A 111,468-nucleotide genomic window follows, 5' to 3' on the forward strand; every position below is an offset into this window, starting at 1 on the left:
AGGACATCGAGACTTTCCCTTTCCGGAACGGTGCATGTCCAGCTGGGTCACTCCAACGGGTGAATCTTCGTTTTTTATCGGCGTTCGATTGCGGCCCGTCGCCGGATGACTCCGGTGTGTGACATCCGGTGTTGTTGCTGGCCAGAGCGGCAGGGTGGCTTGTCACATTTCGAACATTGCAATCGAACGCTGAGGTTGTTATTCGAACGCCAGCCGGGAATGTGCCGTTTTGGCCCCCGGGTCCGCCCGACGGGCCGATTCCGCCCCTTCTGGCCGGTAACGGACCAGGACCGCCGCCCGGTCCTCGTGCCGCACCCGCTCCGGGGGCCGGCGATCCCGGGTGATAGGGAGGTGGGATGGCTGAGGTGGCTGAGGTGGCGTTCGACGCGGTGCTGTGCGATGTGGACGGCGTGATCCGGTTCTTCGACGGGAGCCGGGTGGCCGCGCTGGAGCGGGCGGCGGGACTGGCGGAGGGGAGCACGGCGGAGGTCGGGTTCGCGCCGGAGAACGACCTCCCGCTGCTGCTCGGGCGGATCGGGAAGGCGCAGTGGGTGGACTCGATCGCGCGGGGGCTGGCCGGCCGGGTGACGGACGCACAGGCGCGCGCCCTGGCGCAGGCATTCGCGGACTCGCCGTTCCGGGCGGACGCGGCGGTGGTGGGGCTGCTGCGGCGGGCCCGGGAGCACTGCCGGGTGGTGCTGGTGACCAACGCGACGGCGTGGCTGGACGAGGACCTGGCGCTGCTGGGGCTGACGGACCTGGCGGACGAGGTGGTGAACAGCTCCCGGGTGGGCAGTGCCAAGCCGGACCGGCGGATCTACGAGATCGCCGCCGAGCAGGCCGGGGCGGCACCGGAGCGGTGCCTGTTCGTCGACGACCGCCAGGAGAACGTGGACGCGGCGGTGGCGCTGGGCATGACCGGGGTGCGCTACCGGGGGCCGGAGGACCTGCGGCGGGCGCTCGCGGCGGTGCTGGACGGGCGGGGGGTGTTGGGCTGACGGGGTGCTGGGCTGAGGGGGCTCGGGTCGGCGGGCGGTGCTGGGCTGAGGGGGTTCGGGTCGGCGGGCGGTGCACGGGCTGAGGGAGCTCGGGCCGGCGGGCCGTGCTCGGTGGCGGGTGGCGGGGCCGGGGGCGCCGGGCGAGGATCGGGGGGACCGGTCGGACCCCTGGGAGCGGTGGGCAGATGGCTGAGCAGGTCGGGGAGCAGGTCGGAGCGCAGGCCGGGGGGTCGCGGGCGGAGCTGTCCTCGCGCCTGAACTGGCTGCGCGCGGCCGTGCTGGGGGCCAACGACGGCGTGGTGTCGACGGCGGGCATCCTGACCGGCGTGGCGGGTGCGGCGGGCTCCCGGACGGCGCTGCTCGCGGCCGGGGTGGCCGGGCTGCTGGCCGGGGCGATGTCGATGGCGGCCGGCGAGTACGTCTCGGTCAGCACTCAACGGGACACCGAGCGGGCCGCGTTGGCGCGGGAGCGGCGGGAGCTCGCGGAGGACCCGGAGGGGGAGCTCGACGAGCTGACCGACTACTACCGGGGCAGCGGGCTGGCGGACGGCCTGGCCCGGGAGGTGGCGACGGCGCTGACCGAGCGGGACGCGCTGGCCGCCCACGCGCAGACCGAACTCGGCATCGACCCCGACGTGTTGACCAACCCCTGGGAGGCGGCACTGGCCAGCGCGGCGGCGTTCACGCTGGGCGCGCTGGTGCCGCTGCTGGCGGTGCTGCTGCCGCCGGAGTCGTGGCGGCTGGTGGTGACGGTGGTGGCGGTGGTGGCCGCGCTGACCCTGTCGGGCTGGGCGAGCGCCCGGCTGGGGGGTGCCGGTCCGGCCCGGGCGGTCCTGCGCAACGTCGTGGGCGGGTTGCTGGCGATGGCGGTGACGTACAGCGGTGGCGTGCTGCTGGACCAGGTCACCGGGTGACCGCGCCCCCGGCCGTAAGGGCGGACGGGCGGACCGTGGCGGCGGGGCCCGGGCACGCCGGGTGACGGCCCCGGTCGGCTCGACGGGCGGGCCGGTCCGGCCTGTGTTTGTGTGGCTGCAAACCGCTTGGGAGAGGTGACTTGCCGTGACCATGCCCCCGTTCGGATCGAACGATCCGTTCTCCGACCTGCTCAGCCGGTTCTTCGGGATGAGCCCGCTGGCCTCCCCGCCCGCCGTACAGCGGGTGCCGATCGGGCGGCTGCTCAGCGAGTCCTCGCAGGAGCTGCTCGCGCTGGCCGCGCAGCGGGCGGCCGAGGACGGCTCCAGCGACCTCGACACCGCGCACCTGGCCTGGGCGGCCACCCGGGTGGACCCCTCGCGCCGGATGCTGGAACGGGCCGGGATCGACCCGGACCGGCTCTCCGGCGACCTGGAGCACGCCCTGCCGTCCGGCAACCCCGACACGGTGGACGGCCGGCCGGCGCTCACCCCCTCGGCCAAGCGCGCGCTGCTCGTCGCGCACGCCCGCTCGCAGGAGGCCGGGGCCTCGTACATCGGCCCGGAGCACATCCTCGGCGCGCTGCTCGACCAGGAGCGCTCGGGCGCCGGGGTGGCGCTGCGCAACGCGGCGCCCTCGCAGGAGGCGCTGAAGTCGGTGCTGGAGGGCCGCGGCACCGGCGGCGAGCGCAGCAGTACGGGCGCCCACCCGAGCGAGACGCCGACGCTGGACGAGTACGGGCGCGACCTCACCGAGGAGGCGCGCTCGGGCCGGCTGGACCCGGTGGTGGGCCGGGCCGAGGAGATCGAGCAGACCGTCGAGATCCTCTCCCGGCGGACCAAGAACAACCCGGTGCTGATCGGTGAGCCGGGCGTCGGCAAGACCGCGATCGTCGAGGGCCTGGCCCAGCGGATCGTCTCCGGGGACGTGCCGCAGAGCCTCAGGGAGAAGCGGGTGGTCACCCTCGACCTGACCGCGCTGGTGGCCGGTTCCAAGTACCGGGGCGAGTTCGAGGAGCGGCTGAAGAACGTGATCGACGAGGTCACCGCGGCCGAGAAGAGCGTGATCCTGTTCCTGGACGAGCTGCACACCGTGGTCGGCGCGGGCGGTGGCGGCGAGGGGTCGATGGACGCCGGCAACATCCTCAAACCGGCGCTCGCGCGCGGTGAGTTGAGCGTGGTCGGCGCGACCACCCTGGACGAGTACCGCAAGCACGTGGAGAAGGACGCCGCGCTGGAGCGCCGCTTCCAGCCGGTGCTGGTGCCCGAGCCGAGCGTCGAGGAGACGATCGAGATCCTCCAGGGGCTGCGCGACGCGTACGAGGCGCACCACCAGGTGCGGTTCACCGACGAGGCGCTGGACGCCGCGGCGACGCTCTCCGACCGGTACGTCAGCGACCGCTTCCTGCCCGACAAGGCGATCGACCTGCTGGACCAGGCGGGTGCGCGGGTCCGGCTGCGCAGCCTGAGCGGCTCCACCGAGGCGACCGGGGTGCGGGACCGGATCACCAAGCTGAAGCGGGAGCTGGACGAGGCCGTCGCGGACGAGGAGTTCGTCCGGGCCGCCAACCTGAAGACCGAGCTGCGGCAGACCGAGGACGAGCTGGCGGCGGTCGCCGAGTCCCGCGAGGAGGTCGTCGACGTGACGGCCGACGACATCGCGCAGGTGCTCTCCTCCCGGACCGGCATCCCGGTCGCGGAGCTGAACGCGACGGAGAAGGAGCGGCTGCTTAAGCTGGAGGACCACCTGCACCAGAAGGTGATCGGCCAGGACGAGGCGGTCACCGCCGTCTCCCAGGCGGTGCGCCGCGGCCGGGCCGGGATGGGCGACCCGGAGCGCCCGACCGGCTCCTTCCTCTTCCTCGGGCCGACCGGCGTCGGCAAGACCGAGCTGGCGAAGGCGCTGGCGGCACTGCTGTTCGGCGACCCGGACCGGATGATCCGCTTCGACATGAGCGAGTTCCAGGAGAAGCACACCGTCTCCCGGCTGGTCGGCTCCCCGCCCGGGTACGTCGGCTACGAGGAGGCCGGGCAGCTGACCGAGGCGGTGCGCCGCAAGCCGTACAGCGTGCTGCTCTTCGACGAGGTGGAGAAGGCCCACCCGGACGTCTTCAACCTGCTGCTCCAGGTGCTGGACGACGGGCGGCTGACCGACTCCCAGGGGCGTACGGTCGACTTCCGCAACACCGTGGTGATCATGACCAGCAACATCGGCTCGCAGCGGATCCTCGACCACGCGGGCAACGTGGACGAGATCCGTGAGGACCTGATGCGGGACCTGCGGCAGCACTTCCGGCCGGAGTTCCTCAACCGGATCGACGAGGTGATCGTCTTCCACGCGCTCACCCGGAAGGACCTGCTGTCGGTGGTGGACCTGCTGCTGGAGCGCAGCCGGCGGCGGCTGCGGGCCCAGGACGTCCGGCTGGAGGTCACCGAGGCGGCCAAGGAGTACCTGGTCAACCGGGGCTACCAGCCGGAGTTCGGGGCCCGGCCGCTGCGCCGGACGATCCAGTCGGAGCTGGACAACCGGATCTCCAACCTGCTGCTGGACGGTTCGGTGCGGGAGGGGGACACCCTGATCGCGGAGGTCAGCGACGGGGAGCTGGTGGTCACGCTGGCGCGGCCGGAGGCCTCGGCCACCTTCGAGGAGGCGGAGGCGAAGGCCGCTGCCGCCGCTGCCGCCGAGGGCTGATCCGGTCGAGGCGGGCATGGTTCGGGCGTACTCCAGGGGGAGTACGCCCGAACGCCACTGCTGGAGGACGCGTACGGGCGCGGCGCGGGTCTAGCTTGTGGGCATGATGCCGCCCACCTCCCCGCCGACCGAGCCGCCCGTGGCGGAGCAGCCGCCGGGGGAGCCGCCCGAGCCGCCGCGCCCGCCGTGGGCGCGCGCGGCCGCGGTGGGCCACGCGCTGGGGCCGGCGGTGGCGGTCGCGGCGATCCAGGTGGTCGGCTCGACCGTCGCCGCGCACGGCCAGCACGGGCGGGTCCCGCTGGACGCCCTCGGCTACCTCCTGCTGCTGCTCGGGCCTGCCCTGCTGGTGCTGCGCGGCCGCCGGCCGGTCGCGGTGGCGGCCGGCACCTCGGTGGTCACCGCCGGGTACCTGGCCGCCGGGTACCCGTACGGGCCGGTCTTCGTGAGCTGGCTGATCGCCTGCTGTGCGGCGATCTGCTCCGGGCACCGCCGGGCGGCCTGGACGGGCGCGGCCGGGGTCTACCTGGTGCACCTGCTGGGCGCCTTCGTGCTGCCGGCGAGCTGGCAGCGCGCCGCCCCGCCGTCCGGCAGCGTCTGGCCGCAGGAGCTCGGGCTGCTGGCCTGGCTGCTGCTGGTGATGGCGGGCGGCGAGCTGGTCCGGTTCCGGCGCGAGCGGATCGCCGCCCACCGGGCCTACCGGCAGCAGCTGGAGGAGCGCCGGGCCAACGAGGAACGGCTCAAGATGGCCCGGGAGTTGCACGACATCCTGGCGCACAGCCTGTCGCTGATCAACATCCAGGCCGGGGTCGCGCTCGCGCTGCTCGACCGGCGGCCGGAGGAGGCGCGCGGCGCGCTGGTCACCATCAAGTCGACCAGCAAGGAGGCGCTCGGCGAGGTCCGCCAGGTGCTCGCGACGCTGCGCGGGCCCGGCGCGCCGCCGCGCGGGCCGGCCCCGGGGCTGGACCGGCTGGACGAACTCACCGAGCAGGCGGACCGGGTGGGCCTGGAGGCGGAGGTGCAGGAGCGCGGCGAGCGGCGCGCGCTGTCCGCCGCCGTCGACCTCACCGCCTTCCGGATCGTCCAGGAGGCGCTCACCAACGTGGTCCGGCACTCGGCGGCCCGGCAGGCGGTCGTGGTGCTGGACTGGACGGACCGGGCCGTGCTGGTGGTCCGGGTGGAGGACCCGGGGCCCGCGGTGCCCGGTGACGCGGGCGGGTCGGGCAGCGGGCTGGTCGGGATGCGGGAACGCGCGGCGGCGTTCGGTGGCACCATCACGGCGGGGCCGCTGCCCGACGGCGGCTTCCGGGTCCGGGCGGAGCTGCCGACACCGAAGGCGGAGAGCGATTGATTCGGGTACTGCTGGCGGATGACCAACTGCTGGTCAGGGCGGGCTTCCGGGCCCTGCTGGACCTCCAGGACGACCTCACGGTGGTCGGCGAGGCGGACGACGGCGAGGCCGCGGTCGGGCTCGCCCGCGAACTCGTGCCGGACGTCGTGCTGATGGACATCCGGATGCCGCGGATGGACGGGCTGGAGGCGACCAGGAGGATCGCCGAGGACCCGGCGCTGTCCTCCGTGCGGGTGGTCGTGCTGACCACCTTCGAGCTGGACGAGTACGTCTTCGAGGCGCTGCGCTCCGGGGCGGCGGGCTTCCTGGTCAAGGACACCGAGCCGGCCGACCTGCTGCGGGCGGTCCGGGTCGCCGTCGCGGGGGACGCGCTGCTCTCGCCGGGGGTCACCCGGCGGCTGATCGGCGAGTTCGCCGCCCGGTCGAAGCGGCCCGAGACCGTGCCGCAGGGGCTCCCGGACATCTCGATGCTGACCGAGCGGGAGCGCGAGGTGCTGGCACTGGTCGGGATGGGGCTGTCCAACGAGGAGATCGCCCGGCGGCTGGTGGTCAGCCCGCTGACGGCGAAGACGCACGTCAGCCGGGCGATGGTGAAGATCGGGGTGCGGGACCGGGCGCAACTGGTGGTGCTGGCCTACGAGTCGGGGCTGGTGCGGCCGGGCTGGCTGGGCTGAGGCCTGCTCCCGGGCCGGAGCGTCGCGGGTGGTTCGTACTCTCCCGGGAGTATCCCAACTGCCGCTGCTGGTAGGACGCGCGATGAGGCTCTTCGGCGGGACGCTTCAGGTGTCTCGGGGACCGCCCGAGGCGCTGGAAGCCCACCGCCGAGGAGTTGAACCACCATGTACACCCAGCTGGCCGACTGGCACGGCCCGGGCCCGTGGATCCTGCTGATCCCCCTGGTCTGGATCGCCGTGGTGGTCCTGGTGATCGCGGTCCTGCGCCGCACGGTCTGGCGGCGGCACGGCTGCGGGTACGGCGCCAGGGCCGGGTTCGGGCCCGGATCGGGAGCCGGGGCCGTCGCGGAGCATCCGCTGGCCGTCCTGGGCCGCCGCTACGCCGAGGGCGACATCGACGCCGAGGAGTACCGCGCCAAGCGGGCCGTGCTCAGCGAACCGCCGCGGGGCGACCCCGGAGGAGGTGGCGCCAAGTGACCGCCCCGGGCGTCGTACGGGGCGCCGCCGCCCGGGTGGCCGACGACCGGGTCGCCGACGCCGTGGAGGTCCACGGTGTCGGCGGCACCGGGGGCCGGCAATCCGGCCGCGTGACGGTGGGCCGGAGGCTCAGCCCGCCTGCTGCGGGAAGACCTCCCGCAGCAGCGGGTCCGGCAGTCCGCGCTTGCGCCACTCGCGCGGGTAGCCGAGCGAGACCTCCGTGAAGGGGACGCCGTCGTAGGTGGTCCGGCGCGGGATGTGGAGGTGGCCGTAGATCATCGCCGCGGTGTTGAACCGGGTGTGCCAGTCGGCGGTCAGCTCGGTCCCGCACCACTGGGCGAACTCGGGGTACCAGAGGATCTCGGTGGGCTGACGGACCAGCGGGTAGTGGTTGACCAGGACGAGCGGGATGTCCGGGTCGCAGGCCGCCAGTCGCTTCTCGGTCAGCCGGACGCGCTCGCGGCACCAGGAGTCGCGGTCCGGGAACGGGTCCGGGTAGAGCATCCGCTCGTCCGCGCAGACGATGCCGCTCTCGTAGGCGGCCGCCAGGGAGGCCTCCTTGGTGGTCGTGCCCGGCGCGCGGAAGGTGTAGTCGTAGAGGAGGAAGAGCGGGGCGATGCGGACGGGTCCGCCGGGGCCCTCCCAGACCGGGTACGGGTCCTCGGGGGTCACCACGCCGAGCCGGCGGCAGCGTTCCACCAGGTGCTCGTAGCGGGCCACTCCGCGCAGCTGGACCGGGTCCTCGGGGTGGGTCCACAGCTCGTGGTTGCCGGGCACCCACACCACGCGGGCGAAGCGTTCGGCGAGCAGGCCGAGGGCCCACTCGATGCTGGTGGTGATCTCGGCGACGTCACCGGCGACGAGCAGCCAGTCCCCGGGGTGGGAGGGCTGGAGCTTCTCCACCAGGTCGCGGTTCTCCTGGTAGGAGATGTGCAGATCGCTCACGGCGAGCAGCCGTCCACCCGTCGGGGTGGTCCGTTCCGGCTGTGCCTCGCTGCGGTTCTCCGTAGTCACTCCTGCCCCCTGAGGTCGCCCGGCCAATGGGGCCCACCCTACGTGGCGGGCGGGGGGAGTGGGGCGGGTTGACGGGATCAGTCGTTCGAACCGTCGGTTCAGGAGCCGAGGTCAGCCCGGCGATTCACCGGTGGTTCACCGGCGGGTCAGGGCCGGGACGGTGGATCGGGAGCCGAGCGGAAGGCGGGCTGAGGACAGGAGGCGGAATCAGGAAGTGGGAGTGGAAGGGGAGTTGGGGTCGGGCCGGTTCAGGAGCTGATGTCGATGAGCACCCCGTGGGAGGTGGCGGTGGTGACGGCGAGGATCGCCAGCGAGGCGATGCCGAGGGTCAGGCCGAGGACGGCGCGGCCGCGCCGGTTGGTGCCGCGGACCAGGGCCAGGGTGGCCAGGGTGATGGCGATCGGCCCGAGGACGATGTTGAACAGCAGCAGGCCGGGCAGGCCGAGGAGGAAGGAGGCGACAGCGAGGCCGTCGGCCTCGGCGGTGCCCTGACGGCCGGTCGCCTGACGAGCAGTCTGCTGGGCCTGGCGCTCCGGGCGGTCAATGTTCTGGCGGCCGATGGCGAGGCGGCCGGTGGTGACACGGTCGGTGACGGTGCTCATGGTGGTGCGGGTCCTCTCTGAAGAGTGGCCGCGGGTGCGGTCCGCGGAGCGGCCGGGTCAGCGGTGCCGGAGGCGGGCGATGCCCTCGCGGGCGCCGAAGGCGAGCAGCCAGGCGGTGATGCCGGCGGAAGCGGCGAGGAAGACCGGGAGCGAGGTGTGGGCGGCGGTGCCGATCAGGATGCCCATGGCGACCAGGGCGGAGAGCAGGATCACGGCTGACTCCTTCGGCTGCGGCTGGGACTGCGCCGATTTCGGTTGACAAGTGTTCACTGACTTCGGCCCCACTCTACGCTCGGCTGGCCAAGTTCGGCAAACGAATGTTTACTGAATGGCGTGAGTCACACCGTTGGGGCCAGGCAGGCCCAGAAGCAGCAGAGTCGGCGGGCCCTGCTGGATGCCGGGCTGCACCTGTTGGCCGATCAGAACCTGGCGAGCCTGGGCGTCCGCGAGGTCACCCGCGAGGCGGGGCTCTCCCCGGCCGCCTTCTACCGGCACTTCCCGGACCTCGCCGCCCTCGGGGTGGCGCTGGTCGAGGAGTCGCTGGCCAGCCTGCACGTCATGATCCGTTCGGTGCTCGCCGAGGCCGGCGACGCCGAGGAGCTGATCGACCGCGCGGTGGACGTGATCGAGAGGCACGTCCGCGAACACCGGGCGCACGTCCGCTTCCTGGCGCGCGAGCGGCACGGCGGGGTGCGGCGGGTGCGCGAGGCGATCGACGTCGAACTCGGCCGCTTCGCCGCCGAGGTGGGAGCCGCCCTGGCGCTGCAGCCGCAGTCGCGGGGGTGGAGCGAGCAGGACCTGCGGATGCTCGCCGAGCTGTACGTCGACCACATGGTCTCCACGGCCGCCGCCTTCCTGGAGGCGCTGGAGACGGACCCGGCCCGGGAGCGGCGGATCGCCGCCACCGCGCGCCTCCAACTGCGCCTGATCAGTCTCGGTCGGGAGCACTGGCAGGCGGGTTGACCGTCCGGGCGTTGGCCGGGTGGCGACGATAACCGGTCATTGCGGCTTGGGCGGTTCTTGGTGTTGCTTTGACTCTTGACAGTGGGTCATGTCCGCGACAGCTTTGGTGCACCCCCACCAGTGGATCCCCCCACACCGAGAGGTCTCTCATGAAGAAGCCGCTCAAGCCGCTCATAGGCACGGTCGCCGCGTTCCTGGTCGCCGGGGCCACCGCCCTCGGCGGAGCCGCTCCGGCCCAGGCCGCAGCCTCCGCCGACAAGTCCGCCGACAAGTCCGCCGCCAAGCCCGTCACCGCCGTCAACTTCGCCGGGACGGTCGCCCTCAGCAACTGCTCCGGTTCGCTGGTGCGGATGCCCGGCTCGACCGCGAACGACCCGGCCCTCATACTCTCCAACGGCCACTGCCTGGAGACCGGCATGCCCGGTCCGGGCGAGGTGGTCCTCAACCGGTCCTCCAGCCGGACCTTCACCCTGCTCAACGGGAGCGGCAGCGGTGTCGCCACGCTGCGCGCGAACAAGATCGTCTACGGCGCGATGACCGACACCGACGTGTCGATCTACCAGCTGAACACCACCTACGCCTCGATCCAGTCCCGGTACGGCATAGCCCCGTTGACGATCGCCGCCACCCACCCGGTCCAGGGCACCTCGATCAAGGTCGTCTCCGGCTACTGGAAGAAGATCTACTCCTGCTCGGTGGACGGCTTCGCCTACCGGCTGAAGGAAGCCGACTGGACCTTCAAGGACTCGGTCCGCTACACCTCCACCTGCAACGTGATCGGCGGCACCTCCGGCTCGCCGGTGGTCGACGCCTCGACCGGCCAGGTGGTCGCCGTCAACAACACGATCAACGAGAGCGGCGAGACCTGCACCCTGGACAACCCCTGTGAGGTGGACCAGAACGGCGCGGTGACGGTCCGTCCGGGCATCGGCTACGCCCAGGAGACCTACGGGATCCCGGCCTGCTTCGCCGCCGGCAACCGCTTCGACCTCACCCTCGCCGGCTGCACCCTGCCCCGCCCGTAAGCCACCAGGGCAACCGCGCTGACCAGCACTTTTCCCCCGATGGGCCATCCGCGAACGGCGGGTGGCCCATTCGGCCGTCCGTCGGTCGGCCACCGCTCCACCCCGCTCCACCCGGCCGTCCACCAGTCGGCCACCGCTCCACCCCGCCCCACCAGTTCCACCGCGCTCCACCCGCACCATCCGCTCCACCCGCGCCGCGCGGCCGTACCGGCGGGCGGCGATCATGTCAGCTGAACAGATGGAGAGTTGATGACCACCACCGTGAGAAGGCTGCTGGCTTCCGCCCTGCTGATACCGCTGCTCGCGCTCGGCGGCCTGGCGAGCCCGGCGTCCGCCGCCGACGGCCAGGGCGCGCAGGGTGCCCAGGGGGCGCAGGGTGACCAGGGCAAGGGGTCCCGCCACGGCCGGAGCCCCGCCGACGACCCGACCGCCGACATCAAGGACCGCCTGGCGGCGATCCCCGGCGTGACGATCACCGAGGAGAAGCCGACCACCACCGGTCACCGCTACTTCGTCGCCACGTACACCCAGCCGATCGACCACTTCCGGCCCTGGCTGGGCACCTTCCAGCAGCGCTTCAGCCTGCTGCACCGCGGCTACGACCGCCCGACCGTCTTCTACACCAACGGCTACACGCTGGGCACCAACCCGTCCCGCACCGAGCCGACCCGGCTGGTGGACGGCAACCAGGTGTCCATCGAGTACCGGTTCTTCACCCCCTCCCGCCCGGAGCCGGCGGACTGGTCGAAGGCCGGCATCCGCCAGGGCGCCGCGGACTCGCACCGGCTGGTGACCGCGCTCAAGCGGATCTATCAGGAGGAGTGGCTGTCCACCGGCGCCAGCAAGGGCGGCATGTCCTCCACCTACTTCCGCCGCTTCTACCCTGACGACGTGGCCGGCACGATCGCCTACGTCGCGCCGAACAACACGAACGTCAACGACTACCAGGCGTACAGCGACTTCTTCCGGACCGTCGGCACCCCCGAGTGCCGGGCGAGGCTGAACGCCGCCCAGCGCGAGCTGCTGGTGCGCCGTGACCGCCTGGTGCCCCGCTACGTCGCCGACAACAAGGCGTCCGGCTCCACCTTCAACACCCTCGGCTCCCCGGACCGCGCGTACGAGGCCGGCGTGCTGGACGTGGTCTGGGGCTTCTGGCAGTACAGCCTGGAGGCCGACTGCGCCAAGGTCCCGGTCGCCGCGACCGCGACCGACGACGAGCTGTACGCCTGGTTCGACTCGCAGTCCGGCATCACCGGCAACAGCGACCAGTCGCTGGCGAAGTACACCGCGTACTACTACCAGGCCGCGACCGAGCTGGGTGCGCCGTTCTTCGACGTCTCGCACCTGAAGGACGTGCTGCACTACGACTACAAGGAGCTCTACTCGGTCCGCAGCTACGTGCCGAAGGAGATCCCGACCGTCTTCAACCCGAACGCGATGCCCGACATCGACCGCTGGGTGAAGCGCGAGGGTGAGCGGATCATGTACGTCTACGGCGGCAACGACCCGTGGGGTGCCAAGCCGTTCCACCTCGGCCGGGGCAGCGAGGACAGCTACGTCTACACCGTGCCCGGCGGCAACCACGGCTCGAAGATCGAGCAGCTGCCCGCCGCGCAGTCGGCGGAGGCCACCGCCAAGGTGCTGGAGTGGGCCGGTCTGGGCGACGCGAACGCCGCCCGCTCGCTCGCCAAGACGCCGCAGCCGGGCTCGGATTTCGGCCCGCTGGACGTCGAGGGCCAGCGGCTGGAGCAGGAGCGCCGCCCGCTGTAGCGCTCGCGCGCGGCAAGCCGCACCACCACGCACGAGGAGGAGGCCGTCCCGGCACCCGGGGCGGCCTCCTCGCGTCGTCCCGCGCCCCCCGCGCCCGCGCGTCCCCCGCACCCCGCCGGCGGGAAGGTCGGGCCGCCCCAGCCCCTCCCCGAAGCAGTGAATCAGTGCTTCAATGCTTGCATGGCCTACCGACGCACGCCCGCCGTACAAGCCCGCCTGGACGCCCAGCGCGAAGCGGTGCTCCAGTCGGCGGTCGGCCTGCTCGCCGAGCGCGGCTACGGCGGCTGCACGATGGCCGCCGTGGCGGACCGCGCCGGGATCGCCACCGGCAGCCTCTACCAGCACTTCAGCGGCAAGGCCGAGCTGTCGGTGCAGCTGTTCCGCCGGGTGGTCACGCACGAGATCGACGCGGTCAACGCCGCCGTCGCCCGCCAGGACACCCCGAGGCGGCGGATCGCCGCCGTGGTCGAGACCTTCGCCGCCCGCGCCCTGCGCGCGCCCCGGCTGGCGTACGCGCTGCTGGTCGAGCCGGCCGACGCGGTCGTGGACGAGGAGCGCCTGGTGTTCCGGCGGGCGTTCCGGGACGTGATCGCCACCGAGATCGCCGCCGCCGTGGCGAGCGGCGAACTGCCCGAGCAGGACCCGGTGCTGACCGCCGCCGCCCTGGTCGGCGCGGTCGGCGAGGCCCTGGCCGGCCCGCTCGCCGCCGCACCCGGAACAGCCGCGTCCGGAGCAGCCGCCACACCCGGAGCGGCCGGGACCGGAGACGCCGAGCCCGAACAGAGCGACAAGACCACGGTGGTCCCCGCCCTGGTCTCCTTCACCCTGCGTGCCCTGGGAGGACGCGATGACAGCGACGCATGAGGTCACCAACCAGGTGCCCCTGCCGTACGGACACGACACCGCCGCCGACCCCACCCTGCTCGCCGCCCTCCAGCGGGCCGACGCCGGCTGGGCCGAGCCCGAGCTGCGCGAGCTGGGCCGGCTGGCCGGCTCCGAGCAGGCCGCCGAGTGGGCCCGGCTGGCCAACGAGAACCCGCCGGTGCTGCGCACCCACGACCGCTTCGGCCACCGGATCGACGAGGTCGAGTTCCACCCGGCCTGGCACGAGCTGATGCGCACCGCCGTCGGGTACGGCCTGCACGCCGCCCCCTGGCGCGACGAGCGCCCCGGCGCCCACTCCGCCCGCGCCGCCCGGTTCTTCGTCTGGGGCCAGGTCGAGGCCGGCCACACCTGCCCGATCTCGATGACCTACGCCGCCGTCCCGGCCCTGCGCGCCAACCCGGCCCTGGCCGCCGAGTTGGAGCCGCTGCTGGCCGCCCGGGAGTACGACTACGGGCTGCGCGAGCCGCGTACCAAGCGCGGGCTGATCGCCGGCATGTCGATGACCGAGAAGCAGGGCGGCTCGGACGTCCGCACCAACACCACCACCGCCATCCCGCAGGCCGACGGCACCTACCGGCTCACCGGCCACAAGTGGTTCACCTCGGCGCCGATGTCCGACCTCTTCCTGACCCTCGCCCAGGCCCCGGGCGGCCTCAGCTGCTTCGTGCTGCCGCGCGTCCTGCCGGACGGCGGCCGCAACCGCCTGCAGCTGATGCGGCTCAAGGACAAGCTCGGCAACAAGTCCAACGCCTCCGCCGAGTTGGAGTACGACGGCGCGGTCGGCTGGCTGGTCGGCGAGGAGGGCCGGGGCGTCCCGACCATCATCGAGATGGTCAACATGACCCGGCTGGACTGCACCGTCGGCGCGGCCTCCGGCATGCGCTACGGCGCCACCCGGGCGGTGCACCACGCCCTGCACCGGCGGGCGTTCGGCAAGGCGCTGGTCGACCAGCCGCTGATGCGCAACGTGCTCGCCGACCTGGTGGTGGAGTCCGAGGCGGCCACGATCGTCGCGATGCGGCTCGCCCGGGCCACGGACCGCGCCCTGGCCGGCGACGAAACCGACGCGCTGGTCCGGCGGTTGGGCCTCGCGGTGGCCAAGTACTGGGTGTGCAAGCGCGGTCCGGCGCACGCCGCCGAGGCGCTGGAGTGCCTGGGCGGCAACGGCTACGTGGAGGAGTCCGGGATGCCCCGGCTCTACCGGGAGGCGCCGCTGGTGTCGATCTGGGAGGGCTCCGGCAACGTCGCCGCCCTGGACGCGCTGCGCGCCATGGCCAAGCGCCCGGAGACCGTCGAGGCCTTCCTCGGCGAACTCGACGCCGCCGCCGGCGCGGACCGCCGGCTGGACGCGGCCGTCGCCGCGCTGCGCAAGGAGCTGACCGACCCGGGGGAGCTGGAGTACCGCACCCGTCGGCTGGTCGAGTCGATGGCGCTGGCCCTCCAGGGCTCGCTGCTGGTCCGGTACGGCAGCCCGGCGGTCGCCGACGCGTTCTGCGCGAGCCGGCTCGGCGGCGACCACGGCGCGGCCTTCGGCACCCTGCCGTCCGGCGTCGACACCGGGGCGATCATCGACCGCGCCCGCCCGGTGATCGCGTGAGCGACCGGGAGGCGGACGGCGTCGGGGAGGCGGACGGCGTCGGGGAGGCGGAGGGCGTCCGGGCGTTCTGGCAGGGCCTCGGCCTGCCGGGGCTGATCGACGTGCACACCCACTTCATGCCGAAGAACGTCCTCGACAAGGTGTGGGCGTACTTCGACGCGGCTGGCCCGCTGGTGAACCGCCCGTGGCCGATCACCTACCGCGAGGCCGAGGAGCAACGGGTCCGGCGGCTGCGGGACTTCGGCGTCCGGGCGTTCACGTCCATGCTCTACCCGCACAAGCCCGGCATGGCCGGCTGGCTGAACGGCTGGGCCGCCGACTTCGCCGCCCGCACCCCGGAGTGCCTGCACACCGCGACCTTCTTCCCCGAGCCCGGGGCGCCCGGCTACGTGGCCCGGGCGATCGAGGACGGCGCCCGGGTGTTCAAGGCGCACCTCCAGGTCGGCGGCTACGACCCGGCGGACCCGCTGCTGGACGGGGTCTGGGGGCTGCTCGCCGAGACCGGCACCCCGGTGGTCACCCACTGCGGGTCCGGGCCGGTGCCGGGCGAGTTCACCGGCCCCGGCCCGATCGGCGCGGTGCTGGAGCGGCACCCCGGCCTGGTCCTGGTGGTCGCCCACCTCGGGATGCCCGAGTACCGCGACTTCCTCGACCTGGCCGAGCGCCACCCGGCCGTCCGGCTGGACACCACCATCGCGTTCACCGACTTCGCCGAGGCCGACGTCCCGTTCCCGCGCGCGGAACTGCCGCGCCTGCGCGGGCTGCGGGAGCGCGTCCTGCTCGGCAGCGACTTCCCCAACATCCCCTACCGGTACGTCCACCAGCTGGAGGCGCTGGCCGGGCTGGGGCTGGGGGAGGAGTGGCTGCGGGCGGTCTGCCACGACAACGCGGCCGCCCTCTTCGGACTCGGACCGGGACTCGGACCGGGACTCGGACCGGGACCCGAACCGCGACCGGAACCGCGACCGGAACCGCGACCCGAAGCGGGGCCCGAAGCGGGGCCCGAGCCGAGGGGCTGATCACCGCACCGTCCGCAGCACCTCCAGCGCCCGGGCGTGCAGCCCGGGCGCGGCGGCGAGGAAGCCGTCGGAGCCGGCCGTCCAGGCCGCCCCGGCGGCGTCCGTCACCGTGGCGCCCGCCTCGCGCGCGATCAGGGCGCCGGGCAGCAGGTTGCCCGCGTCCAGGCCGTACTCCCAGAACAGCGCCAGGTGCCCGGAGCCGACCTGGGCCACCTGGAGCGCGGTCGGGCCGAGGTTGCGCACCGCCAGGACCGCGCCCGCCATCGCGGACAGCGACTCGCCGGCCCGGCGCAGCGCCACCGGGTCGGCGGCCACCCGGGGCGGCTGGCTGGTGGCGGCGACGGTGACGGCCAACTCCCGTTCCAGGGGCGCGATCGGCCGCCCGTCCAGCTCGGCCCCGCCGCCGAGCACCGCCCGGTAGGTGCGGCCGTCCTGCTCCGGGGCGTGCACCACGGCCAGCACCGCCGAGCCGTCCCGCACCAGCGTGGCGGTCACCGCCCAGTGCGGCTGCCCGAGCAGGTACTGCACCGCGCCGTCGGTTGCGTCGCACAGCCACCACTCGCCCTCGGCGGGCACCGGGCCGTCCAGTTCCTCGGACACCCAGCCGGCCCGGGGGCGCAGCGCCGTCAGCCGCTCCCGCAGGGCGGCGGCCGCCGGGCCGTCCAGCTCGGCGAAGCGGGCCGCCGCCTCCTCGACGGTCCGCGCCGTGACCGGCTCGGCGGACCGGCGTGCCACCAGCCCCGCACCGACCTCGCGCACCGCGGCCTCCACGCCCTCCGCCAGCGTCCACAGCCCGTCCGTCACGGTGACTCCTCCTCGCTCCGGGCCGGTGTCCGCTCCGGCCGCCCGGGACAAGGAGTACCGTCAGGGCTGCCGAACAGGACGCAGCAGCCGCCGGAAGTGGCGGGGATCGGACACCATGGACCTCTCCACCGCCGATCCGGACAGCGTGCTGGACACCCTCGACCGCCGCCTGGTGTGCGCCCTCCAGGTGGACGGACGGGCCGAGCCCGGCCGGATCGCCGAGGTGCTGGGCGTCTCCGCCCGGACGGTCACCCGCCGGCTGGGCCGGATGCGGCAGGCCGGGGTGCTGCGGGTGGTCCGGCTGCCGGACGTCGAGGACGCCGCCGTGGGCGCGCTGCTGCTGCGGGTCCGGGTGCTGAGCGGCCGGGTGGACGCCATCGCGCGGGCCCTCGCCGACCGCCCCGACGTGCCGTTCGTCGACGTGATGCTCGGCGGCCACGAGGTCGGGGCCGTGGTGCTCACCGACGCCGGCTCCCGCGACCGGCTGCTGTACGGGCAGCTGCCCGCGACCGGCGCCGTCACCGAGACCACCACCCACGCGGTGCTGCACGCCTTCGCGGACGCCGGGCAGTGGCGGGCCGGGTACCTGACCGGGGAGGAGGCCGCCGCGCTCGCCCGGCCCGCCGTCCCGCGCCCCGCCGAGCCCCCGCCGCTGGACGATCTCGACCGCGCGCTGCTGGAGCGGCTCGGCGAGGACGCCCGGCAGTCCCACGCCGTACTGGCCGCGGCGGTGGGCGCGCCCGAGTCCACGGTGCGCCGCCGGCTGCACCGGCTGGACGGGGCCGGGCTGCTGCGCACCCATGCCACCGTGGACCCGCGGCTGCTCGGCCTGGCCGTGGACGCCAACCTCTGGCTGGACGTACCGCCCGGCCGGATCGCCGAGGTCGGCACGGTGCTGGCCCGCCACCCGCGGGTGCACGGGGTGTTCGCCACCAGCGGCCCGGCCAACCTGCTGGCCACGGTGTTCTGCCCGGACCACGGTGAGCTCTACCGCTTCCTCACCGACACCCTCGGCCCGCTCGGCGTCACCCGGGCGGAGACCACCATCACCGCCCGCGCGGTGAAGCGGGCGGGCGTCCTGCTCCGGCAGCCGCCCGGGCGGCCGTAGCCCGGGTGCCCGTGGCCCGGCGGCCGTAGCCCGACGACCGTGCCCGTGCGGGCGCCCGCCCTTACCTGCGGGGTAATCGACGCCCGCCGCCGGGCCGGGCAGGGTGGGGGCACCCGGTGCGGCCGCCACGGTCCCGGGGCCCACCCCCGACAGGAGGCGATCCGCCATGTCCGCCCACGCGAACACCCTCAGCCCCGCCCGGCCAGGTTCCGCTCTCTCCCCGTGGACGGTGCGCGGCGCCCTGACCCTGGACGCCCTGGTGACCGGCGGCAACGGCCTGGCCTACCTGGCCTTCTCCGGTCCGCTCGGCGAGCTGCTCGGCGCGGGCCGCACCACCCTGGTCGAGGTCGGGCTGCTGCTCCTCGGGTACGCCCTCGCGGTCGGCGCGCTGGCCGCCCGGCGGCAGCCGCCGGGGCCGGGGGTGCGGGCGGTGATCGGCGTCAACCTGGCCTGGGTGGTGCTCAGCCTGGTCGCGATGGAGGTGTGGCTGGAGCCGACCACCGCCGGGTTCGTCTGGATCCCGGTGCAGGCTGCGGCGGTGGCCCTGTTCGCCGTCCTCCAGTTCACCGCCCTGCGGCGCCGGGCCCGGCAGCAGGGCTAAGGCGTGTCGGGCACGACCTGACGTTCGGGGCCGACCACGGACTGCAGGAACCGCACCGTCTCCGCGTCGGCCGGGAGGAAGGTCTCCATGGCCAGCTCGGAGACGGTGACGTCCAGCGGCGTGTTGAAGGTCGCGATGGTGGAGAGGAAGGAGAGCACCCGCTCCTCGTACCGGATCCGCAGCGGCAGCGCGAACGGGGACCCGTACGCGGCCGGCCCGTCCACCCGGTCGTCGGCCGGCTCGTCCGCCGGGTCGCCGGCCGGTTCGGGGTAGCCGCGGACCTCCTCGTACAGCCGGCGCAGCGGCTCGGCGCGGACCAGCTCCAGCTGCCGCTCCATCCGCTCCAGCAGGTGCCGCCGCCACTGCCGCAGGTTGACGATGCGCGGCGCGAGCCCGTCCGGGTGCAGGGTGATCCGGATCGCGTTGAACGGCGGCTCCAGCAGGTGCGGGGCGACGCCGGCCAGGAGCAGTCCGAGCGAGCGGTTGGCCGCCAGCACCCGGAAGGACCCGTCGACCACGACCGCCGGGTACGGGTCGTGGGCGGCCAGCAGCCGCTCCAGCCCGCCGCGCAGCGCGGCCATCGACGGGTCGTCCAGCGGTGTCTCGGGGTAGTGCGGGGCGTAGCCGGCCGCCAGCAGCAGGGCGTTGCGCTCGCGCACCGGGACGTCCAGCTCCTCGGCCAGCCGCAGCACCAGCTCCCGGCTGGGGCGGGAGCGGCCGTTCTCGACGAAGCTGAGGTGGCGGGCCGAGGAGTCCGCCCGCAGTGCCAGTTGCAGCTGGCTGAGCTGCCGTCGTACCCGCCAGCCGCGCAGCAGCGGACCGACGCCGGTTCCCGTCGGGCTGCCCATGCCCGCCATGATCGTCATGGCCCAGGACGGTACTCGAACCACCCCGGTCGGCGGGAGGGGGCGCGGGGGACCAGGCGACAAGGAGCCCGGGGCCCGGGGGATCAGGGCCCGGTGCTCAGGGGCTCAGACGCCGGTGCTCGACCCCGGGCGGATGACCATGAGCACCACGACCACGGCCCACAGCAGGTTGAACACCCCGGAGGTCATCGGCAGCAGCTTCAGGCCGCCGACGGCCTTGGCGTGCCGCTCGTCCGACGGGTCGAGTTCGAGCGCGTCCACGGCGGCCTGCTGGCCGGGCAGCACGAAGAGCAGGAGGGAGAGCGCGGCGATCGCGGTCAGCACCATCGAGACGATCACCCAGGACTGCCCGAGCACGTCCATCACCTGGGCCAGGCCGATGCCCAGCACCGGCACCGCGACCCCGAGCAGCGCGTAGACCTGGGTGATCCGGTGCAGCACCCGCAGCACGCCGGCGTCGGAGGCCCGGTCCGGTCCGCCCGCCAGCGCGGCCTTCGCCCGGCGCGGGAACATGCTGACGGCCACCGCGACCGGGCCTATGAACAGGACCGACACGAGGACGTGCAGGCTCAGCAGGAACTTGGCCATGGCGGGGCACCCTCTTGAATCCGGTGGGCAGCTGGGCAGCTGGGCAGCTGGGCAGCTGGGCAGCTGGGGGGCGGGGCGCACGCGATCGGCGGGCCCACGACCAGGCACGCTAACACCGCTTATTCACCGGCCCACCGCGCGGGTGGGCGCCGGAGCCCGCCCCGGCGTCCAGCCCCCCTTCGCTCAGCCGGCCGCCGTGAGCTCCACGATCCGGGGCGGGGCGGTGCTGACGGCCGCGACGGCGGCGGCGTGCTCCGGGTCGGTCCAGTCGAGCAGGTGCAGGTCCTCGTACCGGCTGCGCAGCGGGGCGCCCGGCGGGACGGCCAGCGGCAGGGCGGAGAGGTCGACCCGACCGAGGGTGTCCAGGGTGGCCCGCCCGATCTTGATCAGCGACTCCTTGCGCACCCAGAGCCGCAGGAACGCCCGCTCCGGCTCCGGGTCGGCCTCGACCAGGGCGAGCTCGGCCGGGGCGAGCACCCGGCGGGCGACCGAGCGCAGCGAGCCGCCCCGGGTGGACAGCTCGACGTCGACCCCGACCGGCTGGAACCCGGCGCCGGCCGCGACCACGCCCCGGGTGTGCGACAGGCTCACGTGCACCCCGGGGTGGTCCGGCAGGTAGGGCTTGCCGTGGTCGGCGAGCCCGCAGTCCGGGCACTGCTGGGCGAGGACGAGGCCGGCCACCGGCACGTCGAGCAGCCGGGCGGCGCAGAGCCGGACCAGGACGTGGCCGGCGGTGAAGTCGGTCCGCCCGGACTCGTGCCGGAAGCGCGCGGCGCGCTCCCGCTCCATGGCGGTCAGCAGGTGCTCGCCCGCCTCGGGGTGCCGCAGTACGGCGTCGGCGGACGCGACGGCGACGAGCGGCGCGCTCTGTTCCTGGGCCTCGGTGGTCATGCCTCCAACCTAGGGCCTTGCCGTCCGTCGGCACCCGCCCGAGGAAGCGCTGCTCCGTACGGATGAATTTCGGATCCGATCTGAGGGTCTGTAAAGTGCGGATGGTCCGTTTTGGGGTTGGATGTCCCGGATCTGTTAGATCGCCAGCAGATGGCACGGAACATGGCAGGTCGTCCCGGCCTGTCCTTTTCTCATGCACGGAGGAATTGTCGATGGGTCAGGCCACCGGTTCGCCGGATCACAGAACGACCGCCGTGAGAACACCGGCCACACGACGGCGCCGGGCCGTCCGGGTGGCGGTGGCGACCGCCCTCACCGCGCTGCCGCTGGCCGCGGTGCTGACGGTCGGTTCCGCCGCCCCGCTGGCCCCGCCGCTGGGCGCCTGCTCGGGGCCCGACTGCCCCGCCACCTGGCCGCCGCCCAACAACGGCGACTTCCCCGGCCGCGACGCCACCATCAACGTCTTCACCGGCGGCGACTACACGGTGACCGGCCGCGCCGCGGAGGCCGAGGGCAAGATCGTCACGCTGGGGAACCTGACCGTCGACAAGAACGGCGGCGGCATCTACAACATGGGCGTCGTCGGCGTCGGCTCGCGCGTGGTGCCGCCGAACGGCAGCGACTTCGTGACCGCCGGCGGCAACGTCGACGTGCTGACCGGCAACGCGATCCTGATCGGCGGCAGCGACTCGCACGGCCCGGCCTTCGGCAACCTGCGCCACGCGGGCTCCGTCACCGGCACCGTGAACATCGACCCCACCGGCGAGTCGATCCAGGACCCGAACGCGGCCGCGCCCTACCAGTCGGTGCTGACCCAGATCGAGGAGGTCTCCGACTGTGTCGGCCGGGCCACCGCGACCGGCACCGTCGACATCTCCCCGAGCCAGGCGACCTTCACCGGTGACGGGACCAGCATGAAGCAGGTCTTCAACGTCACCCAGAACCTCGCCTCGCCGTCCGGCGGGCAGATCGGCCTGGTCTTCAACAACATCCCGGCCGGCGCCACCGTCGTGGTGAACATGCTCGGGGACAGCCCGATCATCAACACCTACACCGGCACCGGCCTGGCCGGGGACCAGACCACCGACATGCGCTCGAAGCTGATGTACAACTTCCCGACCGCGACCTCGGCGCAGATCCTCGGCAGCGCCCAGTTCCAGGGCTCGGTCATGGCCGGCAACCCGGGCGGCACCACGACCATCGCCCAGCCGGGCATGAACGGCCGGGTGTACCTGGCGGGCAACCTGGTCCACACCGGTACCGGCGGCTACGAGATCCACAGCTACCCGTTCGACGGCGACCTGCCGGACTGCGCCGTGACGCCCAGCCCGTCGCCGACCTCGCCGACGCCGTCCCCCTCGCCGACCTCGCCGAGTCCGACGTCGCCGTCTCCCACGTCGCCGTCGCCGACTTCCCCGTCCCCGACGTCGCCGAGCCCGACGTCGCCGAGCCCGACGTCCCCCGCGCCGACCTCTCCGGCGCCGACCTCGCCGTCGGCCAGCGCGACGACGTCGAGCGCCGGTCCGGGCCCGACCAGTCACCACCCGACCAAGGCGCCGACCAGCCAGCACCCCGGTGGCGGTGAGCTGCCCTCCACCGGTGCGGGCAACGCCCCGGTGGTCTTCGGCCTGGCGGGCGTCGGCCTGCTCGGCCTCGGCGGTCTGGCCGTACTGGCCGCCCGCCGCCGCGGCCGCCACAGCTGACGGACCGTACCGCTGACGAACTGACGAACTGATCAGCCGGACAGCGGCGCAGGCCGCCCGAGTCGACCCCGACCGGGCGGCCTGCGCCGTTCCCGTCCCCGCCGCCGCGGGCTTCCCCCGGTCCGGCCGCCTACCGCTCGGTCGGGTAGCGGGCGAGGCCCGAGGTGAGCAGGCCGAAGGCGTGCCGCACCCCCGCCTCGACCCGGGTCCGTACCGCCTCGGCCGGCTCCCCGGCGACCATGGCCCGCCGGATCTCGCCGAGCACCGCCCGGTGGGCCCCCGCGACGGCTCCGGCCACGACCCGGGGGAGCGGGTCCTCCGGTGCGGCGCCCGACTCCTCGGCCAGGGCGGCCGCCAGCGCCGCTTCGGCCCGTTCGCCGAGCTCCAGCAGTCGGGCCCGCAGGGCGGCGCTGTCCTCGACGATCCGCCAGAACGCCGCGATCCCCGGGTTCAGTCCGACCGTCGGCTCGCCGCTCGCGAAGGCCGCCAGCAGGTCGGCCCGGACGGCGTCCACGGCCGAGCTGCCCGGGGGGCGGTGCCGGACCACCTCGGCCAGGTGGGCGACCACCTCCTCCTGGCGGTCGAAGAACAGGTCCTCCTTGGTCGGGAAGTAGTTGAAGACCGTGTTCGGCGAGACCCCGGCGGCCCGGGCCACCTCGACCACCGTGACCCGGTCGAAGCCGCGCTCGGCGAACAGGCCCATGGCGGTGTCGGAGAGCAGCTCCCGGGTCTGCTGCTTCTTGAGTTCGCGAAGTCCCATGGCCGGATCCTATCCGCCAATCATGGTGTCACTGAAAACTTGCGGTGACACCAAAAATATCCGCTACGGTGACGGCATGACCTTCACCTTCGGCATCTATCCCGGCGGGCTGGCGGGCGACGACACCGGCGTGATCACCCCCGCCCGCCCCGACGACCCGGCCCTGATCACCGCCGCCCTGCGCGAACTCCAGGGCGGTGCAGGGGAGTTCCTGGTCCGCGCCTACCGCTCGTACCCGGGCGGCGAGCACACCCCCGAGCGGCCCGAGCGGTACGCCGTCGAGGGCCGCCGGCTCGACCTGGTGGTCCAGTACCGGGAGCGGAGCGGGGAGTTGGCGGGCTGGCTGGACTTCGTCCGGCGGACGGTCCGGACCGAGGGGCACCGCCTCGCCCTGCTCCAGATCTGCGAGGAGCCCAACCTGGACCTCCCGCCCGTGGACGGCAGCATCCCGAACGTCCGCCGGGCGCTGGTCGAGGGCGTGGTCGCGGCCAAGGAGGAGGCGCTGGCCCACGGATTCGACCGGCTGGCCGTCGGCTTCAACGCGGTGCCCTCCTTCGACCCCGCGGACACCTTCTGGACCGAGCTCGGGGAGCTCGCCGACGAGCGCTTCCACCGCGCCCTGGACTACGTCGGCCTGGACTTCTTCCCGGACGTCTTCCGTCCCGTCCAGCCGTCCCAACTCGCCGACGCGGTACGGGCGGTGCTCACCGGCTTCCGCCGGGACGCGCTGCCCCGGGCCGGGATCGGGCCGGACGTCCCGCTGCGGATCTGCGAGAACGGCTGGCCCACCGGCCCCGGGCGGAGCGAGGCGCGGCAGGCCGAGGTGGTGGCGGAGGTGGTCCGGACGGTCGCCGGGCTCGCCGCCGAACTCCACGTCACCGGTTACGCGTTCTTCGCGCTGCGCGACGCGGACAGTGCGGGTGCCGGGCTGTTCCCGCGCTTCGGCCTGCTGCGCGACGACTACACGCCCAAGCCGGCCTTCGCGGTCTACCGCGGGCTGGTCCAGGAGCTGACGAACTGACCTTCCGGCGAGGTTAGTTCGCCTCGAAGAAGCGCTCCACCGTGCGACGTCGCGCGGCGACGGCGTGCACCGGTTCGCCGATCACCCGGCCGGCCAGGGCGACGGCCAGCTCGCCGACGTCCTGCCGCAGCACGCGGGCCGCCTCGGCCCGGTCGGCGGCGATCCGGGCGCGGCCGGTGGTGAGCAGTTCGTCCCGGGCGCGGATGCCCTCCGCGCGGGCCGCGACCATCGCCGCCGCGCCGCGCTCGGCGTACTCCTCCCGGATCCGGGCCGCCTCGTGCCGTGCCTCGGCCAGCTCCAGCAGTCGGGCCTCCCGGGTGGCCTCGGCCTCGGCGAGCAGGGCCTCGGCGCGTTCGGCGCGGCCCTCGGTGGCCTCCCAGCGTTCGGACTGCACCCGTTCGATCCGCGGGAGCAGACGGCGGCCGAGCGCCCACATCAGCAGGAAGAGCAGTGCCAGGCCCAGCAGCAGCGGGGCCGGTTCGGGCTTGAGCGGGCCGAGTTCGAGGTTCACGCACGCCTCCCCAGGGTGTGACGTTCCGTCAGCCTTGAGCATCCCCAAGGACGACGGAGGTCGAACTCGGCCCGGGCATGAGCTGCGTCACGGCGGCCGCCGGGCCGTGCCGCCGATCCGGAGGTCGACCCTCCCGGCCGGCTACGTCACCTCGCCCCGGCGGGAGAAGCGCTCCGCCCGCCACTCGCCGCTCTCCAGCACCTCGGCCAACTGCCGGGCCGCGTCCCAGACCTCTGTGTACGACAGGTAGAGCGGCGTGAAGCCGAAGCGCATCAGGTCCGGCGCGCGGAAGTCGCCGATCACCCCGCGCTCGATCAGCGCCTGCACCACCGGGTAGCCGTCGGCGTGCCGCAGCGCGACCTGGCTGCCGCGCCGGGCGTGCTCGCGCGGGGTCGCCACCTCGACGCCGTCCAGGTCCTCGGTCAGCGAGACGAACAGGTCGGTCAGTGCCAGGCTCTTCGCCCGCACCTCCGCCAGGTCGACCCGCTCCCAGATGTCCAGCGAGGCGCCGAGGGCGGCCTGGCCGAGCAGCGAGGGCGAGCTGGTCAGGAACCGGCCGATGCCCGGCTTCGGCTCGTACCCGGGCTCGAAGGCGAACGGCCGGGCGTGGCCGAACCAGCCGCTGAGCGGCTGGAGCGGGCCGGCCGCCAGGTGCCGTTCGGCGACGTACAGGAAGGCCGGCGAGCCGGGGCCGCCGTTCAGGTACTTGTAGGTGCAGCCGATCGCGAAGTCCGCGCCGGCGGCGTCGAGTCCGACCGGCAGCGCGCCCACGGAGTGGCACACGTCCCAGATCATCAGGGCGCCCGCGGCCTGCACCCGGGCGGTGATCCCGGGCATGTCCAGCAGCTCGCCGGTGCGGTAGTCGACGTGCGAGAGGACGACCGCGGCGACGTCCCCGTCCAGGTGCCGGTCCAGCTCCTCGGGGCGGATCAGCGCGCTGCGCGCGCCCTCGACCAGGCCGGTCACGCCCTCGGCGATGTACAGGTCGGTCGGGAAGGCCTCGGCGTCGCCGAGTACCGTGCGCCGGCCCGGGCGCAGCCGCAGCGCGGCCGACAGCACCTTGAACAGGTTGACCGAGGTGGTGTCGCAGACGACCACCTCCGCCGGAGCGGCGCCGACCAGCGGCGCGATCCGCCGCCCCAGCCGGTACGGCTGCTCGAACCAGCCGGCGTCGTTCCAGCTGCGGATCAGCTCCCGGCCCCACTCCTCCTCGACCACCCGGCGCACCCGCTCGGGCGTGCGCGCCGGCAGCGCGCCCAGCGAGTTGCCGTCCAGGTAGACCACCCCGTCCGGCAGGGCGAACTCCTTGCGGAACGCCGCCAGCGGGTCGGCGGCGTCCAGCGCCGCGCAGTCCTCGCGCGTGGTCATTGCCCGTCCCTCCCTCGTCATCCTCTGCCCGTCCCGTTCCGTACCCGTTGTGCCCGTCACAGCCCGTCCCGGATCGTCCACAGCTCCGGAAAGACGTCCTGCTCGGCCGACTTGCGCAGCCAGGTCAGCCCGCTGGAGCCGCCCGAGCCGGGCTTGCCGCCCATGGTCCGCTTGACCGCCGAGAGGTGGCGCTGGCGCCACCGGGTGACCCGCTCGGCCACGTCCAGCAGGGCCTCGCCGAGCGGCCGGAGCGCGGCGAGCTCCGGCTCGGTGTACACCCGCCGCCAGGCCGCCTCGACCTCCGCGGACGGCTGGTAGCGCTGCTCGGAGGGGGCCGGGTGCGGGGCCAGGCCGCGGCGCGCCAGCAGCGCCAGCGCCTCGTCGTACAGGCCGGGGGAGCGCAGCGCCTCGGTCAGCTCGGCCCGGGTGTCGGGCATCCCGTCGTACATCGCCAGCAGCGCGGCGTTCTTGTTGCCGAGCAGGAACTCCAGCCGCAGGAAGGCGGCGGACTGGAAGCCGGAGGCCTCGCCGAACAGCGAGCGGAAGGAGTTGAACTCGTGCGGGGTCATGGTGGCCAGCAGGTCCCAGGACTCCACCAGCACGTCCTGGACGTGGGTGCCCCGGCGCAGCGCGGCCAGGGCGGCGGCCAGGTCGTCCTCGCGCAGCGCCTGCCGGGCGAGCGTCCACTCGTGCCGCAGCAGGTCGAACAGCAGCTCCATCACCTGGGTGGTGACGATGAACGACAGCTCGGCCGGCTCCTTGCTGCGCGGGTGCTGCAGGCCGTGCAGTTCCTCCAGGCGTACGTACTCGGCGTACGGGGTGCCCCGGCCGGGCGCTCCGCCCCGGCCGAACGACAGGTTGGGCGTCTCCACCGTGTCGTGCCCCATCCCGATCCCTCCAGATCCTCCGGGCCGCGTCGCCCGGTCCGGTGGACCAGCCGGACTGCCGGGTTCCACCGGGTGCCCATTGTGCGGCGGCGGTGCCCCCCGCTTGAATGGTCGACGGGCATCACAACCGCCTTTGGAGCTGTCGTTCGCGAGGCGTTCCGCCGATTCGCTTTACGAATGGAAATCCCTTGATCCCGACCACCCGGGAGGCCGCCTTGGACGCCGTCGACCGCCGTCTGCTCGCCGAGCTCCAGGCCGACGCCCGGCTCTCGTACAACGAACTCTCCCGCCGGGTGAGCCTGTCCGCACCCGCGGTGGCCGAACGGGTCCGCCGGCTGGAGTCCGAGGGGGTGATCAGCGGCTACCACGCCCATGTGGACCTCACCCGGGCCGGGCTGCCGATCACCGCGCTGGTCCAGATCCAGTGCTACGGCCCGCGCTGCGTGCTGCGCGACCCGGAGGTGCCGACCTGGCCGGAGGTGGTCCAGCTGCACCGGGTCACCGGCGGGGCGTGCTGCGTGCTGCTGGTCGCGGTGTCGACGATGGCCGAGTTCGAGGCGGTGTGCGACCGGCTCGGCGGCTACGGCCAGCCGTCCAGCTCGATGATCCTCTCCAGCCCGGTGCCCTGGCGGCCGGTGGTGCCGCACTGAGCGCCGCCGGGTCGCGGTCGGGCCGCGGTCGGGTCGCGGCACCGCGGCCGGCCGGCCCTGACGCGGACGTCAAGGGGTAGGTTGCCCGGCATGCCGAACGAGCGCCACATCCTGCTGCTGCCCGGGAGCCTGCGGGCCGGTTCCACCAACGAGACCGTGCTGCGCACCGCGGCCGCGGTGGCGGCCGCCACCCCGGGTCTGCGGGCCACCTACTACGCGGGCCTGGCCGGGCTGCCGCACTTCAACCCGGACCACGACACCGACCCGCTGCCGGAGCCGGTGGCCGGGCTGCGGGCCGCGATCGGGGCGGCCGACGCGCTGCTGGTCTGCACCCCCGAGTACGCCGGGACGCTGCCGGGCGCGTTCAAGAACCTGCTGGACTGGACGGTCGGCGGGGTCGAGATCTCGGACAAGCCCACCGGCTGGATCAACGCCGCCGGCCCGGGCCGCGGCCTGGGGGCCGAGGCCACCCTGCGCACCGTCCTCGGCTACACCGGTGCGGCGGTGCTGGACGAGGCCTGCGTCCGGCTGCCGCTGGAGCGCGGCGCGGTGGGCCCGGACGGGCTGGTCGCCGACCCGCTGGTGCGCGAGCGGATCGGCGGGGTGCTGGCCCGGCTCGCGGCGGGCTGAGCGGGGGCTCAGCCGGGGGAGGGGGCTGAGGGCCTGGCCGGGGTCAGTGCCCCGTCGGCAGGTGCACTCCGAGCCCGGCCAGGCCCTCCAGGAACAGCTCGACGCCGACCGCCGCCAGCAGCAGCCCGAGCAGCCGGGACAGCACCTCCAGCGAGGTGCGGTGGGTGCGCCGCATCAGCGGGGCGAGCACCGCCACGCAGAGGTAGTTGATCACCGCGACGGCCACGTACGCCCCGGAGACGGCGGCCTTCCAGCCCCAGTTGTCCTGGTTGAGCGAGGCGACCAGGACGGCCGTGATGGCGAGCGGGCTGGCGATGTACGGCAGCAGCAGTTCGCGGATTCCGTCCACCAGCGGGTTCGCGAGGTGCTCGTCCTCCTCGCCGTCCGAGCCGAGGTGGACGCCGAAGACCAGCGCGACGGCGTAGACGAAGAAGATCGCCCCGCCCGCGAGCTGCAGCGACTGGTCGCTGATGTGGAACAGGGTGGTCAGCTCGTCGGCCCCGAAGCCGAGCACCAGGCCGATCACCGCCGAGATGGCCGTGCTCAGCGCCGCCAGCCGCCGCAGCTCCAGGTTGCTCCTGGTCCCGGCCAGCCGGGCGAAGGCCAGCAGGGTCTTCGGCGGACCGACCACGGCGAAGAAGGTGATGAAGGCGCTGCCCAGGTTGAAGACGAACATGGGCCCAGCATGACCGCGCGGCCCCGGGCGGCCGGGGCGCCACGCCCCGCGTCCGGGCGTGGCGTGAATCTCCCCGGCGGCCGTCCATTCCTGGTCAGGGGCGAATTCGCCCGGATGGCGGTCCCGGCTCGAAGGGACGGGCGCTCTCGGTTGCTATGGAGGCAGGACTGCCAGCGAGCGGGACCAGCCCGCCGCGGAAGCGAGGATGCGACATGTGCCTGAACCGTAAGGACCTGGGCCTACTGGCCCTGCGCGGCGCGGTCGGCGGGGTGCTGATCGCGCACGGCACCCAGAAGCTGTTCGGCTGGTTCGGGGGCGGCGGCCTGGAGGGCACCACCCAGGCCATGGAGCACATGGGCTTCCACCCGGCCCGGGAGAGCGCGCTCGCGGCCGGCCTCGGCGAGGCGGGCGGCGGGGCGCTGCTGGTGGCCGGGCTGGCCACCCCGGCGGCCGGCGCGGTGGTGGCCGGGACGATGGCGGGCGCGGTGTCGGTGCACGCCCCGGCCGGCTTCTTCGCGATGTCCGGCGGCTACGAGTACCCGGCCTTCCTCGGCGCGACCGGGCTGGCGATCGGCCTGGCCGGTGCCGGCCGGTACTCGCTGGACCACCTGACCGGCCACGTCTTCGACCGGCCGTGGGTCGGGCTGGTGGCCTTCGTGGCGAGTGCCGCCGGGGCGTACGGCGCGGTCGCCCGGCGCCGGCACCAGGTGCGGCTGCGCGAGGAGCGGGCCGCGGTGGAGGCGGACGAGCAGGAGGGCTCGGGGCTCTCGTAGGGCCCCTCGCGGAGGCGGGTCCCGCAGGCCGGTTCACCCGGAGGCAGCAGCCCTGCTGGCGGAGGCCCGCCCGCCCTCGGAGGGTGGGCCGGGAGGTGTGCCGGGCAGCCCGGCGCCGACCGGAAACGAGGGACCGCATGGACCGCCAGCCGCTCACCCGCGCGAGGGCCTGTACCCCGCCGAGGGCCACCGCCCAGGACCTGGACGCACCGTTGCTGCGCCGCCAACGGCGGGCGGTGGCAGGGGTGTTGGCCGCCGTGGTGGTCGGCGCGGCGGCGCTCGCGGGCTGCTCCTCCGGCCAGAGCGCGAGCAGTGTGGCCTCCGGGGCGGCGGCCGCGGTGGAGCGGGGTGCGAGCGCCGCCGCCTCCGCCGCCTCGGCGCTGGCCTCGGTGGCCGGCGGGGCGGGTGCGGCGATCGCCTCGGCGGAGGCGCAGGCCTCGGCGGCGGTGTCGGCGGCCTCCTCGGCCGTCGCCGGGATCAAGGGCGGGCTGGACGCCAAGGGGGACGTCGCGGTCGGGGCGGTGAGCACCGGTTCGGACGGCAAGCCGCAGGTGTCGCTGACCGTCACCAACCACGGGCAGCAGTCGTACCGGTACGTGATCCAGCTGGACTTCACCGACGAGTCCGGCAAGGTGCTGGACGCGACCGCGGTGACCGTCCAGGACGTGGCCGCCGGGCAGAGCGCCCAGGCCACCGGGCACGCCAACCGGGACCTGTCCGGCACGGTCAAGGCCGAGGTGGCCAACGCCGTCCGCTATTGAGTCTGGACCTGGCCGCCCAGCTCAGCGTGGGTGCGGAACCTTAAGCGGGGCTCAAGGCCCAACGGCACCCCTTGACGGGCGAGTTGGTCTAGTCCATTTTTATTGCCCAGGTGCAGGGAGCCCCTGAACCGGCGCCGGCGGCCTCGTGCTGCCGGCGCCGGTTCGGCACATCCCGGTAGTCCGTCATGGTCTGATCCGCTCGATTCCCCACCCATGCCTGTCATGTCCCGGTCGTCCGGCCCCACCCCGGACGCGCGCCCCCGGGACGGCGGGTACCCCCACAACCAGGAGTCACGCACCCATGCTGCGCTCACGCATTGAAAGGGCCGGGACCCCGGCTCCGCAGGGCGGCCGCCGACGCCGTCCCAAGAGCCTGGCCGCCATCGCGGCCGGCACCACCGCCTCCCTGCTGCTCGGCGCCGGTCTCGCGCTGACCGGCGGTGCCGCGGCCAACGCCGCGACCACCAACTCCACCGGCGCGCCCGCCACCAGCGGCGGCATCAAGGTCGCCTACTACGACCAGTGGTCGGTCTACGCGAACGCGTACTACCCCAAGACGATCCAGGACACCGGCGTCGCCGGGAAGCTGGACTACCTGATCTACGACTTCGCCAACATCCACCCGACCGACCTGGGGTGTTTCGAGGCCACCAAGGCCGCGGACACGAACGACAACAACCCCAACGCGGGTGACGGCGCCGCCGACGCGTTCGCCGACTACCAGAAGAGCTTCGGCGCGGACATCTCGGTCGACGGCGTCGGCGACGTCTGGAACCAGCCGATCGCGGGCAACTTCAACCAGCTGAAGAAGCTGAAGGCGAAGAACCCGAACCTCAAGGTCCTGCTCTCGCTGGGCGGTTGGACCTACTCCAAGTACTTCTCGCCGGCCTCCGCCACGGACGCCTCGCGCAAGCACCTGGTGTCGTCCTGCATCGACATGTTCATCAAGGGCAACCTGCCCGCCGACGCCGGCTTCGGCGGCCCGGGCTCGGCGGCCGGCGTCTTCGACGGCATCGACATCGACTGGGAGTACCCGGGCGGCGGCGGCCACACCGGCAACATCTCCAGCCCGGCGGACAAGCAGAACTTCACCGCGCTGCTGAAGGAGTTCCGCACCCAGCTGGACGCGCAGGGCGCGGCCGACAAGAAGACCTACGCCCTGGCGGCGGCGGTCGGCGCCGGCCAGGACAAGATCATGAACGTCGAGACCGACAAGATCGGTCAGTACCTGACCTTCCTCGACGTCATGACCTACGACATGCACGGCGGCTGGGACGCCCAGGGGCCGACCAACCACCAGGCCGCGCTCTACTCGACCCCGGACGACCCGTCGACCCCGGCCAAGCCGGGCAACGGCAAGTACTCCATCGACAACGCCATCAAGGCGTGGACGGTCGGCGACAAGGAGTACGGCATCCCCGGCGGCTTCCCCGCCAACAAGATCAACATGGGTGTGCCGTTCTACTACCGCGGCTGGACCGGCGTGAAGGACAACGGCAAGCACGGCCTGTACCAGCCCGCCACCCAGCCGGCGGCCGGCGCGGCGATGTCCGGCAACGTCCCGGGCATCCAGATGTTCAAGGAGCTCGCGGGCTTCGTCGACAACCCGTCCAAGACCTTCTGGGACGACGCGGCCCAGGCCACGTACTTCTACGACGGCAACACCTTCTGGAGCGGTGAGGACGCCAAGTCGATCCAGGCCAAGCTCGACTACGCGCACTGCAACGGCCTCGGCGGCGCCTTCGCCTTCTCGCTGTACGACCTGGGCACCAAGACCGCCCTGTTCGACAAGATGGTGAGCGCCACCAACGGCTCCGCGTCCGCCTGCCCGGCCCCGCCGACCGGCACGCCGACCCCGACCTCGACCGGCACCCCCACCGGCACCCCCACCGGCACGCCGACCGGGACCCCCACGGGCACGCCGACCGGGACCCCGACCGGCACCCCGACCACGCCGGCCTCCTGCCCGTCCGCCCCGAGCTGGGACGCGAACACCACCTACGCGGCCGGCGGCACCAAGGTCTCGTGGAAGGGCCACTACTACACCAACAAGTGGTGGACCAAGGGCGACGACCCGAGCCAGAGCGGCCAGTGGGGCGTCTGGACCGACAACGGCCCCTGCTGAGACCCGCACCACCGATTGACCGAGGGGCCTGACGGACCCTCGCACCGAACGCGGGCGGCCCCGGACGAGGAATGACCTCGTCCGGGGCCGCCCGCTGTTTCGGGCCGCTCAGATCTTGGCGTAGGTGACCGTGATCGTGGTCGACGAGCTGGTGATCAGCAGGTTGCTCTCGCCCTTCTCGGCGAGGACCGAACCGTCGCCCACCGGGGACACCTCGAAGCCGGCGGCCTTGAGCGCCGCCTGGTACGCGGCGAGGTCGCCGTCGGCGGCCTCGCAGGTGATGAGGTAGCCGCCGGTAGCGCCGTTGACCGTGGTGATCTTCCCGGTGGGGAGCGGGATGTCGGCGGGAAGGTCGGCGGGCCTGGTCTTGCCGTTCTGGACCGCGGTGGCGGGCGCGGTCCCGCCCGGCGCCGGAGCGGACGGAGCGGCGGTCGGGGCACCGGTCGCCGGGGCGGAGGGCGCGGACACCGGGGCGGAGGATGCGGCGGCCGGGGTCGTCGGAGCGGCCGCCGCGGGGGTGCTCGGGGCGGCGGTGGGCGAACCGTCGCTGTTGCAGGCGGTGAGCCCCAGTCCGGCCGCGACGACGGCGGCGAGCAGGGCGGAGGTGCGCTTGATCTGCATGGTGGAGCCCAATCGGTAACGGAGCATCAGGATCGTTCCAGAGCCAGGCAGATTCTCATATCGAAGGGTTGGAAGCTAACGACTATCCGGCGGGCCGGGATCCTCCGCGTTCCCGGCCCCGGGCTCCTTTGTGTTCCCAGCGCCGGGCTACGCCTGGCCGGCGGTGCGGCCGGGGGCGTCCGGCCGGCTCTCCTCGATCCGCCGCAGCATCCGGCCCAGCATCGCGGAGAGTGCGGCGCGGTCCTCGCCCGCGACGTCCTGGAGCAGCTCCTCCTCGAACACCGCCGCCATCCGCATCGACTCCAGCCACTTGTCCCGACCGGTCTCGGTCAGCTCGATGATCACCCGCACCCGGTTGTTCTCGTCCCGCTCCCGGGTGACCAGGCCGTCGGCCACCATCCGGTCGATCCGGTGCGTCATCGCCGCCGGGGTGAGCCCGAGCCGCTTGGCCAGCTCGCCCGGCCCCAGCTGGTACGGGCTGCCGGCGACCACCAGGGCCTTGAGCACCTCCCACTCGGCGGAGGTGATTCCGAGCACAGTCAGCTGGCGGTCGTACGCCACGCCCATCCGCCGGGAGACCCGGTTGAGGGTCTGCACGATGGTCTCCACCTGGGGGTCGACCGTGGGGAACTCCCGCTGGTAGAGGGCCACTTGCTCGGCGATGCCGAACTCCAGGGGGGTGGCCGGGGCGGGCTTGTCAGTGGCCGGCCGCGGCTTGTCCGTAGTCATGCGGACCAGTGTCGCACGAGCGTGCACTCCTTAAGCCTTTGACTCCGCACTCTTCCGGTGCTAAGACTTTATCTCGTCAAACTTTAGCTCTGAAATCTTCTGGACTTAAGAGTATCCAGTTGAAACCAGGAAGGGATGTGCACGGTGACCGGCACGGTGAAGCAGCAGAGGCAGCGGCGTGGAGCGGGCGGCCCGCTGCGCCGCGTCCAGATCGGCAACGCACTCAGTGCGTTCGGCAGCGGGTTCACGATGCCGTACATGTTCGTGTACGTGGACCAGGTGCGCGGGCTGGGGTCGATGGTCGCCTGGATGGTGTTCACCCTCTTCGCGCTGGCGGCCCTCGCCGTCCTCCCGTTCATCGGCCGCGGCATCGACAAGTACGGCCCCCGCCCGGTGCTGCTGGCCGGTACGGCGCTCGCCGCCACCGGCGCGTTCGCCTTCGGCCACGCCACCGGCACCCCGGCCCTGCTGGTCTCCGCCTTCCTGTTCGGCGCGGGTGTCACCACCTGCCAGCCGGCGCTCGCCACCATGATCGTCCGCTGCTCCACGGCCGCCACCCGCTCGCGTGCCTTCGCGCTCCAGTTCACCCTGGTCAACCTGGGCATGGGCATCGGTGCGCTGGTCGGCGGGCAGATCGTGAACGTGTCCGACCCGGCCAGCCTCACCCGGCTGTTCACCATCGAGGCGGCGACGTTCCTCGGCCTCGCCCTGGTCACCGGCACCGCCCGGATATCCAAGGTCCAGCTGACCGCCGTCCACGAGAAGGCCGACGGCCCGACCGGCCTGCGCGCGCTGGTCGCCGACAAGGCGATGCTGCGGCTCTGCCTGCTCGCCGGGCTGATCTTCTTCACCTGCTACGGCCAGTTCGAGTCCGGTGTCGCGGCCTTCGCGACCTCCACCGTCGGCACCGCGCCCTCCACCCTGGGCTTCGCGATCGGCGCCAACGCGCTGACCATCGTGGTGCTGCAGATGTTCATGGTGCGGATCACCGCGCGCCGCCGCCGCACCACCGCGATGGCCGCGGCCGGCGTGGTCTGGCTCGGTGCCTGGGCGATGGCCCTGGTGGCCGGCCTGATCCGGACGGAGACCATGGCCGCCACGGTCGCCATCGTCTCGATCTACGCCCTCTTCGGCGTCGGCGAGTCGCTGCTCGCGCCCACCATGGGCCCGATCGTCGCGGACCTCGCCCCGGCCCGGCTGCTCGGCACCTACAACGCCGGGTACTCCCTGGTGAAGCAGATCGCGATCGCGGTCGGCCCCGCCGTCGGCGTGCTGCTGGTCGGCTCCGGCGCCTGGCCGCTCTACCTGGCGGCCATGGCGGGCTCCACGGTGCTGATCGTCGTCCTGGCGCTGCGGCTGCGCCCGTACCTCACGCCGGAGCAGGACAACGCGGCCCCGGCCGTGGTCCACGCCGTCCCGGTCCGGGAACTGCAGACCGCCGCGTAGCGGAACGGCCCGCAAGGGTGTTCGTCACGGGCGCCGACCAGGTCACCTGGTCGGCGCCCGTCGCGCTTGGCTTCGCGGGCACCGCCACATAGTGTCAGTGGCTGTTGACCGCCCGGCCCCGGCGGGCGCGGCGCGACCCGGGCGGAGCCAGGCCCCGGGCAGAGCAGACAGGCGAAATCGGCGAGGCTATGACGCAAGCGGCGCTCACGCACCCACCGGCGGCCCCGACCTCCGCCGCCCCGGCCCCGGCCCCGCGCGGGGGCCTGGTCCGCTGGGCGGCCGACCGCTCCGGCTGGCTCGGACCGATCGCCGTCGCGCTCTTCGCCGGCCTGCTGCGGTTCTGGAACCTCGGCCACCCCAACGCCTTCGTCTTCGACGAGACGTACTACCCCAAGGACGCCTGGTCGCTGCTCCAGCAGGGCTACGAGGGCACCTGGCCGGACCACGCCAACGCCGACATCCTCTCCGTCCCGCAGTCGATCCCGCTGGGCTCCGCGCCCGAGTTCGTCGCGCACCCGCCGCTCGGCAAGTGGGTGATGGCGACCGGCGAGCAGCTGTTCGGGCTCAACCCCTTCGGCTGGCGGTTCATGACCGCCCTGCTCGGCACCCTCGCCGTGCTGATGCTCGCCCGGATCGGCCGCCGCCTCTTCGGCTCCACCCTGGTCGGCTGCACCGCCGCGCTGCTGATGGCGGTGGACGGCCTCCAGCTGGTGATGAGCCGGGTCGGCCTGCTCGACGGCATCCAGATGTTCTTCGTGCTCGCGTCCTTCGGCAGCCTGCTGGTCGACCGCGACCACGTCCGCGCCAGGCTCGCCGGGGTGGCCGACGCCGACGCCGTCCGGCTCGGCTGGCGCCCCTGGCGGATCGCCGCCGGGGTGTTCGTCGGCGCCGCCTGCGCGGTCAAGTGGAACGGCGCCCCGATCCTCGCCGCCTTCGGCATCCTGACCGTCCTGTGGGACCAGTCCGGCCGCCGCGGGGCCGGCGCCCGCCGCCCCTGGCGCTCCATGCTGCGCCTGGACGCCGTCCCCGCCTTCCTCGCCATGGTCGGCTCCGCCGTGGTGGTGTACGTCGGCGCCTGGAGCGGCTGGCTGGCCACCGGAGGCAGCGGCGCCAACGGCGGGGGAGGCTACGACCGGCACTGGGCCGACGGGCGCGCCGGGCTCTCCCCGGACAGCGTCCTCGGCATCCCGCTGCCGCAGGTCCCGATGGGCTGGGTGCCCGCGCCGCTGCGCAGCCTGTGGCACTACCACGCGCAGATGTACGACTTCAACACCGGCCTGAGCACCCCGCACACCTACCAGTCCAACCCCTTCGCCTGGCTGGTCGACGGCCGCCCGGTCTCGATGTACTGGGAGCAGATCCCGTACGGGCAGCACGGCTGCACCTCCTCGGGCGGCTGCGCGGCGCAGATCCTGGGCCTCGGCACGCCGTTCCTGTGGTGGGCGGCCTGCTTCGCGCTGGTCTACCTGCTGTGGCGCTGGTTCTTCCGGCGGGACTGGCGCTCGGGCGCGGTGCTGTGCGCGGTCGCCGCCGTCTACCTGCCCTGGTTCCGCTACCAGGAGCGGACGATCTTCTCCTTCTACATGGTCGTGCTGGTGCCGTTCCTCTGCCTGGCCGTCGCCCAGATGCTCGGGGCGATCCTCGGCCCGGCCGGGTGCAGCCCCGAGCGCCGCCGGATCGGGGCGATCGGGGCCGGGGCGGTCGTGCTCGCGATCGTCGGCTGCTTCGCCTTCTTCTACCCGCTGTACACGGCGGAGGTGATCCCGATGTCGTCCTGGCAGGACCGGATGTGGTTCACCAGCTGGATCTGATGCCGGTGCCGGTGCCGCTGGCGGCGTCGGGCGGCCAGCTGCTGCCGGTCACCCCGGTGCTCGGGGTGGTCACCGCCGTGCTGCTGCTGGCCGCCGTCGCGGTGGCCGGGCGGGGCCTGCTCGGCCACGGGCACGCCGTCCTGCGGGCCGGGCTGCGCGCGGTGGTGCAGCTGGCGGCCGTCGCCGCGGTGATCAGCTGGGTGGTCGGTTCACTCTGGTGGTCGGCGCTGTTCGTGCTGGTGATGTTCTCGGTCGCGGTGCGCACCGCCGGCCGGCGGATGACCCCGGGCCCGGGCTGGGTCTGGGCGGCCGCCCCGATCGGTGCCGGGGTGCTGCCGGTGCTCGCCCTGCTGCTGGGCGTCGGACTGCTGCCGGCCGAGGGCCTGTCCGTCATCCCGGTCGCGGGCATCCTGATCGGCGGCGCGCTCAGCGCGACCTCGCTGGCCGGGCGGCGGGCCCTGGACGAGCTGCGGCTGCGGCGCGGCGAGGTGGAGGCCGCGCTGGCGCTCGGCTTCGAGGAGCGCGACGCCCGGCTGGAGATCTGCCGGACGGCGGCGGCGACCTCGCTCGTCCCGGCGCTGGACCAGACCCGGACGGTCGGCCTGGTGACCCTGCCCGGGGCGTTCGTCGGGATGCTGCTGGGCGGGTCCTCGCCGGTCCAGGCGGGGGCGGTGCAGCTGTTCGTGCTGATCGGGTTGCTGGCGGTGGAATCGGTGGCGATCGTGGTGGTGCTGGAACTGGTCGGGCGCGGGCTGGTCGCGGTCGAGCCGGACGGGGGCGGCCGGTAGGCGGGGCGGTCCCCGTCGGCCCGTCGTAGGTCACCGTGGGTCGTCGTGGCCCTCGTCGGTCTTCCGAGAGGGGTCGGTTGACGCCGTCGGGTACGCTTGGGGCCGTTGAAGGGGAGTAGCCCTCCACCGGACCGTCGACATACTGGCCCCCAGGGGCCCGGCGCCCGGGGCACCGCTCGATGAACGGTGCCGGCGAGACCTTCGGCCGCAGTGCTGTGACCATGACCAGTGCTGTCGGGCCGAAGCGTCCCCTGACGGAGCCGCGGCGGCCGGGCAGCCTCCGACCGAGGAAAACCCCTGATGAGTCTCACCGTTGCCGCGTTGACCTTCGGCATCATCTTCCTGGCCGAACTGCCGGACAAGACCGCGCTGGCCAGCCTGGTGCTCGGCACCAAGTACCGCGCGAGCTACGTCTTCGCGGGCATCGCCGCCGCCTTCGCCCTCCAGGTGGGCCTCGCGCTCGCCGCCGGGCACCTGCTCTCGCTGCTGCCGCACCGCTGGGTGGAAGGCGTCACCGGCCTGCTGTTCCTGGTCGGCGCGGCGATGCTGCTGTTCCACGGCGGCGAGGACGAGGACGAGCACGCGGCCAAGGAGCCGTCCTCGAACAGCTTCTGGAAGGTGGCCGGGGCCAGCTTCGTGGTGGTCGCGATCGCCGAGTTCGGCGACCTGACCCAGATCATGACCGCCAACCTGGCCGCCAAGTACGCCGACCCGCTGGCCGTCGGCCTCGGCTCCTGGCTGGCGCTGTGCGCGGTCGGCGGGATCGCCATCGTGGGCGGCCAGAAGCTGCTCAAGTACGTGCCGATGAAGCTGATCATCCGGGTGGCGGCGGCGATCATGGTGGTGCTGGCGGGCATCAGCATCTTCGGGGCGATCACCGGCTGATCCGTCCGCCGTCCGCCGCCTGTCGGCCTCAGCAGCTGTTGTGGGCGTCCAGGGCGGCACGGGTGTTGGGGCCGAAGACGCCCCGCTTGTCCCCCTTGACGGCCCACATCCACTGGACGTAGCCGACCGTGTTCACGGTGGTGTCGTCGTACACCCCGGTCACCGGCACGCTCGCCCAGCAGACGACGACGGCGAGCTTCTGCTGGAGGGCGGTCACGTCGGGCCCGCTCATCCCGGACTGCAGCACGCGCGGGGTCGGGGCGGTGGTGGGCGTCGGGGTCGGGGAGGGGGCCGGGGGAACGGTCGGCGTGGGGGCCGGGGCGGGGGGAGCGGCCGGGGCCTCGGTGGTCGGTGCGGCCGTCGGCGGCGGGGTGACCGTCTTCGTCGGGCTCGGCTTGCGGGTGGCGGTGGGCGTCGGGCTGGGCGCCTCGCTGGTCGGCGCCGCCGTGGTCGGAACGGGCGTCGCCAGGGTGGGCGGGTCCACCGGGGCGGGCGCCAGGGTGCTCGTCGGCAGCGGCTGCGCCTGCTTGGCCGGCGGTTCGGCGGAGGGCGTCACCGCGTACGCGACGCCGATGGTGAGCGCGACCAGGGCGGCGCCGATCCCGGCGAGCAGCCCCTTGCGCTGGGCGAGCGGGCGCCGCTCGGCCTGCTCGGCCGCCCGTCTGGCGGCCCGGCCGCCGCCCTCGGGCCCGGGCGCGTCCGGGGCCCGTGCGACGTCCGGGCCCTGCCCGGCGCCGGGTGCCTGCCCGAAGGCGAAGAGGCCGATCTCGTTCCCGCCCGGCCCGGCGGGCGGGACCGGCGGCAGCACGGTGGTGGCGTACACGTCCCCGTGGCCGCCGGGGTGGGCCTCGGGGTAGCCGTCGGCGGCGGGGCCGAACGGGTCATGCCCGGGGCCGGCCGGGGCCTGTCCCGACCCGAAGGGGGCCTGCGCCGACCCGAAGGGGTCCTGTCCCGGGGCGACGGGCGGCAGCACCGTGGTGGCGTACGCGTCCGCGTCCGGTCCGAGCGGGGGAGCGGCCGGCTGCCCGGGGGCGGGCTGTCCCGGGGGGACCGGCGGCAGCACCGTGGTCGCGAACGGGTCCACCACCGGCGCGTTCGGGTGGCTCTCGTCGGCCACCTGGTCGGCGGTCTGCGGAACGTACGGGCGGACCAGCGGCGGGCCCTCGACGTGCGGCAGGACGGCGGTCTCGGTGAGGCTCGGGTCCGGGACGCAGCCGCACCCGGTGGAGCGTGCGGTGCCGCACGTCGGGCAGTGCTGGTCCGGCATCGGCCGGTCCTCCTCGGGTTCGCGTCGACTTCGCGGTCGGTCGGTCGGTCGGTCGTCGTTCGTTCAGTCGGTCGATCGTCCGGTGCGCGTTCGGCGCGTGTTCCCGGCGGATCCGGGCGCACGATCGGGCCTGATTATGCAGGACCGTCCGAAGGGGGGACAGGGGCGTCCGTCCCCCGGCGGGGGTGTTGTGCCGGTTGGTGCGGGTTGGCTCCTCCGAGAACGCCCGGAGCGCGGCGGTTGTCCCCGGCGCTTACGCTCGGCTCAACCCGGTGGAACATACCGGGACGAAACCGACCAGCGCGGTGAGCTGGGAGTGATCATCCGCACGGCCCGGCCGACGGGCCCGGGACCCCATGGAGACGCCATGCCCACGGAGACGCCGTGATGCCCGGGGAGACGCCGTGACGCCCCGCGCGGACGCCGTGACGCCCGCGGGGACCCGATGACGGAGCCGCGCACCGCGTCCGGCCGGAGCCCGGCGGGCGAGCCCGGCCCGCCGGCGGTCACCGTCCCCAACCTCTGGGTGCCGATCGGCGCCCTGCTGCTGGCGATGCTGCTCGCGGCCCTCGACCAGACCATCGTCTCCACCGCGCTGCCGACCATCGTCAGCGACCTCGGCGGCCTCGACCACCTCTCCTGGGTGGTCACCGCCTACCTGCTGGCCTCCACCGCCGCGACCCCGCTGTGGGGCAAGCTCGGCGACATGTACGGCCGGAAGCGCTTCTTCCAGGCCTCCATCGTGATCTTCCTGCTCGGCTCGGTGCTGTGCGGGATCGCCCAGAACATGGGCGAGCTGATCGCCTTCCGCGCCCTCCAGGGCCTGGGCGGCGGCGGGCTGATGGTGCTCTCCCAGGCGATCGTCGGCGACCTCGTCGCGCCCCGGGACCGCGGCCGCTACCAGGGCCTCTTCGGCGCCGTCTTCGGCGTCACCAGCGTGCTCGGTCCGCTGCTCGGCGGGGTGTTCGTCGACCACCTCAGCTGGCGCTGGGTGTTCTACATCAACCTGCCGATCGGCATCGTCGCCCTGGTGGTGATCGCGGCGGTGCTGCACGGGATGGAGGTCCGGCGCGAGCACCGGATCGACTACCTGGGCACCGTCCTGATCGCCGCCGTCGCCACCTGCCTGGTGCTGATGACCTCGCTCGGCGGGACCACCTGGGCCTGGACGTCCTGGCAGGTCGTCGGCCTCGGCGTGCTCGGGCTGGTGCTGCTGCTCGCCTTCGTCCAGGTCGAGCGGACGGCCGCGGAGCCGGTGCTGCCGCTGCGGCTGTTCCGCTCGCGGACGTTCAGCCTGGTCGCGGTGATCTCCTTCGTGGTCGGCTTCGCGATGTTCGGCGCGCTGACCTACCTGCCGACCTTCCTCCAGGTGGTCCAGCAGGTCTCGCCCACCATGTCCGGCATCCACATGCTGCCGATGGTGCTCGGCATGCTGCTCACCTCGATCGGCTCCGGCCAGATCGTCGCCCGTACCGGCCACTACCGGATCTTCCCGATCGCCGGGACGGCCGTGACGACCATCGGGCTGCTGCTGCTCTCCCGGCTGGACGAGCACAGCAGCACCGCCGAGATGAGCTTCTACTTCCTGGTCTTCGGCCTCGGGCTGGGACTGGTCATGCAGGTGCTGGTGCTGATCGTGCAGAACTCGGTCGGCTACGAGGACCTCGGCGTGGCCACCGCGGGCGCCACCTTCTTCCGCTCCATCGGGGCCTCCTTCGGCGTCTCCATCTTCGGGACGGTCTTCGCGAGCGGACTGCGCAGCCGGCTCGCCGACGCCCTGGCGGGGGTGCCGCTGCCGCCCGGCTTCCGACCGGAGGTCATCACCTCCGACCCGCGGGTCATCCCCCGGCTGCCGACCGCCGTCCAGCCGGGCGTCTACCACGCGTACGCCGAGTCGATCACCCGGGTGTTCCTGTACGCGGTGCCGGTCGCGGTGGTCGCCTTCGTGCTGTCGCTGTTCCTGCGCGAACAGAAGCTGCGCTCCACCGTCACCGCTCCGGACCTCAGCGAGTCCATCGGGTTCAACCCGGTCGAGCGCACCTCGCTGGACGAGATCGCCCGCGCCCTCTCGGTGCTGAACAGCCGCGAGGCCCGGCGCGACCTCTTCCGGCGGATCACCGAGACCGCCGGGCTGGACCTGCGGCCCGCCTCCAGCTGGCTGCTCCTCCAGATGCACCAGCACGGCTCGGTCGAGCCGGCCGAACTGGCCGAGCGGCGGATCGTCCCGGTCTCGGTGATCGAGGAGGCCGTCCGGGAGGTGGAGGGCCGGGGGCTCGCGGCGAGGGCCGGCGGGCTGCCGCTGCGGCTCACCGAACCGGGGGAGGAGGCGGCGCTGCGGCTGGTCGCCGCCCGGCGCACCCAGCTCGCCGAACTGCTGGGGGACTGGGACGAGCAGCGGTACGCCGAGCTCGCCGGGGTCCTGAACCGGCTCAGCTCCTCGCTCTGCGCGGACCGGCGCGACCGTCCGGACCCGTCGGGGCCGCAGGGGCCGTACCGTGGGGAGGGACGGTCGTTCTGACCGTCCGTTCGTCCGTCGGCCCGTGGGGCGTGACCGGGGAAGGGGTGGTGCGGCGTGCCGCTCGAGATCGAGCGCAAGTTCCTGCTGGAGGCCTTCGAGCCGCCGGAGACGGCGGTGCGGCAGCACATCGAGCAGGGGTACATCGCGATCAAGGACGACGGGACAGAGGTGCGGCTGCGGCGGATCGGCGGCAGCTGCGTCCTCGGCGTCAAGCGCAAGGCGTCCGGCGCCGGTTCCCCGGTGCGGATCGAGGTGGAACGCGAGCTGGGGGAACAGGAGTTCACCGAACTCTGGCCGGCCACCGAGGGCGCGCGGCTGGTCAAGGAGCGCTACACCTTCGACGCGTCCGGCGTCACGGTCTACGCGGACGTCTACCAGGGGGAGTTGGCCGGACTGCGCACCGTCGAGGTCGAGTTCGGCTCGGAGGCCGAGGCGGCGGCGTTCTCGGCGCCGGAGTGGTTCGGCGCCGAGATCACCGGCGTGAAGGCGTACAAGAACCAGACCCTGGCGACCGGCGGTCTGCCCAACTCCTGAGACCGGTAACGGGGTTACGGTGCCCCGAACCAGCGCGGGGTGTCGAGGCGGAACGGGTCGCCGGGGGCGAGCAGGCGCAGGCCGTCCTCCAGTTGGCGCAGCTGCTCCTCGCCCAGGGCCGCCGCCCACTCCTCGCGCAGCTCGTCGAAGATCCGGGCCGAGCGGAGCAGGCAGTCCACCCCGCGTGCGGTGAGCCGGACCAGCTTGCGCCGGGTGTCGGCCGGGTCGGCGGCCCGCTCGACGTAGCCGAGCTGCTCCAGGCCGTCGATGGTCTTGCCCGCGGCCTGCTTGGTGACGCCGAGGCGTCGGCCGAGCTCGGTGGCGGTGGTGCCGTGCGGGCCGATCGCCTGGAAGACGAAGCCGTGCATCGGGCGCAGGTCGGGGTGGCCTTCGCGGGCGATGCGCTCGTGCAGCTCGTCGATGATCGTCCGGAAGGCGAGCAGCAGGCGCAGCGGCAGCTCAAAGCCGGGCGGGGACGGTTCACTTGACACGATAGACAACCTCATTGACCATATAGACAACTTCATTGTCCATCTTAGGGGGTTCCCTCGCCATGCCCGTCATCCGCCGGACCGACGCCCGCCGCACCGAGACCCCGAACGCCGTCATGACCACCTACGCCTCGCCCACCCAGGGCGCCACCTCCCTCGCCGTCTGGCACGTCGACATGACCGCCGGCGCCCGGGGCCCGCTGCACGCCATGGACACCGAGCAGGTCTGGACACTCCTCACCGGCACCGCCCGGGTCGACCTGGCGGGGGAGACCTTCACCCTCGCCGCCGGAGACACCGCCGCCCTCCCCGCCGACACCCTCCGGCAGATCGCCACCGACACCGGCTTCACCGCCGTCGTCGCCTCCCCGTCCCCCGCCCACGCCTACAACCCCGACGCCGTCACCCCGCCCGACGCCTGCGCCCTCGCCCCGCGCGACGACCAGCGCGTCCTCCCGCCGTGGATCGCCTGAGTCCGATGCCGACGGGGGTGGGGGCGGGGACGGGGACGGGGGCGGCCGAGGACTCGCCCCGGCCGTCCCCGCTCGACAGCCGCCGCTACCGCTGGCCCTCGATGTCGTTCCCCTGGTCGTCCACGTTCTGCTGACCCTGCTGCTGGGCCTACTGCTGGGCCTGCGAGGCCTTTTGCTGGGCCTCGTCCTGTTGCGGTTGCCCGCTTCCGATACGCTGCTTGGCCTCTTCCTCGGCCTGCTGGGCCTTGTCCCGGAACTTGTCGCCGATACCCATGACCGTTCCCCTGTCCCTCGGGTTCTGGGCTCTACCTCCAGGCTTCCACCCGGGCCCGGTCCCTGCATGTCGACGCCCCACCACCCGCCGTGACCGCCGGTGCCTCCGAACGGTCCGGCCGTGAGGTGTAGCAGACTGCTCCCCGTAAGCAGTCACCGGAGCAGAAGGAGTGCGCCATGTCCGTCGTCAAGATCAACGTCCTGACGGTGCCGACCGAGCAGCGCGAGGTGCTGGAGCAGCGCTTCGCCTCCCGGGCCGGCGCGGTGGAGAACTCGGACGGCTTCGAGTGGTTCGAGCTCCTCCGCCCCGTCGAGGGCACCGACCAGTACCTCGTCTACACCCGCTGGCGCAGCGAGGAGGACTTCAAGGCCTGGATGGAGGGCCCCATGAAGGCCGCCCACCAGAACGGCCCCGCCGGCGAGGCCCCCAAGCGCCCCGCCGCCTCCGGCTCCACCCTCTGGTCCTTCGAGGTCGTCCAGTCGGCGGGCCCCAAGGCCTGACCCGGCGCGCACCGTTCTGTTGCAGGCCCTGCCCTTCTCGGGCAGGGCCTGCTCAGCTTTTCGCGATGGTCGGGGCTTTGTGGGCATGCCTTTGCAGTTCCTTGCCGAGGCGCGGGATCGGAAGAGCTCGCCCGTCTCGGTCGGTGCACCTTTGTCGCGCGATATGGTAAGCCCATGCATAGGTCGACGCCTTCTTCTCGATGGAGAAGTGCCTCCCGGTGGCCGATTCCATAACCTGGTGAAACTCGTCCATGAGGTGTTGCCAGTCAATGTTCAGGAAATCTGACTCGCTCCACCCGTAGAGTGACTTGAGCTCGCCCTTTACGGCAGAGAAGAACGACATGGGCTCGCGCTGTCCGATGCCAATTTTGACACCGTTCCGGGCCAGCCACTCCTTCTGGTCATCGGAGGCGTCGAGCCATTTGTCTGGACTGTCGCGCAGTTCGGCGTAGTCCACCCATGCCCAGAAGCTCTCCGCATCGGCCACGTCCGGAGCTTCCGAGTGGTGCCCCTTGCAGAGCAGGGCGAAGTTTCGTACGTCCATCGAGCCGCCGAGGGATGTCGGTACGACATGTGCACGCTCCACCGGGGTGCGCCAGCAGACGAGACATGCCGGATCGTCGATACCCAGGTAGTCGGCGATTGCTCGCACGGATGGTGGAGACTTTCGGTCGATTGGAAATTTCTCGCGCGGCTTCGGGGATAGGCCGGAAACCTCGTACCCGTAATCGCTGCCGTCGTCGGGATATCCAATCATCAGGGCCTCGGGGAGGTCATTTCTCTGCGGAACAGTATTGCTGCCATGCAGCAGAGGCATATTGATCGTGGTGAGATATTTGCCGAGGTATCCAATAATGAATTCCTGCATCAACTCCAGGGCGTCATGGTCGAATCCGCCCTGACTGTTTCGATGCCCTTGGATATCGAGGTACAGGTGGCGAGGGGCCCCGGGGCGGGTCTTCTGTGCCGACTGCACGCACTCAAATATTCTATTTGCTGCTCGCTCGAAGTTCTCGTAGACCTTCATGTCGTGGTAGATCGCAACACCTTTCGGTGCCGTGTCACTCGCTGACTTGGTCTTCATCTTCTTGCGATTTCCCACGGCCTGCCCCTTGTCTTCCTCTGCTGGGAAGAGGTTCGCATGTCGCACTGACAGGAGGGGCAGCACTGTCCTGAGGTGAATGATCCGGAAGGGGGCGGTTCTCGTCCGGTTCGGGGTTTCTCGCGCCGGGACGGCAAGCTGCTGCGAGGTGTTTCGGTGGCCCCGATGGCTCAGGCGGTCAGGTGGGGAAGGGGGTGTGGTGGGTGGGCCAGAGGAGGCGGAGGTGGAGGGGTGGGGGGTTGAGGGGGAGGCGGGTGAGGGTGCCGGCGGTGAGGTGGGTGTGGATGGCGTGGGTGGGGAGGAGGGCGATGCCGAGGCCCTGTTCGGCGCAGGCGCGGGTGGTGGGGACGGTGCCGGTGTGGAGGCGTCGGACGTGGTGGCCGAGGAGGCGTTCGCCGGCGAGGTGGTAGGAGCAGGCGGGGGTGTCGACGAGGAGGCGGTGGCCGCGGAGGAGCTCGGGGGTGAGGGCGGTGGCGCGGGCGAGCGGGTGGGTGGGGGCGGCGACCAGGGTGAGGGGGACGGCCTGGAGGTCGAGGTGGTCGAGCGGGGCGGGCGGCAGGGGGAAGCCGAGGGCGCCGAGCGGGCCGGGGGCGTCGAGGACGAGGGCCGCTTCCAGGGCTCCGGCGGCGACGCCGTCGAGCAGGACGTCCCGGGTGGCGTCGGTGTGGAGGGAGATGTCCAGGTCGGGGCGGTGGTCGGTGAGGCGGGCCAGGACGGCCGGGAGGTGGGTGGCGGAGACGGCGGCCAGCACGCCGAGGCGCAGGCGGGTCCGGGTGACGGCGACTTCGCGGCGGGCCTGGTCGGCCTGGTCGAGGAGTCGGCGGGACCAGGGCAGGAGGCGTTCCCCGGCTGGGGTGAGGGTCAGGTCGGGCCTGGCCCGGTCGAACAGGTCGGTGCCGAGGCTGTGTTCGAGGGTGCGGACCTGTTCGGAGACGGAGGCCGGGGCGAGTCCGAGGGCCATGGCCGCGCCGGTGACGGTGCGGTGGGCGACGAGGGCCTCGAAGACGCGCAACTGACGTAGTTCCACTGGTTTCCCCGGTTCCCCCGAAGGTCCGTACGGTGCCTGTGCGAGTGCTGCGGGACAGGGTACGGGGGGTGCACCGGGGGCGGACGGGGATTCCGGTCGGTTCGGTGGTTTCGGCGGACCGCGTTCGGCCCGGGGTTCAGGCTCCCGCGGCGAGTCTGGGCACCAGGGTGGCTCGGTCGCGGTCCGTCGCGGCGTCGGGGGGGAAGCCGGTCCAGGTGTTCAGCGATCGGCGGATGGCCTGGGCCGCGGTGAAGGCCCGCTGCCGGTTGGCCGCTCCGACGGCGTCCCGCAGGTTCGCGGACTCCCGTGCGAGCCAGGCCCGGGCGTCCTGCGCGTGGCTGAAGGGGAGTGCCCTCGCCGGTGGCGCGGGCCGGGGCTGCGGCGTGCGGGCGGTCGAGGGCGCGACCAGGTGGGCGGCGAGTGCGGAGGTGTGTCCGTACCAGGCGAGCAGGCGCCGGACGGACTGCTCCCGCTCGTGTTCCGGCTCCTCCGCCGCGGCGCGTTCGGCTGCGTAGAGGCGGACCAGGGCGGGGAAGCGGTACCGGTCGGGTTCGGGTGATTCGACCAGGTGCTCGTGGACGAGGGCCGCCAGGTCGGCCCGGAGCCGGTGGAGGGCCTTCGCGGTGTGGCCGGCGTCGGCCATCTCCGCGGCCGCGCGCAGGCTGAGATCCGGTCCGCAGTGGAGGCTCAGCAGGCGGAACAGCCGGGCGGAGCGCTCGGGCAGGCGGAGGTACGACCAGGACAGGGTGGTCCGGATGCCGACCGAGGGGTCGTCGGGGCTGTCGAAGAGGTCGAGCGGGTCGGTCTCGACCGCTTCCGCCAGGTGGGCCAGGACGGTTCCGGGGTGTCCCGCGAGCCGCTCCCCGATGATCCGGACGGCGAGGGGGAGTCCGGCGCACCGCTCGGCGAGTTCGACGAGCTCGACGAGGGCCTCCGGGGCGGCGGAGACGGATGCGGCGCCGATGATCGAGGTGAGCAGCCGGACGGCGTCGTGGTCGGGCAGCCGGCCGAGTCCGACCGGGCGGGCGCCGTCCTTGACCGTGAGTCCGGTCAGGTGGGCCCGGGCGGTCACCACGACCGCGCAGGACGGCGAGTTCGGCAGGAGGGGGCGTACCTGTTCGGCGGACCGGGCGTTGTCGAGGAGGATGAGGAGGCTCTTGCCGGCCACGGTCGACCGGTACAGCGCCGCCAGTTCGGCGCCGGACTCGGGCAGGGCGGACTGCTGGATGCCGAGTGCGCGCAGGAAGCTCCGCAGGACGGTGGCGGGCCGCAGCGGTTCGCTCGCGTCGCGCCCGTGCAGGTCCACGTAGAGCTGGCCGTCCGGGAACCGGTCGGCCACCCGGTGGGCCCAGTGCACCGCGAGCGCGGACTTCCCGGCACCCGCGGCGCCGAACAGCTGGACGACCTTGCCCCGGCCCATCCGCTGCCGTGGCGACAGCAGGAGTTCGTCGTCGCACTGTCGAAGCGCTTCCTGGCGGCCGGTGAAGTGAGCGATGTCCGGGGGGAGTTGAGCGGGTCGCGGCAGGGCGGTCGCGGGGTACGCGGGCTCTGGTCCGGTCGCGGCGGCCAAGTGCGGCAGGGCGGTCGGGTGCGACGGAGCCTGCGGGGCCGGGACCGGGGTCTGGGGCCGGGGGTGGCCGGGCAGGTCCGGCGGCAGGTCGTGCCTCGGTCGCCGGCGGGTCAGGGCGACGACCGTCGTGGCGTCCAGCCCCAGGGCTGCCGCGAGCTGCTCCAGCGACCTGCGGTAGGGCTGCCGACTGCGGCCCGTCTCGATGTCCCTGATGGTTCGTATGCTCAGGTCGGACCGGGTCGCCAGGTCCTCCTGGGTGAGTCCGGCGCGTAGGCGCCAATGCCGGATGAGTGCCCCAGTCTCACTGGACATCAAGAATCCCCCGTGATCGATACATGTCACACCTGGCCGACTTCCTCCAGGTCGGCCCCGCACCCCCGGCGGCCCCCCGTCGAGTGATCGAGCATTCGTTCGGATCTAAAGCTAGCTTACGAACTCACGGTGGCGGCCGTGAACGGGCACGTTCGCCGTCGTGGGGCCGCCGACAGTCCTTCTCAGGTTCGATGTTCCGCCGGTGAAGTTCCGGCAGGCTGCTCCGTGTACAGGAAGTGACGATCCGCAACGGGGCAACGAATGATCACCACAACAAACCTGACGAAGCGTTACGGGAATTCCGTCGCGCTCGACGGACTCTCGGTCGAGGTGAAACCCGGCCGGGTGACCGGGTTCCTGGGCCCGAACGGAGCCGGAAAGTCGACCACGCTGCGGCTGGTCCTCGGCCTCGACACGCCCACCGCCGGATCGGCGGTCATCGACGGCCGCCCCTACCGGGAGCTGCGCCGCCCGCTCCACCGGGTCGGTGCGCTGCTCGACGCCGGTGCCGTCCCCGGGGCCCTGAGCGGCTACCACCACCTGGCGGCGCTCGCCCGCAGCAACGGCATCGGCCGCGCGCGGGTGCACGCGGTCCTCGAAGAGGTCGGGCTGGCCTCGGCCGCCCGCAAACGGACGGCCGGCTACTCCCTGGGCATGAAGCAGCGCCTCGGCATCGCCGCCGCCCTGCTCGGTGACCCGCCCGTGCTCATCTTCGACGAGCCCGTCAACGGCCTGGACCCCGAAGGCATCCGTTGGATCAGGATGCTGTTCCGCCGGCTCGCCGCCGACGGGCGGACCGTTCTCGTCTCCAGTCACGTGATGAGCGAGATGGAGAACACCGCCGACCACCTGATCGTCATCGGCCGGGGCCGCCTGATCGCCGACACCGGGATGGCGGACTTCATCAGGCAGGGCTCCAGCGGGAGTTCCGTCACCGTCCGGACGCCGCAGGGCGCGGACCTCGAAGCGGCCCTCGCCGCGGCCGGCGCCCGCACCCGTGTCCTCGCGGACGGGGCGATCGAGGTGCTCGGACTGCCCGCCCCCCGGATCGGGGACCTCGCCCTCGCCCGGCAGATCGCGATCCACGAACTCACCCCGCGCTCGGCCAGCCTGGAGGAGGCCTTCATGGACCTCGCCTCGGCCGAGGCCGAGCACACCAGTCACCCGGCCGCCGGCGCAGAACAGGACAACTGAGACCATGACCACTGACAGTCCGGCGGTCCGCGAGCCCGCCGCAGGCCCGCTCGCCGCCACCGGCCCGCTCGCCGAAGGCCCGATCGCCACCCGTGACAGCCGCTGGAAGCGCGCCGTCGACCTGCTCGCCGCCGAATGGATCAAGCTGAGCGGGGCCCGGTCGACCTGGCTGATCGTCGCCCTCGGGCTGCTGGGCTCCATCGGGAGCGCACTGCTGTACAACAACTCCACGGTGGGCAAGTGGGACGGCTGGGAGCCGGCCGAGCGCGCCGCCTTCGACCCGCTGGCCGCCTCCTTCAGCGGCTTCGCCCTGCTCCAACTCGCCCTGACGGCGGTCGGTGTCCTCACCATGGGCCGGGAGTACTCCAGCGGACTGATCCGGACGACCTTCACCGCCGCCCCGGCCCGCCGCGCCGTACTCGCGGCCAAGGCCGCGACGGTCGGCGCCCTCGCGGCGGGGGTCGGCCTCGCCGCCTCCCTGACGACGTTCACCGTCAGCCAGGCCATGTTCGCGGAGAAGCACTTCGGCCTCTCCCTCGGTTCACCGGGCGCCCTGCGCGCGATCCTCGCGAGCTCGCTGCACCTCGCCGGGGTCACCCTGGTCGGACTGGCCCTGGCCGCCCTGCTCCGGCACGGTGCGGGCGCCGTCACCGCGTGCTTCGGATTCCTCTTCCTGGCGCCGGTCTTCCTGCAGGGTGACCGCGGCTGGCTCCTGCGCGTCCACCAGTCCCTGATGGACAGCGCGGTCCGCCACCTCACCGTCGGTCACGTGGAGCGTCACGGCCCCTCCACCCCGGGGGCCTGGGCCGTCCTCGTGATCACCCCGCTCGTCCTGCTCTCGGTGGCGGCGGTGGTGATCGACCGCAGGGACGTCTGACCCGGCGCCGGCCCCCGGGCTCCAGACGCCGGTCCCCGGTCCCCGGCGCCGCTTCGGACCCGGGGACCCGGCCAGGACTTGGGGACCGGCAGACCGGCACCTTTCGGTGGAAGTCTGCCGCCGAGTCTGCCGGACAGACCTCCTGGCCACACCACCACCGCTGCGAAAGACTTCGAGCGAACGGTCGGCAGGCGGAGGATCCGGGCTCTGAACCGTTTCTCCAGAGGACGGGTCATGTGCGGGGGGAATCACCCCGTGCATTTCCGTGGCATGCGTGCATGCATCCCGGACCGCCCGCACCGGACGTTCACCGCACGTAATTCCTACCAACAGAAGGAGGGTTACCGATGTCGACATCGCTGAACCCGGCGGACATCACCGTCGTTCGTCCGATCGCCGCCAACATCGCCCTGCACGACCCGGACCGGGGCGCCAACGACGACGACGACTACAACGACATGGGTACGTGGGACTCGCACCCGTGGGGCGAGCACGACGACCGCGACTGATCCAGGTCCGGCCGGTCCGACCGTAGTTCGAAAATCCGTGAGGTGACTCGCCCGATGACGACTCTTGCGGATCAGGGAAAGGCTGCGCCCGGCGCGCAGCCTTTTTCTGATCTCTCCGATCTGATCCACCCCGTGCCCGTCGAGGAATTCCTGCGGGACTACTGGGAGAAGAAACCGCTGTTCATCCGGCGGGACGATCCGACGCACTACACGCAGCTGCCGACCCTCGACGAGGTGGACAGCATCCTGTCCACGTCCAGGGCGACCCTCGAGGGCATCCGGCTGGTGATCGACGGCAAGGAGACGCCGGTCTCCACACTGGGCGTGAGCTTCGGCTGGAACGGGATCGCGAACTCCCTGGAGGCGCTCTACGAGCGGTACCGCAACGGTTCGACGATCGTGCTCAACGCCCTCGAAGGCCGCTGGGAGCCGCTGGCGCGGCTGACCGCGCGGCTGGGCGTCGAGACGAACTGCCGGTTCCAGGCGAACCTCTACCTCACGCCCGCCGGCAACCAGGGGTTCACACCCCACTACGACACCCACGACGTCTTCATCGCCCAGGTGCACGGAACCAAGAGCTGGAAGCTGCACGGGGCCCCTTACCCGCTGCCGCTGCGCACCCAGCCCTTCGACCGCTCCGGGACCCTGCCCGACGGGCCGGTGGAGGAACTCGAGCTGCGCCCGGGCGACCTCCTCTACCTGCCGCGCGGCACCATCCACTCGGCCACCTCCAACGAGACCGCTTCGGCCCACGTGACGATCGGCGTCCACCCGGTCATCTGGTCCGAGATGATGGCCGATGCGGTCCGCCAGGTCTTCGAGGACGACGTCCGCTTCCGCGAGGGGCTCCCGCTCGCCTTCGCCGCGGGTGACGAGCTGCCACAGCAGGCGGAGAAGCGTTTCGCCGAACTGGTGGACGTGCTGCACGAGCGGCTGTCCGCCAAGGCCATGGTCGACAACTCGCTCAAGCGCGCCGCCTCCCTCAGCCTCCCGCAGCTGCGCCACCACCTCCTGGACCTGGAGCAGGCGGCCGAGGTAGACGCCGGTACCCGGGTGTCCCGCCGTCCGGGGACGCAGTGGAACCTGACGGTGGCCGAGGGCCAGGTGTGCCTGGACTTCAACAACAAGACCGTCCAGTTCCCCGCGCACGTGGCGGACGAGGTCCGGTACGTCGCCGAGCACGCCGGCGGCGGTCTGACCGCGGACGACGTCCGCGGGAACCTCGACCTGCCCGGCCGCCTGGTCCTGGTCCGGACCCTGCTGAGGGAAGGCTTCCTCACGCTGGCCTGAGCGCTGGCCTGAGCGCAGGCCCGAACGCAGGCCCGAACGCGGGTCTGAAAGTCGGCCTGAGCGACGGGCCGAGCGCAGGCCCCAACCGCCACCCCCTGGGGGCGGCGGAACGTCCGACGTCCGTCCCGTCCGGCTCCGGCCCCGGACGGGACACGTCACCACAGCCCGGGCTCGCCGGAAGAGCCCTGTGACGGCACCGAGGAGATCACCCCCGTTGGACGCGAACGAGACCCCCGAGGCGCCCGTCCCCGACGTGTCGCTGCGGCGGGTGGCCCGACTCTTCCGGCCCTACCGCGGCCGGATGCTGCTGGTCTGCACCCTGATCCTGGGCTCCTCCCTGGTGGCCCTCGCGCCGCCCTTCCTCCTGCGGCAGATCCTCGACACGGCGCTGCCGCAGGGCAGGACGGGCCTGCTCACCGCCCTGGCGGCCGCGATGCTCGGCCTGGTCCTGCTCTCCACCGCGGTCGGGGTCCTGCAGTCGTACCTGTCACTGACGGTCAGCCAGTCCGTGATGGACGACCTCCGCAACGCCGTCTACACCCACCTCCAGCGGATGTCGCTGGCCTTCTTCACGCGCACCCGCAACGGCGAGGTGCAGTCCCGGATCGCCAACGACATCGGCGGCATGGGGTCGAGTGTCACCAACATCGTCACCGGCGTCGTCGGCAATGTGACCACCCTGGTGGCCAGCCTGGTCGCCATGCTGCTGCTGGACTGGCGGCTGACGGTGGTGTCCCTGCTGATCCTCCCGCTGTGCGTCTGGATCAGCCGCAAGGTCGGGCAGGAGCGCCGGGCGCTCGTCCTCGAACGGCAGCAGCAACTGGCCACGATGGCAACCCTCGTGGAGGAGTCGCTGTCGGTCAACGGCTTCCTCCTCGGCCGGGTGATGGGGCGCACCGCGACGCTGAACAACGAGTTCGCCGGACAGTCCCGGACGCTCGCGGACCTGACCGTCAGGTCAGCCCTGTCGGGGCGGTGGCGGCAGTCCGTCGTGCAGGTGATCATGGCGATCATGCCGATCGCCATCTACTGGAGCGCCGGCCTCACCGGCGACCAGGGGCGGCCCGCGCTGTCCGTCGGCACCCTGGTGGCCTTCACGACCCTCCAGCAGGGCCTGTTCGGACCGACCGTCTCACTCCTGCAGGTCGGCATCAACCTGCAGAGCTCCTTCGCCCTGTTCGAGCGGGTCTTCGAGTACCTCGACCTGCCGGTCGAGGTCGCCGAACCGCCGCGACCCGTCACGGCGGCGTCCGTCCGCGGCCACATCCGCTTCCAGGGCGTCGACTTCTCCTACGGCGACGAGCGGATCCTCCACGGCATCGACGTCGACCTGCCGCCCGGCGGCCGGCTCGCCGTGGTCGGCGCGACCGGCGCGGGGAAGACCACGCTCGGCTACCTCGTGCCCCGGCTCTACGACGTCACCGCCGGCAGCGTCACGATCGACGGGGTCGACGTCCGGGACTTCGGCTTCTCCGACCTCGCCGACCAGGTCTGTGTCGTCTCCCAGGACACCCACCTCTTCCACACGACCATCACCGACAACCTGCGCTTCGCCAAGGTCGGAGCCTCGGACGAGGAGATCGTGGCGGCCGCCAAGGCCGCCCAGATCCACGACCTCATCGTCAGCCTGCCCGAGGGCTACGACACCATCGTCGGAGAGCGCGGCTACCGCTTCTCCGGCGGCGAGAAGCAGCGGCTGGCCATCGCCCGGGCGATGCTGCGGAACCCGCCGGTCCTCATCCTCGACGAGGCCACGAGCGCCCTGGACACCCATACCGAACGCGCGGTCCAGGACGCCCTCGACACCTTGTCCGCGGGCCGGACGACCATCACCATCGCCCACCGCCTGTCGACCATCCGGGCCGCCGACGAGATCGTCGTCCTGGACCGCGGACGGATCGTCGAACGCGGCACCCACACCGAACTGTTGGCCCGGGACGGGCGGTACGCCCACCTGCTCCGGGTGGGCGACACGCTCGCCGCCGCCGGCGGTTAGCGCCCTTCTGGGGCCTCCGGCCGGACGGCGAGGGTGTGGGCCTCGTGGAGGGTGGCGGTCGCTTCGGCGTGGGCGCCGTGGACGAGTTGGGCCATGGCGAGGTCGGTGAGTGCCCGGACGAGGCGGCGGGTGTCGTCGGCGGGGCCGGTCGCGTGGAGGTGGCGTTCGATCCGGACGCTCCGCCGTAGCCGGGGGAGCGTGAGGTGGGCGTAGTAGGTGGGGTGGTCTCCGCGGACCGCCCGGCGCAGGTCGAGTCGCCGGGTGAGGGTGCCGAGGGTGGCGAGCAGGGTGCGGTCCTCCGGCAGGGGAAGGGGGTCGTCGGGGTGCTCGGACGGGTCGTCCTCGTCGGGCAGGGGGTCGGTGGGCTCGGGCCTGCCGGTGACGGCTTCGACGGCCCGCGCGAGGGTGGCCAGTCCGTCCTCGAAGGACTCGCGCAGGCTGAAGGACCAGTGGTGGAGGCTCAGGCCCAGTACCGGTTGGAGGGGTCGGCCCGGGTCGACGCCGAGCGCGAGCGGGTCCGGGGCGTCGGCCGCGGCCTGTTCGTCCCGTACGCCGGAGCGGGCGAACAGGGCGCTCCGCAGGCCCTCGTTGAAGCCGAAGTTGCCGGCGTCGCCGCGGGCGGGCAGGAGTTCGCAGGAGCGGGCGGCGTCCGCGAGCAGCCGGTGCGACTGTTCGGCGCGGCCCAGATCGGCGAACCACAGGGCGGCGCCGGCCGTCCGCAGGGCCGGGACGGGGCTGCGGGCCGGTTCCGTGCGGCCCTCGCGCAGCCGGGCGAGGGCCTCGTGTTCGACGGCCACGGCCTCCTCGGTGCGGTCCGCGAGGCGGAGCAGCACGGTGAGGTCGAGCAGCCGCCACGCCAGGTCGCTCCCGCCGGGCTCGGTCACCGCCCGGGAGCGGTCGGCCACCGTGCGGGCGGCGTCCACAGCCTCGTCGAACCGTCCTGCCTCGGCGAGGCCGTGGGCGAGGTCGGCGTGCAGGACGGCGGCCTGGCCGAGGCCTTCCACCGGCTGGTCCGCTTCGGCGCGCCGGGCCAGGTCGGCCGCCTCCCGCCGGGCGGCGAGGGCGGGGCCGTCGGCGTGCGCCAGGGAGAGTTGCAGGGCGAGGGAGGCCAGCGCGCGGGCGGCGGCGGACAGGTGTTCGGTGCCGCCGTCGGCGACCAGGGCGCGGTAGATGCGGGCGGACTCCTCCAGGAGCGAGACGGCGTCCTCGGGCCGGGGCTCGGGCCGGCCGTAGGCCCGGCCCCGCAGTGCCTCGGCCAGCGCGGGCAGGCCCGAGGCGGGGTCGGTGCGGGCCTGGACCCGGAGCCGGGCGACCGTCTCGTCGGTGACGGGTTCCCGCCCCGACCGGCGTGCTCGCGGTGCGGCGGGGTCGGACGGGGCTCCGTGCGCGGGTGTCACGCGTTTCCTTCCGGGGCGGGGGAGGGGGGTCTCCCGTCCGAACGTCCTTCCGGCGGGGAGGAGTTCCGGAGACCGCGTGCCCCTACTCGGCGAGCGCGCCGTCGAGGTACTCCCGCACCGGCGGGAACAGCGGGAACGGCACGTACTCGGCCAGCTCGGCGCGGGTCGCCCACACCACCCGGTCCAGCTCGTCGGAGTCCACCACGGTGGCGGTGCCGCCGACCACCTCGCAGGCCGTGTACGCCATCCGCCGCCCGTTCTGCGGATGCTCCCGCTCGCCGAGCAGCCGGGCGGCGGTGACGCGCAGGCCGGTCTCCTCGGCGGTCTCGCGCACGGCCGCCGCCCCGGCGGACTCGCCCGGCTCGACCTCTCCGGCCGGGAACTGCCAGGACAGTTCGCCCTCGGCGACCCGCCGCCGCACCATCAGCACCCGGCCGTCCTCGACGACGATCGCGACGGCGACGGCGGGGGGTGCGTGCTCGGGGTTCTGCTCGGTCATCGCTCTGCTCCTCGGGTCAGGACGGCGTCGGTGTTGACGCCATCCTGACCCGGGGCCGCGGGCGCGGCCGACAGCAGGCAGCGGGCCGCGTGTCGTGTCGGCTGTGCGCAGTGTCGGCTACCGGTGCGCCGGCCCGTAGAGCGCCGACGGCGCGCCGGTGGCCAGTGCCCAGTAGCGGTCCCCGTATGACCAGTGCCACCACTCGGTGGGGTAGTTGACGAGCCCGGCGCCGGTCAGGACGCTGCCGAGCAGTCGCCGGTTGGCGCGGGCCTGGGCACCGATGTTGTCGGCGTGGGTGTAGCAGGCCCCGGCGCTCTCCTCCGGGTTGGCGTTGACCCGGGTGCCGAGGTCGAGCTCACGGCCGTCGGCGTCGACGAGGGTGAGGTCGACGGCGGCCCCGGCACTGTGCGGTGCGATCTCCGGCGGGGAGACGTAGCGGCTGGCCGACGACCTGATCCGCTCGTCCGGCCAGTCGGGGTTCGCGGCCCGCAACTCGGCGGCGTACTCGTCGAAGTAGCGGCTCTGGAGGGCCGGCGGCCGGTAGCCCTCGACGAACAGCAGCCGCAGGCCGTCCGGCAGGGCGGCCTGCGCGTCGAGCAGCCGGTCGAGCACGCCCGCCCGCAGCTGCGCGAAGGCCCCGGTGCCGTCCTGCTTGCGCCCGTCGACGGGCAGCCCGCCGCCGCTCCGTACGTCCGACAGCCGTACGTCCGACAGCCGCTCGCCGCAGTCCTGGACGGGGACCGCGGCGACCCTCGGGTCGGACATGAGGATGATCTCGCTCAACACGCCTCCTGGGTAAGGGGGGCAACGCTACGGGGCCGGGCAGGACGACTTCGCGGGCAGCGGGGTCAGCTCTTCTGGTCGTCGGCCCAGGTGATGTCCATCTCGTCGATGAAGTAGCGGCCGTCGAAGCAGAGGAAGACCTTGGACGTGGTGTCGTTGTCCGCGATCCAGGTCTTGTTCCACTGGATGACGGTGCCGGCGCCGTCGCGCTTGGGGAAGTAGAGGCCCTCGCGGCGTTCGGGCTGGTTGTAGAAGCCGTGCCCGTTGGGCAGCCGGTACGGCGTCCGGACGAGGGAGCCGCTGTAGTCGTCGAACAGCGCGGCGGGGAAGTTGGTGCGGGCGACGAGCTTCGGCGGGACGTAGTGGACGTCGACCTCGCCGGAGTCCACGTAGCGGGCGGGTTCCCCCGGCAGCCGGTGGAAGGCCCTGCGCACGGCGCCCGCCGTGTCGTAGCTGTCGGTGAAGGTCACGAGACTTCCCTCCCGCCCCTCCTGGTACCAGTCGCCCTGGGAGTACTGGTCGAAGTCGAAGGCCCCGATGCGGGTGCCCGGGGTGAGGAGCTCGCCGGGGACCTCCCGGAAGCTGGTCTCGTCGTAGATCTGCTCGATGGTCCGCACGCGCTTCTCGAAGCGGCGGGCCGGCACCCGGACCCGTCCCGTCCCCACCGGCAGGTCGGTGGCCTTCGGCGCCGGGGCGGGGGCGGGCTCCGGTGCCGGGAGGGGCGCGGGCGCCCAGGCGGTGCAGTTCAGGTCCTGGGCCCCGGCGCCCTTCTCCAGGATCAGGGGCCCGCCCGGCCGTTCGGCCGCCGGTTCGGCCAGGCCGAGGAGGCAGTTGGAGGAGTCGTGGAGGGCCATCAGCCGGCCGGTGTCGCGCTGGACGAAGGCCCGCCAGGCCTGCCGCCAGTACGAGGAGTCGCTGCCGGTGTCGGAGAACTTGGGCCGCAGGGTGACCTTGGCGCCCCGGCTCGATTCCTCGGCGGTCAGGTAGAGGCCGGTGGCCACGTGGCGGATCCGGTGGTTGAGCACCCGGAACCGCTCGGCCACCCACTGCTCGCCGTCGCCACCGGTCTCGGGCGCGAGCACCACCGGGGTGCCCTCGGGGCTTCCCGGCGCGGCTCCGGCCACCAGGCCGGGAATGCGGTGGAGGCGTAGGACGAACGTCTCGGTGGGCCAATCGACCAGCATCGTGGGCACCTTCTCAGCATGGGGATATGACAGAACGTCAAGACCATGATCGCTTGATCGGGCGGGTCGGCGCCAGGGCGTGCGGGGACGAAGGAACGGGCCGGTGGTCAGCAGGCCCGCAGGCGCTCCAGGAACTCCGGGACGCCGTCGACCCGGTGGTACGGCTCGAAGGCCGGTGCGAGCTCGCGGACCAGGGCGACGCAGCGGGGCGCGCCGATCCGGGTGGCCAGGTCGAGCGACTCGCCCGTGACGGACACGGCCTGCTCGACCTCCTTGGCCTCCAGGTAGCCCCGGGCCTGGTACGTCAGGAAGACGCCGCGCGTCTTGTCCCTGGCGCGGGGCAGCAGCGCCATCCCCTCCGCGATCCGGGCCCGGGCCTCGTCCGGCCGGCCGAGGTCCAGGAGGCACTGGCCGGAGTCCACGGCCAGGTCGGCGGGGCCCATCCACGCGCACCACCCGGGTGCGGGGTCGGCGGCGTCGACGGCGAGGGCGGACTCGGCGTCGGACAGGTCCCGATAGCAGGCGGCGCGGTCGCCGAGCGCCGCGTGGGCCCTGGCGCGGCGGAGGAGGAGCAGGGAGCGGGCGGTCGGGTGCGAGACGCCGGACAGGGCGTGCCCGAGCTGGCCGACGGATACCCCCGCCTCGCCGAGCCAGGTGGCCTGGTAGGCGAAGTCGGACAGCACCCCGGCGCCGTGGTCGCGGTCGCCCGCGGCGTTCGCGGACTGCAGGGCGGCCTCCCACAGCTTTCCGGCCGCCCAGTGCCGGCCCTGGTCGAAGCGGTACCAGCCGCAGGTGGTGGCGAGCGAGGCGGCCAGCCGGTGGAGGCGTCGACCGGTCGCCTCGCCGTAGCGGCCCTCCTCGATCAGCTCCGTGACGGTGGCCAGGTGGGCGTCCATCAGGCGGACGGTGTGCTGGCGCTGCTCGGTGGGCAGGGCCGTCAGCTTCCGGCTGGTCTCCTCCAGCCAGTCCACGAGTTCGCCGTCCACGTGCTTGCCGTCCAGGGCCGAGGCGAGGCGCCCGGGCTCGGTCGTGGCCCACTGGGCGGCCAGGCCGCCCAGCGAGATCGCGCTGAAGGTCATGAAGCTGCGGCGGTCCATGGCGGCTCTCTGGGCGTCGTGGAGTGCTCGGACGGTGTGGGCGGCGCCCAGGGGCAGCGGCTCGTCCCGCCCGGGCAGCCAGTACGGCCAGCCGTACGCCTCCAACTCCGACAGCGGGACGTCGAAGGCCTCGGCGATGAGGAGCTGGGAGTCGGTGTTCGGCGTCTTGCGCCAGTGCTCCCACCGGCTGACGGCCGCCTTGTCGGCGCCGGAACGGAGCCCGTGACGCCGGGCGGCCTTGTTCAGCTCCGCGACGAGGTCGCCCTGCGACCAGCGACGCAGTTCGCGCGCGTAGGCGAGGGGATGCCGGATCGGGTCGTCCACGGGGTCAATCCCATCATCGACAGTGACCGCGAGCCTACCGCCGGTGCGGGCGGGACAACCCCGGGACCACGGGCAATGGCTTTCCGGTGAGGGCGAGTTGGGCTGTACTCGACTCGCACCGACCGAGTTCCGTTGCGAAGCGAAAGGGGACGGTCGGTGAAGCGTCGTGCTGCGGTCATCTCGAGAGGAGCACCGCCATGTCCCAGCCCGAGCCGAAACCGCCCCCGTCGAAGCCGGCGGGCCCGCGCACGCCCCGGCCGCCGGACCGGTAGGCCGACGACCACGATCTCCAGCACCACGATCTCCACCACTTCGAGAGGAACAGGGCACATGGGCAAGCACAGCGGAGGGCCCGGCAGCGACGGGCCCGGTACGGCGGGCGGAGGCAAGGGCGGCAGCCACTCCGGGAAGCCGGACACGGCGTCCCAGGATGGCAAGCGGGACGCGCCGCCCACCAACCTGCCCAAGCCGTCGAAGCCTTGAGGGGGATGACCGCGTGAAGTGGAACGCGCTCACCGACGCGCTCCGGGAGTCCGGGGCGCTGTCGGTCGACTGGGAGCCGGTGTTCCGGGCGGTGCCCCGACGCCTGTTCGTCCCGGACCGGGTCCACCACGGGGGTGAGTGGCTCGACCGGGCGGAACGGCCGGGCGAGTGGGGGGAGTTGGTCGCCTCGGACGTCCCGCTCGTGACCCGGCTGGATGAGGACGACCGCACGCCGGCCTCGTCCAGTTCGATGCCCACCGTCGTGGCCCGGATGCTCTGGCACCTCCGGGTCGCCGACGGCATGCGGGTGCTGGACATCGGCACCGGTGCGGGGTGGACGGCCGCGTTGCTGGCGCGCCGGCTCGGGGTGGAGAACGTGACCACCGTGGAGCTGGATCCTGAACTGTCCGGTGCCGCGCGGCGGTGCCTGGCGGCGAACGGCCTGCCGGTCACGGCCGTTGTCGGCGACGGCATGCTCGGCCATCCGGCGGGCGCGCCGTACGACCGGATCCATGTCACCGCGGCCGTGCAACGCGTCCCCGGGGCGCTGATCGAGCAGACGGTGCCCGGCGGCGTGATCGTCGTCCCGTACGGCACGGCGTTCTGCAACGGGGGGTTGCTGAGGCTCACCGTCGCCGACGACGGCCGGTCCGCGAGCGGGCCGTTCGTCGAGGATGTGGCGTTCATGTGGGTGCGGGACCAGCGCCCCGGGAGCGGCGAGTTCGAGGTCGAGGACGTCCGGCACGGCCCGTCCGCCCTCGACCCCGCCGCTGTGGCCGAGCGCACCGACGCCGCTTTCGCGATCGGACTGCGGCTGCCGGGCCTGTTCCGGCGGGAGGTCTGGGCGGGCTACGACCGTTTCGGTACCGGCCGGTTCGAGGTGTGGGACGGGGTCTCGTACGCCCACTGCCGCCTCGCCGACCGGGACGGCAAGCACGCCGTCTCGCAGTCCGGCCCCCGGAACCTGTGGGACGAGGTGACCGCCGCCCATGCCTGGTGGCAGCGCCAGGGCGAGCCCGGCCTCGACCGGTTCGGCCTGACCGTCACCGTCGCGGGCGAGCACCGGGTGTGGCTGGACGAGCCGGATCGCGTCGTCGGGTGAGGGGAGACGGCCCCACTGGCCTTCTGGCCGCGTCGCCGACCCGGCGGCGCGGCCAGGATCATTGTCTGTGGGACGGACCGGGCGGCAAAGGAGAGACCGTGTTGGGACTGCTGGGCTTCTACGACGAGTTGGACGAACGCTCCGGCTCACCGAACGGGTCGATACTCGATGCCGTCCGGCCGGTGGGGGAGCCGGATGAGGCGGACCTGGTGGCCTACCTGGACGCGGGCCATGTCCTCATCGACGTCATGGAGGGCGGCCGCGACGTCATCACCGGCAGCGTGCACCGGCATTCCTCGGGATGCTCCTCCCCGATGACCGACGGTGTGTGGTTGTGGCGTCTGGACTTCCCGCACTACCTGGAGACGCACCACGTGGCGCTCCCCGGGGCCTTCATGGAGCACGTCCGCAGCCTGGACTACCGGATGCCCGCCGTCTCCGTCGCTCGGTTCGCTTCGCACTACGACGAGACGATGCCCCTGATCGGTTGGGCTTCGGCCGTTCCCTGGCGGTCGGCCGCGACCGTGCTCGTACCCGAGCCGCGAGTGGTGATGAGCAAGGTCCGGTTCGACGCGGAAATGTCGGCCGGGGGCCGGGAACGGCCGTACGGCAAGCGGCGCAAGGCGAGGAAGGCGTAGGCGTCACCAGGGGAAGAGCCCCTGCGTGCCCGGGGCTTGTGTGCTTGGTGGGGGCGCTGGGGGGCGTGCGCTCGCGCCGCACGAAAGGGTGATGTGGGTGGGGGTTTGACGAGGTGTTACGGCGTTGCGGTGAAGATTGTGGTGTCGGGTGCTCGGAGAAGCGCCCGGTGCGTGGGCACAAGTAACCCCGGCGGTGCTCCAACACCCCGGGGTTTGGCACCAGGAGAAAGCAACTCCAGATGCAGATTCATCGTATCCCTCGGCACGCTCCCGGGTACACGATCCTGGACAACGGGCATGTCGTCCGCAAGCACTCGCTGTCGTGGGCCGCGCGGGGGCTCCTCAGCTACCTGCTCAGCCTGCCGGACGGGGCGCGCGAAGACGTCCGTACGCTGGCCGCCAAGAGCGTGGAGGGTCGGACGACCGTCGCGCGGGCGCTCAGGGAGTTGGAGGCGGCCGGGCACTACGTCCGGCGCACCCAGCGGGACCCGCTGACCGGGCAGGTGCGGACGGTCGTCTCGGTGCACGAGGTGCCGGTGACGACGGGCAAGGCGGTGCACACGGTGCCGCCGCTTCCCGTGCCCCCGGCCGCCGGTGGTCCAGCTCCAGGTGGGCCAGGCGTCGGGAAGGCGGGAAGCCCTTCCAAGGAACGGGAAACCAAGGACGTGGAAGAACCTTCCGTCCGTCCCTCCGAGACGTTGACGGCGGGCATGGCGCTGCTGCTCGAACTCGGGCGCCGGGAGCCGAAGATGGCCCTGGCGGGGAAGCCCTTGAGTGATCAAGCCGCGCGGGTGGAGGGGTTGCTCGCGAGTGGGTGGACGCGGGACGCGCTGGCGGGGATTATCGCGGCTCCGCTGCCGGACAAGGTCACGCACAGCGTCGGGGCGATCCTGGCGACGCGGATCGCCAAGGTGCCGACCGTTCCGGCGTCCAGGAAGGCAAGCGATGGGACCCGTCGGCACGAGTGCCCCGGCCGGGGTGGGATGTGCGGGCGGCCCGTGGCGGGAGCCGGGCAGGTGTGCGGGGCGTGCCGGGTTTAGCGCTCCGGCGGGCGGAAGGTGACCGGGGCGTCGAAGGCGGCGCGGCGGGTGGTGCGGCGCAGGGCGCGCAGGACGGGGGTGCCGAGGGTGAGGCAGAGCACCACGGTGAGTGCGGCACGCGGCAGGTCCCAGCCCAGTGACGTGGTCAGGCAGTAGGCGGCGAAGCGGACCAGGTTGGCGGGCAGCGGGTCGCCGGGGACGAAGGAGATGGAGCCGGCCAGGCCGCCGATGTACGGCCAGCCCTGGAGGTTCATGATCGTGCCGTAGAGGAGGGACGCAATGGCGCCATAGGACGCCAGCACCACGAGTTCGCGGCGGCCGCGCAGCGAGGAGGCCCCCGGGAGCAGGCCCGCACCCAGGCAGACCCAGCCCATCGCCAGCATCTGGAACGGCAGCCACGGCCCGACCCCGCCGGTGAGCAGCGCGGAGGCGAACATCGACAGCGAGCCGAGGACGAAGCCGAAGCCCGGGCCGAGCACCCGCCCGGACAGCACCATCAGGAAGAACATCGGCTCCAGTCCCGCCGTGCCCGCGCCGAGGGGGCGGAGGGCGGCGCCGGCGGCGGCCAGGACGCCCAGCAGGGCCACGGACTTGGCGTCCAGGCCGGGGGCGCCGCCGCCCGCCGAGCGGCCCTCGGAGATCTGGGCGATGACGACGGCGAGGAGGAGGGGGAGCAGCAGGGCGAACAGCCACGGCGCGTCGGTGGAGTGGCCGACCAGCGCCGACTTGGTGGAGGCGAGCAGCGGCCAGCCGAAGGCGGCGACGCCGACGAAGGAGACCGACAGCAGCGCCGCGACGGACCGGCGTCCCAGCGGGACGGGACGAGTGCTCATGCGTCCAGCGCCTCCGCGACCTGCCGCACGGTGAGCCACGGCCCGGGTGCCAGCACCTTGGCGACCTGCGGGGCGAAGGCGGGGGAGGAGACCACGACCTCCGCCGTCGGGCCGTCCGCGACGATCTCGCCCTCGGCGAGGATCACCGTGCGGTGGGCGAGTTCGGCGGCCAGCTCGACGTCGTGGGTGGCGAGGAGCACGGCGTGGCCCTCGGCCGCCAGGCCGCGCAGGATCTCCACCAGCCGGGCCTTGGCGGCGTAGTCGAGGCCGCGGGTCGGCTCGTCGAGGAGCAGCAGCGGGGGCCGGGCGGTGAGCACGACGGCGAGGGCGAGGGTGAGCCGCTGGCCCTCGGAGAGGTCGCGCGGGTGGGTGTCGTCGTCGATGCCGGGCAGCAGGCGTTCGACCAGGGCGCGGCAGGTGCCGGCGGCGGCGCCGGCGTCGCTGTCGGCCGCGGCGCACTCGGCGGCGACCGATTCGCCGTACAGCAGGTCGCGCGGGTCCTGCGGGACGAGGCCGACCTCGCGGATCAGTTCGGCGGGGCGGGTGCGGTGCGGGGTGCGGCCGCCGACCCTGACGCTGCCGGAGGAGGGGGCGTGCAGGCCGACCAGGCTGCCCAGCAGGGTGGACTTGCCGGCGCCGTTGCGGCCCATCAGGGCGGTGATCTCGCCGGGGTGGAGGGAGAGGTCCACGCCGCGCAGGGCCGGGACGGGGCCGCGCCGGACGGCGAGGCGGTCGGTGACGGCGAGAGGGGCGGCAGTGGCGCGGAGGTCGGCGGGAGCGGGCGTCCGGCCGTCCAGTCGGGCGCGCAGCGGCGCGGCCTTGCGGCGCGCGTCGCGGACCGAGAGCGGCAGCGGCCGCCAGCCCGCGAGCCGGCCGAGGCCGACCACCGGCGGGTGCACCGGGGAGTGCGCCATCACCTCGGCGGGCTCGCCGAGGACGGGCGGGGCGTCGGGGGTGAGCAGCAGCACCTGGTCGGCGTACTGGACGACCCGCTCCAGCCGGTGCTCGGCCATCAGTACGGTGGTGCCGAGGTCGTGCACCAGCCGCTGGAGGACGGACAGCACCTCCTCGGCCGCGCCCGGGTCGAGCGCCGAGGTGGGCTCGTCCAGGACCAGCACGCGCGGGTGCACGGTGAGCACCGAGCCGATCGCGACGCGCTGCTGCTGGCCGCCGGAGAGGGAGTTCAGCGCGCGGTCGCGCAGGTCGGCGAGGCCGAGCAGGTCGAGGGTCTCCTCGACCCGGCGGCGCATCACGTCGCCCGGCAGGCCCAGGGACTCCATGCCGTAGGCGAGTTCGTCCTCCACGGTGTCGGTGACGAAGTGCGCCAGCGGGTCCTGCCCCACCGTGCCGACGAGGTCGGCGAGTTCGCGCGGACGGTGCTCGCGGGTGTCCCGGCCGCCGACGGTGACCCGGCCGTGCAGCACCCCGCCGGTGAAGTGCGGCACCAGGCCGCTTACCGTCCCCAGCAGGGTGGACTTGCCGGAGCCGGACGGGCCCACGAGCAGGCAGAGTTCACCCTCGGGGACGGTCAGGTCGACGCCGTTCAGGGCGGGTGCGGCCGAGTCCGCGTACCGGACGGAGACCTGCTCGAAGGTGATCACGATGCCCTCCGGGGCGGGGTCGGGGCGGCGAACGCCGGTACCAGGCCGAGCAGCACGGTCAGCACGGCGGCCAGTGGCAGCGCGGGGACGGTCGGCGGGACGACGGTGGGGGCGAAGGCGGCCGGGTCCCGCGCGGCCAGGTAGGTGGTGAGGGCCGCCACGGCCGCACCGGAACCGGCCGTCAGCCACTCGGGGACGGCCCAAGGGTCGGGCCGGTAGCGGCTTCTGACGGACCGTCGGCCACCCAGCAGTAGGCCGGCGAAGGCGGCGGCCAGGCCGAGCAGCAGGACGGGCAGCGCCCAGCCCGCGCCACCGGCCGTCAGCAGCCCGTACGCGGCCAGGCAGATCCCGAGCAGTCCGGCCAGGGTGAGCGCGGCCGTCGCCCGGGCGAGCCGGCGCGGGACGTCGGCGGTGCGGCCGAACCCCCGGGTGTCCATGGCGGCGGCCAGTGCGATGGACCGCTCCAACGCGCCCTCCAGCACCGGGAGTCCGACGCTCAGCACGGCCGCGACGCCCTTGTCGGAGCGGCCCCGCAGGCGCCGCGCGGCACGCAGCCGGCGGACGTCCGCGATCAGGTTCGGCGCGAAGGTCATCGCCACGACGACGGCGACGCCCGCCTCGTAGAGCGCGCCGGGCAGGGCGCGCAGCAGCCGGGCCGGGCTGGCCAGCGAGTTGGCGGCGCCGACGCAGACCAGCAGGGTGGCCAGCCGCAGCCCGTCGTACAGCGCCGCGAGCAGCCCCTCGACGGTGACCCGGCCGCCGATCCGCACGCCCTGCGCCCAGACGGGCAGCGGCAGTTCGGGCAGCGTGAACAGCACATGGGTGCCCGGGATCGGCGAACCGAGGAACACCGCGAACACCAGCCGGATGCCCAGCACCAGCAGGCCCAGCCGCAGGAACGCCCCGTACGAGCGCGACCACGGCGCATCGCCGCGCCGGGCCGCGACCACGTACCCGGCGACGGCGACGAGCAGCAGCAGGATCGCCGGGTTGGTGGTGCGGGTGGCCGCCGCGCCCAGCCCCAGCGCCCACAACCACCAGGCCCCGGGGTGAAGTTGACGGGGGCCGGTGGGCGGCCGGGTGGTACGGACGGCGGTGCTGCTCACGGTGATTCCTGGGTGGGGGACGTTAGGGGTGACGGCGGCGGCGCGCCTGCCAGACGGCGCCACCGGCGAGGACGGCCACCAGCGCGCCACCGGCGATCAGGCCGACGTCCGGGCCGCTGCCGGTGCTCTGGTCGGCGGATCCGGCGGCCGGCTGGGCGGCACCGGCCGCGCCGACCTGGTCGCCGCAGCCCGCCTTCGGGTACCCGGCGATGGCGCACAGCAGCCCGTTGGTGTCGTAGCGCAGCGGCGGGGCGACGGTGGCCAGCACCTCGGCCGAGGTGGCGCGGGGCGCGACGGCGGCGCAGGCCGTGCGCTGCTCGGGCACCGAGGCGGCGGACGAACCGGAGGCGGACGAGCCGGAGAGGGACGAGCCGGAGACGGAGCCGGCGTCCTCGGCGGTGCCGAAGTCCAGCACGACGGCCACCCGCTTGCGGCCCTCCTGCGCGGGCGTGTCCGCGCAGATCTCCGCGAAGCTCCCGGCCGTCCGGGGCTTCGCGGCGTCCTGCCCGCCGTCCGGGCTCAGTGCGAACCGCCACCCGTCCACGGCCCCGTCCGGCGGCACCGCGACGGAGGGCCCCTGCTGCTGGTACGTCCAGCTGCCGCCCTCGGCGCCGCGCCAGAACGACCAGTACCGGTACCCGGCGGCCTGCGCCGGAGCGGCGGAGGCGAGCAGCAGCACCGCCCCGAGGAGGGGGAGGAGCAGCGCGGCGAGCGCGGTGCGACGGCGGGCGCGGGCGCCGTCACCCGGCAGGCCGAGGCCCGGCCCGCCGAGAGCGGCGTGGGAGGCGGGACGCATCAGAGGTGGGTGTTGCGCTTGCGCTGGAGGCTGAGGAGGAGGCCGCCGCCGACGCCGATGAGCAGGCCGACGCCGATCAGCCAGTACTGGCCGATGCCGCCGTCCTTCTTCTTCGCCGGGGCGGTCGCCGTCGCCGTGGCGGAGGCGTCGGTGGCCTTGGGTGCCGGGCCGAGGGCGGTGAGCTGGCCGGTCAGGGCGGCGGTGTCGCGGTGGGCGGCCTGGGCGACCAGCAGGAGGGTGGCGGTGGCGCCGGCGTCGGTGCCGCCCTTGGTCCAGGTGGCGCCCTCCTTGCCGAGCCAGTCGACGGCGCCGGCGGCCTGCTGGGGGTGGCCGCTCTGGCTGAGCGCGAGGGCGGCCCAGGCGGTGGCGGTGTAGTCGGGGGTGGGGGCGGCGCCCGGGGTGGTGAGGGTGAGGTGGTCGCCGCCGGCCGCGAGCTGGGCGGTGAGGTAGGCGCCGACGGCCTCGCCGGACTCCGCGTGCGAAACCGGGGCCGAGGAGGCCGAGGAGCCCTGGGCGGCCGGGGCGTCGGCGCAGGCCAGGGCCTTGGGCGCGGCGTCGGCGTGCACCGTGCCGGCGACCGGCAGGTGGCCGCCGCTCGCGGCGAGCGCGGCCTGGGCGCTGGCCAGGGCGTTCGGGGTGAGGGCGCCGCCGGCCGGGTCGGTCTGGTAGGCGAAGGCGCCGCGCTGGTCGGCGGGGGCGGCGCAGCCGAGCTGGAAGAGGGCGAGCCCGTCGAAGGCGGACCTGCCGGCCTTGGCGACGCCCGCCGGGTCGGTCTTGGCGGCGAACAGCGCGTTGACGGCGAGGCCGGTGGAGTCGGCGTCGCCGGGGCTGCCCGGGTTGTACGCCCAGCTGCCGTCGGCGTTCTGGTTGGCCTTGAGCCAGCCGACGCCCTTGTCGACGGCCTCCTGGTGCCCGCCGAGGGCGACCAGGGCCTGGACGGCGACGGCGGTGGCGTTGCTGTCCTCGGTCTTGGGGTCGCAGGCCGCGCCGGCGGCCCGGTAGGAGGGCCAGCCGCCGTCCTCGCACTGCTGCCCGGTGAGCCAGCCGACGGCCGAGTCGGCCGGGGTGACCTTGGCCGCCGTCAGCGCGGTGAGCGCCAGCGACTGCCGCCAGACGCCGTCGTACGTCGGGTCGCTCTTGCCGTACAGCCCGTCGGGAACGGCGGCGGGGGTCGGCGCGGGGCTGTCGGCGAGGGCCGGTCCTGCGGCGAGGCCGGTGAGCAGCGCGGCGGACAGGGCGGCGGCGCCCAGGCGGGCGGCGGTCAGCATGGTGCGGGTGTGCCTTTCGGTGAGCGGTGGTGGCCCGGGCGGGGCCGTTCCGTAGTCCTCGACGGTGCCGGGCGCGTGCGTCCGGACTGGCCGCTCGCCCCTCCCCGGGTGCTCCGACTCGTCCGGGCGGCCGATGGCGGCGCCGGTCTCACGGCTGCGGGGTCAGCGCCGGATTCGCACCGGCTTTCCCCGGGGGAGGAGCGGGATGGAGTTGTGCCGACTGTCGACTCTAGCCGCCGGAGCACGCCGCCTGCCCCGAGACAGGCAGGAACAGGTTCCAGTCGGAGCAGGGGGGAGGGCGGCTCACGGCAGGGCGAGCAGCCGGGCCGCGGTGTGCAGGTCGGCCCGGACCTCGGCGATCGAGGCGCGCCCGGAGAGCCAGGCGACCAGTGCCGAGTGCCAGGTGTGCTCGATCACCCGCACCGCCGCGCGCTGGCTCTCGGTGGGCGGCCCGGACTGGCCGATCGCGTCCAGGATGAGCTGCCCGGTGGCCGTGCTGACCTGGTCCACCTCGGCCCCCACCGAGCGGTCCGCGAAGGACAGCGCCCGGACCATCGCCTCGGCCAGCAGCGGCTCGCGCTGCAGCGCGTGGAAGGCCCGGGTGAGGGCGTCGGCGACCCGCGGCGCCGGTTCGCGGTCGGTCGGCGGGTGCCGCCGGATGTGCTCCTGGAGGCCCTGGAGCTGCTCCAGCATCACCGCCACCAGCAGGTGGACCTTGGACGGGAAGTACCGGTAGAGCGTGCCGAGGGCGACCTGGGCGCCCTCCGCGACCTCCCGCATCTGCACCGCCTCGTACCCGCCCCGCACCGCCAGCGCGGTGGCGGCCCGCAGGATGCGCCGGCGCCGTTCGGCCTGGCGCGCGGTCAGCGGCGGCTCGCCCGGGGGCGAGAGCTGCGGAGAGGTGGAAGGAGGGGGTGGCGGCAAGGGTGCTCCCGGGCGGGCGAGAGTGGCGGCGTGCTCCACATGGTCGGCAGGATCCGGCGTGGCGGGAATCACCAGCCCTGGCTCCTGAGGGAAAGCTACGGGCCGGTATCTTCGAGGTCTCTCATTGTTCACGTGGTCGACGACGAGTTCCCCAGCCACTGAAACCTGATCTACTTTAGCGACCGGAAGCACGACCGGCAGCACCGTAAGCAGCTAGAGAAGAGGGCCCAGGATGACCGCGCAGCCGCTGCGGATTGCCCTGCTGTCGTACCGAGGGGACCCCTTCTGCGGCGGTCAGGGCGTGTACGTACGGCACCTCTCCCGGGAGCTGGCCAGGCTCGGCCACCACGTGGACGTGATCGGCGCCCAGCCCTTCCCGGTGCTCGACGAGGTCGACGGCCCCGGCTCGGTGCGCCTGGTCGAGCTGCCCAGCCTGGACCTCTACCGCGCCGACGACCCCTTCCGCACCCCGGCCCGCGACGAGTTCCGCGGCCCGGTGGACGTGCTGGAGTTCGCCACCATGCGCACCGGCGGCTTCCCCGAGCCGCTCACCTTCTCGCTGCGCGCCCGCCGGTACCTGGCCGCCCACAAGGGCCGCTACGACGTGGTGCACGACAACCAGACCCTCGGCTACGGCCTGCTCGGCCTGGCCCGGCACGGCTTCCCGCTGGTCACCACGATCCACCACCCGATCACCGTGGACCGGCAGCTGGAACTGGACGCCGCCACCACCCGCGGCAAGCGGCTCTCGCTGCGCCGCTGGTACGCCTTCACCCGGATGCAGCGCCGGGTCGCCGCGCGGCTGGACCACGTGATCACCGTCTCCGGCACCTCGCAGCGCGAGATCGCCGAGCACCTGGGCGTCGCGCCCGGCGCGATCTCGGTGGTGCCGATCGGCGCCGACACCCGGCTCTGGTCGCCCTCGGCGGAGATCGAGCGCGTCCCCGGCCGGATCGTCACCACCTCCAGCGCGGACGTCCCGCTGAAGGGCCTGGTCTTCCTGGTCGAGGCGCTCGCCAAGGTCCGCACCGAGCGGGACGCCCACCTGGTGGTGGTCGGCAAGCCGCAGAAGGAGGACGGGCCGGTGGCCGAGGCGGTGCGCCGCTTCGGGCTGGCCGGGCACATCGAGTTCCGCAGCGGGCTGACCGACCAGGAGCTGGTCGACCTCTACCGCTCGGCCGAGGTGGCCTGCGTCCCCTCGCTCTACGAGGGCTTCTCGCTGCCCGCCGCCGAGGCGATGGCCACCGGCACCCCGCTGGTCGCGACCACCGGCGGGGCGATCCCCGAGGTGGCCGGGCCGGACGGGGAGTCCTGCCTGGCGGTGCCGCCGGGGGAGGCGGACGCGCTGGCCGCCGCGCTCGGCCGGCTGCTGGACGACCCGGAGCTGCGGGCCGGGCTCGGCGCGGCCGGGCGGGAGCGGGTGCTGGCCCGGTTCACCTGGGAGCGGGCCGCCGAGCTGACCGCCGAGGCCTACCGCGCGGCGCTCGCCACCGGCGTCGGCGCCCGGGCCCGCTCGGGGCCGGGCTGGCGGTACGTGGCCTAGCCGCCCGCCCGCGGCAGGTCGGTGACGGCCGGTCGGCGGAGGCGGAGCGGTGGCGGCAGGGCGAGCCTGCCCGACGAAGCGTGACGTGCCGGGAGTGGCGTGACGAAGCGTCAAGAACGCTTGGTAGCAATAGGAATGGGAGTCCTGCAGTGCTGACCGTCGATTTCTCGCGCTTCCCGCTCGCCCCCGGCGACCGGGTGCTCGACCTGGGCTGCGGCGGGGGCCGGCACGCGTTCGAGTGCTACCGCCGTGGCGCCAACGTGATCGCCCTCGACCAGAACACCGAGGAGATCGCCGAGGTCAGGAAGTGGTTCGCGGCGATGGAGCAGGCCGGTGAGGCCCCCGAGGGCGCGTCGGCGGTCGCGATGGAGGGCAACGCGCTGGCGCTGCCGTTCGAGGACGAGTACTTCGACAAGATCATCATCTCCGAGGTGATGGAGCACATCCCGGACGACAAGGGCGTGCTCAACGAGATGTTCCGGGTCCTCAAGCCGGGCGGCCTGCTCGCCGTCACCGTGCCCCGCTGGCTCCCGGAGAAGATCTGCTGGGCGCTGTCCGACGAGTACCACGCCAACGAGGGCGGCCACATCCGGATCTACCGGGGCGACGAGCTGCTCGAGAAGCTCAAGGACGCCGGCCTGGAGCCGTACGGCACCCACCACGCGCACGCGCTGCACTCCCCGTACTGGTGGATCAAGTGCGCGGTCGGCGTCGACAACGACAAGGCGCTGCCGGTCAAGGCCTACCACCAGCTGCTGGTCTGGGACATCGTCGGCACCCCGGTGATCAGCAGCCTCACCAGGGCCGCCGAGCGGGCCCTCAACCCGGTGATCGGCAAGAGCTTCGTCGCGTACGCCTCCAAGCCCAACCGCGCGCCGGGCGGGACGGCGTGACGGCCGCCGTCCCCGAGGTGCTGCTGCTCGACGGGGTGCTCGACGCCGAGCAGGCCGCCGACACCGTGCGCAGCATCCTGGCCGAGCAGCGCCCCGACGGCGCCATACCCTGGTTCGCCGGCCACCACCTCGACCCCTGGGACCACACCGAGGCGGCGATGGCCCTCGACACGGCCGGCGAGCACGCCGCCGCCGAGGCCGCCTACCGCTGGCTCGCCGCCGCCCAGAACCCGGACGGCTCCTGGTACGCCGCGTACACCGACGGCGCGGTCACCGACCGGGCCAAGGAGAGCAACTTCTGCGCGTACATCGCGGTCGGGGTCTGGCACCACCACCTCAGCACCGGCGACGACGCGTTCCTGGAGTGGATCTGGCCGGTCGTCCGGCGCGCCCTGGACTTCATCGTCGGGCTGCGGCTGCCCGGCGGCCCGATCGCCTGGCGGGTCGACGGGGACGGCACCGCCACTGACGAGGCGCTGCTCACCGGCTCGTCCAGCATCCTGCACGCGCTGCGCTGCGGCCTGGCCGTCGCCGAGTACCTGGAGGAGCCGCAGCCCGACTGGGAGCTCGCGGCCGGCCGGCTGGGGCATGCCGTCTCCCACCACCCCGAGCGGTTCCTGGACAAGGGCCGCTACTCGATGGACTGGTACTACCCGGTGCTCGGCACCGGCCTGCGCGGCGAGGCGGCGGTGGCCCGGATCGAGCGGGACTGGGAGCGCTTCGTCGTCCCCGGCCTCGGCGTGCGCTGCGTCAGCGACCGCCCGTGGGTGACCGGCGGCGAGAGCGCCGAGCTGGCGCTCGCGCTCTGGGCCATCGGCCAGTCCGACCGCGCGGTGGACATCCTGCGCTGGATCCAGAAGCACCTGCGGCACGAGGACGGCTCGTACTGGACCGGGTACGTCTTCGAGGACGACGCGATCTGGCCGGAGGAGCGCACCACCTGGACGGCCGGGGCGCTGCTGCTCGCGGTCGCCGCGCTCGGCGGGGACCCGGCGACGGTCGCGGTCTTCGGCGGGGAGCAGCTGCCGGCCGGGCTGGTGGTCGCGGACTGCTGCTGAGCCCGGCGCACTGCGCGCGGAACGGCGCGCGGGGGACGGGCGCACAGGGCGCGGACACGGCGCGTACACGCGGAAGGGGCGGGACCGGAGAACCGGTCCCGCCCCTTCGCGGTGTGCGTCCGCGGGCGTCAGCCGTGCTGTCTCAGCCGCGCTGGATGCCCGTGGTGTCGGCCAGCACGCCCTGGCTGCCGTCCGGCAGCTGCGCGACCAGCGCGGCGCCGCGCTGCTCGACGGCCAGGTACCAGGTGCCCGGCACGACCTCGCCGACCGGGGCACCGGCCGGGTTGTCCTTCGGGGCCAGCTGGCGCGGGGCCGGGACGGCGAACCAGAACGGCTGGAAGTCCGCCGCCGGGGCGGGCGCCTGCTGCGCGGCCGGGACCGGCTGCGGGGCCGGGGCGCCGGCGTCGTGCGGCTGGGCGGCCTGGACCGGCTGGCCGGGCTGCGGCTGGCCGGCACCCGGGTAGCCGTAGCCGCCCTGGCCGCCGAACGCCGGGTCCTGGCCCTGGGCCGGGTAGCCGTACTGGCCGGGCTGGCCGGGGGCACCCGGCTGACCGGGCTGGCCCGGGTAGCCGTACTGGCCGGGGACGGCCGCCGGGCGGTCGGCGGCCAGCGGGGCCTTCAGTGCGGGCACCAGGGGGCCCGCGGCGGCCGCGCCGGCCAGCGCGAGCAGCGCGATGAAGCCGAGCCAGGCGCCGAAGCCGTGGCTGACGACGGAGCTGGAGGTGCCGCCGCCGAGCGCCCAGACCGAGGTCCACAGCGCCGCGACGGAGAGGGCGATGCCCCACTGGTCCAGCCGCAGGCCGAGCACCTGGCGGTTGGCCGCGGCCGCACCCTGGAAGCGCTGCACCAGGATCAGCACCGCGGCGGCGATGCCGAGGAGGTAGATCGACGGCAGGATGGGGAACAGGTCCGTGCTCCACGCGTTCTGCGACGGCGGGCAGTACCGGCTGTTGCCGCAGTCCACGGTCCAGTAAGGCAGGAAGGAGGCGATGAAGAGCAGGACGGCCGCGCCTGCGACGGCGGCGTCTCCCCTGGTGAGAGCGCGCAGATTCACTAACGTTCCCCTCGTTGACGTGTCGTGGACGGTGGTTCGCGCGGTCGGGCCGACCGGCCGAAACTCCCGAACGGACCAGAAGCCTAGGCCCAACCGTCCTGCCGGTGCACGGCGGGACCGGGAATGGGGTGAAGTCGTTGCAAACCGTGCGGTCCGGGCGGAGCGTCGTCCTCCGCCGGTCGCGGCCCAACTCCCTTACCGCTCTTCGGTCTTCTCTTGGGTCGTCAGGAAAGCGGTCAGCGCGTCGGCGATCCCCCGGGCCGCCTGCTGGCGCCACTGAGGGTCCGTCATCCGCTTCGCGTCCGTCGAGTTGCGCATGTTACCGCACTCGATGAACACCTTGGGGACCGTCGAGAGGTTGAGGCCGCCCAGGTCGGAGCGGGTGTCCAGGCCGTCCTTGGCGATGTAGTCCGCGTACGGCTCGCCGGTCGCGGCGTGGAACCGGTCGCGCAGCAGGAGGCCGAGCCGGCGCGACGGGGCGACGATCGCCGCGTTGTCCGCCTTCCCCGCCACCACCCGGGCGGGCATGATCACGTGGAACCCGCTGCCGCTCGCCGGGCCGCCGTCCCCGTGCACCGAGACCGCGACGTCGGCGTGGGCGTCGGCGCCCGCGCGGGCCCGCTCGTCGACGCACGGGCCCCAGGGCCGGTCGCCGTCCTGCACCAGGACCACCGTGGCGCCCCGGGCGGCCAGCAGGGCGCGGGCCCGGCGGGAGACGTCCAGGGTGTACTCGGCCTCGGTGTAGCCGGCGTTGGTCTCGGTGCCGGTGGTGTCGCACTCCTTGCGGGCGTTGCCGATGTCCACCTGGCGGTTGATCTCGGCGGTGTGGGCGGAGTTCCCGGGGTTGTGGCCGGGGTCGAGCAGGACGGTGCGGCCGGTCAGGACCGCGGCGTCGGCGGGCGCGGGCGGGGCCTCGGCCGCCGGGGTGGTGGACGGCGGCGGTGCGACCGGCGGGGTGAGGGGCGCGGCGGTGCCGTCGGCGGGGTTGCCGGGGTCGGCGGTGCCCGGCTGGTCCGTGGCCGTCGGGGCGGGCGGCGCCGAAGCCGGGCCGGCAGCCGGGGACGACGCGGCCGGCGCCGACGCGGCCGGGGCCGCCGTGGCGCCCGCTGGGCCGGAGTGGTCGAGGGCCCGCCAGCCGAACCAGCCCGCCGTGCAGAGCGGAACGGCCACGGCCGCGGCGGTGGTGGCGCGCAGCAGGGCGGAGCGGCGGGGCGGTCGGGGGGCGGTGCCGGTCACTGGTCGGTCAGATCCTGTCCTGGGTGCGCGGAGTCAGGCCGTAGCTCTTCGCGATCGCGTTCCACTTCGTCATGAAGTCCGTCTTCGCCTGCGTGGCCTGCGGGTTGAGCTCGTCCGCGTGCTTCTTGTCGGCGGTGGCCGGGGCCCGTCCGGTGCAGCCCTGGGCGGCGACGGCGCGCGCCCAGCTCGCGTACGCCTTGTCTATGTCGGCGGACAACTGCCAGGCGGACTTCAGGGAGTTCACCGCGTCCGCGCCGCCCGGCACGTCCGTGACGCTCAGTTGGGAGAGCTTGGCCAGCAGGGCGGTCCGCTGGCTCGCGCCGTTGTCGAAGTCCTGCGCGGCGCTCTCGATGTCGGCCTTCGGCGGGCAGCTGGTCACCTTGGCGACGGCGCTGCCGATCGGGGCCTTGGCGCTCTCGCCCTCGCTGAGCAGGCCGTCCAGCGCCTGGGCCTGCGCCTTGGCGCCCGGACCGGGAGCGGTCGAGCTCGGCGACGGCGTACCGGCGGGCGAGCCGGACGCGCTCGCGGCGGCGCTCGGCGCACCGTCCGCACCCGTGGGCGCGGTCGCGGGCGGCGGGTTCTCCGCGCCGGTCGCCGGGGCCGAGGCCGGGGCGGGCGCGGCCTGGCCGTCCTTGTCGCCGCCGCTCCGCAGGGCGAACAGCAGGCCGCCGCCGACCGCCAGCACCAGGAGCAGCGCGAAGCCGATCAGCAGCGGGGCCCTGCGGTTGGTCGGCCGGTCCTCGTCGTCCCCGTGGGCGGTCCCGGTCGGGTAGTCGGGCTGGGCGCCGTAGGGGAGCAGGCTGCCGTACGGGGGCTGCGCGCCGTACGGGGACTGCGGCGGGGCGGCGGGCGGCTGCAGGAGGTAGTCGTAGCCGGGGGTCTGCTGCGTCTCCTGCTGCGGGGCGTGGGACGGCGGACCCGGGTGGGAGGGGAACGGCGCGGACGCCGGCGGGGCGGCCGGGGGCGGCGGGGCGGCGCCGGGGAACAGCCGGGCGGTCGGCGGGTCGTAGCCGGGCGAGGCGGCCAGGTACGGGCGGGCGCCCAGCGGCGGGCCCTGGTCGCCGACGGCGCCGGGCGAGGGCGGCGGGGCCATCGGACCGGGCTGGGCGGCGGACTGCGGGGCCGTGGACTGCGGGGCCGCGGGAGGCTGGGGGGTGGCGGGCGCCTCGGGGACGGGCTGCGCGTCGGCCGGGCGCTGCGGGCCGCGCACCCAGCCGCCGGCGCCACCACGCGCGGTCGGGTCCCAGACCGCCGGAGCGCTGTTCTGCTGGTCCGTCATGTCGCTGCTGGCCCCCACCGTCCGCCGATGCTCTGCCTGGTGCTGCGCGGCCACCGTACCGTTCGAACCCCTGCCCGGCAGCCCCGGCACGACGTTAGAGCATCGGTGCGGGGCCCCGGGAGCGAACAGATGTCCTACCGCGCGGCGCGGCGCAGGACGCGCAGGGAGCCGGTCACCGAGACCTCCTCGAAGCCCTCGGCCAGCGCCCGCAGGTACACCCGGTACGGGGCCTGGCCGCCGTCCGCCGGGTCGGGGAACACGTCGTGCACCACCAGCAGGCCCTCCGGCGCCAGGTGCGGCACCCAGCCCTCGTAGTCGCCGGTCGCGTGCTCGTCGGTGTGCCCGCCGTCGATGAACACCAGGCCCAGCGGGCGCCCCCACAGCGCGGCGATCCGCGGCGAGCGGCCGACCAGCGCCACCACGTGCTCCTCCAGCCCGGCGGCGTGCAGGGCGCGGCGGAACCGCGGCAGGGTGTCCATCAGCCCGACCTCGGGGTCGACCAGGGTCGGGTCGTGGTACTCCCAGCCGGGCTGCTGCTCCTCCGAGCCGCGGTGGTGGTCGACGGTCAGCGCGACCGTCCCCGCCTCCCGGGCCGCCGCCGCGAGCAGGATCGCCGAGCGGCCGCAGTAGGTGCCGATCTCCAGCACCGGCAGCCCGGTGGTCCGGGCCGCCTCCACCGCCGCCGCGTACAGCGCGAGCCCCTCGTCCACCGGCATGAACCCGGTGGCCTCCTCGAACGCCGCCAGCACCTCGGGTGCCGGCTCGGCGCTCAGCAGCAGGTCGGACATGCGGTGCTCCTCGGGGGGTCGGGACGCGGGCGGACGTGCACGGACCCTACTCGACGGTAGCGGTAGCGGCGCCGCCGGGGCGGCCGGCGCCGACCGGTGCCGTGCGTCGCTCGGGCGGCGGTCAGCCCGCGAGCAGGTCGGCGGCGATCCGGGCGCGGTGCGGGGCCAGCTCGGCGGCGATCGCCCCGACCTCGGCGGGGGTGGCGGTGACGGCCGCCGGCCGGGCCTCGGCGCGCTCGACCAGGGCGATCCGCAGGTGGGTCGGAGGGTGGGTGGAGTCCACGGCGGCGTGGTCACGGGCGCTGAGCCGCAGCAGGCGCTCGTGCTCGGTGGCGGGGACGGAGCCGAGGTGCTCGCGCAGCCGCTCCCAGAGCAGTTCCGGGGCGGGCGGCTTCGGCCGCTCGGACTGTTCGGGCTGTTCTGGCTGCTCCGGGCCCCGGCCCCGGCCGCGGCGGACCGTCCGGGGGCGCCGGCGCTCCTCGGCGCGGATCCGGCCCACGGCGGTGCACACCGGGCCGAACAGCAGGAGCGTCGCGAGCATCCCGCCGGCCGCCTCGCTGCCGCCGACCCGGACGGCGAGGGCGTCCGCGCGGTACTCGGCCTGCTGCCCGGCGCGGGAGGTGAGCCGGTCGAACAGGTAGAGGCCCTGGAGCAGCAGCCAGGCGACGGCCCGCAGGACGACCGCGCCGACCAGCGCGCCGATCCGGATCAGCAGCGAGAGCTCGTCGCCGTGCGCGCGGCCCGGCCGGTCGGGCCGGACCATGCCGTACCAGGCCGCGAGCGCCGAGACCGCGCTGTGCAGCCAGAGCGAGCGGCGGTGGTCGCCGTTGACGTGGTGGCCGAACTCGTGGCCGAGCAGGGCGATCCGCTGCCGGTCGTCCAGCACCTCCCAGAACGGCAGGCCCAGTTCGAGGACGGGACGGCGGCGCAGCCCGACCAGCCCGTAGGAGGCGTTGAACTCGTCGGTGACCCGGATGACGGCCACCGGCGCGGCACCCAGCTCGGCGGCCACCCGGTCCGCCAGCCCGTACAGGGCCGGGGCCGAGGCGCGGTCGAGGACGTTCTGGTCGCGCGGCACCCGGCCGAGCCGGGGCCGCAGCGCGACCGCGACCACCAGCGCCACCACGCCCGCGCAGCGCTGCACCGTGCTCCCGGTGACGAGCAGCCAGACCGCCAGGCAGAGCAGGCCGACGGTGACCAGGTGGACCAGGCCGGCGGCGGCGGAGGCCAGCAGCCAGTCGCGGCGGGCGGTCGGGGAGTCGCCGCCGGCGGCCTGCTCCTCGAACAGCCGGTCGGTGCGGTCGGCCGCCGCCCGCTCGCGCCGGGTGGGCGCGGGAGCGCCGTCCTGACCGGGGGACAGGTTCCAGTCGCAGGCCGGGCACCAGGCGGTGAAGCGCGGGTCGGCGGTCAGCTCGGCGGCGCAGCGGGGGCAGGACGCGCCGTGGGCGGGCTGCTCGGGGGAGGCCGGTGAGGGCGCAGGCGGGGACGTCGGTGAGGACGTCGGAAGGGGTGTCGACACGGTGGTGATCATGGCGTGTCGCAGTGGTGGAAGGACAGTGAATTCGTACAGTTCCGCCGGCCGGTTGTTGTGGAACGCGTTCTAGTCGCGTCGCGCCGCCCGTGCCAGAATCGGCCCGACCGCCGATCCGAGGAACACCAGGCACCCCGGGAGCAGCACCCATGCGCGCAGCCGTCCTGCACAAGACCGGCCAGGAGACCCTCGACGTCCGCGAGGACGTGACGGCCGTGGGCTTCGGGCCGGGCACCGTACGGGTCCGGATGCGCGCCGCCAGCCTCTGCCACTCGGACCTCTCCGCGATGAGCGGCGTCCTGCCGCAGCCCGCGCCGTTCGTCCCCGGGCACGAGGGCGCCGGGGACGTGCTGGAGGTCGGCGAGGGCGTCACCGGCCTCGCCGCCGGCGACCGCGTGGTGCTCTGCTGGATGGCCCCCTGCGGCCGCTGCGACCACTGCCGCCGGGACCGCGGCCACCTCTGCATCGCCAGCCTGCGCGGCCTCGGCGCCCCGGGCTTCCGGATCGCCGAGGGCGGGCTGAGCGCCTCCGGCTTCTACGGCACCGGGGCCTTCGCCGAGGAGGTCGTGGTCGCGGCGAACGCCGTCATCAAGGTGCCCGACGACCTCCCGTACGAGGCCGCCGCGCTGATCGGCTGCGGCGTGACCACGGGCATCGGCGCCGCGGTGAACACCGCCCGGGTCGAGCCCGGCGCCTCCGTCGCGGTGATCGGCGCGGGCGGGGTCGGCGTGGCCACCGTGCAGGGCGCCCGGGTCTGCGGCGCCGGCCGGATCACCGTCGTCGACCCGGTGGCCTCGCGCCGCGAGCGCGCCCTGGCGTTCGGCGCCACCGAGGCGATCGCCCCCGAGGAGCTGAAGGCGACGGCCAAGAAGCTGCCCGGCGGCGGCTTCGACTACGTCTTCGAGGCGGTCGGCCGCGCGGCCACCGTCCGGGCCGGCTACGAGGCCGCCCGGCGCGGCGGCGCGGTGGTCGTCATCGGCGCGGGCGCGCAGGACGACCTCGCGCAGTTCACCATGGGCGAGCTGTTCTTCAACGAGAAGCGCCTGCTGCCCTCGCTCTACGGCGGGGCGACGGTGGCGCGCACCATCGGGCTGGTCGTGGACCTCTGGCGGGCCGGGCGGATCGACCTCGACGGCATGGTCACCCACCGGGTGGGGCTCGCGGACGTCAACGAGGCGATCGCGCAGATGCGGAGCGGCGAGGCGCTGCGGACGGTCGTGACGCTGGGCTGAGGGCGGGCCGCGGCCGGGGCGCTGCTCGGGGCTTCGCACGGAGGCTTCGGGCGGAGGCTTCGGGCAGAGGCTTCGGGAAGGCCGAGGGCCCGCCGGGGGAGTCCGTGCCCTCCCGGCGGGCCCTCGTACGCGGTGCCCTGGTGGTGGTGCGGTCAGCCCAGCGCCCCGGCCGCGCGGTGGCGGCCGTGCGGGTCGGACTCCGGGCTGTCGTCGGCGGCGGAGCCACCGCGGTGGCGGCCGTGCGACGCGGTGTCCTTGGCCGTCTTCTCGTCGGCGTCGGTCCCGGTAACCGCGGGTCCGGTGGTGTCGGTGAGGGTGTCGGACATGAGAATCGTCTTTTCCGTGCGGAGGGTGCAGGTCATCGGCGCCCGGCCGGCGCCGGTGGCGCACGGTCTGGTCCCCGATCGGGCGCCCGGTACGCGCCCGTAGCCGGTGATCGCGGCCCGTGCCCCGGTCACCATAACGGCCGGGACGGACGAGATCCTATCGAGATCATGACGCGAGTCCCGCGCTGGTCCCGGGCCCGGAAGCGGGCCTGCGGCCGACCGGCTCGCGGTGGCGCGGGGACGGCGCCCGGAGACCGCCGGGCCGGGCCGGCGGCCCGCGCCCGCCGTCCGGCGGCGGCAGCCGGGTCCGCCCGCGGTGCGGAACTGATGCGGCGCGCAACGATCATCGGCGATCATCAGTGTCCCCGCGTGCGCGGCGGAGGCCCGTTCGACCCGCTCCTCGGCGTCGGCGTCCGGACGACGGGCCGCCCGGTCCGGCAGCACGGCCGGGGCGGGGGACGGGCAGGTCCGTACCAAGGCCGACAAGTGGCGCCCACCTGCGGAGAGTTCACTCGGATCGCCTAGCGCGGCGTCGAGGCCGTCCGGGGCTGGCGTCTGGGCCTGGCGCCTGGGCTCGGTGCCCGAGCTTGGTGTCCGGGACGGCGCCGGGCGGCGGGTCAGCCCGGGCGGCCGGTCCGCAGGAACGTGGCCAGCAGCTCGTGCAGGACGGCGGCGCCCTCGTCGGCGAGCACCTCGTGCCCGGAGCCGGCCGCCTCGACGTACCGGAAGTCCTCGCCCTCGACCCGGCCGATCCGCAGCAACTCGTGCCGCAGCGAGCGGGACTGGCTCACCGGTACGACCTCGTCCCGGTTGCCGTGCACCACCAGCAGCGGCGCGCTCAGCCGGTGCGCCAGTTGCAGCACGTCGCGCGGTCCGCGGGCGTCGGCGACCTGCTCGCCGCCGCCCAGCCGGGTGGTCAACGCCCGTACGGGGGGCGCGGCTTCGGCCAGCAGCCGGGCGCCGGACAGGAACGGCGCGACCACCGCGCAGCGGGCGACCTGCTCGGCCGGCGCGTGCGAGGCCGCCAGCAGCGCCAGGAAGGCGCCGTAGCTGACCCCGAAGAGGGCCGGCGGCTCCAGGCCGAGGGCGGCACGCTGGCCCGCGATGCCGTCCAGCAGGTACAGGACGTCGTCCAGGTCGGGACCGCCCCAGGCGCCCCGGATGGCCAGCGCGTGCGCCACGCCGTAGCCGGTGGAGCCGCGCTGGTTCGGCGCCACCACCGCCAGGCCCTCGGCGGCCATCCGCTGCAGTGTCGGGTCGAACTCCAGCCGCCAGGCGTCCGCCGGGCCGCCGTGCAGCGCCAGCACCAGGTGCGGGCTGCTCAGCCAGGCGTCCCCGCCGTACACCACGGCCTCCAACGGGCCTGCCGGGCCCGCGAGTTCGAGGCTCTGCGCGGGATGCCAGCGGCCGCCGTCCCCGGGCGGGGTGCTGCCGTCGAGCCGCCAGCCGGGCGGCTCGGTCCGCACCGGGCGCACCCCGCCGGGCTGCCAGGGCAGGATGGTGTCCCGCCACGGGCCCGGCAACCCCGAGGCCAGCGGCGCGAGTTGGAGCGGGAGCGGCGTCGGGCCGGAGACGGGCGGGAGCGGGCCGTGCGTCAGCAGCGTGTCGACGTCGAGGGTGGCCAGCGCCGTCGGGTGGTCGGGCGAGGAGTACGGCACGCGCAGCCCCGCCTCGCCCCAGTGGCCGACCGCGCCGAGCCGCCCGGGCGGGACCGGCAGCGGGTCCAGCCGCCCGGCCGAGGGCCGCCACAGCGCGAGCGCCGAGCCCGCGCCGTGGTCGATCTGCACCGCGACCCGGGGGCCGTCCGCCGCGACCCGCAGGGCGACCGGCCGCAGGAACATGCCCGCGACGTGCAGGCATTCGGGGAAGCGCAGCGGCTCCCCGGCGCCGAGGACGCCCCAGCCGAGCCGGTCGGTGCCGGGCGCGTCGCTGCGCACCATCGCGAACCGGCTGTCCGGGTCGAACAGCACCAGGCGGTCGTTGCTCTGCGGGCCGATCTCCAGCAGGGGGGAGGTGCGGCCGGCGCGCAGGTCGAGCACCACGCTGCGGACCAGGCCCGCGTTCACCCGGTCCAGCGCGAGCAGCGTGCCGGTACGGTCCAGCCAGGTGCCGCCGCCGTGCAACCCCGGGATCTCGGCGACCTGTTCGGGCTCGCTGCCGTCGGTGCGCACCAGCCAGGCGGTGGTCGCCGGACGGGTGTCGCTGCCGAGTGCGACCGCCACCGGCGTCCGCGGGTCGGCCCCGGCCTGGGCGGGGAGCGGCAGGACCCGCAGGCCGGTCATCCGCAGCGAGCCCAACTGCTGTTCCAGGGCGCCGTTCCCGCCGTACGAGAGGCGGACCAGGTCGTGCCGCTCGCCGTCGTGCCGGCAGGTCAGCACCGAGCCGTCCGGCAGTGCGACCAGCTGTGAGCGCAGGCTCTCCGCGCGGTTGCCGGGCAGTGGCAGCGCGGTCGGCACGGCCGGTCCGCCGTCCTGGGGCAGCCGCCAACTCTCCACGTACCAGCCGCTGTCGGCGGAGGAGGCGAGGCAGGCGGCGTGGCTGCCGTCGGCGGCGAAGGTGAAGCTCAGCCGGCGCAGCGTCTGGGTCATGGTTCGGGTGGCCACGTTCATGCTCCGCTCACCCCGGTGGTGCTGGACGGGCCCGCCGGGTCGGAGGGGCCTGTGGTGCCGGACGGGCCCGCGTTGCCGGACGGGTCCACGGCGCCGGGGCGGGCCAGGCCGTCGGCCTGCCCCGGCCGGGCGGCGACCCGGCCGCGGCAGGACGGAGGCCCGGCGATTCGTTCCTGCACCAGGACGGCGGGGTCCTCCTGCCCGATCGGACCGACGGCGGGCGGCACCGGCCCTCGCCCGGCGGGCCGGGCCGTGTGCCGGAAGCCGCCGACGGTGACCTCCCGGTCACCGCCGCCTCCCCGGCCTCCGGCACCGGCCGGTGCCGCCCGCTCCGCCTCCGGCCACGAACCGGCCGCACCCGGTCCGCGGTCCACCGATCCCCTGTCCCCGGCCGTACGCAGCGATGTGCCCGCCCCCATTCGCCACCACATCCCTTCGTCGCGGCCGCCGCCCCCGGTGCCCACTGCTCACGGCACCCGGGGACGGCCCGGCCTGATCGGTTCTTCCGGAAGGGGCGGCGGTACCGCCCCGGTACGGGAGTGCTCACCCGGATCCCGTCCGGCCCGGCACGGCACCGCCCGACTCCTGGTCGTGGCCGCCGCCGGGGCAACTCCTGTTCGCAGAAGTGAAGTTACTTTCGAGCCAACCGAAGCCTCAACGCAGAGCCGGTCACTTCACTCGTAAGGGTGCAAAGGCCTGGTTTCGAACCCGTACGGGAACCCTGCTGTGAGTAACGGACGACCGGCGCGCGGCCGCGTACGGAGCGCGCGGGGCCCGCCGGGCGCCTCTCGTCGCAGATTGACGTGCACCCGTACGCCCCCAGCTCCCCTGTCCGAACGGCCACGAGGCACCGGCCGACGCGGCCGCGACGCGTCGAAGACGGACCGAGGACGTACCGAGGACGGACCGGCGACGGACCGGCGGCGTCGGCCGGTGCCGCAGGCGCGACGCGACCCGGCCGCGACCGTTCCCCCGGCGCCCGGCCGTACGGCCGTACGGCCGAGGCCCGACCGCCCCCGCGCGCACGGTAGTCTCGACAGGTGCCGAAACTGTCCGACGTCATCACCGCGCTCGAAGAGGTCTACCCCCCGCAGTGGGCGGAGTCCTGGGACGCCGTCGGCCTGGTCTGCGGAGACCCTCAGACCGAGGTCAACCGCGTGCTCTTCGCCGTCGACCCCGTCCAGGCGGTCGTCGACGAGGCCGTGGAGTGGGGCGCCGACCTCGTGGTCACCCACCACCCCCTCTACCTGCGCGGCACCACCAGCGTCGCCGCGACCACCTTCAAGGGCCGGGTGGTGCACACGCTGATCACCAACGGCATCGCCCTGCACGTCGCCCACACCAACGCCGACCACGCCGACCCCGGCGTCTCGGACGCGCTCGCCGAGGCGGTGGGCCTGCGGGTGACCGGCCCGCTGGTGCCGGACCCGACCGACCCGCTGGGCCGCCGCGGCACCGGCCGGATCGGCCTGCTGGAGCCCCCGCTGACCCTCTCCGCCTTCGCCGCGCAGGTGGCGGCGGGCCTGCCCGCCACCGCCGCCGGCGTCCGCGTCTCCGGCGACCCGGACCGGCTGGTCAGCCGGGTCGCGGTGTGCGGCGGCTCGGGCGACAGCTTCCTCGCCGACGTCCGGTCGGCCGGCGTGGACGCCTACCTGACCGCCGACCTGCGTCACCACCCGGCCTCCGAGGCCGCGGAGGCGTCGCCCGTCGCGCTGCTCGACGCCGCCCACTGGGCCACCGAGTGGCCCTGGCTCACCCTGGCCGAGCGGGCCCTGCTGGCCGCCGCCGACAAGCGCGGCTGGGCCGTGGAGACCAAGGTCTCCCACCGGGTCACCGACCCGTGGACCGCGCACGCCCCCATGTCCTTCACCGCCTGACCCGATTCACAGGAGCTCTCCGCTTGAACGCCGCGCCCGCCGACCAGAACCGCCTGCTCGACCTCCAGGCCATCGACTCGAAGCTCGACCAGCTGGCCCACCGGCGCCGGAGCCTGCCCGAGCACGCCGAGATCGAGAAGGTCACCGCCGACCACACCGCGCTCAAGGACCTCGTCGTCGCCGCCGAGGCCCAGAAGGGCGACACCGCCCGCGAGCTGACCAAGGCCGAGCAGGACGTCGAGCAGGTCCGCTCCCGTGCCGCCCGCAACCAGCAGCGCCTGGACTCCGGCGCGATCACCTCGCCGAAGGACCTGGAGAACCTCCAGCACGAGATCGGCTCGCTCGCCAAGCGCCAGGGCGACCTGGAGGACGTCGTGCTGGAGATCATGGAGCGCCAGGAGAGCGCCAAGAGCCGGGTCGAGGAGCTGTCCGCCCGCCTGGAGCACTCCACCGTCGTCCTCACCGAGGCCGAGGGCCGCCGCGACGCCGCCTTCGCCGAGATCGACGGGGAGGCCGAGAAGGTCAAGCGCGACCGCGAGACCGTCGCCGCCGTCATCCCGGCCGACCTGCTGAAGGTCTACACCAAGCTGCGCGAGACCCAGGGCGGCGTCGGCGCGGCCCGCCTCTACCAGCGCCGCTGCGAGGGCTGCCGCACCGAGTTCTCGATCACCGAGCTGAACGCCATCAAGGCCGAGCCGGCCGACAAGGTCGTCCGCTGCGAGAACTGCTCGCGGATCCTGGTCCGCACCTCCGACTCGGGCGTCTGATCCGGTGGCGGCGCGCTTCATCGTCGAGGCCGACGGCGGGTCCCGGGGCAACCCGGGGCCGGCCGGCTACGGCGCGGTGGTCCGTGACGGGGACACCGGGCAGATCATCGCCGAAGCCGCCGAGTTCATCGGCCACGCCACCAACAACGTGGCCGAGTACAAGGGACTGATCGCCGGGCTCAAGGCCGCCCGCGACCTGGACCCGGACGCCTCGGTGGACGTCCGGATGGACTCCAAGCTGGTCGTCGAGCAGATGTCCGGGCGCTGGAAGATCAAGCACCCCGACATGCAGCCGCTCGCCGCCGAGGCGCGCACCGTCCTCCCGCGCGCCCGGGTCACGTACACCTGGATCCCGCGCGAGCGGAACAAGGACGCCGACCGGCTGGCCAACGAGGCGATGGACGCGGGCCGCGACGGCCGCCAGTGGGAGCCGAAGCCCAAGGCCGCAGCCGCGGCCGTCGACGAGCCGCCGCTGGAGACCGCCGCCCCCAAGGCCGGCTGGGCCGCCCCCGCCGACCTCGGCACCCCCACCACCTTCGTCCTGCTGCGCCACGGCGAGACCCCGCTCACCCCGGAGAAGCGTTTCTCCGGCAGCGGCGGCAGCGACCCGGAGCTCTCCGACAAGGGCCGCTGGCAGGCCGAGCGGGCCGCCGAGGCACTGGCCGCGCGCGGCAGCGTCCAGGCGGTCGTCGCCTCCCCGATGCTCCGCACCCGGCAGACCGCCGAGACCGTCGCCGCCCGGCTCGGCCTGGAGGTCCGGTACGAGGACGGGCTGCGCGAGGTCGACTTCGGTGCCTGGGAGGGCCTGACCTTCGCCGAGGTGCGGGAGCGCTACCCCGACGACCTGACCGCCTGGCTCGGCTCCGCCAAGGCCAAGCCGACCGGCAGCGGCGAGAGCTTCACCACGCTCACCCACCGGGCCGGCGTCGCCCGGGACAAGATCCTCGCCCGGTACGCGGGGAAGACCGTGCTGGTGGTCTCGCACGTCAGCCCGATCAAGACCCTGGTCCGGCTGGCGCTCGGCGCCCCGCCGGACTCGATGTACCGGATGGAGCTGTCCGCCGCCTCGATCTGCGCCGTCCAGTACTACGCGGACGGCAACGCCTCGGTGCGGCTGCTCAACGACACCTCGCACCTGCGCTAGGGCCCGTCGTCACCGGGGTGCTCAGTGCACCTCGGTGACCACCACGTCCAGCTGCCACGGCTTGCGCGCGGTGCCCTCCGCCGCCAGCTCGACGTGGTGGCCCAGCCCCAGCAGCGCGTCCATCAGCTCACCGGGGGTCTTCGGCTCCGCCCCGGCCGCCAGCAGGTCCCGGACGATCCGCCCCTTGGTCGCCTTGTTGAAGTGGCTGACCACGCTGCGCTTGCCGTTCCGCTCCTGGAGCACCCGGACGGTCGCGGTCCGGGCGGCCACCTCGCCGGCCGGCTTCCAGGCCGCCGCGTACGCGGAACTGCGCAGGTCCAGCACCAGCCCGTCCGCGACCTCGGGGAGCACGGGGGCCATCGCGCTCCGCCAGTACGCCCCGAGCGCCCCCAGCTGCGGGAGCTTGACGCCCATCGAGCAGCGGTAGGACGGAATCCGGTCGGAGATCCGCACGGCGCCCCAGAGACCGGAGAAGACCAGCAGCGAGCGCTCGGCCCGGTCGTACGCGGCGGCGTCCAGGGTGGCCAGGCCGAGGTTGTCGAACAGCACCCCGGTGTACACCTCGCCCGCCGGGCGGGCACCCGCCGTCGGCAGCCCGGCGTTCTTGGCGACCTCGCCGCGCAGACCGGGGGAGAGGCCGAGCACCTCGGAGGCCGCGTCCTCGTCACCCCGGCACAGGCCCACCAGCGCGTCCAGCACCGCGCCGCGCGCCGCCGTCAGCCCCGGCAGCGACAGCCGCTCCAGCGCCACCGGCCCGCCGTCCCCGGACCCGGCCTTGCCCTCCGAGGGCGGCAACAGCACCAGCACAGCGGACTCCTCAACAATCTGTGGCGGACGAACCCCGCAACCCTACTGCGGCCGCCCCGGCCCCCAGCGCCACACAGAGCGGCGAGTAGTACCGCACGTTCAGCCGCCGGAACCGCTCCGAACGCTCACTCACCCGGCCGAACACCACCGGCCCGGCCACCCCGCGCGCCAGCAGCACCCCCGCCACCACCCGCACCCCGGCCCGCCGCAGCCGCCGCGGCCCCACCTGCGGCAGCACCCCGGCCTCCGCCCCCACCAGGTACGCCCCCGCCCCCAGCGCCCCCGCCACCGCCAGGCACGCGCCCACCGGCGGCACCCCCTCACCCTGCCCCACCACGACGTCCGCGAACTCCTCCGCCGACCCCAGCGGCCACGGCGTCACCGCCCACACCGCGTGCAGCGCCCCCGTCGCCCCCAGCGCCGCAGCCACCACACCCCCGGCCACCTTCACCGCACCCATCGCCCAAACCCCCTTCGTGCACGGCCACTTGCCCCCACCGTACGAGTGCTTACGCCGCCCCCGGGCAGAGCCTGGCCCGGAACCGCCCGGCCCCGCTCTACCCTGGCGTGCATGCCTCGCCGAAAACTGCGCGTCAAGGCCGCCGACTCCGCCCGGATCAACACCGAGCTGACCGAGCTCCGCACCCGCCTGGAGGTCCACACCGAGTGGCCGCGGGCCGTGCTCGCCGAGGCGGAGGAGGCGGCCGAGCGCCCCCGGCTGCCGGAGTACGACGCCACCGACCTGCCGCTGTTCACGGTCGACCCGCCCGGCTCCCGCGACCTCGACCAGGCCGTGCACCTCGCCCACCGGCCCGGCGGCGGCTACCGGGTGCACTACGCGATCGCCGACGTCGCCGCCTTCGTCCACCCCGGCGGCGCGATCGACACCGAGGCCCGCCGCCGGGTCGAGACCCTCTACTTCCCCGACCACCGCGTCCCGCTGCACCCCACCCGGATCTCCGAGGACGCCGCCAGCCTGCTGCCCGGCGAGCCCCGCCCGGCCCTGCTCTGGCAGCTGGACCTGGACGCCGACGGCGCCGTCGTCCTCGCCGACCTGCGCCGCGCCCTGGTCCGCTCGCACCGCCGGCTGGACTACGCCGCCGTCGAGCGCGCGGTGGACCTCGGCGGCGCCGACGAGCAGCTCGCCCTGTTCGCGACCGTCGGGCGGCTGCGCGAGGAGCAGGAGCGCGCCCGCGGCGGGATCAGCCTGCCGGTGCCCGAACAGGAGGTCGAGGAGACCCTGCACGGCTACGTCCTCGGCTACCGCGCCCCCGGCCCCGCCGACGGCTGGAACGCCCAGATCTCCCTGCTCACCGGCATGGCCGCGGCCGACCTGATGCTCGACGCGGGCGTCGGCCTGCTGCGCACCCTGCCCGCCGCGCCCGCCACCGGCTACGAGCGGCTGCGCCGGATCGCCGCCGCCCTCGACGTGGACTGGCCGCAGGCCGTCCCGTACCCCGAGCTGATCCGCTCCCTCGACCCGGACATTCCGCTCAACGCCGCCTTCCTCAACGCCTGTACGGGCCTGCTGCGCGGCGCCGGCTACCACGCCTTCGACGAGTCCCGCGGCCTGCCCGCCCCCGCCGAGCCGGAGCACGCCGCGCTCGCCGCCCCGTACGCGCACTGCACCGCGCCGCTGCGCCGCCTCGGCGACCGCTTCGCCCAGGAGGTGTGCGCGGCGGTGGCGGCGGGCGAGGACGTGCCGGAGTGGGTGCGCGAGGCGCTGCCGGCCGTCCCGGCGCTGATGGCGGGCGGGGACCGCCGCGCCGCGGAGGTCGAACGGGCCTGCGTGGACCTGGTGGAGGCGGAGCTGCTCGCGGGCCGGGAGGGCGAGGACTTCGCCGCCGTGGTCATCGACGTGGACGAGCGGCGGCCCGGCTCCGGCACCGTCCAGCTGCGCGACCCGGCCGTCCGGGCCCGCTGCGACACGGCCGCGGACGGGCTGCCGCTCGGCCGGGTGATCGACGTCCGGCTGACGACGGCCGACCCGGCCACCCGGACCGTCCGCTTCACGGCGGTCTAGCGGGCCGCGTCCCCGTGCCACCTGGATTACGCCACCCGCCACCCGGACGCGCGGCTCACCCGCCCCGGCCCGCCCCGCGGTGGGAGGATCGGTCCCGTGCCCGCCCCCCAGCCCCGCGCCGCCGCAGCCGCGCCCGCCCCCGGGCCCGCGCTCGGGCGCCGCCGCCGTCTGCTCGTCCTGGCGATCTGCTGCCTGAGCCTGTTCATCGTCGGCCTCGACAACACCGTGGTGAACATCGCCCTGCCGGTGATCCAGCGGGACCTGGACGCCCCGGCGTCCGGGCTGCAGTGGATCATCGACGCCTACACCCTGGTGCTGGCCTCGCTGCTGATGCTGTTCGGCTCGGTGGCCGACCGCTTCGGCCGCCGCCGGGTGTTCCAGACCGGCCTGGTCTGCTTCGCGCTCGGCTCGCTGCTGTGCAGCCAGGCGCCGAGCCTGGGCTGGCTGGTGGCGTTCCGGGCGCTCCAGGCGGTGGGCGGCTCGATGCTCAACCCGGTGGCGATGTCGATCATCACCAACACCTTCACCGACCCGAAGGAACGGGCCCGGGCGATCGGCGTCTGGGGCGGCGTGGTCGGCATCTCGATGGCGCTCGGCCCGCTGCTCGGCGGCTTCCTGGTGGACGGCGCGGGCTGGCCGTCGATCTTCCTGATCAACGTCCCGGTGGCGCTCGCCGCCATCGCGCTGACCGCCCGCTACGTCCCGGAGTCCCGCGCCCCCCGGCCGCGCCGGCTGGACCCGGTGGGGCAGCTGCTGATGATCGTGCTGCTCGGCTGCGGCACCGCCGCGATCATCGAGGGCCCGGCCAACGGCTGGACCTCCCCGCTGATCCTCACCCTGGCCGCGACCGCGCTGGCCGCGCTGGTCGCCTTCCCGCTCTGGGAGCGGCGGGTGGCCGAGCCGCTGGTGGACCCCCGGTTCTTCGCCAGCGTGCCGTTCACCGGCGCCGCCGTCACCGCGGTCTGCGCGTTCGCCGCGCTCGGCGGCTTCCTCTTCCTCAGCACCCTCTACCTCCAGGACGTCCGGCACTACAGCCCGGTCGAGGCCGGCCTGTGGACGCTGCCGATGGCCGGGATGATGCTGGTCTGCGCGCCGCTGTCCGGACGGATCGTCGCCGGCCGGGGCCCGCGCCTGCCGCTGGTCGCGGCCGGGATCGGCCTCGCCGCGAGCGGGCTGCTGCTCACCCGGCTCGCCGCCGACTCCCCGCCGGCCCTGCTGCTGGTCGCGTACGCGCTGTTCGGCTTCGGCTTCGGCATGGTGAACGCGCCGATCACCAACGCCGCCGTCGCGGGGATGCCGCGCGCCCAGGCTGGCGTGGCGGCGGCGGTCGCCTCGACCAGCCGTCAGGTCGGCCAGTCGCTGGGCGTGGCGGTGATCGGTACGGTCGTCACCGCGGCCGTGGTCGGACCGGTCGCGACCGGTTTCGCCCCGGCCAGCCACGCCGGCTGGTGGATCCTGGTCGGCCTCGGCGGCGCCGTCCTCGCCCTCGGCCTGGCCACCACCACCGCCCGGGCGAGCGCGACGGCGGCCCGGGTGGCCGCCCGCCTCGGCGCCGAGGCACCGGCCGTCCGGTCCGGTGTACGGGAGGCGCCGCCCGAGCGGCTACGATGACCACTACGGCGGAAGAGTCGGCCGGGCGGTCGCGACGGGTCCCAGACCCGCCGAGGAACGTCCGGGCTCCACAGAGCAGGGTGGTGGGTAACGCCCACCCGGGGTGACCCGCGGGACAGTGCCACAGAAAACAGACCGCCCACCGCTTTTCGTGGTGGGTAAGGGTGAAACGGTGGTGTAAGAGACCACCAGCGACCGGGGTGACCCGGCCGGCTAGGTAAACCCCACCTGGAGCAAGGTCAAGATCGGCGCCCTCGGGCGCCGTGCGCGGACGATTGAAGGCTGCTCGCCCGAGTCCGCGGGTGGACCGCACGAGGCTGTCGGCAACGGCAGCCCTAGATGGATGGCCGCCTCCCCGGGCCGCGCAAGCAACCCGGGAGACAGAACCCGGCGTACAGGCCGACTCTTCCGCCCCCTTTCCCGCCCGCCGGTCAGGCGGGGCGGGCGCCGACGGCGTCGCGGATCTGGTCGCCGAGGCCGCCGTTGACGCGGGCGCAGTTGGCGCAGCAGAAGAACATGCCGGCGACTTCGACGCCGTGGCCGACGATGCGGACGTCGCACTGCTCGCAGCGTGGGGCGAGTTTCTCCATCGCGCACTCGAAGCTGTCGAAGGTGTAGGTGTCGCCGGTGACCGTCCTGATCTCGAAGGCCAGCCAGTAGTCGTTGCCGCAGGTGACGCAGATGGCCATGGCGGCCGTCTCCTTCCGGTGGGGCCGACCCCGGCGGGGCGGCTCGTCTCCCAGTGTCGAAGGCCCGGTCGGCGGCGGCCACCCGGAGGGGGCGGGCGGGGGCTCAGGCGGAGCCGGCGGCGAGGTCCTCCAGGGCGCGGACGGCGCGGTCGGCGTCGGCGGCGGCGACGAACAGGTGGTCGTGGTGGAAGCCGGCCACCACGTTGCAGCTGATGCCCTCCTCGGCGAGCCGGCCGGACACGGCGGCGGTCAGTCCGACGGCCTCCAGCGCCGAGTGGATCCGCAGGGTGATCCAGGCCGCCACGTACTCGTAGCGCAGCCCGAGCGCGTCCGCCTCCTCCTGGGCGATCACCATCGTGACCCCCTCGGGTTCGGCGACGGTCACCACCGGCCGCATGCCGGCGGGCACCCGGGCGGGGAGCGTGCAGTAGACGTACCGCCCGGGGTTGAGCTGCGGGCTCATGCCGCGCAGCAGCGTCGCGAGGTCTCGTTCTGCGGCCATGCCCGCCACCGTAGCGGCTGGGCGGGGGCTGCGCGGTGCTCCGTGGGCGTGTCGGAATCCGTTGACGAGCGACAGTCACCGATATATCGTCGAACTATCGAGACAGTGACTCGACTGCCTCGTTGAACCTCAGAGATTCGAGGAGGTGGGCGCGATGCGCTCAGAACGTCAAGGAAGGCGATTCCGCTGGGAGGGCCCGCGCGGCGGTGACAGTGGTGGCCCCGGTGGCCTCGGCGGCGGCGGTCGGCGCCGCGGGCCGGGCCCGGGGCCGGAGTTCCGGGGGATGCCCGGGGAGGGCTTCGAGGGCCGGGAGGCGTTCGGCGGGTTCGGCCCGCCGTTCGGTGGTGGCGGTCCCGGCCGGCCGATGGGCGGCCCGTACGGGCACGGCTTCGGCGGGCACGGCGGCCGGCGCGGTGGTCCGCACGGGCGGCGGGGCGGGCGGGCCCGGCGCGGTGACGTCCGGGCCTCGCTGCTGGCGCTGCTCAAGGAGCGGCCGATGCACGGCTACGAGATGATCGCCGAGATCGCCGAGCGGACCGGCGGGGCCTGGCGGCCCAGCCCGGGGTCGATCTACCCCAACCTCCAGCTGCTGGAGGAGGAGGGCCTGATCACCGCGGAGGAGGTCGGCGGCAAGCGGCTGGTCTCGCTCACCGAGGCGGGCCGGGCCGAGGCCGACGCCGGGCCGGCCGAGCCGTGGGCGGAGGCCGGCCGGGAGGTCGACTGGGAGGCCGTCCAGGAGGTCGGCCAGGCGCTCGCCGCCGTCGACCAGGCGATCCGCCAGGTCATGGCCACGGGCACCGAGGCGCAGCGCGCCAAGGGCCTGACGGTGCTGACCGAGGCCCGCAAGAAGCTGTACCTCATCCTCGCCGAGGATGACTGACCGACCGGGGGGAGCGGGACGGGCGGTGCTGTTGCCCGGGTGGCCCGAGCGGTCCGGGCGGCCGGGGGGAGGGCCTCACGGCCGGACCGTGAACAGGGCCACGCACACCAGCAGCAGCACCGCCCAGCCGAACCAGAGCCAGGCGTTCGGCTCGATGACCACGCTGTAGAGGCACACCGCCAGGAGCAGCACCCCGGTGACGCCGGCGACCTCCCGGTTGTGGTGCCGGACCGCCCGGGAGCGGTCCCGCGGGTGCCGTACCGTCCTCGCCATGCCGACCTCCGGGGGAGACTGCGGCCGACCTCCGGGGGGCCGCGGAGGGAGGGGGCGGCCGTCAGCCGGAGGCCGCCTCGTCGTACTCGTAGCGCCAGAACCAGCTCAGGCCCCGAACCTGCTTGCTCCGGACGTACACCAGTGTGCGCGCGGGCGTCCCGCCGTGCGCGGGGACCGGGACCTTGTACTTCTTGGGCACGCCGAGCATCGGCCCCAGCGGGATGGGGAGGATCTTCCCGTCCAGGGGGCCGCCGACGAATGCGGTGTCCGCGCTCTTCATCCCTCCAGGGTCTCACCTCCGCGGACGAGCCCGGGGCGCACCCGTGGGCCGCACCCGCGGCCGTCGCCGGGAGTGTGACCGGAGAGGCACCGCCCCCGGTCATCCGGAGGCCCTCCGCACCCTTATCCTTCCTGTTACGCCCTCGGGGTCCACCCGGGTCAGCGGGCCCGTACGGGCCGGGCGAGGCGCGAATCCGCGCGCCCTCCGGCCGATTTGGCGCGGACAGCGTGCTGCCGCGACTGCGTACCGTGACCCGGGCGTCGGCCGTCCGGTGACCCCGGGCCGCGGCCGGCAGGGCGCCGACGTCAGGGCCGAGCACCCCGGGAAGCAGACGGGGGCGCCGTGCGTTGCGTCGGAGTGGTACGTCGAACGCTGTGTCGCACCAGGCACGGCAGTTGCGCGGAAGGGGCCCGATGGAAGCCGGCAGCAGGTGGACGACCTGGTGGCAGAAGCGTGATCGTCAGCGGGCGGGGGGCCCGGACGGGCCGGCCGCCGACCTCGATCAGCTGCTCGGCGCGGTCCGCGCCGGATTCCCGCTCGCGCCCGCCGCCCACCCGGCCGGCTACCGGTGCTCCTGCGACCGGGTGGCCTGTCCGGCCCCGGCGCAGCACCCGGTCTCCTTCGCCTGGCAGACCCAGGCCACCACCGACCCCGAGCAGCTCTCCCGCTGGCTCTCCCGCGATCCGGAGGCGAACTTCATCACCGCCACCGGCCGGGTGCACGACGTGCTGGACGTCCCGGCGGAGGCCGGACGGCTGGCGCTGGAGCGGCTGACGGCGCTGGGCGTCGAGGGCCCCGTCGCCGCCGTCGGCGAGGACCGCTACCTCTTCTTCACCGCCACCCGCGGCACCCCGCAGGACGAGGACGAGTGGTGGCCGAGCGCGCTCGACTCCACCCCGGACACCATGTCCGAGCACCCCGGCCTGCGCTGGCACTGCCGCGGCTCGTACACCCTGCTGCCGCCGGCCGCGCTGCCGGACGGCTCCCACGTGCGGTGGCTGCGCGGGCCCGAGCAGCCGCTGCCGGACCCGCTGCGCGTCCTGGACGTGCTCACCGACGCCTGTACCGAGGTGGGCGCCGTCGCCGAGGAGCAGTGGCTGATCGGCTAGGGCGCCCACCGGGCGACGCTGGTCACGGCGGGGAGACGCCGGTCACGGCAGGGTGAGGACCTCCGCGCCGGTCGGCGTGACCACCAGGGTGTGCTCGAACTGGGCGGTGCGCTTGCGGTCCTTGGTGACGACCGTCCAGCCGTCCGGCCAGATCTCGTAGTCGTAGGTGCCCAGGGTCAGCATCGGCTCGATGGTGAAGGTCATGCCCGGCTTGATCACCTCGGTGGCCCGCTCGCTGTCGTAGTGCGGGATGATCAGGCCGGAGTGGAACGACGTGTTGATGCCGTGTCCGGTGAAGTCCCGCACCACGCCGTAGCCGAAGCGCTTGGCGTAGGACTCGATGACCCGCCCGATGACGTTGATCTGACGACCCGGCTTGACCGCCTTGATCGCCCGGTCGAGGGATTCCCGGGTGCGCTCGACCAGCAGCCGGGACTCCTCGTCCACGTCGCCGACCAGGTAGGTGGCGTTGAGGTCGCCGTGCACCCCGTGGATGTAGGCGGTGGCGTCGATGTTGACGATGTCGCCGTCCTGGAGCACGGTCGAGTCCGGGATGCCGTGGCAGATCACCTCGTTGATCGAGGTGCAGACGGACTTGGGGAAGCCCCGGTAGCCGAGGTCGGACGGGTAGGCGCCGTGGTCGCACATGTAGGCGTGGGCGACGGCGTCCAGCGCGTCGGTGGTGACGCCGGGGGCGATCAGCTTGGCCGCCTCCGCCATCGCCCGGGCGGCGATCCCGCTCGCGATCCGCATCTTCTCGATCGTCTCGGCGGTCTGCACCTCGGGCCCGGTGTACGGCGTCGGCGCGGGCTTGCCGACGTACTCGGGGCGCGCGATGTGCGCCGGGACCTTGCGGGTGGGGGACTGGATGCCGGGTACGAGAGCCATGCCGCGAGTCTAGTCGTCGGGCTCCGTGGCCCCGGGTGGTGTGCGGCCGGGCCCGGGGCGGGGAATGATCGGTACCGACCCATCCTTCTGGCCTTCTGAACGGGAGAGCGTCATGCCCCTCGGATTCAACCGCAAGCCGACCGGCAAACCCGGCGAGTGGTTCTACTGCATCAAGCACAACAAGGTCGAAGAGGGCCCGGAGTGCCCGGCGAAGGACCGCCTGGGCCCGTACGGCAGCCCCGAGGAGGCCGCTCAGGCCCTGCGGATCGCGGACGAGCGCAACCGCGAGTGGCGGAACGACCCGCGCTGGAGCGACCGGCCCAAGGACGAGGCCGAGTAACCACGGCGGGACCCCGATCCCGATCCCGACCCCGGTCAGGCGGTCGGCGCGGCCTCCCGTGCGGCGCGCTCGTGTTCGGCCCGCACGGCCGCGGCGTGCGGGTCGGTGCGGTCGTCGTAGGCGAGCAGCTTCGGGAGGGCGGCGGCGACCGCGAGCACGGCGACGACGCAGGCGGCACCGCCCGCCCAGACGGCGGCGCGCACGCCGACCAGCCCGGCCATGGTGCCGGCCCGGACCTGGCCGAGCTGCGGGCCGACGGAGTAGCTGAGCAGTTCCACGCCGGCCATCCGGCCGCGCAGCTCGTCGGGGATGGACTGGTTCCACATGGTCGAGCGGGCGAGCCCGCTGATCTCGTCGGCGCCGCCGGCCAGCGCCAGGCCGAGCAGCACCAGCCAGATGTGCGCGGTGAGCCCGGCGAGCGCCATCGCCGCGCCCCAGCCGACGGCGGCGACCACCAGCAGCCGCCCGTGCCGGTGGACGCGGGAGGTCCAGCCGCTGGTCGCGCCGACCAGCAGGGCGCCGAGGGCGGAGGCCGCGTACATCGGGCCGAGCGCCCAGTCCGCCCCCAACTCCGAGGCCAGGAACGGGAAGACGGCCACCGGGTAGGCGAACAGCATGGCGCAGACGTCGATCGCGTAGGTGCCGAGCAGGTCCTTGCGGCTCCACGCGTAGCGGACCCCGGTGAGCACCGCCCGGACGGACGGCCGTTCGGCGCCGGTGGGCGGCGGCACCGCCTTGATCCGGACGAGCAACAGCAGGGAGAGGGCGAAGGAGAGGACGTCCAGCGCGTACGCGGTCTGCACCCCGGCGAAGGCCACCACGACACCGGCCAGCGCCGGGCCGGCCACCGAAGCGGCGTTGTGGTACAGCGATCTGAGGGCGAACGCGGCGGTCAGGTGCTGGTGCGGGACGAGCCGGGGGAGGAGCGAGTCCAGTGCCGGGCGCTGGATGCCGTCGGCGGCCGCGACCAGCGCGGCGACCAGGTAGATCGGCCAGAGCAGCGGGTGCGGCAGCAGGGCGTTGACCAGCAGCAGCCCGGCCAGCAGGCCGAGCGCGACCTCCGCCCGCAGCACCAGCTTCCGGCGGTCCAGGGCGTCGGCGAGGGCGCCGCCCCACAGGCCGAAGACGATCAGCGGCACCAGTTCGACGGCGCCGATCAGGCCGACCGCGAAGGAGGAGCCGGTGAGTTCCTTGATCTGCATCGGCACGGCGACGAGGGTCAGGAAGCCGCCGAAACTGGTGACGCAGCCGGAGGTCCACAGGTAGCGGAAGTCGCGCGAGGCGCGCCAGGGCGACAGGTCGGGCGTCAGCGAGTGCAGCAGCCTCCGGGCGCGCCCGGGCACGGGGGGATGCGGGGGTTCGTCGACGTTCACGAACCGTCATCCTCGGGCGGCGGCCACCGCTTCCGCAAAGGGTTTTCGACCGGGGCGTGAACTTTTCGGCCGGGTGGTGAACAGGGTCACCAGCGGGTGATCGCGGGCCCCGAGGCCAGCCGCCCGGCGAGGTCGGCGAGCCGGTCCCGGACGGAGCGGCGGCCGGTCCGCTGCCCGGCGGCGACGCTGACCAGGTGCTGGGCGAGGTCGAACGGCCCCTCGGCGGCGGTGCCGACGGTCAGCCGCTCGTGCGCGAGCCGGCGGAGTTCGTCGAGGCCGTGGGGTTCGCCGCGGCCGCCGGACGCACCGGGCCCGCCGGACGTACCGGTCCCGTCGGGTGCGGTGAGCCCGTCCGGTCCGTCCGACCCGTCGGCGTCAGCGGAGCCCCCGTCCAGCGCGAGCACGGTCGCGCCGCGCCGCCGCGCGTCGTGCACCCGCTCCAGCAGCGCGGCGCCGGCCGCCCGGGGGACCACCACCAGCACGGTGTCACCGCGCCCGGCCTCGGTGAGCCGCCGCAGGTCGTGGGTCAGGTGGGCCGGGGCGTCGGCCGGCGGGCTGTGCCGCAGCAGGGTGGGCGCCAGCCGGGGGACGTCCGACCAGGCGGCCTCGTCGTCCAGGTGGGCGGCCAGGTGCCAGGGTTCGTACGCCTCGGTGCCGACCAGCAGCAGCCCGCTCGCGCTGCGCCGTTCCACGGAGCGGCGCAGCGCGCCGGCGAAGCCGCCGACCTCCTCCAGCCAGCCCGTTCCCGTCAGCCGTTCCCGGAGTGCCGAAACTCTCACCGCGTCCATGCGGGCCAGGATGTCCCGCCGGGCCGGGGATTTGGCAGGATCGGCCCATGACTTCCCTCGATTCAGCGACAAACCCGGCCCACGAGGTCCCGGACGTCTCCCAGCTGGTGGTCGGTGTGCTCGGTGGCACCGGCGACCAGGGGCGAGGACTCGCCCTGCGGCTGGCCAAGGCCGGCCAGCAGGTGATCATCGGCTCCCGCGACGCCGCCCGGGCCGAGGCCTCGGCGGCCGCGCTGGGCCTCGGCGTGCGCGGCGCCGACAACGCCACCGTCGCCCGGGAGAGCGACGTGGTGATCATCGCGGTCCCGTGGGACGGCCACGCCGCCACCCTGACCGCGCTGCGCGAGGAGCTCGCGGGCAAGATCGTCGTCGACTGCGTCAACCCGCTGGGCTTCGACAAGCAGGGCGCGTACGCGCTGAAGCCGGAGGAGGGCAGCGCCGCCGAGCAGGCCGCCGCGCTGCTGCCGGACTCCCGGGTCACCGCCGCGTTCCACCACCTCTCGGCGGTGCTGCTGCAGGACGAGTCGGTGGAGAGCATCGACACCGACGTCATGGTGCTCGGCGACGACCGGGAGGCCACCGACGTCGTCCGGGGCCTGGCCGCCCGCATCCCCGGGATGCGCGGCATCTTCGCGGGCCGGCTGCGCAACGCCCACCAGGTCGAGGCGCTGGTCGCCAACCTGATCTCGGTCAACCGCCGGTACAAGGCCCACGCGGGCCTGCGGATCACCGACGTCTGAGCGGATCCGGGCAGAGGCGTGTCGACCTCACCCCTGGACCCGGTCCGGAGGTGAGGTCGGCGACAATGGGTGGCGGCCGTGACCCGGCCGCCCGCACCCGTTCTAGGAGCCCTCCGCCATGCCTCGCACGTCCCGCTTCGCCCTGGCCGCCGTCGTCCTCGCGCTCGTGGCCCTGGTGGTCTCGCTGGTCCAGGGCTTCTGGCTGGGCCTGATCTGGCTGCCGCTGGCCGGCGTGGCCAGCAACGTGCTGTGGATGGACCGCCGCCGGGCCAGGATCGCCGCCGCGACCGCGGCCGCCGCCGAGTAGCGCCGGCCGCCGAGCAGGGCTAGTTCTTCCAGAAGCTGAACAGGTACCGGCCGAGCGTCGCGTAGTCCTGGTCCACGCCGAACAGGTTCATCAGGCCGTGGACGATCCCGAAGAAGAACTCGTTCACCTGGGGCTGCCACAGCAGCGCGAACACCGCGAGCATCCCGTACGGCGCGAACGGCTCGATCGCGCGCCGGGTCTGGTACGACAGCCAGGGCTCGACGATGCCGTAGCCGTCCAGTCCGGGCACCGGCAGCAGGTTCAGCACCGCCGCGCTCAGCTGGAGGAAGCCGAGGAAGCCCAGCGCGCCGGAGAACGGCGAGATGATCAGCTCGTGGCCCTCCCAGAACGCGTGCACGGTCGGGTCGTCCAGCCAGCCCGCGCCGATCGGGACCAGCAGCGCCGCTGCGATGAGCAGGTTGACCAGCGGGCCGGCCGCCGAGATCAGGCTGTGCTTGAGCCGGCCCTGGATGCGGTGCCGCTCGATCCAGACCGAGCCGCCGGGCAGGCCGATGCCGCCGAGGATCACGAAGACGATCGGCAGCACGAAGCTGAGCAGCACGTTGGCGTACTTCAGCGGGTTGAGCGTGAGGTAGCCCTTGGCGCCGACGGAGATGTCGCCGCCGTGCAGCGCGGTGCGCGCGTGGGCGTACTCGTGCAGGCAGAGCGAGACCATCCAGCCCGCGACCACGAACAGGAACACCCCGAACGAGGCGTTGCCGTAGCCCTGGTACACCGCCCAGCCGGAGGTGCCGAGGACGGCCAGGAGCACCCAGAACACCGGGCTGATCCGGCGGTCCTCGCTGCGGGAGCGCGGCGTGGCGGCGAAGGTCATGGTGTGGGTGCTCCGTGGGCAGAGGGAACGGGAAGGACCGGCAGGGACCGATCATGCCGGGCGGGCCGGTGGCCGGACAAGCCGCCTCCGGTGAACGTCCGAGGGCCCGGGGTCGGTTCCGCCGGGGCGCCGGGCCCTGCACAATTGTGCGGCCCTTCCCCCGCCGATCGACCAGAATGGTCCGGTGCACTACGGCATCCTCGGAACCACGACGGCCCACCACGACGACGGCACCCCGGTACCGATCGGCGGCGCCCGGCTACGGGCCCTGCTCGCGGCCCTGGCCCTCCGGCAGGGCCGGCCGGTGCCGGCCGACCTGCTGGTGGACGAGGTGTGGGAGGCCGAGCCGCCCCAGGACTCCTCCGCCGCGCTCCAGACCCTGGTCGGCCGGCTGCGCCGCACCATCGGCCGGGACGAGGTCGGCTCCGGCCCGGCCGGGTACTGGCTGACCGGTCCGGCCACCGACCTCGCCGACTTCCAGCGGCTGACCGGCGAGGGCCGCCGCGCCCTGGACACCGGGGACCACGCGCTCGCCGCCGAGCGGCTGGGCGCCGCCCTGGCGCTGTGGCGCGGCCCCGCGCTGGCCGACCTGCCGGACCGCACCGGCCCGGCCGTCCGGCTGGAGGCCCAGCGCGAGGAGGCCCGCCGCCACCGGATCACCGCCGACCTCGGCCTCGGCCGCGCCGCCGACCTGGTCGCCGAGCTGGCCGAGCTGTGCGAACGGCAGCCGCTGGACGAGTCGTTGCAGCTGCTGATGATCCGGGCGCTGCACGAGAGCGGACGGACGGCCGAGGCGCTGCGCCACTACGAGCGGACCAGGCGGGCCCTGGCCGAGGAGCTCGGCGCCGACCCGGGCCGCGGACTCCAGTCCCTGTACGCCGAGTTGCTCGCCCCGGAGGCGCCGGAGCCGGTCCACGCCGCGCCCGCGCCCGCGTCCGTACCCGCCGCCGCCCCCCAACTCCCGCGCGCCGTCGGCAACCTGCGCGGCCGGCTGACCAGCTTCGTCGGCCGCGAGGACGATCTCGCCGCGCTGCGCGGGATGCTGACGGACCGTCGGCTGGTGACGCTGACCGGCCCCGGCGGCTCCGGCAAGACCAGCCTCTCGACCGAGGCCGGGCGCGCCGAACAGGCCGCCGGGGGCTGGCCGGGCGGCGTCTGGGTGGCCGAACTCGCCCCGCTGGAGAGCCCGGACGCGGTGCCCGCCGCCGTGGTCTCCGCGCTCGGCCTGCGCGAGATCGTGCTGCACAGCACCAGCATGGTCGCCGAGGTGATCGAGAAGCGGGCCGAGGACCCGGTGCGCCGGCTGGTCGAGCACTGCGGCCACCGCCGGATGCTGCTCGTCCTGGACAACTGCGAGCACCTGATCCAGGCCGCCGCCGACCTCGCCGACGTCCTGCTCGCCGAGTGCCCCGGGCTGACGGTGCTCGCCACCAGCCGCGAGCCGCTGGGCGTGCCCGGGGAGACGGTGCTGCCGGTCGAGCCGCTGCCCGACCCGGTCGCGCTGCGGCTGTTCGTCGAGCGCGCCGCCGCCGCCCGTCCCGGCTTCGACCCGCAGGGCGACCCGGAGGCCTGCGCCGAGATCTGCCGCCGGCTGGACGGGCTGCCGCTGGCCATCGAACTGGCCGCGGCCCGGCTGCGGGTGATGACGGCGCGCCAGATAGCCGACCGGCTGGACGGCCGGTTCGCGCTGCTCACCGCGGGCAGCCGCACCCTGCTGCCGCGCCAGCAGACGCTGCGCGCGGTGGTCGACTGGAGCTGGGACCTGCTGGGCAAGCGGGAGCGGGCGGTGCTGCGCCGGCTCTCGGTGTTCGCGGGCGGCTGGCAGCTGGAGGACGCCGAGGCGGTCTGCGCCGACGGCGTCGAGGTGGCCCCCGGCGAGGTCGCCGACCTGCTGCTGTCGCTGGTCGACAAGTCCCTGCTGGTGGCCGACCTGGACGGGGCCAGCCTGCCGCGCTACCGGATGCTGGAGACCATCCACGAGTACGCGACCGAGCGCCTCGCCGGGTCCGCCGCCGAGCGCGCCGCCACCGAGGCCCGCCACCTGGCGCACTTCCGCACCCTGCTCGCCGCCGCCGACGCGGAGATCCACGGCCCCCGGCAGCTGCACTGGCTGACGGTGCTGGAGCGCGAGCAGGACAACATCCGGACGGCGCTGCGCCGCGCGATCGACCTGCGGGACGAGGAGCAGGCGCTGCTCCTCGCCATCGGCATGAGCTGGTACTGGTCGCTGCGCGGCTACAGCATGGAGGCGCGCACCTGGTACACCGCGATCGCCGCGCTCGGCCCGGACCCGTTCGGCCCGGACGCCCCGCGGGCGGTGCCGCTGGAGCGCGGCGTGCTGGCGTACGACCTGCCGCTGCCGACGGCGGTGGTCGAGGAGGCCCGCCGGCTGCTGGCGATGTTCCGGCTGATCGGGCTGTTCGAGGGCAACCTGGACGTCCTCGGGGACCCGGAGGCGATCGAGGTCGCCCAGCGGCTGATGGACGCCTACACCCCGGACCTGCCGCAGTCCTACCGCTTCCCGGCGCTGATGCGGGTGTTCGGCGCCTTCCTGGCCGGCCGCCTGGACATGATGAAGGACCTGATGGACGACGCCGTCCAGGGCTGCGAGCAGTACGGCGGGCCGAGCGACCTGGCGTTCATCCTGCAGGTCCGGGCCAGGATGATGAACGACTGGCCGAGCGGCGCCGAGCAGAGCATCGAGGACGGCGCCCGCTCGCTGGAGCTGTACGAGCAGTCGGGCGACCTCTGGGGGATCTCCCAGGCGCTGTCCGCGCACGGCGAGTCGCTGGCCAACCGGGGCGAGGCCGCGGCCGCCGCCGAGGCGTACGCGCGGGCGATCGAGCTGATCGAGGAGCTGGGGGCGCCGCAGGAGGTGCCGATCCTGCGGGTGAACCTGGGCACCGCCCTGCTGGAGCAGGACATGGAGCACGGCGAGCGGGTCGTCCGCGAGGCGCTGGCCTCCATCGACACCCCGGGCCTCAACCAGGCCACCACCGGGGCGCTGATGTTCGGCCACCTGACGCTCTGCGGCATCCACGCCCACCGCGGCGAGTTCGCGCAGGCGCTGGCCGAGCTGGACGAGCTGGACATAGTCCGGGTCGGCGGCTTCGCGCCGAGCCTGGTGACCGGGATGCTGATGAGCGCCCGCGGCTGGATCACCGCCCGGGCCGGGGACCCGGAGGCGGGGCTCGACCTGCTGCGCGCCGGCTGGCGGCAGCTGCGGGCGGTGACGGCCGCGAGCGGCTTCGCCGAGCACATGACGGTCATGGTGGTGCCCGCGGTGACGGCGGTGCTGGGCAGCTTCGCCCAGCGCGACGGGGACCTCGGGCGGGCCCGGGCGGCGGCCGTGCTGGCCGGCGCCCACGGCGGGCTGAACGGCCCGAAGGGCGGCTACCTGGACCGGGTCGAGCGGGCGCGTTCGGAGGCGGCCCTGCGGGAGTCGCTGGGGGACGCGGGGTACGAGGAGGCCCGGGCCGGCGGGGTCGGGATGACCCAGGAGCAGGTCTTCGAGCTGCTGGAGGGGCTGCTCGGCTAGCCACGGCGCGGTCGGGCCCGGGCGGTCGGATCCCGTACAGCCGGTGCCCGTGCGGCCGGTGCCCGTCCCCTGGTCACCGGCCGCACGGGCCCGTACGGCGGCCGGCGCCTGTCCGGGGCGGCCGGCCGTCCTGCCCGGCGGCCTTCCCCGGCGAGGGCCGGGGGAGCCGACGGTGGTCATGGGGGTCAGGTCCGCTTGCGGAACCGGGCGACCGCCAGCGGGGCGAAGACGGCGGTGACGGCGGCCGACCAGATCAGCACGATCATCACCGGGTGGGCCACCGGACCCGTGCCGTTGAGCAGGGAGCGGGAGGCGTCGGCCAGCGCCGAGAGCGGGTTGACCTTGGTGAAGGACTGCAGCCAGCCCGGCATGGTGTCGGTCCGGGCGAAGATCGAGCTGCCGAACTGCATCGGCATCAGGACCAGCATGGCCACGCCCTGGACGGCCTGGGCGCTGCGCAGGGCCATGCCCAGCAGCATCGAGATCCAGACGATCGACATGCCGAACAGCAGGGCGAGGCCGATCGTGGCCAGCACCTCCAGCGGTCCGGTCTTCACCTCGAAGCCGATGCACATCGCGAAGCCGATCAGGATCGCGAAGGAGAGCAGCCCGCGGAGGGTCTCGGCGACGATCTTGGACAGCAGGACGGAGGCCCGGCCGATCGGCAGCGTGCGGAAGCGGTCCATCACGCCGCTCTGGAAGTCGCTGTTGAGGCCGGTGCCGACGGCCATCGCGAGGGTGAGGCCGGTCTGCCCGAGCAGGCCGGGGATCAGGTACTGCTTGTAGGTGTCCTGGTCGCCGGCCATCGCGCCGCCGAAGACGTAGACGAACAGCACGGTGAAGATGACGGGCATCAGCACGGCGTCGAACATCGACTCCGGGTCGGCCTTGATCCGCATCAGGTTGCGCCGGGTCAGCGCGCCGACGTGGCGCAGGGTGCCGGTCAGGCCGATCCGGGAGTCCTCCGCCGGGGGCCGGGTGTCCCGGGCCCGGGAGGGGGTGAGCGTGGCGGTGGTCATGCGACGGGCTCCTTGGCGAGGCTGGGGGCGGGCACGGCGGCGGACGCGGGCTTGCCGGTGATGGCGAGGAAGACCTCGTCCAGGCTGGGCACCTTGGTGTCGATGCCGGCGATGGCGAAGCCGCGGCTGCCGAGCACGCCGATCACCGCGGTCAGCTGCTCCTCGCCGGTGATCGGCACCGCGAGCAGCCCGGTGTCGGTGGAGACGGTGGCGTTGAGGACGCCGCTCTCGTGCAGGCAGCGGGCCATCTCGGGCAGCTCGGCCGGGTGGGCCGGGCGAACCTGGAGGGTCTGGCCGCCGACCTTGGCCTTGAGCTCGGAGACGGCGCCGTTGGCGATCACCCGGCCGCGGTCGATGACGGTCAGCTCGTTCGCGAGCTGCTCCGCCTCCTCCATGTACTGGGTGGTCAGCAGCACGGTGCTGCCCTCGGCGACCATCCGCTGCACCTCGTCCCAGACCTCGTTGCGGGTGCGCGGGTCCAGGCCGGTGGTGGGCTCGTCCAGGTAGAGCACCCGGGGGCGGCCCATCATGCTGGCGGCCAGGTCGAGGCGGCGGCGCATGCCGCCGGAGTAGGTCTTGGCGGTCCGCTTGGCGGCCTCGGTGAGCGAGAAGCGCTCCAGCAGCTCGGCGGCCCGGGCCCTGGCCTCCCGGCGCGGGAGGTCGAGCAGCCGGCCGATGAGGTAGAGGTTCTCGTACCCGGAGAGCAGCTCGTCCACGGAGGCGTACTGGCCGGTGAGGCCGATCGTGCGGCGCAGCTGCTTGGGCTGGCGCAGCACGTCGTAGCCGCCGACGTACGCGGTGCCGGCGTCCGGCTTGATCAGGGTGGAGAGGACGCGCACCAGGGTGGTCTTGCCCGCGCCGTTGGGGCCGAGCAGGGCGAGCACGGTGCCCTCCCGGACGGTCAGGTCGACCCCGTCGAGGGCCTTCGTCTCGCCGTAGTGCTTGACGATGCCCCGCACCTCCACGGCGTTCCCGGAAGTGGTTCCCCGGTCGTTCGGGGCTGTCGCGATTCGTGTCATGCCCCCAGGCTGTCCGCCCCGGCTGTCAGCTCCCTGTCGGCCGGGGCGGTGCGCTGTCGGTTCGCTGTCACGCCGCTGTCAGCGGCCGCCGCGGGGCCGGGAACGGCGGCGGCCCCGCTCCCGGCGGGGGGAGCGGGGCCGCTGCGTCGGGCCTTACGTGAAGCTGTGCTCGGCCGCGGGGAAGGCGCCGGTGCGGACGTCCTGGGCGTAGGCGCGGGCGGCGTCGCCGAGGACGGTGCGCAGGTCGGCGTACTGCTTGACGAACTTGGGCACCCGGCCGGCCGTCATGCCGGCCATGTCGGTCCAGACCAGCACCTGGGCGTCGGTGTCCGGGCCGCCGCCGATGCCGACGGTCGGGATCGCCAGCTGCTCGGTGACCTGGGCGGCCAGCTCGGCCGGGACGGCCTCCAGCACGACCGCGAAGGCGCCGGACTGCTGGACGGCCTTGGCGTCGCGGAGCAGCTGGTGGGCCGCCTCGTCGCCCCGGCCCTGGACCGGGTAGCCGCCGAGGGCGTGCACGGACTGCGGGGTGAGGCCGATGTGGGCCATCACCGGGACGCCAGCCTCGACCAGCAGCTCGATCGAGCGGGCGCTGCGCTCCCCGCCCTCCAGCTTGACCGCGCCGACCCCGGCCTCCTTCATCAGCCGGGCCGCGTTGTGCATGGCCTGGGCGGGGGACTCCTGGTAGGAGCCGAACGGCAGGTCGGCGACGATCATGGACCGCTTGGTGCCGCGGACGACGGCGGCGGAGAGCATCACCATCTGATCCATGGTCACCGGGACGGTGGTCTCGTAGCCGAGGTGGCAGTTGCCCGCCGAGTCGCCGACCAGCAGTACCGGGATGCCGGCCTCGTCGAACACGCCCGCGGTGAGGGCGTCGTAGGCGGTCAGCATCGACCACTTCTCGCTGCGCTGCTTGGCGGCGGCGAGGTCGCGGACGGTGACCCGGCGGTTGGTGACCCCGCCGTAGAGGGTGGTGGTCGACGCCTGGTTCTGGGCAGGCGAAGGCGTAGAAGCGTTCATCGAACGGACTCCTGAAGGGTTGTCGTCTCGTGGCGCCGTACGGCGTCCCCGGATCACCTCCATGCTTGCACGCCCCGGCTCCGGCGCAAAGAGGGGTGCGTTCGTCCCGGTGCGATCCACGCCACACCGGGTGCGATCCGCGCCGCACCGGGTGCGCGGGCGCCCCGCGCCGGGGTGCGCGGGAGGCCCCCGAATTTGCCTGCTCTTTACGAAACGGGTTCGTCTCGTATCGTATCGGCCGCTAGTCTGGTGCGGGGGGTTACGAGACGCATTCGGCTCGGAATTGCCCGCCAGTGCCACACCACCACGGACGGGAACACCCATGACCACCGCAGCCGCGCCACCCCGCGTGCCGGAAGCCATCCACCGTCGGCGCTGGGCGATCCTCGGCACCCTGCTGCTCGCCCTGCTCGTCGTCGTGCTCGACAACTCGATCCTCAACGTCGCGATGAAGACCATCGCGACCCCCGCGCCGGTCGGCCTCGGGGCCACCCAGAGCGACCTGGAATGGTCGATCAACTCCTACACCCTGGTCTTCGCCGGCCTGCTGTTCACCTCCGGCCTGCTCGGCGACCGGTTCGGCCGCAAGCGCGCGCTGCTGGCCGGCATGGTGGTCTTCGGGATCGCCTCGCTGCTGTCCGCGCTGGCCGCCTCGCCCGGTGAACTCATCGGCTACCGCGCCCTGATGGGCGTCGGCGGCGCGCTCGCGATGCCCGCCACGCTGGCGATCATCATGAACGTCTTCGAGCGCTCCGAGCAGCCCAAGGCGATCGGGATCTGGGCCGGCGCGGTCGGCCTGGCCATCGCCATCGGCCCGATCACCGGCGGCCTGCTGATCGAGCACTTCTGGTGGGGCTCGGTCTTCCTGGTCAACGTCCCGATCGTTGTCGTCGCGGTGATAGCGATGGTGATCCTGGTCCCCGAGTCCAAGGACCCCAACCCGGGCCGGATGGACCCGATCGGCGTACTGCTGTCGATCATCGGCCTGGTCGCGCTGATCTACGGCATCATCAAGGGTGGCGAGCTGGCCGACTTCACCGCGGCCGGGGCCTGGGTGCCGACCCTGGTCGGCGTGGTCGCGCTGGTCGCCTTCGTCTGGTACGAGCGCCGCACCGCGTTCCCCGCGCTGGACGTCACCTGGTTCCGCAACCGGGTGTTCAGCGCCTCCGTGGTGGTCGTCGGCGTGATCTTCTTCGCGCTGATGGGCGTCTCCTTCTTCGGCGTCTTCTACATCCAGAGCGTGCGCGGCTACAGCGCCCTCCAGGCCGGCGTGCTGATGCTGCCGCTGGCCGCCGCCCAGCTGGTGTTCGCGCCGCGGGCCCGGCTGGTGGTCGACCGCCTCGGCGTCGCCGCCACCGCCGCCGGCGGCATGCTGCTGGTCGCGCTCGGCTTCGTCGGCTACGTCGTGCTGACCGCCACCACCCCGATCTGGGTGCTGGTCCTGCTCGGCCTGGTGATGGGCGCCGGCATGGCGCACGTCATGCCGCCGGTCACCGTCGCGATCATGGCCTCGCTGCCCCGCGAGAAGGCCGGCGCCGGCTCGGCCGTCAACAACACCTTCCGCCAGGTCGGCGGCTCGCTCGGGGTCGCCGTGCTCGGCGCGGTGCTCTCCACCGTCTACCGCGACGGGATGGCCGACACCCTGACCCACCTGCCCGAGGGACTGCGCGACAAGGCCGGCGAGTCGCTGGAGGCCACCCTGGCCATCGCCGGCCGCATCCCCGGCGGCGAGGCGCTGGTCGCCCCGGCGAACGACTCCTTCATCCACGCCATGCACGTGGTCGCCTCGCTCTCGGTGGGCGTCTCGGTGATCGGCGCCGTCGTCGCCTGGTTCCTGCTGCCGGGCCGCTCGGCCGCCCCAGCGGGACCGGCCGGGCCGGCCCCCGAGCAGCGCGGCCAGGAGCGGGAGTCCGCGGCCGCGGACGCCTGACCGGCGGCCGGCCGTACCGCGACTGAGTGACAATGGCCCTGTCACCCGGGTACGCCCGGGTGGCGGGGCCTCGGTCCCGGCAGGCCCCCTGCCGAGGGCCCACCGGAGGACACCCCACGGCGCCAGGGCGACCGGGGAGGACGAGGGAGAGACAGCGGGGATGAAGACGGACACGCCGACCGCCGGCACCGGGCAGCACTGCGCGGAGGTACGCCGTGGCCGGCCCCGCAGCGAGGCCGCCGAGCAGGCCATCTTCGGGGCCGTCGAGGACCTGATGGCCGGCGGCACCGCGCTGTCCGAGCTCACCATCGAGGGCATCGCCGCCGCCGCCGGCGTCGGCAAGGCCACCATCTACCGGCGCTGGCCCAACAAGGAGGCCCTGCTGGTCGACGTGGTCAGCCGACTGGAGGAGCCGCTGCCGGAGCCCACCGGCGCGGGCGCCCGGGCCGACCTGATCGCCCTGGTGGACCACGTCCGCCGGCGCGGCCTGGCCAAGCGCACCCGCTGGGTGCTCAAGGCCGCCCTCGGCCAGATGCAGACCCTGCCCGAGCTGTACACCGCCTACCGGGAACGGGTGATCAAGCCCCGCCGGGAGGTCGGGCTCGGCCTGATCCGCCGGGCCGTCGCCGAGGGCGTGATCCGCGACGACCTCGACCTGGAACTGCTCAACGACCTGCTGATGGGGCCGATCCTCTACCGCAGCATCCTGTGGGACGACTCCGACCTGGAGGACCCGGACCTGGCCCGCAAGCTGGTCGACTCCATGCTCGAAGGCCTCGCACCCCGCTGACCCGGCCGGACGGCGCCCCGGCCGCGCCCGCCGGACCGGACGCGGCCTCGCCCGCCGGACCGGACGCGGCCGCGCCCACCGGACCGGACGTGGCCTCGCCCACCGGACCGGACGTGGCCTCGCTCACCAAACCGGGCCACGCCGGAACCCGCTCAGCGGGCCCGACGTCTGTCCCGGCATAGGCTGAGCCGGGTATCCGATCAAACCGGCACCGGTCCGGTCGTGCCCGCACCTTCGACGGTCCGGGTACCGGAACGGCGGCGGCACGAGCGAACGGGAGCCACTTCATGGCGCAGGCGGACAGGACCGAACGGATCGCGGCCCCAGGGGGCGGCGCCGACGGCCCGGCCCCCGCGTCGCGTCGGGGCGGCTTCCTCGGCCTGCGCCACTGGGGCCGGGACGCCCGCGGCAGCACCACCTGGCGGCGCGGCCTGGTGGTCGCCGTGCTGGCCGTGCTCACCGCCGCGCTGATCGCCCTGCACGCCGAGGTCCCCAACAGCGCCGGCAACCTCGGCAGCCTGCTGGAGACCTTCCTGCCCTGGCTGGGCCTGGCCGTCCCGGTGCTGCTGGTGCCCGCGCTGCTGCGCCGCTCCGCCACCGCGCTGATCGCCCTGCTGCTGCCCGTCGTGCTCTGGGCCAACCTGTTCGGCGGCCTGCTGAGCGACAAGAGCGGCGGCAAGGGCGACTGGACGGTGGTCAGCCACAACGTCGCCGCCGCCAACACCGACGTGCCGGGCACCGTCCGCACCCTGGTGGACTCCGGCGCCCAGATCGTCGCCCTGCAGGAGCTGGCCGGCAAGCAGCTGCGCTCGTACGAGACCGGGCTCGCCGCCGCCTACCCGAACCACACCGTGGAGGGCACCGTCGGGCTCTGGTCGAAGTACCCGATCGGCGACGTCACCCCGGTGGACCTGAAGATCGGCTGGACCAGGGCCTTCCGGGCCGAGGTCACCACCCCGCAGGGCCCGGTCGCGGTGTACGTCGCGCACCTGCCCTCGGTGCGGCTGAAGGCCGAGGGCGGCTTCACCGTCAACCAGCGGGACGTCAGCGCGCAGGCGCTCGGCGACGCGATCCAGGCCGAGCCGCTGAAGAAGGTCCTGCTGCTCGGCGACCTCAACGGCACCATGAACGACCGCAGCCTGGCGCCGGTCACCTCGCAGATGCGCTCGGCCCAGGGCGCCGCCGGGGACGGCTTCGGCTTCAGCTGGCCGGCCGCCTTCCCGATGGCCCGGATCGACCAGATCATGAGCAAGGGCGGGCTGAAGCCGGTGGACTCCCGCACCCTGCCCCGGGACGGCAGCGACCACCTCCCGGTGGCCGCCACGTACCGGTACTCCTCCTGAGGGTCGGCCGGGTGAGCGCTGGCCGGGTGGGGGTCAG

Annotated in this window: 109 protein-coding genes, 1 other RNA gene and 1 riboswitch (1 of these 111 cut by a window edge); of the genes, 57 read left to right on the top strand and 53 right to left on the bottom strand. The window is 74.0% G+C overall.

Annotated features, from left to right (window positions below; genetic code table 11):
- Positions 1–356 precede the first annotated feature (356 nt).
- The 6 genes from ACLWS4_RS03875 (at position 357) to ACLWS4_RS03900 (ending at position 7,100) form a co-directional block, all read left to right on the top strand.
- Complete coding sequence (locus ACLWS4_RS03875; protein WP_416873355.1) at positions 357–998, top strand: HAD family hydrolase; 642 nt, start codon at positions 357–359, stop codon at positions 996–998.
- A gap of 185 nt (positions 999–1,183) precedes the next feature.
- Entirely contained in the window at positions 1,184–1,912 is a 729-nt protein-coding gene (locus ACLWS4_RS03880; RefSeq protein ID WP_074000789.1) for a VIT1/CCC1 transporter family protein, read from the top strand.
- Between the two features lie 151 nt (positions 1,913–2,063).
- The gene (locus tag ACLWS4_RS03885) at positions 2,064–4,601 is read left to right on the top strand and encodes an ATP-dependent Clp protease ATP-binding subunit (protein ID WP_416873549.1); all 2,538 of its coding nucleotides are present in this window, start codon (positions 2,064–2,066) and stop codon (positions 4,599–4,601) included.
- A gap of 103 nt (positions 4,602–4,704) precedes the next feature.
- Positions 4,705–5,949 carry a sensor histidine kinase gene (locus tag ACLWS4_RS03890; RefSeq protein ID WP_416873356.1) on the top strand — a complete coding sequence of 415 codons (1,245 nt, stop codon included), beginning with the start codon at positions 4,705–4,707 and terminating at the stop codon, positions 5,947–5,949.
- Positions 5,946–6,623, top strand: coding sequence for a response regulator (locus tag ACLWS4_RS03895; protein WP_416873357.1), 678 nt, complete (start codon positions 5,946–5,948; stop codon positions 6,621–6,623). Before ACLWS4_RS03890 ends, ACLWS4_RS03895 begins: the two co-directional genes overlap by 4 nt.
- A 165-nt stretch (positions 6,624–6,788) precedes the next feature.
- The gene (locus ACLWS4_RS03900; protein WP_117487545.1) at positions 6,789–7,100 is read left to right on the top strand and encodes an SHOCT domain-containing protein; all 312 of its coding nucleotides are present in this window, start codon (positions 6,789–6,791) and stop codon (positions 7,098–7,100) included.
- Between the two features lie 129 nt (positions 7,101–7,229).
- Here ACLWS4_RS03900 and ACLWS4_RS03905 read toward each other — a convergent pair whose 3' ends face one another.
- The 3 genes from ACLWS4_RS03905 to ACLWS4_RS03915 form a co-directional block, all read right to left on the bottom strand.
- Positions 7,230–8,114 (bottom strand): metallophosphoesterase family protein, encoded by an 885-nt coding sequence (locus ACLWS4_RS03905; RefSeq protein WP_049654506.1) that lies wholly within the window; start codon positions 8,112–8,114, stop codon positions 7,230–7,232.
- A 248-nt stretch (positions 8,115–8,362) separates the two neighbouring features.
- Positions 8,363–8,716 carry a DUF4190 domain-containing protein gene (locus tag ACLWS4_RS03910; RefSeq protein WP_416873358.1) on the bottom strand — a complete coding sequence of 118 codons (354 nt, stop codon included), beginning with the start codon at positions 8,714–8,716 and terminating at the stop codon, positions 8,363–8,365.
- A 57-nt stretch (positions 8,717–8,773) separates the two neighbouring features.
- On the bottom strand, positions 8,774–8,929 hold the full coding sequence (locus ACLWS4_RS03915; protein ID WP_158077657.1) for a hypothetical protein: 156 nt from the start codon (positions 8,927–8,929) through the stop codon (positions 8,774–8,776).
- 120 nt (positions 8,930–9,049) lie between these two features.
- Here ACLWS4_RS03915 and ACLWS4_RS03920 point away from each other — a divergent pair, with 120 nt between their 5' ends.
- The 6 genes from ACLWS4_RS03920 to ACLWS4_RS03945 all read left to right on the top strand — a co-directional run bounded on the left by ACLWS4_RS03920 (position 9,050) and on the right by ACLWS4_RS03945 (position 15,975).
- Positions 9,050–9,679 carry a TetR family transcriptional regulator gene (locus tag ACLWS4_RS03920; protein ID WP_416873359.1) on the top strand — a complete coding sequence of 210 codons (630 nt, stop codon included), beginning with the start codon at positions 9,050–9,052 and terminating at the stop codon, positions 9,677–9,679.
- 149 nt (positions 9,680–9,828) lie between these two features.
- Complete coding sequence (locus ACLWS4_RS03925; protein ID WP_416873360.1) at positions 9,829–10,704, top strand: S1 family peptidase; 876 nt, start codon at positions 9,829–9,831, stop codon at positions 10,702–10,704.
- 249 nt (positions 10,705–10,953) lie between these two features.
- Positions 10,954–12,474 carry a S28 family serine protease gene (locus ACLWS4_RS03930; RefSeq protein ID WP_053112204.1) on the top strand — a complete coding sequence of 507 codons (1,521 nt, stop codon included), beginning with the start codon at positions 10,954–10,956 and terminating at the stop codon, positions 12,472–12,474.
- Positions 12,475–12,654: 180 nt separating this feature from the next.
- Positions 12,655–13,338, top strand: coding sequence for a TetR/AcrR family transcriptional regulator (locus tag ACLWS4_RS03935; RefSeq protein ID WP_117487542.1), 684 nt, complete (start codon positions 12,655–12,657; stop codon positions 13,336–13,338).
- Positions 13,322–14,956 (top strand): acyl-CoA dehydrogenase family protein, encoded by a 1,635-nt coding sequence (locus tag ACLWS4_RS03940; protein ID WP_416873361.1) that lies wholly within the window; start codon positions 13,322–13,324, stop codon positions 14,954–14,956. Before ACLWS4_RS03935 ends, ACLWS4_RS03940 begins: the two co-directional genes overlap by 17 nt.
- Positions 14,953–15,975: an amidohydrolase family protein gene (locus ACLWS4_RS03945; protein ID WP_416873362.1), complete on the top strand. Its 1,023-nt coding sequence runs from the start codon at positions 14,953–14,955 to the stop codon at positions 15,973–15,975. The genes ACLWS4_RS03940 and ACLWS4_RS03945 overlap by 4 nt, the downstream gene beginning before the upstream one ends.
- Here ACLWS4_RS03945 and ACLWS4_RS03950 read toward each other — a convergent pair whose 3' ends face one another.
- Positions 15,976–16,779, bottom strand: a complete 804-nt coding sequence (locus tag ACLWS4_RS03950) for an inositol monophosphatase family protein (protein ID WP_416873363.1) — start codon at positions 16,777–16,779, stop codon at positions 15,976–15,978. It abuts the gene before it with no gap.
- Between the two features lie 115 nt (positions 16,780–16,894).
- Between ACLWS4_RS03950 and ACLWS4_RS03955 the strand changes: the two genes are divergently transcribed.
- Both ACLWS4_RS03955 and ACLWS4_RS03960 read left to right on the top strand, forming a co-directional pair.
- Positions 16,895–17,887, top strand: a complete 993-nt coding sequence (locus ACLWS4_RS03955) for an Lrp/AsnC family transcriptional regulator (RefSeq protein WP_416873364.1) — start codon at positions 16,895–16,897, stop codon at positions 17,885–17,887.
- Between the two features lie 166 nt (positions 17,888–18,053).
- On the top strand, positions 18,054–18,488 hold the full coding sequence (locus tag ACLWS4_RS03960; protein ID WP_387819828.1) for a hypothetical protein: 435 nt from the start codon (positions 18,054–18,056) through the stop codon (positions 18,486–18,488).
- Here ACLWS4_RS03960 and ACLWS4_RS03965 read toward each other — a convergent pair.
- The 3 genes from ACLWS4_RS03965 to ACLWS4_RS03975 form a co-directional block, all read right to left on the bottom strand.
- Entirely contained in the window at positions 18,485–19,354 is an 870-nt protein-coding gene (locus ACLWS4_RS03965; RefSeq protein ID WP_387966201.1) for a helix-turn-helix domain-containing protein, read from the bottom strand. The genes ACLWS4_RS03960 and ACLWS4_RS03965 overlap by 4 nt on opposite strands.
- A gap of 105 nt (positions 19,355–19,459) precedes the next feature.
- Positions 19,460–19,942, bottom strand: coding sequence for a hypothetical protein (locus ACLWS4_RS03970; protein ID WP_416873365.1), 483 nt, complete (start codon positions 19,940–19,942; stop codon positions 19,460–19,462).
- A 183-nt stretch (positions 19,943–20,125) separates the two neighbouring features.
- Positions 20,126–20,833: a 4'-phosphopantetheinyl transferase family protein gene (locus tag ACLWS4_RS03975; protein WP_416873366.1), complete on the bottom strand. Its 708-nt coding sequence runs from the start codon at positions 20,831–20,833 to the stop codon at positions 20,126–20,128.
- Positions 20,834–21,087: 254 nt separating this feature from the next.
- Here ACLWS4_RS03975 and ACLWS4_RS03980 point away from each other — a divergent pair, with 254 nt between their 5' ends.
- Positions 21,088–22,536 (top strand): choice-of-anchor A family protein, encoded by a 1,449-nt coding sequence (locus ACLWS4_RS03980; RefSeq protein WP_416873367.1) that lies wholly within the window; start codon positions 21,088–21,090, stop codon positions 22,534–22,536.
- 130 nt (positions 22,537–22,666) lie between these two features.
- Here the strand turns inward: ACLWS4_RS03980 and ACLWS4_RS03985 are convergent, their stop codons facing one another.
- On the bottom strand, positions 22,667–23,296 hold the full coding sequence (locus ACLWS4_RS03985) for a TetR/AcrR family transcriptional regulator (protein ID WP_416873368.1): 630 nt from the start codon (positions 23,294–23,296) through the stop codon (positions 22,667–22,669).
- 76 nt (positions 23,297–23,372) lie between these two features.
- On the opposite strand from ACLWS4_RS03985, the gene ACLWS4_RS03990 reads away from it, so the two are divergent.
- Positions 23,373–24,317 (top strand): hypothetical protein, encoded by a 945-nt coding sequence (locus ACLWS4_RS03990; RefSeq protein ID WP_416873369.1) that lies wholly within the window; start codon positions 23,373–23,375, stop codon positions 24,315–24,317.
- Between the two features lie 13 nt (positions 24,318–24,330).
- Here ACLWS4_RS03990 and ACLWS4_RS03995 read toward each other — a convergent pair whose 3' ends face one another.
- From ACLWS4_RS03995 to ACLWS4_RS04005, 3 genes are all read right to left on the bottom strand, one after another.
- Positions 24,331–24,828 carry a F0F1 ATP synthase subunit B gene (locus ACLWS4_RS03995; protein WP_158077659.1) on the bottom strand — a complete coding sequence of 166 codons (498 nt, stop codon included), beginning with the start codon at positions 24,826–24,828 and terminating at the stop codon, positions 24,331–24,333.
- 141 nt (positions 24,829–24,969) lie between these two features.
- Positions 24,970–26,196: a kynureninase gene (gene kynU / locus ACLWS4_RS04000; RefSeq protein WP_416873370.1), complete on the bottom strand. Its 1,227-nt coding sequence runs from the start codon at positions 26,194–26,196 to the stop codon at positions 24,970–24,972.
- A 56-nt stretch (positions 26,197–26,252) separates the two neighbouring features.
- Positions 26,253–27,083, bottom strand: coding sequence for a tryptophan 2,3-dioxygenase (locus ACLWS4_RS04005; RefSeq protein WP_375874089.1), 831 nt, complete (start codon positions 27,081–27,083; stop codon positions 26,253–26,255).
- Between the two features lie 188 nt (positions 27,084–27,271).
- On the opposite strand from ACLWS4_RS04005, the gene ACLWS4_RS04010 reads away from it, so the two are divergent.
- Positions 27,272–27,733 (top strand): Lrp/AsnC family transcriptional regulator, encoded by a 462-nt coding sequence (locus ACLWS4_RS04010; RefSeq protein WP_234348510.1) that lies wholly within the window; start codon positions 27,272–27,274, stop codon positions 27,731–27,733.
- A 90-nt stretch (positions 27,734–27,823) separates the two neighbouring features.
- Positions 27,824–28,363, top strand: a complete 540-nt coding sequence (locus ACLWS4_RS04015) for an NADPH-dependent FMN reductase (RefSeq protein WP_416873371.1) — start codon at positions 27,824–27,826, stop codon at positions 28,361–28,363.
- 43 nt (positions 28,364–28,406) lie between these two features.
- Here the strand turns inward: ACLWS4_RS04015 and ACLWS4_RS04020 are convergent, their stop codons facing one another.
- Positions 28,407–29,039: a MarC family protein gene (locus ACLWS4_RS04020; protein WP_049660921.1), complete on the bottom strand. Its 633-nt coding sequence runs from the start codon at positions 29,037–29,039 to the stop codon at positions 28,407–28,409.
- A gap of 212 nt (positions 29,040–29,251) precedes the next feature.
- Here ACLWS4_RS04020 and ACLWS4_RS04025 point away from each other — a divergent pair, with 212 nt between their 5' ends.
- The 3 genes from ACLWS4_RS04025 to ACLWS4_RS04035 all read left to right on the top strand — a co-directional run bounded on the left by ACLWS4_RS04025 (position 29,252) and on the right by ACLWS4_RS04035 (position 32,698).
- Positions 29,252–29,812: a DoxX family protein gene (locus tag ACLWS4_RS04025; protein WP_049660922.1), complete on the top strand. Its 561-nt coding sequence runs from the start codon at positions 29,252–29,254 to the stop codon at positions 29,810–29,812.
- A 137-nt stretch (positions 29,813–29,949) separates the two neighbouring features.
- Positions 29,950–30,573 carry an FxLYD domain-containing protein gene (locus tag ACLWS4_RS04030; protein ID WP_416873372.1) on the top strand — a complete coding sequence of 208 codons (624 nt, stop codon included), beginning with the start codon at positions 29,950–29,952 and terminating at the stop codon, positions 30,571–30,573.
- A gap of 301 nt (positions 30,574–30,874) precedes the next feature.
- Complete coding sequence (locus tag ACLWS4_RS04035; RefSeq protein WP_416873373.1) at positions 30,875–32,698, top strand: glycosyl hydrolase family 18 protein; 1,824 nt, start codon at positions 30,875–30,877, stop codon at positions 32,696–32,698.
- A 108-nt stretch (positions 32,699–32,806) separates the two neighbouring features.
- Here ACLWS4_RS04035 and ACLWS4_RS04040 read toward each other — a convergent pair whose 3' ends face one another.
- Both ACLWS4_RS04040 and ACLWS4_RS04045 read right to left on the bottom strand, forming a co-directional pair.
- Positions 32,807–33,346 carry a hypothetical protein gene (locus ACLWS4_RS04040; RefSeq protein ID WP_416873374.1) on the bottom strand — a complete coding sequence of 180 codons (540 nt, stop codon included), beginning with the start codon at positions 33,344–33,346 and terminating at the stop codon, positions 32,807–32,809.
- A gap of 120 nt (positions 33,347–33,466) precedes the next feature.
- Positions 33,467–34,048, bottom strand: a complete 582-nt coding sequence (locus tag ACLWS4_RS04045; protein ID WP_380782763.1) for a MarR family winged helix-turn-helix transcriptional regulator — start codon at positions 34,046–34,048, stop codon at positions 33,467–33,469.
- Between the two features lie 144 nt (positions 34,049–34,192).
- Here ACLWS4_RS04045 and ACLWS4_RS04050 point away from each other — a divergent pair, with 144 nt between their 5' ends.
- From ACLWS4_RS04050 to ACLWS4_RS04065, 4 genes are all read left to right on the top strand, one after another.
- The gene (locus tag ACLWS4_RS04050; protein ID WP_234348552.1) at positions 34,193–35,494 is read left to right on the top strand and encodes an MFS transporter; all 1,302 of its coding nucleotides are present in this window, start codon (positions 34,193–34,195) and stop codon (positions 35,492–35,494) included.
- 188 nt (positions 35,495–35,682) lie between these two features.
- A complete protein-coding gene (locus tag ACLWS4_RS04055; RefSeq protein ID WP_416873375.1) occupies positions 35,683–37,305 on the top strand; it encodes a dolichyl-phosphate-mannose--protein mannosyltransferase in 1,623 nt (540 codons plus the stop codon).
- Positions 37,305–38,093 carry an ABC transporter permease gene (locus tag ACLWS4_RS04060; RefSeq protein ID WP_049656025.1) on the top strand — a complete coding sequence of 263 codons (789 nt, stop codon included), beginning with the start codon at positions 37,305–37,307 and terminating at the stop codon, positions 38,091–38,093. The genes ACLWS4_RS04055 and ACLWS4_RS04060 overlap by 1 nt, the downstream gene beginning before the upstream one ends.
- A 297-nt stretch (positions 38,094–38,390) precedes the next feature.
- A complete protein-coding gene (locus ACLWS4_RS04065) occupies positions 38,391–38,978 on the top strand; it encodes a TMEM165/GDT1 family protein (protein WP_049656026.1) in 588 nt (195 codons plus the stop codon).
- A gap of 28 nt (positions 38,979–39,006) precedes the next feature.
- Here ACLWS4_RS04065 and ACLWS4_RS04070 read toward each other — a convergent pair whose 3' ends face one another.
- Positions 39,007–40,245 carry a hypothetical protein gene (locus tag ACLWS4_RS04070; RefSeq protein WP_416873376.1) on the bottom strand — a complete coding sequence of 413 codons (1,239 nt, stop codon included), beginning with the start codon at positions 40,243–40,245 and terminating at the stop codon, positions 39,007–39,009.
- Positions 40,246–40,690: 445 nt separating this feature from the next.
- Between ACLWS4_RS04070 and ACLWS4_RS04075 the strand changes: the two genes are divergently transcribed.
- Positions 40,691–42,763: an MFS transporter gene (locus ACLWS4_RS04075; protein ID WP_416873377.1), complete on the top strand. Its 2,073-nt coding sequence runs from the start codon at positions 40,691–40,693 to the stop codon at positions 42,761–42,763.
- Between the two features lie 54 nt (positions 42,764–42,817).
- A complete protein-coding gene (locus tag ACLWS4_RS04080; RefSeq protein WP_049650521.1) occupies positions 42,818–43,297 on the top strand; it encodes a CYTH domain-containing protein in 480 nt (159 codons plus the stop codon).
- A gap of 14 nt (positions 43,298–43,311) precedes the next feature.
- Here ACLWS4_RS04080 and ACLWS4_RS04085 read toward each other — a convergent pair whose 3' ends face one another.
- The gene (locus tag ACLWS4_RS04085) at positions 43,312–43,788 is read right to left on the bottom strand and encodes a MarR family winged helix-turn-helix transcriptional regulator (protein ID WP_416873378.1); all 477 of its coding nucleotides are present in this window, start codon (positions 43,786–43,788) and stop codon (positions 43,312–43,314) included.
- 62 nt (positions 43,789–43,850) lie between these two features.
- On the opposite strand from ACLWS4_RS04085, the gene ACLWS4_RS04090 reads away from it, so the two are divergent.
- Positions 43,851–44,261, top strand: coding sequence for a cupin domain-containing protein (locus tag ACLWS4_RS04090; RefSeq protein ID WP_416873379.1), 411 nt, complete (start codon positions 43,851–43,853; stop codon positions 44,259–44,261).
- Positions 44,262–44,409: 148 nt separating this feature from the next.
- Here ACLWS4_RS04090 and ACLWS4_RS04095 read toward each other — a convergent pair whose 3' ends face one another.
- Complete coding sequence (locus ACLWS4_RS04095; protein WP_416873380.1) at positions 44,410–44,535, bottom strand: hypothetical protein; 126 nt, start codon at positions 44,533–44,535, stop codon at positions 44,410–44,412.
- Between the two features lie 176 nt (positions 44,536–44,711).
- Here ACLWS4_RS04095 and ACLWS4_RS04100 point away from each other — a divergent pair, with 176 nt between their 5' ends.
- Positions 44,712–45,035, top strand: coding sequence for an antibiotic biosynthesis monooxygenase family protein (locus tag ACLWS4_RS04100; RefSeq protein WP_049650519.1), 324 nt, complete (start codon positions 44,712–44,714; stop codon positions 45,033–45,035).
- A gap of 52 nt (positions 45,036–45,087) precedes the next feature.
- On the opposite strand, the gene ACLWS4_RS04105 is transcribed toward ACLWS4_RS04100, so the two are convergent.
- From ACLWS4_RS04105 to ACLWS4_RS04115, 3 genes are all read right to left on the bottom strand, one after another.
- A complete protein-coding gene (locus ACLWS4_RS04105; protein WP_416873381.1) occupies positions 45,088–46,137 on the bottom strand; it encodes an HNH endonuclease in 1,050 nt (349 codons plus the stop codon).
- A gap of 178 nt (positions 46,138–46,315) precedes the next feature.
- Entirely contained in the window at positions 46,316–47,149 is an 834-nt protein-coding gene (locus tag ACLWS4_RS04110; RefSeq protein ID WP_416873382.1) for a LysR family transcriptional regulator, read from the bottom strand.
- Between the two features lie 151 nt (positions 47,150–47,300).
- Positions 47,301–49,046: a helix-turn-helix domain-containing protein gene (locus ACLWS4_RS04115; RefSeq protein WP_416873383.1), complete on the bottom strand. Its 1,746-nt coding sequence runs from the start codon at positions 49,044–49,046 to the stop codon at positions 47,301–47,303.
- A 261-nt stretch (positions 49,047–49,307) separates the two neighbouring features.
- Between ACLWS4_RS04115 and ACLWS4_RS04120 the strand changes: the two genes are divergently transcribed.
- The 5 genes from ACLWS4_RS04120 (at position 49,308) to ACLWS4_RS04140 (ending at position 54,912) form a co-directional block, all read left to right on the top strand.
- On the top strand, positions 49,308–50,240 hold the full coding sequence (locus tag ACLWS4_RS04120) for an ABC transporter ATP-binding protein (protein WP_117487520.1): 933 nt from the start codon (positions 49,308–49,310) through the stop codon (positions 50,238–50,240).
- A gap of 4 nt (positions 50,241–50,244) precedes the next feature.
- Positions 50,245–51,117, top strand: coding sequence for an ABC transporter permease (locus ACLWS4_RS04125; protein WP_416873384.1), 873 nt, complete (start codon positions 50,245–50,247; stop codon positions 51,115–51,117).
- 347 nt (positions 51,118–51,464) lie between these two features.
- Positions 51,465–51,626, top strand: coding sequence for a hypothetical protein (locus ACLWS4_RS04130; RefSeq protein WP_181970556.1), 162 nt, complete (start codon positions 51,465–51,467; stop codon positions 51,624–51,626).
- 132 nt (positions 51,627–51,758) lie between these two features.
- On the top strand, positions 51,759–52,916 hold the full coding sequence (locus ACLWS4_RS04135; RefSeq protein WP_181970555.1) for a cupin domain-containing protein: 1,158 nt from the start codon (positions 51,759–51,761) through the stop codon (positions 52,914–52,916).
- A gap of 214 nt (positions 52,917–53,130) precedes the next feature.
- Entirely contained in the window at positions 53,131–54,912 is a 1,782-nt protein-coding gene (locus ACLWS4_RS04140; protein WP_375874078.1) for an ABC transporter ATP-binding protein, read from the top strand.
- On the opposite strand, the gene ACLWS4_RS04145 is transcribed toward ACLWS4_RS04140, so the two are convergent.
- From ACLWS4_RS04145 to ACLWS4_RS04165, 5 genes are all read right to left on the bottom strand, one after another.
- The gene (locus ACLWS4_RS04145) at positions 54,909–56,309 is read right to left on the bottom strand and encodes a hypothetical protein (RefSeq protein ID WP_416873385.1); all 1,401 of its coding nucleotides are present in this window, start codon (positions 56,307–56,309) and stop codon (positions 54,909–54,911) included. The genes ACLWS4_RS04140 and ACLWS4_RS04145 overlap by 4 nt on opposite strands.
- An 82-nt stretch (positions 56,310–56,391) precedes the next feature.
- A complete protein-coding gene (locus ACLWS4_RS04150) occupies positions 56,392–56,808 on the bottom strand; it encodes an NUDIX hydrolase (protein WP_387819782.1) in 417 nt (138 codons plus the stop codon).
- A 117-nt stretch (positions 56,809–56,925) separates the two neighbouring features.
- Positions 56,926–57,591 (bottom strand): M15 family metallopeptidase, encoded by a 666-nt coding sequence (locus ACLWS4_RS04155; protein WP_416873386.1) that lies wholly within the window; start codon positions 57,589–57,591, stop codon positions 56,926–56,928.
- 65 nt (positions 57,592–57,656) lie between these two features.
- A complete protein-coding gene (locus ACLWS4_RS04160) occupies positions 57,657–58,775 on the bottom strand; it encodes an RICIN domain-containing protein (RefSeq protein ID WP_416873387.1) in 1,119 nt (372 codons plus the stop codon).
- Positions 58,776–58,882: 107 nt separating this feature from the next.
- A complete protein-coding gene (locus tag ACLWS4_RS04165; RefSeq protein WP_416873388.1) occupies positions 58,883–60,196 on the bottom strand; it encodes an XRE family transcriptional regulator in 1,314 nt (437 codons plus the stop codon).
- A gap of 330 nt (positions 60,197–60,526) precedes the next feature.
- On the opposite strand from ACLWS4_RS04165, the gene ACLWS4_RS04170 reads away from it, so the two are divergent.
- From ACLWS4_RS04170 to ACLWS4_RS04185, 4 genes are all read left to right on the top strand, one after another.
- A complete protein-coding gene (locus ACLWS4_RS04170) occupies positions 60,527–60,679 on the top strand; it encodes a hypothetical protein (protein ID WP_375874072.1) in 153 nt (50 codons plus the stop codon).
- 13 nt (positions 60,680–60,692) lie between these two features.
- A complete protein-coding gene (locus ACLWS4_RS04175; RefSeq protein WP_416873389.1) occupies positions 60,693–61,781 on the top strand; it encodes a methyltransferase domain-containing protein in 1,089 nt (362 codons plus the stop codon).
- 98 nt (positions 61,782–61,879) lie between these two features.
- Positions 61,880–62,419: a hypothetical protein gene (locus ACLWS4_RS04180; protein WP_375874070.1), complete on the top strand. Its 540-nt coding sequence runs from the start codon at positions 61,880–61,882 to the stop codon at positions 62,417–62,419.
- Between the two features lie 239 nt (positions 62,420–62,658).
- On the top strand, positions 62,659–63,459 hold the full coding sequence (locus ACLWS4_RS04185) for a helix-turn-helix domain-containing protein (RefSeq protein WP_416873390.1): 801 nt from the start codon (positions 62,659–62,661) through the stop codon (positions 63,457–63,459).
- On the opposite strand, the gene ACLWS4_RS04190 is transcribed toward ACLWS4_RS04185, so the two are convergent.
- The 6 genes from ACLWS4_RS04190 to ACLWS4_RS04215 form a co-directional block, all read right to left on the bottom strand.
- Complete coding sequence (locus ACLWS4_RS04190; RefSeq protein WP_074000827.1) at positions 63,456–64,292, bottom strand: ECF transporter S component; 837 nt, start codon at positions 64,290–64,292, stop codon at positions 63,456–63,458. The genes ACLWS4_RS04185 and ACLWS4_RS04190 overlap by 4 nt on opposite strands.
- Complete coding sequence (locus tag ACLWS4_RS04195) at positions 64,289–65,893, bottom strand: ABC transporter ATP-binding protein (protein ID WP_416873391.1); 1,605 nt, start codon at positions 65,891–65,893, stop codon at positions 64,289–64,291. Before ACLWS4_RS04195 ends, ACLWS4_RS04190 begins: the two co-directional genes overlap by 4 nt.
- A complete protein-coding gene (locus tag ACLWS4_RS04200) occupies positions 65,890–67,005 on the bottom strand; it encodes a CbiQ family ECF transporter T component (protein ID WP_063780412.1) in 1,116 nt (371 codons plus the stop codon). The genes ACLWS4_RS04195 and ACLWS4_RS04200 overlap by 4 nt, the downstream gene beginning before the upstream one ends.
- 16 nt (positions 67,006–67,021) lie before the next feature.
- Positions 67,022–67,795 carry an SCO2322 family protein gene (locus tag ACLWS4_RS04205; protein WP_416873392.1) on the bottom strand — a complete coding sequence of 258 codons (774 nt, stop codon included), beginning with the start codon at positions 67,793–67,795 and terminating at the stop codon, positions 67,022–67,024.
- The gene (locus ACLWS4_RS04210; RefSeq protein WP_416873393.1) at positions 67,795–69,063 is read right to left on the bottom strand and encodes a prenyltransferase/squalene oxidase repeat-containing protein; all 1,269 of its coding nucleotides are present in this window, start codon (positions 69,061–69,063) and stop codon (positions 67,795–67,797) included. The genes ACLWS4_RS04205 and ACLWS4_RS04210 overlap by 1 nt, the downstream gene beginning before the upstream one ends.
- A gap of 106 nt (positions 69,064–69,169) precedes the next feature.
- Positions 69,170–69,253: riboswitch (cobalamin riboswitch) on the bottom strand.
- A gap of 113 nt (positions 69,254–69,366) precedes the next feature.
- Positions 69,367–69,987, bottom strand: a complete 621-nt coding sequence (locus ACLWS4_RS04215; protein ID WP_049660100.1) for a TetR family transcriptional regulator — start codon at positions 69,985–69,987, stop codon at positions 69,367–69,369.
- 232 nt (positions 69,988–70,219) lie between these two features.
- On the opposite strand from ACLWS4_RS04215, the gene ACLWS4_RS04220 reads away from it, so the two are divergent.
- From ACLWS4_RS04220 to ACLWS4_RS04230, 3 genes are all read left to right on the top strand, one after another.
- Positions 70,220–71,530, top strand: coding sequence for a glycosyltransferase family 4 protein (locus tag ACLWS4_RS04220; protein ID WP_074000830.1), 1,311 nt, complete (start codon positions 70,220–70,222; stop codon positions 71,528–71,530).
- Between the two features lie 149 nt (positions 71,531–71,679).
- A complete protein-coding gene (locus tag ACLWS4_RS04225) occupies positions 71,680–72,423 on the top strand; it encodes a class I SAM-dependent methyltransferase (protein WP_049660417.1) in 744 nt (247 codons plus the stop codon).
- Positions 72,420–73,481, top strand: coding sequence for a prenyltransferase (locus ACLWS4_RS04230; protein ID WP_234348709.1), 1,062 nt, complete (start codon positions 72,420–72,422; stop codon positions 73,479–73,481). The genes ACLWS4_RS04225 and ACLWS4_RS04230 overlap by 4 nt, the downstream gene beginning before the upstream one ends.
- 142 nt (positions 73,482–73,623) lie before the next feature.
- Here ACLWS4_RS04230 and ACLWS4_RS04235 read toward each other — a convergent pair whose 3' ends face one another.
- The 5 genes from ACLWS4_RS04235 to ACLWS4_RS04255 all read right to left on the bottom strand — a co-directional run bounded on the left by ACLWS4_RS04235 (position 73,624) and on the right by ACLWS4_RS04255 (position 79,357).
- The gene (locus tag ACLWS4_RS04235) at positions 73,624–74,535 is read right to left on the bottom strand and encodes a hypothetical protein (protein WP_416873394.1); all 912 of its coding nucleotides are present in this window, start codon (positions 74,533–74,535) and stop codon (positions 73,624–73,626) included.
- Positions 74,536–74,730: 195 nt separating this feature from the next.
- The gene (locus ACLWS4_RS04240) at positions 74,731–75,771 is read right to left on the bottom strand and encodes an N-acetylmuramoyl-L-alanine amidase (protein ID WP_416873395.1); all 1,041 of its coding nucleotides are present in this window, start codon (positions 75,769–75,771) and stop codon (positions 74,731–74,733) included.
- A gap of 7 nt (positions 75,772–75,778) precedes the next feature.
- Entirely contained in the window at positions 75,779–77,068 is a 1,290-nt protein-coding gene (locus ACLWS4_RS04245; protein WP_416873396.1) for a hypothetical protein, read from the bottom strand.
- 116 nt (positions 77,069–77,184) lie between these two features.
- Positions 77,185–77,838 (bottom strand): class I SAM-dependent methyltransferase, encoded by a 654-nt coding sequence (locus ACLWS4_RS04250; RefSeq protein WP_416873397.1) that lies wholly within the window; start codon positions 77,836–77,838, stop codon positions 77,185–77,187.
- A 121-nt stretch (positions 77,839–77,959) separates the two neighbouring features.
- Positions 77,960–79,357, bottom strand: coding sequence for a M48 family metallopeptidase (locus tag ACLWS4_RS04255; RefSeq protein WP_416873398.1), 1,398 nt, complete (start codon positions 79,355–79,357; stop codon positions 77,960–77,962).
- A gap of 161 nt (positions 79,358–79,518) precedes the next feature.
- Here ACLWS4_RS04255 and ACLWS4_RS04260 point away from each other — a divergent pair, with 161 nt between their 5' ends.
- Positions 79,519–80,601, top strand: coding sequence for an alcohol dehydrogenase catalytic domain-containing protein (locus tag ACLWS4_RS04260; protein ID WP_416873399.1), 1,083 nt, complete (start codon positions 79,519–79,521; stop codon positions 80,599–80,601).
- A gap of 152 nt (positions 80,602–80,753) precedes the next feature.
- On the opposite strand, the gene ACLWS4_RS04265 is transcribed toward ACLWS4_RS04260, so the two are convergent.
- From ACLWS4_RS04265 to ACLWS4_RS04275, 3 genes are all read right to left on the bottom strand, one after another.
- The gene (locus ACLWS4_RS04265; protein ID WP_158077660.1) at positions 80,754–80,927 is read right to left on the bottom strand and encodes a hypothetical protein; all 174 of its coding nucleotides are present in this window, start codon (positions 80,925–80,927) and stop codon (positions 80,754–80,756) included.
- Between the two features lie 617 nt (positions 80,928–81,544).
- Positions 81,545–83,530, bottom strand: coding sequence for an alpha/beta hydrolase family protein (locus tag ACLWS4_RS04270; protein WP_416873400.1), 1,986 nt, complete (start codon positions 83,528–83,530; stop codon positions 81,545–81,547).
- 2 nt (positions 83,531–83,532) lie between these two features.
- Positions 83,533–83,910, bottom strand: coding sequence for a hypothetical protein (locus ACLWS4_RS04275; protein ID WP_416873401.1), 378 nt, complete (start codon positions 83,908–83,910; stop codon positions 83,533–83,535).
- 666 nt (positions 83,911–84,576) lie between these two features.
- On the opposite strand from ACLWS4_RS04275, the gene ACLWS4_RS04280 reads away from it, so the two are divergent.
- The 3 genes from ACLWS4_RS04280 to ACLWS4_RS04290 are packed head-to-tail and all read left to right on the top strand — an operon-like array spanning position 84,577 to position 87,324.
- On the top strand, positions 84,577–85,413 hold the full coding sequence (locus tag ACLWS4_RS04280) for a Nif3-like dinuclear metal center hexameric protein (protein WP_049659175.1): 837 nt from the start codon (positions 84,577–84,579) through the stop codon (positions 85,411–85,413).
- Positions 85,414–85,436: 23 nt separating this feature from the next.
- Entirely contained in the window at positions 85,437–86,180 is a 744-nt protein-coding gene (locus ACLWS4_RS04285) for a zinc ribbon domain-containing protein (RefSeq protein WP_049659174.1), read from the top strand.
- Positions 86,181–86,184: 4 nt separating this feature from the next.
- Positions 86,185–87,324, top strand: coding sequence for a bifunctional RNase H/acid phosphatase (locus ACLWS4_RS04290; protein WP_416873402.1), 1,140 nt, complete (start codon positions 86,185–86,187; stop codon positions 87,322–87,324).
- A 21-nt stretch (positions 87,325–87,345) separates the two neighbouring features.
- Here the strand turns inward: ACLWS4_RS04290 and yaaA are convergent, their stop codons facing one another.
- On the bottom strand, positions 87,346–88,131 hold the full coding sequence (yaaA, locus tag ACLWS4_RS04295; RefSeq protein WP_416873403.1) for a peroxide stress protein YaaA: 786 nt from the start codon (positions 88,129–88,131) through the stop codon (positions 87,346–87,348).
- 10 nt (positions 88,132–88,141) lie between these two features.
- Complete coding sequence (locus ACLWS4_RS04300) at positions 88,142–88,591, bottom strand: DUF3995 domain-containing protein (RefSeq protein WP_380776483.1); 450 nt, start codon at positions 88,589–88,591, stop codon at positions 88,142–88,144.
- Between the two features lie 111 nt (positions 88,592–88,702).
- On the opposite strand from ACLWS4_RS04300, the gene ACLWS4_RS04305 reads away from it, so the two are divergent.
- The 3 genes from ACLWS4_RS04305 to rnpB all read left to right on the top strand — a co-directional run bounded on the left by ACLWS4_RS04305 (position 88,703) and on the right by rnpB (position 92,176).
- On the top strand, positions 88,703–90,154 hold the full coding sequence (locus ACLWS4_RS04305) for an RNB domain-containing ribonuclease (protein ID WP_416873404.1): 1,452 nt from the start codon (positions 88,703–88,705) through the stop codon (positions 90,152–90,154).
- 96 nt (positions 90,155–90,250) lie between these two features.
- Positions 90,251–91,765, top strand: coding sequence for an MFS transporter (locus tag ACLWS4_RS04310; RefSeq protein WP_082346113.1), 1,515 nt, complete (start codon positions 90,251–90,253; stop codon positions 91,763–91,765).
- A 13-nt stretch (positions 91,766–91,778) separates the two neighbouring features.
- An RNA gene (rnpB, locus tag ACLWS4_RS04315) (RNase P RNA component class A) lies at positions 91,779–92,176 on the top strand.
- 20 nt (positions 92,177–92,196) lie between these two features.
- On the opposite strand, the gene ACLWS4_RS04320 is transcribed toward rnpB, so the two are convergent.
- The gene (locus ACLWS4_RS04320; protein ID WP_049658025.1) at positions 92,197–92,454 is read right to left on the bottom strand and encodes a hypothetical protein; all 258 of its coding nucleotides are present in this window, start codon (positions 92,452–92,454) and stop codon (positions 92,197–92,199) included.
- A gap of 103 nt (positions 92,455–92,557) precedes the next feature.
- Positions 92,558–92,956, bottom strand: coding sequence for an ACT domain-containing protein (locus ACLWS4_RS04325; RefSeq protein ID WP_074000845.1), 399 nt, complete (start codon positions 92,954–92,956; stop codon positions 92,558–92,560).
- 283 nt (positions 92,957–93,239) lie between these two features.
- Here ACLWS4_RS04325 and ACLWS4_RS04330 point away from each other — a divergent pair, with 283 nt between their 5' ends.
- Entirely contained in the window at positions 93,240–93,836 is a 597-nt protein-coding gene (locus ACLWS4_RS04330; protein ID WP_107418642.1) for a PadR family transcriptional regulator, read from the top strand.
- A gap of 75 nt (positions 93,837–93,911) precedes the next feature.
- Here ACLWS4_RS04330 and ACLWS4_RS04335 read toward each other — a convergent pair whose 3' ends face one another.
- Entirely contained in the window at positions 93,912–94,109 is a 198-nt protein-coding gene (locus tag ACLWS4_RS04335) for a hypothetical protein (protein ID WP_375874053.1), read from the bottom strand.
- Between the two features lie 61 nt (positions 94,110–94,170).
- A complete protein-coding gene (locus ACLWS4_RS04340) occupies positions 94,171–94,389 on the bottom strand; it encodes a hypothetical protein (RefSeq protein ID WP_053112518.1) in 219 nt (72 codons plus the stop codon).
- A gap of 413 nt (positions 94,390–94,802) precedes the next feature.
- On the opposite strand from ACLWS4_RS04340, the gene ACLWS4_RS04345 reads away from it, so the two are divergent.
- Positions 94,803–95,498: a bifunctional DNA primase/polymerase gene (locus ACLWS4_RS04345; RefSeq protein WP_049659894.1), complete on the top strand. Its 696-nt coding sequence runs from the start codon at positions 94,803–94,805 to the stop codon at positions 95,496–95,498.
- 42 nt (positions 95,499–95,540) lie between these two features.
- On the opposite strand, the gene map is transcribed toward ACLWS4_RS04345, so the two are convergent.
- Entirely contained in the window at positions 95,541–96,386 is an 846-nt protein-coding gene (gene map, locus ACLWS4_RS04350; RefSeq protein WP_049659897.1) for a type I methionyl aminopeptidase, read from the bottom strand.
- A gap of 112 nt (positions 96,387–96,498) precedes the next feature.
- Between map and ACLWS4_RS04355 the strand changes: the two genes are divergently transcribed.
- Positions 96,499–96,726 carry a hypothetical protein gene (locus ACLWS4_RS04355; RefSeq protein ID WP_049659898.1) on the top strand — a complete coding sequence of 76 codons (228 nt, stop codon included), beginning with the start codon at positions 96,499–96,501 and terminating at the stop codon, positions 96,724–96,726.
- Between the two features lie 35 nt (positions 96,727–96,761).
- Here the strand turns inward: ACLWS4_RS04355 and ACLWS4_RS04360 are convergent, their stop codons facing one another.
- Both ACLWS4_RS04360 and ACLWS4_RS04365 read right to left on the bottom strand, forming a co-directional pair.
- On the bottom strand, positions 96,762–98,099 hold the full coding sequence (locus tag ACLWS4_RS04360) for an MFS transporter (RefSeq protein WP_416873405.1): 1,338 nt from the start codon (positions 98,097–98,099) through the stop codon (positions 96,762–96,764).
- A gap of 86 nt (positions 98,100–98,185) precedes the next feature.
- Complete coding sequence (locus tag ACLWS4_RS04365) at positions 98,186–98,887, bottom strand: hypothetical protein (protein WP_387819742.1); 702 nt, start codon at positions 98,885–98,887, stop codon at positions 98,186–98,188.
- Positions 98,888–98,934: 47 nt separating this feature from the next.
- Between ACLWS4_RS04365 and npdG the strand changes: the two genes are divergently transcribed.
- Positions 98,935–99,627 carry an NADPH-dependent F420 reductase gene (gene npdG, locus ACLWS4_RS04370; protein WP_049660247.1) on the top strand — a complete coding sequence of 231 codons (693 nt, stop codon included), beginning with the start codon at positions 98,935–98,937 and terminating at the stop codon, positions 99,625–99,627.
- A gap of 118 nt (positions 99,628–99,745) precedes the next feature.
- Complete coding sequence (locus ACLWS4_RS04375) at positions 99,746–99,934, top strand: hypothetical protein (protein WP_074000852.1); 189 nt, start codon at positions 99,746–99,748, stop codon at positions 99,932–99,934.
- A 19-nt stretch (positions 99,935–99,953) separates the two neighbouring features.
- Here the strand turns inward: ACLWS4_RS04375 and ACLWS4_RS04380 are convergent, their stop codons facing one another.
- Positions 99,954–100,769, bottom strand: a complete 816-nt coding sequence (locus tag ACLWS4_RS04380) for a site-2 protease family protein (RefSeq protein WP_049660242.1) — start codon at positions 100,767–100,769, stop codon at positions 99,954–99,956.
- Positions 100,770–100,953: 184 nt separating this feature from the next.
- On the opposite strand from ACLWS4_RS04380, the gene ACLWS4_RS04385 reads away from it, so the two are divergent.
- Positions 100,954–104,307, top strand: a complete 3,354-nt coding sequence (locus ACLWS4_RS04385) for an ATP-binding protein (RefSeq protein WP_416873406.1) — start codon at positions 100,954–100,956, stop codon at positions 104,305–104,307.
- A 185-nt stretch (positions 104,308–104,492) separates the two neighbouring features.
- Here ACLWS4_RS04385 and ACLWS4_RS04390 read toward each other — a convergent pair whose 3' ends face one another.
- The 3 genes from ACLWS4_RS04390 to panB form a co-directional block, all read right to left on the bottom strand.
- A complete protein-coding gene (locus ACLWS4_RS04390; RefSeq protein WP_074000854.1) occupies positions 104,493–105,326 on the bottom strand; it encodes an ABC transporter permease in 834 nt (277 codons plus the stop codon).
- Positions 105,323–106,345, bottom strand: a complete 1,023-nt coding sequence (locus tag ACLWS4_RS04395; RefSeq protein WP_380738806.1) for an ATP-binding cassette domain-containing protein — start codon at positions 106,343–106,345, stop codon at positions 105,323–105,325. Before ACLWS4_RS04395 ends, ACLWS4_RS04390 begins: the two co-directional genes overlap by 4 nt.
- A 153-nt stretch (positions 106,346–106,498) precedes the next feature.
- Positions 106,499–107,368 (bottom strand): 3-methyl-2-oxobutanoate hydroxymethyltransferase, encoded by an 870-nt coding sequence (gene panB, locus ACLWS4_RS04400; protein WP_416873407.1) that lies wholly within the window; start codon positions 107,366–107,368, stop codon positions 106,499–106,501.
- Between the two features lie 322 nt (positions 107,369–107,690).
- Here panB and ACLWS4_RS04405 point away from each other — a divergent pair, with 322 nt between their 5' ends.
- The 3 genes from ACLWS4_RS04405 to ACLWS4_RS04415 all read left to right on the top strand — a co-directional run bounded on the left by ACLWS4_RS04405 (position 107,691) and on the right by ACLWS4_RS04415 (position 111,431).
- Complete coding sequence (locus ACLWS4_RS04405) at positions 107,691–109,298, top strand: MFS transporter (RefSeq protein ID WP_117487485.1); 1,608 nt, start codon at positions 107,691–107,693, stop codon at positions 109,296–109,298.
- 160 nt (positions 109,299–109,458) lie between these two features.
- Positions 109,459–110,088 carry a TetR/AcrR family transcriptional regulator gene (locus ACLWS4_RS04410; protein WP_049652790.1) on the top strand — a complete coding sequence of 210 codons (630 nt, stop codon included), beginning with the start codon at positions 109,459–109,461 and terminating at the stop codon, positions 110,086–110,088.
- Between the two features lie 287 nt (positions 110,089–110,375).
- Positions 110,376–111,431 carry an endonuclease/exonuclease/phosphatase family protein gene (locus ACLWS4_RS04415; protein ID WP_416873408.1) on the top strand — a complete coding sequence of 352 codons (1,056 nt, stop codon included), beginning with the start codon at positions 110,376–110,378 and terminating at the stop codon, positions 111,429–111,431.
- 33 nt (positions 111,432–111,464) lie between these two features.
- Here the strand turns inward: ACLWS4_RS04415 and ACLWS4_RS04420 are convergent, their stop codons facing one another.
- On the bottom strand, positions 111,465–111,468 hold the 3' portion of the coding sequence (locus ACLWS4_RS04420) for an NAD+ synthase (protein ID WP_416873409.1). The gene runs 1,751 nt beyond the window's last position; only the last 4 of its 1,755 coding nucleotides appear in the window; its start codon lies beyond the right edge, outside the window — the gene reads right to left on this strand; its stop codon occupies positions 111,465–111,467.

Origin of the sequence: Kitasatospora sp. SC0581 (assembly GCF_048159585.1) — a bacterium.
Lineage (GTDB): Bacteria > Actinomycetota > Actinomycetes > Streptomycetales > Streptomycetaceae > Kitasatospora.

Coding starts and splice junctions, on each gene's coding strand:
- ACLWS4_RS04265 (WP_158077660.1), bottom strand. CDS start 80,927: ATGTCCGACACCCTCACCGACACCACCGGACCCGCGGTTACCGGGACC.
- ACLWS4_RS04055 (WP_416873375.1), top strand. CDS start 35,683: ATGACGCAAGCGGCGCTCACGCACCCACCGGCGGCCCCGACCTCCGCC.
- ACLWS4_RS04185 (WP_416873390.1), top strand. CDS start 62,659: ATGCAGATTCATCGTATCCCTCGGCACGCTCCCGGGTACACGATCCTG.
- ACLWS4_RS03985 (WP_416873368.1), bottom strand. CDS start 23,296: ATGGGACTTCGCGAACTCAAGAAGCAGCAGACCCGGGAGCTGCTCTCC.
- ACLWS4_RS04210 (WP_416873393.1), bottom strand. CDS start 69,063: ATGCTGACCGCCGCCCGCCTGGGCGCCGCCGCCCTGTCCGCCGCGCTG.
- ACLWS4_RS03900 (WP_117487545.1), top strand. CDS start 6,789: ATGTACACCCAGCTGGCCGACTGGCACGGCCCGGGCCCGTGGATCCTG.
- ACLWS4_RS04345 (WP_049659894.1), top strand. CDS start 94,803: ATGGAAGCCGGCAGCAGGTGGACGACCTGGTGGCAGAAGCGTGATCGT.
- ACLWS4_RS04355 (WP_049659898.1), top strand. CDS start 96,499: ATGCCCCTCGGATTCAACCGCAAGCCGACCGGCAAACCCGGCGAGTGG.
- ACLWS4_RS04305 (WP_416873404.1), top strand. CDS start 88,703: ATGCCTCGCCGAAAACTGCGCGTCAAGGCCGCCGACTCCGCCCGGATC.
- ACLWS4_RS04030 (WP_416873372.1), top strand. CDS start 29,950: ATGGACCGCCAGCCGCTCACCCGCGCGAGGGCCTGTACCCCGCCGAGG.
- ACLWS4_RS04380 (WP_049660242.1), bottom strand. CDS start 100,769: ATGACCTTCGCCGCCACGCCGCGCTCCCGCAGCGAGGACCGCCGGATC.
- ACLWS4_RS04390 (WP_074000854.1), bottom strand. CDS start 105,326: ATGACCACCGCCACGCTCACCCCCTCCCGGGCCCGGGACACCCGGCCC.
- ACLWS4_RS04120 (WP_117487520.1), top strand. CDS start 49,308: ATGATCACCACAACAAACCTGACGAAGCGTTACGGGAATTCCGTCGCG.
- ACLWS4_RS04260 (WP_416873399.1), top strand. CDS start 79,519: ATGCGCGCAGCCGTCCTGCACAAGACCGGCCAGGAGACCCTCGACGTC.
- ACLWS4_RS04415 (WP_416873408.1), top strand. CDS start 110,376: ATGGCGCAGGCGGACAGGACCGAACGGATCGCGGCCCCAGGGGGCGGC.
- ACLWS4_RS04115 (WP_416873383.1), bottom strand. CDS start 49,046: ATGTCCAGTGAGACTGGGGCACTCATCCGGCATTGGCGCCTACGCGCC.
- ACLWS4_RS04190 (WP_074000827.1), bottom strand. CDS start 64,292: ATGAGCACTCGTCCCGTCCCGCTGGGACGCCGGTCCGTCGCGGCGCTG.
- ACLWS4_RS04410 (WP_049652790.1), top strand. CDS start 109,459: ATGAAGACGGACACGCCGACCGCCGGCACCGGGCAGCACTGCGCGGAG.
- ACLWS4_RS04060 (WP_049656025.1), top strand. CDS start 37,305: ATGCCGGTGCCGGTGCCGCTGGCGGCGTCGGGCGGCCAGCTGCTGCCG.
- ACLWS4_RS03880 (WP_074000789.1), top strand. CDS start 1,184: ATGGCTGAGCAGGTCGGGGAGCAGGTCGGAGCGCAGGCCGGGGGGTCG.
- ACLWS4_RS03935 (WP_117487542.1), top strand. CDS start 12,655: ATGGCCTACCGACGCACGCCCGCCGTACAAGCCCGCCTGGACGCCCAG.
- ACLWS4_RS03955 (WP_416873364.1), top strand. CDS start 16,895: ATGGACCTCTCCACCGCCGATCCGGACAGCGTGCTGGACACCCTCGAC.
- ACLWS4_RS04300 (WP_380776483.1), bottom strand. CDS start 88,591: ATGGGTGCGGTGAAGGTGGCCGGGGGTGTGGTGGCTGCGGCGCTGGGG.
- ACLWS4_RS04090 (WP_416873379.1), top strand. CDS start 43,851: ATGCCCGTCATCCGCCGGACCGACGCCCGCCGCACCGAGACCCCGAAC.
- ACLWS4_RS04395 (WP_380738806.1), bottom strand. CDS start 106,345: ATGACACGAATCGCGACAGCCCCGAACGACCGGGGAACCACTTCCGGG.
- ACLWS4_RS04335 (WP_375874053.1), bottom strand. CDS start 94,109: ATGGCGAGGACGGTACGGCACCCGCGGGACCGCTCCCGGGCGGTCCGG.
- ACLWS4_RS03930 (WP_053112204.1), top strand. CDS start 10,954: ATGACCACCACCGTGAGAAGGCTGCTGGCTTCCGCCCTGCTGATACCG.
- ACLWS4_RS03975 (WP_416873366.1), bottom strand. CDS start 20,833: ATGACCACCGAGGCCCAGGAACAGAGCGCGCCGCTCGTCGCCGTCGCG.
- ACLWS4_RS04130 (WP_181970556.1), top strand. CDS start 51,465: ATGTCGACATCGCTGAACCCGGCGGACATCACCGTCGTTCGTCCGATC.
- ACLWS4_RS04250 (WP_416873397.1), bottom strand. CDS start 77,838: ATGTCCGACCTGCTGCTGAGCGCCGAGCCGGCACCCGAGGTGCTGGCG.
- ACLWS4_RS04220 (WP_074000830.1), top strand. CDS start 70,220: ATGACCGCGCAGCCGCTGCGGATTGCCCTGCTGTCGTACCGAGGGGAC.
- ACLWS4_RS04375 (WP_074000852.1), top strand. CDS start 99,746: ATGCCTCGCACGTCCCGCTTCGCCCTGGCCGCCGTCGTCCTCGCGCTC.
- ACLWS4_RS04075 (WP_416873377.1), top strand. CDS start 40,691: ATGACGGAGCCGCGCACCGCGTCCGGCCGGAGCCCGGCGGGCGAGCCC.
- ACLWS4_RS04125 (WP_416873384.1), top strand. CDS start 50,245: ATGACCACTGACAGTCCGGCGGTCCGCGAGCCCGCCGCAGGCCCGCTC.
- ACLWS4_RS03990 (WP_416873369.1), top strand. CDS start 23,373: ATGACCTTCACCTTCGGCATCTATCCCGGCGGGCTGGCGGGCGACGAC.
- map (WP_049659897.1), bottom strand. CDS start 96,386: ATGGCTCTCGTACCCGGCATCCAGTCCCCCACCCGCAAGGTCCCGGCG.
- ACLWS4_RS04170 (WP_375874072.1), top strand. CDS start 60,527: ATGGGCAAGCACAGCGGAGGGCCCGGCAGCGACGGGCCCGGTACGGCG.
- ACLWS4_RS04160 (WP_416873387.1), bottom strand. CDS start 58,775: ATGCTGGTCGATTGGCCCACCGAGACGTTCGTCCTACGCCTCCACCGC.
- kynU (WP_416873370.1), bottom strand. CDS start 26,196: ATGACCACGCGCGAGGACTGCGCGGCGCTGGACGCCGCCGACCCGCTG.
- ACLWS4_RS03970 (WP_416873365.1), bottom strand. CDS start 19,942: ATGGCCAAGTTCCTGCTGAGCCTGCACGTCCTCGTGTCGGTCCTGTTC.
- ACLWS4_RS04405 (WP_117487485.1), top strand. CDS start 107,691: ATGACCACCGCAGCCGCGCCACCCCGCGTGCCGGAAGCCATCCACCGT.
- ACLWS4_RS04365 (WP_387819742.1), bottom strand. CDS start 98,887: ATGGACGCGGTGAGAGTTTCGGCACTCCGGGAACGGCTGACGGGAACG.
- ACLWS4_RS04015 (WP_416873371.1), top strand. CDS start 27,824: ATGCCGAACGAGCGCCACATCCTGCTGCTGCCCGGGAGCCTGCGGGCC.
- ACLWS4_RS03910 (WP_416873358.1), bottom strand. CDS start 8,716: ATGAGCACCGTCACCGACCGTGTCACCACCGGCCGCCTCGCCATCGGC.
- panB (WP_416873407.1), bottom strand. CDS start 107,368: ATGAACGCTTCTACGCCTTCGCCTGCCCAGAACCAGGCGTCGACCACC.
- ACLWS4_RS04025 (WP_049660922.1), top strand. CDS start 29,252: ATGTGCCTGAACCGTAAGGACCTGGGCCTACTGGCCCTGCGCGGCGCG.
- ACLWS4_RS03875 (WP_416873355.1), top strand. CDS start 357: ATGGCTGAGGTGGCTGAGGTGGCGTTCGACGCGGTGCTGTGCGATGTG.
- ACLWS4_RS03890 (WP_416873356.1), top strand. CDS start 4,705: ATGATGCCGCCCACCTCCCCGCCGACCGAGCCGCCCGTGGCGGAGCAG.
- ACLWS4_RS04035 (WP_416873373.1), top strand. CDS start 30,875: ATGCTGCGCTCACGCATTGAAAGGGCCGGGACCCCGGCTCCGCAGGGC.
- ACLWS4_RS04340 (WP_053112518.1), bottom strand. CDS start 94,389: ATGAAGAGCGCGGACACCGCATTCGTCGGCGGCCCCCTGGACGGGAAG.
- ACLWS4_RS04325 (WP_074000845.1), bottom strand. CDS start 92,956: ATGGCCGCAGAACGAGACCTCGCGACGCTGCTGCGCGGCATGAGCCCG.
- ACLWS4_RS04100 (WP_049650519.1), top strand. CDS start 44,712: ATGTCCGTCGTCAAGATCAACGTCCTGACGGTGCCGACCGAGCAGCGC.
- ACLWS4_RS04330 (WP_107418642.1), top strand. CDS start 93,240: ATGCCCGGGGAGGGCTTCGAGGGCCGGGAGGCGTTCGGCGGGTTCGGC.
- ACLWS4_RS04320 (WP_049658025.1), bottom strand. CDS start 92,454: ATGGCCATCTGCGTCACCTGCGGCAACGACTACTGGCTGGCCTTCGAG.
- ACLWS4_RS04095 (WP_416873380.1), bottom strand. CDS start 44,535: ATGGGTATCGGCGACAAGTTCCGGGACAAGGCCCAGCAGGCCGAGGAA.
- ACLWS4_RS04070 (WP_416873376.1), bottom strand. CDS start 40,245: ATGCCGGACCAGCACTGCCCGACGTGCGGCACCGCACGCTCCACCGGG.
- ACLWS4_RS04150 (WP_387819782.1), bottom strand. CDS start 56,808: ATGACCGAGCAGAACCCCGAGCACGCACCCCCCGCCGTCGCCGTCGCG.
- ACLWS4_RS04020 (WP_049660921.1), bottom strand. CDS start 29,039: ATGTTCGTCTTCAACCTGGGCAGCGCCTTCATCACCTTCTTCGCCGTG.
- ACLWS4_RS04005 (WP_375874089.1), bottom strand. CDS start 27,083: ATGGGGCACGACACGGTGGAGACGCCCAACCTGTCGTTCGGCCGGGGC.
- ACLWS4_RS03940 (WP_416873361.1), top strand. CDS start 13,322: ATGACAGCGACGCATGAGGTCACCAACCAGGTGCCCCTGCCGTACGGA.
- npdG (WP_049660247.1), top strand. CDS start 98,935: ATGACTTCCCTCGATTCAGCGACAAACCCGGCCCACGAGGTCCCGGAC.
- ACLWS4_RS04205 (WP_416873392.1), bottom strand. CDS start 67,795: ATGCGTCCCGCCTCCCACGCCGCTCTCGGCGGGCCGGGCCTCGGCCTG.
- ACLWS4_RS03965 (WP_387966201.1), bottom strand. CDS start 19,354: ATGACGATCATGGCGGGCATGGGCAGCCCGACGGGAACCGGCGTCGGT.
- ACLWS4_RS04040 (WP_416873374.1), bottom strand. CDS start 33,346: ATGCTCCGTTACCGATTGGGCTCCACCATGCAGATCAAGCGCACCTCC.
- ACLWS4_RS03960 (WP_387819828.1), top strand. CDS start 18,054: ATGTCCGCCCACGCGAACACCCTCAGCCCCGCCCGGCCAGGTTCCGCT.
- ACLWS4_RS03925 (WP_416873360.1), top strand. CDS start 9,829: ATGAAGAAGCCGCTCAAGCCGCTCATAGGCACGGTCGCCGCGTTCCTG.
- ACLWS4_RS03885 (WP_416873549.1), top strand. CDS start 2,064: ATGCCCCCGTTCGGATCGAACGATCCGTTCTCCGACCTGCTCAGCCGG.
- ACLWS4_RS04045 (WP_380782763.1), bottom strand. CDS start 34,048: ATGACTACGGACAAGCCGCGGCCGGCCACTGACAAGCCCGCCCCGGCC.